The sequence below is a fragment of the Amycolatopsis sp. NPDC004747 genome, assembly GCF_053601335.1.
Genome location: NZ_JBSGBQ010000021.1, coordinates 56404 through 163424 on the forward strand (window position 1 = coordinate 56404; position 107021 = coordinate 163424).

Sequence of the window (107021 nt, forward strand, 5' to 3'; positions counted from 1 at the left end):
CGGGTCGGCGGCGATCTGGTCGGCGAGCTGGCGGCGATGGACGGCAGGCCCCGGATCGCCACCGTCACCACCGCCGGCCGGGTGCGGACCCGCCTCATCGCGCAGGGGGAGTTCCGCCGGTTCCTCCTCGGTTCCCCGGACGCCGCGCTGGCCGTGAGCGGCAGCGTCGGCGCGAAACTCCGGTGGGCCACCCGGCGGCGGATCGACTTCGGCAGCCGTGCGGTGCGGGTCCGGCTCGCCAGGGTGCTGCTCGAGCTGGCGGCCTCGTACGGCGTCCCCGCCGGGCCCCACCTCCGGATCGGCGTCGCGCTCACCCAGCCGGAGCTCGCCGCGCTGGTGGGCGCCGCCGAGCCGACCGTGCACCGCGCTCTGGCCGGGTTGCGGCGCGAGAGCGTCGTGGAGACCGGCTACCGCCGGGTGTGCGTCTGCGACCGGGCCCGGCTCGAGGCCGTCGCCGACGGCTGAGCGGTCTCACGGGATCGCCGCCGCGACGATCAGGGCCAGCGCGGTCGCGAAGAGCAGGCACGTGCCGGCCAACGCCGACCGCACGTGGCGGTGCTTGCGCATCGCCAGGGAGGCCAGCAGCCGGGTGAGTTCCTGGGCTTGCTCGCGCCGGACCGCCCGGCCGGAGACGGCCGTTCCCGCGGCGACACTGGGAAAAGCGAACTGGTTTTCGCTGGAGGGGGCCGCCGTTCGCGGCCGGATCGCCAGCAGGATGTGCAGCGAGGCGTAGGCGTAGGCCACGGCGAAGCAGATCAGCACCCCGAAGAGCACCGTTCGCGGCACCGAGCCGGACCGGGCGGTCCCCAGGAAACCGGCTTGGGTGGCCACCAGTGCGGTGATCATCGTCTGGACGGCCACCACGGTACGGGCCTTCTCGTCGGCGTGCTGGACCGCGCCCTGGAAGAAGGCGATCGTGGCCAGCTCGTCCTCGCTCTGTCCGCGGCCTCTGCCCAAGCCGGCCGGTGTTCTCCCGCGCGTCGCACCCATGCGTCTCCCTTTCCCCGGTCGGTCTCGATCGTCGCGGTCCGGAGCCGCGCGCATCCCGTCGTGCGATGGATTCGCGTCCGCCAGTCCCTTCTTTCGACGTACTGGCCGGGTTCATGGCCCGGCTCGTCGAACGAGAGGGAGACGAGCAGCGCCTCCGCTACCTGATCGGGCGGCTGGCGAAGGACTGGGCCGATCCGCTCGAGCCCGCGGTGGCGGCCAGGCTGACCGCGTCCATCACGGCCCGGACCGAAATGAGGGTGGTCGGATGACCGAGGAAAAGGGCTCGGGAGAAGCCGAGCCGAAGGAAGAAGAGGCCGAGCAGCAGAGCAAGAGGGGATCAGGGACATCCGGCCGGTGCTCGCCCCGCCGCTGCTCGCCGGCCTGCGGGAGGCGAGCCGGGCGTTGATGGCCGCGGACGTGCAGACCGCGGAGAAAGCGGTCAACGCGCAGTTCCCCGAGGATTGGCTCCTGGCGGACCACGGTGGCGGCGTTCAAGGAACTCATCAAGGACGGTGATCTCGACCAGTTCGCCCTGCTGCCGGCCCAGAACCCGAAGGACGTGGAGCCGGTGGTCCGCGCACTGGTCGACGAGCGTGACACGCACAGAAGGAGGTCTTCGACTTCATCACCCGCCTCATCGAGTCCGACGCACTGGACCGCTGGCAGATCGACGACCAGGTCCGGATCGTGATGCAGTGGATGCAGGCCTCGATCAACCGCGTGCTGACGGGAACGGACGCGGCCCGCCAGCTCAGCTTCGAAGTCGTCGTCCCGGTGGCGCTCAGGACGTTGATCGCCCCGGCCCGCGACGGCAACGGCGTAACCCGCTTGGCCTGGTTGGGCGACCGAGGGGTGGTGCCGGCGCTGCGCTCACTGGCCCACACGGCGGTGAGCGTGCACCCGCTGGTGGTCGGCTTGGCGGCGGCGGTGTGGAAGCTGGCGGCGTGGTGCTGTGGGGTCGGCTGGGCGGGGGTCGCCTAGAGTGTGCGATGCCCCCGTAGCCCAACCGGCAGAGGCAGTCGACTTAAAATCGATTCAGTGCGGGTTCGAGTCCCGTCGGGGGCACTGCGCAAAACATCTCCCTGATCGGCCTCGGCTGACCGGCACGCTGGTCATCGAGGGTGCGTACGACCTCTCGTCGATGCGCGGGAGGCGGTGATGGGGTCCTCGGCCAGCGTGAGCAGGTTCGTCACCACGATGGTGAGCATCGTCATCGGGCTGACCTTCTTGTTCGGCTTCGGCAACGTCTTGGCTCTGGCCCTGCGAATCGGCGTTCCTGTGTATGTCGCCCCGCTGGTCGCGGTTTTCCCATCGGGCTCCGGCTGGCCAGGGATCCTTGCCATCGGCATGGGCGGTGCGGCGTCGGGCTCGTCGAGTAGCAGGCTCGGGCTCTTGTTGTCGGTCTTTGCCTCTTCCGCTACGACGACGTCGGAGCAGGGCTTTCGCGGACTTCACTTTGCCTTTGGGATCGACTTCGGAGCCGGGCCGCCGCGCCGAGACGATGGGAGCGCAGGGCCTCTTCACCTGGCGGTAGCAAAGTCACGAGTTCAAGTATCGGGCTTCAGGTTCGGGACGTCCTGCGGATTTCGCCAACGTCGGAACCTGTCGCCCGCGCCGCGGTTTGGCGCCCAGGAGTTAGACGGGCGGTCGTCCATCGTCTATCGTCGATGAGCGATGGAAGGGGGTGCGTTTGCTGGATCGAGACACTGCCAAGACCTACGCCGGGTGGTTCCGCGCGCTCGCCGACCCTACGCGAGTGCAAATCCTCAACCTGCTCGCTGAGGCCGCCACGCCGATGGCAGTGGGGGAGATCGTCGAGCAGGTCAGCGTGGGTCAGTCGACCGTCTCGGCGCACCTCAAGGTCCTCGCCGACACCGGTTTCGTGCTGATTGAGCCGCGGGGGACCGCTCGGCTCTACCGCGTGAACGAAGAGTGCGTGTCCTGCTTCCCGAGTGCTGCGGACGTCGTCATGGGGCGCGGGGTTCGATCGTTCGCCGAGACCATCGACGAGGAGGTCACCCGATGAACTCCGACCGCGACGCCGTCCATGACCGCTACGCCACCGCCGCCCGGCGCGCCCTGGCGGGGGAGGGAACCGGCCTGCTGGCCGGCGAAGGGGACGCCGAGCGGCTCGGCGCCGTGCACTATGCCGATGCTGAACTTCCGGTCGAGGTGACCGCGACCAGCCTCGGCTGCGGCAACCCGCTCGCCGTCGCCGAGCTCAAGCCCGGCGAGACCGTGCTCGACCTCGGCTCCGGCGGTGGGCTGGACGTCCTGCTCTCCGCCCGTCGCGTCGGGCCAGGTGGGCGGGCTATCGGCTTGGACATGACCGATGAGATGCTGACCCTCGCCCGGCGTCATGCCGAGCAGGCTGGTGTGACCAACGCCGAGTTCGTCAAGGGCGCCATCGAGCAGATCCCGCTGCCGGACGCCTCGGTCGACGTCGTCATCTCCAACTGCGTCATCGCCCTGTCGGACGACAAGCCCGCCGTGTTCGGCGAGATAGCCCGCGTCCTGCGGCCCGGCGGCCGCCTCGGCGTCACCGACATCCTCGCCGACGACAGCCTCACCGACGCCGAACGCGCGGCCCGTGCCGGTGCGGTCGAATGCCTCGGCGGCGCGCTCACTGCCGAGAGCTACCGGACGCTCCTGCATGACGCCGGGCTCAGCGGCGTCGACGTCCAGCTCACCCACGAGACCGGCGACAAGCTCCACTCCGCCATCATCAAAGCGATCAAGCCGGTCGAAGTCGTTGCGATGACGGCCGAGCACGCGGACCAGGTGCTGGCGATCTACCAGGCCGGACTCGACACCGGCCAGGCGAGCTTCGAGACCACTGCTCCCGCCTGGGAGGTGTGGGACGCCGCTCATCTTCCGGAACACCGACTGGTCGCGCTCGACCCCGTGGGGCGGGTCATGGGGTGGGTCGCGGTCTCCGCGGTGTCCTCGCGGTGCGTGTACGCCGGGGTCGTCGAGCACAGCGTCTACGTCGACCCGGAGGCGCAGGGCCGCGGGGTCGGGCAGGCGCTGCTGGCCGCGTTGATCGCTTCCACCGAGGACGCGGGTATCTGGACGATCCAGAGCGGCGTCTTCCCCGAGAACACCGCCAGCCGGGAACTGCACCGCCGAGCCGGGTTCCGGGAGATCGGCGTCCGCGAACGCGTCGGGCAGCACCACGGCGTGTGGCGGGATGTCGTCATGATCGAACGCCGCAGCACGCGGGTCGGCAACTGAGCGGAGCCGGTGCGCCCCTCGATTGCGCACCGGCTCCAGGCCCTCAGTTGCAGCAGCCTTCGGGGGTGGCGGTTTCGGCGTCGGGCGTGCAGCACGTCGCCGGCGTGACCAGCGCAGCGCTGTCGGTGCCGAACGTCGTCGAGTCGGCCTTCACCGTGTAGACCTCCCATGGCTCCTTGCCCGGCCCGTGCACCCACACCTTGTCCTGCACCGCGTAGCAGCACGTGGTGTCGTCCTCGGTGAGCGTCTCGAGGCCTTCGCCGGTCAGCCGCTGCGTTGCCGCGTTGACCTGGTCGGTCGACTCGACCTCGACGCCGAGGTGGTCCATCACCGTCTCCTGGCCCGGTTCGCCCTCCAGCAGCACCAGCTTCAGCGCCGGCTCCTCGATCGCGAAGTTCGCGTAGCCCGGCCGGAGCTTCGCCGGCTCGGTCCCGAAGAGCTTCGAGTAGAAGTCGATCGACCCGGCCAGGTCTCCGACCCGCAGGGCCAGCTGTACCCGTGACATCTCCGCTGCCTCCTTGAATAGATGACTGTCTAAGTAGACGAACTTAGATTGCTGTCTATATGTGAATCTGTCAATATAGAGGCATGTCGAAGCAACTGCCGCTCGTCGCTATGGACGCCTGCTGCGCGCCCCTGGCCCGGGAGCCGCTGACGCAGGACCAGGCGGTCGAGCTGTCGCACCTGTTCAAGGCGATGGCCGACCCCGTCCGGCTGCGGCTGCTCTCGCTGATCGCGTCCCACGCCGGTGGCGAGGCGTGCGTCTGCGACCTGACCGACGCCTTCGACCTGACCGGCCCGACCATCTCCCACCACCTGAAGGTGCTGCGCGAGTCCGGGCTGATCACCGGGGACCGCCGCGGCACCTGGATCTACTACCGCGTGCACCCCGAGGTGCTGGCGCGGTTGTCGGCGGTGCTGACGACCACGAGCGAGACGGTCACCGCGTGACCACGGTCGCCGAGGCGCCGCCCCGCCTGTCCACGCTGGACAAGTTCCTGCCGGTCTGGATCGCGGCCGCGATGGTCGCCGGGCTGCTCGCCGGGCGCTGGGTCCCCGGCCTCAACACCGCGCTGTCCGCGGTGCAGGTCGACGGCATCTCGCTGCCGATCGCGCTGGGGCTGCTGGTGATGATGTACCCGGTGCTGGCGAAGGTCCGCTACGACCGGCTCGGCACGGTCACCCGCGACCGGCGGCTGCTGTGGCCCTCGCTGGTGCTGAACTGGCTCGTCGGCCCGGCGCTGATGTTCGCCCTCGCCTGGCTGCTGCTGCCCGATCTGCCGGAGTACCGGACCGGGCTGATCATCGTCGGTCTCGCCCGCTGCATCGCGATGGTGATCATCTGGAACGACCTCGCCTGCGGCGACCGCGAGGCCGCTGCGGTGCTCGTCGCGCTGAACTCGGTGTTCCAGGTGATCGCCTTCGGTCTGCTCGGCTGGTTCTACCTCTCGGTGCTGCCGGGCCGGCTCGGTCTCCCGCAGGCCGACCTCGCCGTGTCCGGGTGGCAGATCGCCAGGAGTGTGCTGATCTTCCTCGGCATCCCGCTGGTCGCCGGCTACCTGAGCCGCCGTTTCGGCGAACGTGCCAAGGGCCGTGACTGGTACGAGAACAAGTTCCTGCCGAAGGCCGGGCCCGTTGCGCTGTACGGGCTGCTGTTCACCATCGTCGTCCTCTTCGCCTTGCAGGGCAACCAGATCACCAGCCGTCCGCTGGACGTCGCGCGCATCGCGGTGCCGCTGCTGGTCTACTTCGGACTGATGTGGGCCGGCTCCTACGCGCTCGGCAAAGCGGTGGGGCTGAATTACGAGCGGACGACGACGCTGGCGTTCACCGCCGCGGGCAACAACTTCGAACTTGCTATCGCCGTGGCCATCGCGACCTTCGGGGCCGCGAGCGGCCAGGTGCTCGCCGGAGTGGTCGGACCGCTGATCGAAGTTCCCGTACTGGTCGCCCTCGTGTACGTCTCCCTCGCGCTGCGGCGCCGCTTCGCAAGGAGCCCTCGATGACCCGCACCTGGATGTGGATCACCCGGCATCGCCAAGCGGCCGGCGCGCTCGCGGGCGTGGTCTGGGTGCTGGTGCTGTGGCCGTTCACCGGCCTGGCCGTCGCCGCGGTGTGCGGCCTCGTCTTCGCCACGATCATCGCGACGATGCTGCCCGTCCCGCACGTCGAAGGGGAGAACACCCGTGACCGGCAAGCCTGAAGTCCTCTTCGTCTGCGTGCACAACGCCGGCCGCTCCCAGATGGCCGCCGCCCTGCTCGCTCACCACGCCGACGGCGCGGTCGACGTCCGCTCGGCCGGCTCCGCGCCCGCCGACAGCATCAACCCCGCCGTGCGCGAGGCGATGGCCGAGATCGGGCTCGACCTCTCTCGCGAGGTGCCGAAGAAGCTGACCACCGACGCGGTCGAGGCCGCCGACGTCGTGATCACCATGGGCTGCGGCGACGCCTGCCCGGTCTTCCCCGGCAAGCGGTACCTGGACTGGCAACTGGAAGACCCGGCGGGCAAGGGCGTCGAGGACGTCCGGCCGATCCGGGACGAGATCGATCGCAGAGTGCGGGAACTGCTCACCGAGCTCTTGGCTGTGGAGGCCTGAGCGTGTTGGGTTGACCTCGGGAGGTCTGGGGATGAACTGGCGGGAATCCAGCGCGAAGGTCGCCGCGGCCCTGCAGGCCGACGCGGCCGAGCGTGATCGGGCCGGGGCCCTCCCGGCCACCGAGGTCGAGCTGCTGCGGCAGTCGGGACTGCTCGACGTCCTGACCACCGACGGCTGGGCGGCGGCGAACGCCGTGGCCCGCACCGTCTCCGCGGCGGACGCGTCCATCGGGCACCTGATCGGCTATCACTACCTGCAGCAGTGGCGGACCGGGCTGTTCGGCCCGCAGGCACGGCCGGAACCGGGCTGGTTCTGGGCCGGGGTCAGCAACCCGCTCGACGCGGACTTGACGATGACTCCGGCCGGCGACGCGTTCGTGGTCGACGGCTTCAAGACCTTCGCCACCGGCGCCGCCGTCGCCGACCGGCTGGTCGTCAGCGCCACCCGGACCGACACCGACGAAAAGGTCACCTTCGTCATCGACGCGCGTGCCCCCGGCATCAGCCACCCCGGCGGCTGGGACAACATCGGGCAGCGCCTCACCGCCAGCGGCGGCGTCCGGTTCGAGGGCGTGCGCGTCGGACGCCACGAGGTGCTCGGCGTCCAGCCGGACGACCCCGACGATCCGCGATCGCCACGGCTTTCGCTGGCCGCGCTCGGATTCCAGCTGATGCTCGCGCAGGTGTACGTCGGCCTCGCACTCGGATCGCTCGACACCGCCGCGGTCTACACCCGCGACCACGCCCGCGCCTGGACGCTTTCCGATGTCGCCACGGCGGCCGACGACCCCTACATCCTGGCCGGCTACGGCGAGCTGCTCGCCACGGCCCGCGCCGCCGGCTGCGCGGTCGATGCCGCCGTCGCGGTCCTCGGCGCCGCCGATGAGCGCGGCATCGACCTGACCGCCGACGAGCGGGCCGAGGCCGCCATCGCCGTCTCCACGGCGAAGATCGCGGCCAGCCGCGCCGCGATGGAAACCACCTCGAAGGTCTTCGAGTTCACCGGGGCGCGCTCGACCGGCGGGAAGTACTGCTTCGACCGGTTCTGGCGCAACGCCCGCACGCTGACCCTGCACGACCCGATCAGCTACAAGGCGCGCGAGGTGGGCGCCTACTTCCTCGCGGGCACGCCGCCCGTCCCGTCCGGATACAGCTAGAGGGGCGTGCCGGTGACCGACTTGCTGCCCGTCCTCGCCGACAGCGTCCGCCTCGACGAGGACGGCGTGCACATCCTCGACCGCCGCCGGTTCCCGTTCCGGCGCGAATGGGTGCTCTGCAAGACCGTCGACGAGGTCGCCGACGCGATCTGCGGCATGGTCACCCAGTCCTCCGGTCCGTACTTCGCCGCGCTCGGCGGGATGGTCCTCGCTGCCCGCGCCGCGGCCGGTCTGCCGCCCGCCGAAGCCCGTGCCCACCTGGAATCGGCCGGTGCGCGGCTCATCGCCACCCGCACGACGAACAACCACCTGCGCAAGGCCGTGACCTGCGTGCTCGACACCGTCGCCGGACGAGACGATGTGGTCGACGCGGCTGAGGAGGGCGCCCGCCGCGGCGACGAGGTGTACCGCGCCCGCAGCCGCACCCTCGGCAGCCACGCGGCCGAGCTGTTGCCGGGCGACGGCGTCGTGCTCACCCACTGCTGGGCCGACCTCTACCTCGTGGAGCTGGTCCTCGCGGCCCGCCGCGCCGGCAAGGAGCCGGCGTTCGTCTGCACCGAGACCCGGCCCTACCTGCAGGGCGCCCGGCTCACGGCGGCGACGCTCGCCGAGATGGACGTCGACACCACGGTGATCACCGACGGCATGGGCGCCGCCGAGCTGGCGTCGGGCCGGATCGACGCGCTGGTCACCGCGGCCGACCGCGTCACCATGGACGGCCACGTCGTCAACAAGATCGGCACGCTGGGCCTGGCGGTCGCCGCCGCGGCCTTCGATGTCCCGTTCCACGCCCTCGTGCAAGCCCCGGACCAGGCCACCGAGACCGGAACCGACGTGCCGATCGAGTACCGCGACGGCGCCGAGGTGCTCACCGTGCTCGGGCAGCCCACCACCAGCGGCCCGATCCACGGCCGCTATCCCGCCTTCGACGTCACACCGCCGCGGTTCGTCACCACGGTGGTGACCGACCGCGGGCCGTTCGCCCCGGATCGGCTGGGGGAGTACTACGCGGAAGGGGAACCCAACCAGTGACCACGACGCTGTCCGCCCGATGGGTGGTGCTCGACATCGAGGGCACGCTCACCGCCACCAGCCAGGTGCACGTCGTGCTCTACGACTACGCCCGCCCGCGGCTCGGCCCGTGGATCGACGAGCACCCGGGCGACCCGGTCGTGACAGCGGCGGTGGCCGACGCCAAGCGCCTGGCCGGCCTGCCCGGCACCGCGACCACCGCCGAGGTCGTGGCTGCTCTGCACGGGTGGATGGCCGAGGACCGCAAGGCCGCTCCGCTCAAGACGCTGCAGGGGCTGATCTGGGAACGCGGGTACGCCGACGGCGACCTGATCACCGAGTACTTCCCCGACGTCGTTCCCACCCTGCGGGCCTGGCACGACTCCGGCCTGCGGCTCGCGGTGTTCTCCTCCGGCTCGGTCGCCGGCCAGATCGCCTCCTTCTCCCGCACCACCGCCGGGGATCTCACCGGCCTGTTCGACAGCCACTTCGACACCGTCAACGCCGGCCCGAAGCGCGAGCCGATGTCCTACCGGGCGATCGCCACCGCGCTCGGCGCGGAGGCCGCCGACATCGCGTTCTTCTCCGACGTCCCGGCCGAGCTCGACGCCGCGGCCGCCGATGGCTGGCAGACCGTCGGCGTCGCCCGTACCGGCGAGCCGTACGCGCAGGCCGACTTCGGCGCTCACCTCGAGGTCGCCTCGTTCGACGAGGTCAAGGTGCTCCCGAGATGACCGCGCTCGACCTCGCCGGGCGCGTCCTGGCCGCCGAAGCCGCCCGCTACAGCACGATGGGCTGGATGCGCGGCACGTCGGGCAACCTCTCCGTCGTCGCCGGACGCGACCCGCTGCGGCTGGTCGTCACGGTCAGCGGCCGGGACAAGGGCGAACTGTCCGAACAGGACGTCGTGCTCGTCGACGAGGAAGGGGTCGCGGTCCCGGACCAGCCGTACCCCGAGCGGGTTCCCTCGGCCGAGGCCGGGCTGCACGGGCGCATCGCCGCGGCATCCGGGGCCGGCGCCGTGGTGCACGTCCACGCACTCGCCCCGGTGCTGGCGGCCGAACGCTCACCCACCGGGGTGGTGCTGCGCGACCTGGAGATGTTGAAGGGGTTCGGGCGGGCCGCGCACGACGACGTCGTGACGATCCCCGTCATCCCGAACAGCCAGGACATGAAGGTCCTCGGCGACGCCTTCGCCGCCGGCTTCCGGCCCGACACCCCGGCGCTGATCGTCGCCCGGCACGGCATCTACGTCTGGGGAGACGATCTGCACCAGGCACGCCACCGCCTCGAATGCCTGGAATGGTTGCTGCGCTTCACGATCGACGCCCACGAAAGGGGAACACGATGACCCTGTTGACCGTCTGGCCTGACGACCAGCCCGAGCGGGTGCGGCTGCGGACCACCGACGCCGGGACGATCGCCCGCGAACTCGGCGCACTCGGGGTCCGCTTCGAACGCTGGGACGTCGTCGAGGACCTTCCTCTCGAGGTCACCGCCGACGAGGTCGTGGAGGCCTACCGGCCGCAGATCGACAAGGTCATCGCGCAGGAGGGCTACCGACTCGTCGATGCCGTGCGAATGACCCCGTCCGCCGATCCGTCGTGGGCCGATGAGGCCGCTCGAGCACGGCAGAAGTTCCTCGCCGAGCACACCCACGACGACGACGAAGACCGGTTCTTCGCCCGCGGCAGCGGCGTCTTCTACCTCCACATCGGACCGAACGTCTACGGCGTCCTGTGCGAAGCGGGCGACCTGCTGAGCGTGCCGGCGAAGACGACGCACTGGTTCGACATGGGGACCCGGCCGGACTACGTGTCGGTCCGGTTCTTCCACGACGACGGTGGCTGGGTCGGCACGTTCACCGGCTCCCCGATCGCCGAATCGTTCCCGGACTTCGACACCCTGGCGGCCGGGCTCCGTTGACCGACCGCAAGCCCGGTGCGGTGCTGGCCGTCCTGTGCCTCACCGAGATCACCAGCTGGGGCGTGCTGTTCTACGCCTTCCCCGTGCTGGTCCCGGCCATCGCCCGCGACACCGGGTGGTCGCCGGCTGCGCTCACCGCCGCGCTGTCGGTCGCGCTGCTCGTCTCCGCCGTGACGGGCATCGCGGTGGGACGAGTGCTCGATCGGCGAGGTCCGCGGCTGTTGATGACCGCCGGGTCCGTGGTCGGCGTGGCGGCGGTGGTGCTGATCGCGACCGCACGCACGTTGCCGTGGTTCTTCATCGGCTGGATCTGCGCGGGGCCGGCGATGGCCGCGACGTTCTACCCGCCGGCGTTCGCTGCGCTCACCCGCTGGTACGGCCCTCGCCGTGTCCGGGCGTTGACGACGTTGACGTTGGTCGCGGGGTTCGCCAGCACGGTGTTCGCCCCGCTGACCGCGCTGCTGGCCGAGCACCTGAGCTGGCGGAGCACCTACGTCGTCCTCGCGGTCGTGCTCGCCGTCGTCACCGTGCCGGGCCACTGGTTCGGGCTCCGCCAACCGTGGCCGCCGGTCGTCGCCGACGCCGCGCAGCCGGCGATTCCGGGAAGTGAAGCGCGGAGCCCGGCGTTCGTCGCGCTGGTCGCCGCGTTCAGCCTGACCGCGCTCGGCACCTACGCCGTCGTCGTCAACCTGGTGGCCCTGCTCGCCGAGCGAGGGCTGTCGACGAGTACGGCCGCGATCGCCCTCGGACTGGGTGGCGCCGGCCAGGTCGCCGGGCGGCTGGGGTTCGCGACGCTGGTCAACCGCACCGGCGTCCGGACCCGCACCGCCGTCGTCATCGTCGTGCTCGCGGCCACGACCACCTTGCTGGGCGTGCTGACGTCGACGGTGGCGCTGGTCTGCGCCTCGGTCCTGGCCGGGATGGCCCGCGGCGTGTTCACGCTCCTGCAGGCGACCGCGGTTGCCGACCGGTGGGGCACTGCCGGGTACGGGCGGCTCAGCGGGCTGCTGTCCGCGCCGCTGGTGACGATGTCGGCGGTCGCGCCCTACACCGGTGCGGCGCTGGCCGCGCTCACCGGCAGCTACTCGACCGCGTTCCTCGTGCTCGGCGCGCTCACCGTCGCCGCCGTCCCGGTGTCGCTCGCGGCCCGGCCCGCCGTCGCCGAAGCGCCTGCCAGCTCGGACAGCAAGTCCTGAACCCGCCGTTCGATCTCGTCCCGGACGGGACGGATCTCCTCGGCCGGACGCCCAGCGGGATCGTCCAGCTGCCAGTCCAAGTAGCGCGTCCCGGGAACGACCGGACACGCGTCCCCACAGCCCATCGTGATGACGAAGTCGGACCGTTCGACGCTTTCGGTGCTCAGCTTCTTCGGCTGCTCGCCCGAGATGTCGATGCCGCGTTCGGCCATGACCTGGACGACGGCCGGGTTGACGGTGCCGGCCGGCGCGGAGCCCGCTGAACGCACGACGACCCGGTCTCCGCCGTGGTGACGCAGGAAGGCCGCGGCCATCTGCGACCGGCCGGCGTTGTGGACGCAGACGAACAGAACCTCGGGTACGGACACGAGAAACCCTTCCAGGTCAACGGGAGCCGGTGGGGATGTGCCGGGCGGGCGGCTGGGGGGAGGGGCAGCCCGCCCGGCACAAGCTTCACAAGAGCAGTTGCGCCAGGAAGCCGAGCAAGATGCTGCCGAGCATGCCGAACGCCAGGTACAGCGCGAAGACCTTGTTGTTGACCACGCTGCGGACCGCGACCATCGCCGGGATGGTCGTGACGGATCCGGCGAGCAGGAACGTCACCGCCGCGCCCTGGGCCATGCCCTTGGCCAGCAAGCCGCCGACGATGGGGATCGCGCCGACGCCGTTGAGGTAGAGCGGGATGCTGATGACCGCGGCGAGCGGGATGGCCAACCAGCCCTTGTCGCCGCCGAGGATGGCGGTGATGATGCCGTTCGGGACGTAGACGCGGATGACGCCTTCGAAGACACAGGCGAAGACCAGCCACTTGCCCAAGGACACGGTGTCGCGCAGGAAGTTCCGGCCGGTGATGCGCCAGTTCCGCTTCGACTGCAGGCTCGCCTTCGCCTGCGGCCACCAGGGAGCTCCGTCATCGTCGTCCTCGTCCGGGGCGCAGCTTCCGTCGGCAGCGCAGGTCGGCGAACCACCGGTCGACGTCGGGGCGTCGGCGAGGACCGCGGTGCCTCCGCCGCCGGCCGCGACGGCGACCTGGTTCTGCGCGACGTGCCGCTCGCGTTCGTCTACAGCCGGCTTCTTCTCCGGACGCAGGACGTCCTTGAACCCGCCGCGCTTCTCGACCAGCAGGATGATGACCCCGGCCCCGATCGCCAGCACCAGGGCGCCGAGGAGGCGGGCGGTCGCCAGCGGAAGGCCGATCTCCTTCGCGGTCAACGCGAAGATCGGCGGATCCATGGCGGGAGAGGCGATCCAGAACGACATCACCGCCGACAACGGCACGCCGCCCCGCAGCAGCTTGCGGATCAACGGGATGACCGTGAAGGAGCAGAACGGGCTGAACGCGCCGAGGCACGTGGTGAACAGGACGCCCAGCAGACCGTGCTTGCGGAAGGAGCGGCGCGCGACGACGTCGAGGTAGAGCAGGTCGACCATCGCAGCGATCGCCAGTGCGATGAAGAAGAAGATGCTCAGGTCGACCAAATTCTCCCAGGCCAAGCGCAGGACCTCGAGGACCTTGTCCATGCCACCATCCTTGACATCGGGGACCGGATTTCGCGATGCGGAGGACGTGCAGCTGCCCCCAGCTTTCATCGATGCTAGTCGATGAAAGGACCCTGGTCCATACCCGCCGATCGTCGGGAAGGTCCTCCGTGGAGTCCGGCGCGGGCGTGATCACAACGTCCGAAAGGATGAATTGCAGCCCCGAAAACCGTGATCTACCTGCGTTTATCGATCCATTGACATGTATCGCTGAAGCATGCAATCGTGATCCCTCGTACGAGGAGAGGCCCGTCGCTGGGCCGGTTCCGCTGGGGGAACCAAATCCTTTTTGTCCGATTCAGTTGTGGGGGAAGCATGCCCGCTGCGCGTGTACTCGTCGCGTCCGCCTTCGAAGCCGAGCTTCAGCCGCTGACCTCCGCGTGCGCCGGCGCCGCGATGCGAGCCCAGGACGCCGACGTCGTCGGCTGGGACGCCCACAAGAACCCCGACGCGGTACCGGACGGCGAGTTCGACCTGGTCCTGCTCTCGGTGCAGCAGTTCGAGGGTGTCGAGCGTGGCCTCAACCTTGCCGCCCGGCTGCGGGAATCCTTCGGTGGCGCCAAGCTGGTCGCGTTCGGGCAGTACGCCCAGATGAACCATCGCCGGTTCCTCGAAACGGTCGACGCGATCGTGATGGAAGAGCCGGAGCTCGTCGCGACCGAACTCGCCGAGGTCGCCCGCGGCGAACGCGAAGTCGCCACCGTGCCGGCATCGATGACCGCGCAGGGAATGCGGCCGAAACCGCCGCACCGGCGCATCGCCGTCCCGGCCCCTGCTCGTGATTTGTTCCCGTCATTGGTGCATTATCCGGCGCACCATTCACAGTACGGGTTGATGGGCAACGTGGAAGTCACCCGCGGCTGCCACCACAAGTGCACGTACTGCTCGGTGTACGGCGCTTATGACGGCGGGGTCGCCGCTTACCACGCCGACACCGTCCTGGCCGACTGCCTGCAGCTGGCCGAGGAAGGCGTGCGGCACTTCTGCTTCATCGACGCCGAGTTCTTCAACTCCCGCACCATCGGCGCCGGCGTCGTCCGCCGCCTGGTCGACGAGATCGGGCCGATCACGTTCGAGTTCACCACCCGCGTCGACCACATCCTCAGCTACCAGAAGGAACTCACCGAGCTCGTGTCGCTCGGGCTGGTGAAGGTCACCTCGGCGCTGGAGTTCCCGTCGAACCGGATCCTGCGGATCTTCGACAAGCACATCGACGTCGACCACATGCGTGCCGCGATCGCCGAAGCCGAACGGATCGGGTTCGTGCTCTACCCTACGTTCATCCCCTTCACCCCGTGGGTGGAGTACGACGAGCTGCTCACCTTCGAAGACTTCCTCGTCGACACCGGGCTGGCGAAGGTCACCGACCCGACCGCCCTGCAGACCCGGCTGCTGCTGTTCAAGGGCTCGCCGCTGCTGTCCTCGCCGTGGATGGAGGACATCGCCACCGTCGACCGCGGACTGTGGGTCGAATGGACCCACCCCGACCGCCGCGTGGAAGAGCTGTGGACCGAGCGCCGCGCCGATGCCGAGGACGTCGGCAAGGTCCGCTGCTGCGTGAAGTGCTGAGCCAGGCCGGAACCGGATCGGGAGGGACAGGAAGCAATGGGTGGAGCACCGCGTGTCGTGGTGAGCACTGGTCAGGGACTACCGGACCTGGACTGGGAAGGTGAGCTGGCCGACCTCACCGACGTCTTCCCCTACCTCGGCCCGACCTGGCTCGGGGCGAGCGAAAAGGCGCTGACCGACCTGCAGCCGTGGCACACGATCGCGACCCGCGCCCGGGGCGAGCTGGCCCTGCTGCCCGGGTACGTGCTGACGACGCCGCCGGTCGTCGACCACGAGCCGCGCACCTACCTCGGGTGGCAGGCGCCGACCGGTGAGGAAGTCTGTTGCGGCGCCGAGACCGACGCCTGCATCAGCGACGAGGTCGACGCGCTGGGCACCGAGCCGTTCTTCCCCGCGCTGCTGCTCGGCTCCCCGCTGGGCTACCGCACCGAAGTGGCCTACAACTTCTGGACGCCCAGCCTGATGGCGCAGCTGGTCTCCGAGCTGGTCCCGGCGGCGTTCGAGCAGGGGATCAACTGCGTCGTCGCGCCGTGGATCTCCGGCCGCAGCGGCAACGACGCCCTCGTCACCGCGCTGCAGCAGGTCGGCGGGCACAGCACCTTCTGGGGCTACGAGGACTACCTGCGTCTCGACGCCGACTCCTGGGACGGGCACCTGGCCGCGCTGCCGCTGAAGAAGCGGCAGCGGATCAAGAGCGACGTCCGCCGCGCCGAGGCGGCCGGGGTGCACGTCGAGCGCGTCGACGGCGAAGCCATCCGCCCCCACGTCACCCGGATCGCCGAGCTGACCTGCCTCAACCGCGAGAAGAACGGCGCCGGCGAGGAACCCTCGCACATCGTCGACGTCCTGACCGCCCTGCTCGACGCCCACGCGGACGTGCGCGCCTACCTCGGCACGAAGGACGGCGCCCTGGTCGCCACCTGCGTCGTGATCCGCAAGCACCACCGGCTGTTCCCGAAGTGGGCGGGCTTCGACTACGCGGCCATCGGCGAGCGCAGCGGCATCTACTTCGCCCTCGTCCTCGACGCCCCGGTCCGCGACGCCTACGCCGAAGGCCTGCGCACCGTCGAATTCGGTGCGGGCGCGCACCAGGCGAAGGTCCTGCGCGGCTGCACCCCGCGGCCGGTGACCACCGCGATGGTCGTCTCCGATCCGGAGCTGCGCCCGCAGGTCGCGAAGTGGATGGACGCCTTCGGCGCCAGTCGCCGTGTCGCGTTCGGCGATGCTCCTGCCGCCACCCGCACTCCGCTGCCGGTCGTTTCCGGCGGCTCCGGCGCCTGCTGCTCCGACGGCTGAAACCACTGGAGGAACGCTCGTGATCACCTTCGTGCCGCTGACCGGGTTCCTCGGAGCCGGCAAGACCACCACGATGATCGCCACCGCGCAGGCGTTGCAGGAGCAGGGCCGCCGCGTCGCGGTGATCACCAACGACCAAGGCGTCGAGCTCGTCGACACCGCCTTGGTGCGCAGCAAGCTCGACTCCGTCGCCGAAGTCACCGGCGGCTGCTTCTGCTGCCGCTTCGAAGACCTCGTCGACACCATCCGGGCCCTGGTCGACGGCGACGCCACGGTCGACACGGTGATCGCCGAGGCGGTCGGCTCGTGCACCGACCTGCAGGCCACCGTGGTCCGGCCGCTGCGGGCCTACTACGGCGACAGCATGGTCGTCAGTCCACTCACGACAGTCATCGACCCGTTGCGGTACCTGGCTTTCGACCGCGCGGCCCAGCGCGGCGAACCGGAGTCGGACCTGTCGTACCTGTTCCGGCAGCAGCTGACCGAGGCCGACGTCATCGCGGTGAACAAGCTCGACACGATCGCGCCGGAGCGCGCCACCGAGCTGATGACGCGGCTGACCGCCGACTACCCGAACGCGGCGGTCGTCGGCTACAGCGCCAAGTCCGGCGACCGTATCGACGAGCTGGTCAAGGCGTGGGACGGCCCGTCCGGCAACCAGGCGGTCGACCTGCAGGTCGACTACGACCGCTATGCCGCCGCCGAAGCCCAGCTGGCCTGGATGAACCAGGACGTGCAGCTGACTTCGGAGGCGCCGCTCGACCTCACCGCGTGGGGCCGGCAGGTGCTCGCCGCCCTCGGCAGCTGGGCGAACTGCGCGGGCGCGGTCGTCGGGCACGCCAAGCTCACCGTCGAGGCCGGCGACGGCGACTTCGCCAAGCTCAGCCTCACCGCCGCCGACGCCGGGCCGACGGTCGACCGGGCCGCTGCGAAGCCGGCGACCTCGGCCCGGGTGATCGTCAACGCCCGGGTCGCCTGCGAGCCCGCCGAACTCGACGCCGCCGTCCGCGACGCCGTGGCCACGGCGAACGCCGCCACCGGCGCCCGATCCGAAGCCACCGCGCCGGTGTCGTTCAAGCCCGGCTACCCCACTCCGGTCCACCGGCTCGCCGCCACCGGCGCCTGACCCCCGAAAGACGACCATGACCGACACCACCACCGCCGAGATCCAGGACTACTACCGCGGCAAGGCCGCCGAGGCCGCGGAAGCGACGAGCTGCTGCGCGCCGGACCCGACCCGGTTCGGGCCGGGCGCCTACGGCGACATCGGCCCCGACGAAGCCTCCGACGCCGCGTTGCTGGCCAGCCTCGGCTGCGGCAACCCGACCGCCGTGGCCGAGCTGCGCGACGGCGAGACCGTCCTGGACCTCGGTTCCGGCGCCGGGCTCGACCTGATTCTGTCCGCCCGCCGCGTCGGCCCGGACGGGCAGGTCTTCGGCCTGGACTTCCTCGAGGAGATGCTCGCCGTCGCCCGGCAGAACATCGAGGACGCCGAGGTCGACAACGTCATCCTGCTCAAGGGCACCATCGAGCAGATCCCGCTCCCCGCGGCCACCGTCGACGTCATCATCTCCAACTGCGTGATCAACCTGTCTCTGGACAAGCCCGCGGTGTTCGCCGAAATGGCGCGCGTGCTCGCGCCCGGCGGCCGGCTCGGGATCACCGACGTCGTCGCCGAGGACCACCTCACGCCCGCCGACCGGGCCGAGCGCGGCGGCGTCAGCCAGTGCATCGCCGGTGCCCTGTCCAAGTCCGAGTACCTCTCGCTGCTGGCCGAGGTCGGGCTGACCGAAGCCGAGGTCGTGTTCACCCAGGACGCCGCCGACGGCATGCACTCCGCGATCATCCGCGCCCGCAAGCCGAGCGCCGACGAGTGCGGGCCCGAGAGCAGCTGCTGTTGAACACCGAGGTTTTCGACCACTGAGGGGAGTACCTGCATGTCCTTCACCGCGATAGTCGTGTTCGTCCTCGTCGCCGCGCTGGCGGCGGTCAACGGCAGCAACGACGTCCCCAAGGGCGTCGCCACCCTGGCCGGCGCCGGGGTCACCAAGTACAAGACGGCGATCCTCTGGGGCACGATCACCACGCTGATCGGCTGCGTCTTCTCGCTCGGCCTCGCGTCGAAGATGACCGCCCTGTTCTCCAAGGGCATCATCACCGGCACCACCACCGACGCGTTCGCCGTCGCCGTGCTCGCCGGTGCCGCGTTCTGGGTCGGCCTGGCCACCGTGCTGCGGCTGCCGGTCTCCACCACCCACGCCCTCATCGGCGGCATGGTCGGCGCCGGCCTGCTGATGAGCACCGGCGGCGTCTCCTGGAGCGCCGTCGGCAGCAAGCTCGTCACGCCGCTGCTGGTCAGCATCGTCGTCGCCTACGCCATCACGCTCATCCTCACCGTCGCCACCGGTGCCGCGAACAAGCGCCGTGCTGCGAGCACCCCGTCGGCCATCCCGACCTCGGACGGCGGCGACGTCGCCGTGAAGACGGCTCCCGCGGTGACGCCGGAGAAGACTTCGTCCCGGTTCATCACCGGGGCGCACTGGTTCACCAGCGGCGCCACCGGCTTCGCCCGCGGCCTCAACGACACCCCGAAGATCGTCGCCATCGGCGCGTTCGCGCTGGTCCCGGCCGGGATGAAGCCGTGGCACATCATGGTCCTGGTGACCGCCGCGATGGCCGCCGGATCGCTGCTGGGCGGGATGCGGGTCGCGGAGAAGCTCGGCGAAGGCGTGGTCAAGATGAACCACCGCGAAGGCTTCCTCGCCAACCTCACCACCGCCGCCCTCGTCGGAGTCGGTGCAGGGGCCGGGTTGCCGATGTCGACCACGCACGTGTCCACCGGGGCGATCGCCGGGTCGGCGGGCCCGAACCTCAGCCGGATCTCCGGCGGGACGGTCCGCAACTTCCTGATCGCCTGGCTGGTCACCCCGCCCGTCGCGGGCGTCGTCGCGGCGCTGGTGTTCATCTTGGCTCGCTAACCTGGCGGAGTGAGCGAGCACAAGCTGGAGCGGGAGACCGCCGAGTCCTACGCTCGCTGGTTCCACGCGCTGTCGGACGCGAACCGGGTCATGATCGTGCACTTCCTGGCCCAGCACCGTGACCCGGTTCCCGTCGGCGCGATCGTGGACCACCTCGGCATCGCCCAGCCCACGGTCTCCCACCACCTGAAGATCCTGTCCCAGGTCCGGTTCGTCACCCGCCGCCGAGCCGGGACCAGCATCCTCTACGCGATCAACCACAGCTGCGAAGTCGGCCTGCCCACCGCCGCGAACGCCGTCCTCGGCCTGCTGGCCACGCGCGACGGCAACGATGAGGCGGTCCCGCTGGAAAGGACGTCGTGACCGAGCACCCGGCGCTGTTGCTGGTCGGCAGCGGGGACCGCCGCTACCGCGAGTACATCCTCGCCGCGCTGCGGCCGCACTTCCGGCTGTGGCTGCTCGACTCGGTCGAGCCGACCTGGCAGACCGCCCACGTCGACGGCGTCACCGTCGTCGACACCCGCTCCCCGGACGCTCTGGCGTCGGCGGTGCGCAACCTGGAGTTCCGGCCCGACGGCGTGCTCACCTACGACGAATCCCTGGTCACCGCGGTCGCCGCCGTCGCACAGGAGGCCGGGCTCCCGGGCAGCCCGCCCGAAGCCGTCCAGGCGTGCCGGGACAAGGCCGCGACCCGGGCCGTGCTCGCCGAGGCGGGGGTCCCTCAGCCGGCGTCCCGGCCGGTCGCGTCGGCCGGGGACGCCGTCGCCGCGGCCGGGGACATCGGCTACCCGGTGGTGGTCAAGGCGCGGGGCCTGGCGGGCAGCCTGGGCGTGCTGCGCGCCGACACCGCCGAGCAGGTCGCCGAGGCGTTCACCGCGGCCGCCGGAGCGTCCTGGCCGGGTGTGCCCCGCTACGAGGCGGACGTGCTGGTCGAGGAGCTGCTCACCGGGCCGGAGATCAGCGTCGACGCCGTCGTCGACCACGGCGTCTGCCATCCCCTGGTGATCGCCCGCAAGCAGACCGGCTTCGAGCCGTTCTTCGAGGAAACCGGCCACGTCGTCGACGCGGACGACCCGCTGTTCGATGACGCGGCGCTGCTTGACCAGCTGGACCAGGTCCACAAGGGCATCGGCTTCACCCACGGCGCCACCCACACGGAGTTCAAGCTGACCCCGCGCGGCCCGCGCCTGGTCGAGATCAACGCCCGCCTCGGCGGCGACTTCATCCCGCGGCTCGGCATCCTCGCCGGCGGCGCCGACCCGGTCGTCGCCGCTGGTCAGGTCGCCGTCGGCCGCCCGCCGACCCCTCGTCGCGCGCTGCGCCGGACCGCCGCGATCCGCTTCCTGTACCCGGCCCACGACTGCGAGGTCACCGCCACCACCGTGCACCCCGAGCGCTTCGGGCCCACTGTCCACGAGGCCCTCGGCACTGCCGGCCCCGGCACCAAGCTCGCCCTCCCGCCACGCGCCTACCTCGCTCGCTACGGACACGTCATCGCGGTCGGCGGCGACCACACCCAGGTGGTCGCCGACCTGGCCGGCGCCGAGGAGCTCGTCGAGCTGCACAGCACCTGAACCATCGACCGCCGTCGATCCCTCACCCGGGTGAGGCACAATCGGGACATGACGACCACCGCGCCCGACGCCGCGCTGCTGCCCGTCGAGGACGCCGCGACCTACGCCGAATGGTTCGCGTGCCTCGCCGACACCACGCGCGTGCGGATCCTGCACGCCGTCGCGGCCGCGGGCAAGGCCGTCACGATCGGCGAGATCACCGAGCAGATGGCGATCAGCCAGTCCAACTGCTCCCACCACGTCCGCAAGCTCGCCGACGTCGGCTTCGTGCGCCTGCGGAAGGTCGGCACCGCCACCCTCGTGTCGGTCAACGCCTCCTGCGCGGTGAGCCTCCCGCACGCCGCCGACGTCGTCATGGGCCTGCTCGCCCCCAAGCCCACCGAGCATGACGTCGTTGCCTCGGAAGTCACCATCCGGCCCCTTCGCGCCAAGGACTGGCCGGCCGTGCGCCGCATCTACGGCGAAGGCATCGCCACCGGCGACGCGACCTTCGAAACCGAGGTCCCGCCCCGCGCCGAGCTCGAGGCCAAGTGGCTGCGCGGCCACCGCTGGATCGCCGAGGTAGACGGCCGGATCGCCGGCTGGGCCGCCGCGGCGGCAGTGTCCACTCGCGACTGCTACGCCGGGGTCGCCGAGACGTCGGTGTACGTGGGGGAGGAGTTCCGCGGCCGCGGCGTCGGCAAGGCCCTCATGCACCACCTGGTGACGGCCGCCGATGAGGGCGAGCTGTGGACGCTGCAGACGTCGATCTTCCCGGAGAACCGCAACAGCGTCGCCCTGCACCACGGCGCCGGGTTCCGCACCGTCGGCATCCGCGAGCGCATCGGCGAACTCGACGGCCGGTGGCGCGACACCGTCCTGCTCGAACGGCGCCGCGCCTCGCAGCTCTGACCGCTCAGGCCTTGCTGATCCGGCAGGCGAAGCACTTGTACGCCTGCTGGCCGGACAGGTTGTCGTAGAACGCGTCGTCGACCAGCCCGTTGGCGGCCTCGTAGCGCGGATCGCCGAACTGGTCGCCGACCTGCTGGGCCGGGCCGAAGGTGTTGGGCACGAAGATCGTGTCCGGCCGGATCGCCGGCCAGAACAACGCCGTCCCGGTCACCTTCCCCCGCGGGCTCTCCACCACGACGGTGTCGCGGTCACCGATCCCGAATCGCCGGGCGGTGTCGGGGTGCACCTGGACCAGGCGGATCCCGTTGAGCTGCTCGCCGGTCGGCGTCCAATGCGTCACGCTCGCGAAGTGCACGACGCTCGGCCGCCCGGTCATGCCCATCAGCGGGAAGTCCCGGTGCACCGCGTCCGAGCCCGGGACGCCGAGGCGGACCTTGTGCGTCACCGCCTGCGGGTTGACCGGGTTGGTGACGAACCCGGGTTCGTAGGCGATCGTCGGGTTCGCGCCGGTGACCTCGGGGTGGGTGTAGAAGACCGGCAGGGCCCGGTGACCGGCCGCGGCGAGCTTGCGGTCCAGCTCCGGGGTGAAGATCTCGACGTTCCCGCTGGGGGTGAGGAATCGCTTGCCCGGCGCGCCGAGCGCGGCCGCCGCCTCGTACCAGGACGGGTGGTCGAGGTAGAGCGTGCTCACGCCGGGGTGCGACGGGGTCGGGCACGGCCAGCGCAGCGGCTCGGCGCGGGCGTCCATCCGCTGCTGCGTCATCCCGCCCATGGCCGGGGTGTGCTTGACGAACTCCGCCCAGAGCTGGGAGTAGTCCTTCCAGCTCTCCGGGAACGCGTCGGTCCAGTAGCCGGCGGGCTTCTTGCGGTCACGGCGGCCGAAGGCGTGGGCGAGGTCGATCCAGATCTCCCAGTCCGGTTTGGACTGCCCGACCCGTGGCACGGCGGCGTGCTGCCAGCGGATCGCGCGGTCGTCGCGTCGCATGTAGACGCCGTCGAGCTCCAGGCCGCTGGTCACGGGCAGGATGACGTCGGCGTAGTAGGCGGCTTCCTCCATGAACAGGCCGGTGTAGACGTAGAAGTCCAGCTTCTTGAACGCCTCGCGGACCTTGTTGGTGTTGGCGCTCGAGATGAGCGGGTTGCCTTCGGTGATGACGGCCTTGAGCGGGTACGGGCGGCCGGTGAGGATCGACTCGGCGAAGTAGTCCGGCCCGACCGGCAGCGCTTGCTCCAGCGGCGGCGTGCTGACGGTCAGTTCGGGCAGGCGCAGGTCGCCGGGCCAGGTGTTGTGCATGAAGTTGCAGCCGCCGCCCGGGACGCCGATGTTGCCGGTGACCGCGGCCAGGAAGGTCAGGACGCGGTAGGTGTCGAAGGCGCCGAGCTGGTGGGAGATGCCGGCGTTGCAGAAGATCGCGGCGGGCTTGGCCGTGGCGTAGTCCTCGGCGAGCTGCCGGATCGTCGCGGCCGGCACCCCGGTGACGCCGGCGGCCCAGTCCGGGGTGTAGTCCTTGACGTGATCGCGTAGTTCGGCGAACCCGAGCACCCAGCGCTGCACGAACGCCTTGTCGTGCAAATTCCGGGCGACGATGTGCTGGAGCATGCCGAGCACGAGCGCGAGGTCGGTGTGCGGCTTCGGCGCCACCCAGGTGTCGGCGGCGGCCCCGGTCGGCGTCCGGCGCGGGTCGACGACGACGAGCTTCGCGCGGGTCTTCTTCCTGGACCTGAGCAGGTAGTCGAAAGTGACGGGGTGGGTCTCGGCCTGGTTCGTCCCGAGGAACAGGAAGTACTTCGCGGCACCGAGGTCCTCCCGGCCGGTCGCGCGGTCCACGCCGTAGCCGTTGGTGAAGTTCCCGAGCCCGAACGTCGCGGCGAGCGCGTTGCCGCCGGCGTCGTTGCAGACCGGCCCGACATCGGTGTTGTTCGGGCTACCCAGCAGCGCGAACAGGCGCGCGACCAGCGAGCCGGTCCCGCGGGGGAGCCGTCCGGTGGTGCGGTTGGCGATCGACTTCACCTGCCCGCTGTCGCGCAGCTGCAGCAGCCGGTCGGCGATCAGATCGAGGGCGGCATCCCAGGAGATCGGTTCGAATTTCGCGTCCTTCGAGCCCTTGGCGCCGGAGACGCGGCGCAGGGGCGTGGTCAGCCGCAGCGGGCTGTAGGCCAGCTCCGGCATCATCGACGCCTTCACGCAGAAGTTGCCGGCCTGGACCGGGTCGTCCGGGTCGCCGGACACGCTGATGACCCGCCCGGCCCGGATGCCGACCTTGAGGCGGCAGTTCGAGTTGCAGAACTGGCAGGCCGTCGACACGACGGTGTCCGGGTGGAGGGCGGCCGAGTCGGTGGTGAAGCTGAGCTCCCCACCGGCCGGGCCGCCATTCCGGGCGTCCGGCCCCGCGGCGACCGCAGGATCCGCGGCGGCGACGGCCGGGTTGACGAACAGGGAGGCGCCGCTGATCACGGCACCTTGGACGAAACCTCTGCGTGACAGACCGGTGAAATCGTCCATAAGGACCTACCCCCAGAAGACGAAACGGACACAGCGCGCGACTCCATCGACACGCGTCGATCCACACTAGATAGTGTTGGAACCCTTGCATAGCAACGAATGTCGCAATCGATCGGTGCTGGTCGATGTTCGCGGGAGATCTCCGCGAACGCGGCTACAGCGCGCCCATCGCTGTGCGGATGCGGCACTTCGAGTGGATCCCGGTAGCTCCGGCAACTTGATCTGCGACCAACCGTCACCACTTCTGTGACGGAGAGGAGTAATGGTGGACACGGCGACCGCAGCGCAAGCATCGGCCTCAAGGGTACCCTGGTGGCGCTTGTTGTTATCTCTTACCGAGCTGGGCGAGCGAAAAGCCAAGAACTCATGCGCGACGCCGACCGGCGGGTCGCGCAGGACCGGCAGATGGCCAGGTCAAGGACCTGGCGACACCTGGCGGCCATGGCCGTGAGGCTGAAGCGCCTCGCTTTTGCCGCCTTCGAAAGGCATCCGGCCGGGTGGTTAATTTTGAACAGGTCAAGGAAAACCATACAGAGTTTCAATTCGGCTGAGGCGTAACGGAGACCGGTTCTCCATCGACTAGTCGCAAGGTCATGACATTTCGACAGATGGGACAAGCCGGTGGTTGCTGGTCATTACATGCTGGTGGTCGGCTGGCTGTTCGGAGCGACTGCCGCGGCGAGCGGCGATACCCCCTGGTGGCTGACCCCCGAGGTGCTTGGTGCTGTTCTCGGTGCGGTCGCCGGGGCCCTCGTGACCTACGTCTTCGGACGCCGGGGAATCAGTCAGCAGAACAAGCTGCTTGGCTCGAAGTTGCAGGAGATGGAGCGGGAATCGGATCGGCTCACGGCTGAACTCGACCAGGCAACGCAAAACGTTCGCACCCTTGAAGGGTTCTCCCGTAAATATCATGAAGTGGTGGACAGGCTCAAAGCCAGCTCGGTCGTGAATGAATACGTCCAGCCGGTTCTGCTTCTGGGGCCGCGCAATGTCGGCAAGACGTCGCTGATGATGCAATGGCACGCGCCATGGGATCATTCACGCTTCGGAGCAACTACGACGCACCGTGAGAGCACGGTACCGGTGTACGACTTCGAGAAACCGGACGCGGTTCCGCACTTCGCCGACCCGGATATCCTCACTCGGGAACACGCGCACCTGAAGCTGCGGGTCCACGACTTCCCCGGCGAACTGAGCGCGCAGCAGAGAGTCGTCGAGGTGGCGCTTCAAGAAACCGATCAAGTGAAGCGCAACACCGGGAAGAACCTCGGAGTCGTGGTCATCTGCATGTTTGACAGCATCGTGGCGATCGACGGTGTCGACAACAAAACTTCAGAATATTACAATGGTGATCTGTTTGCCAACCTGCGAACACTGGTCGGGCATCATGAAATTGATATCCAACGGCTTGTCATAGTTTTCAACAAATTCGACCTGCTGGCGAAGCGTCGCCCTGGTGTGTCGGTTTCGGATCTGCTCGATCTCTGTGTCACTGCGTGCAGTGATGTGCTGAAGCCGTTGCGGGGTGTGTGCAATCAGGAAAAAGTCTGCGAAACGGTTACGGTCTGTGACCGCGACAATGCGCTGGCCAACCAGGGAACGTCCATCGTGTTGGGTGAAGCGGCTCGCGGCCTCGTCGCTGCGGTTGCCGGGAAGGCTGCGGAGAACGATCTCGTCGGCCCAATGGCTGCCACTACGAAAACCTCCAAGATCTTCGTCCCGTGGCAGTAGGTGGCGAGGTGCGACACCTGTTCCGGGTCAATGTTCGTGAAGACGGGTACTCGCTGTATTCGTACTCGCCTGCGGAGGGACTGTGTCAGCTTCCCCTTGATGTGACGTCCGACGCCGATTCGGAAGCCTACTTCTTCACTGCGCAACGAAACATCGATGACCTCCTCATGCGACGGCCGGAACGTTTGTACCTGGCGGCGTCGGCCTCGGCGAACGGTGGTCGATGGGCTGTGTATGGCTGTTCTTTTCAGTTGCCTGACGAGTACGGTCGTGACGGTCTGACCTTCTTGCACGGCCTCGAAGGCGAAAATCTGGAGGCGGCCGATCTCGTTTCTGCGGCGATCAAGCTCACGTCGCCCGACGTGTTGGCTCGAACCGGTGAACTGATAGGAAAGCTGGCCGTCGGTGACGCCGTGGTCGCCGAACTGGGCGCGCTCTTCGACTCGGTCGGTCTTTCGAAATTGCCGTCCACGTCGATGTCCGGATCGGGTGGCCTCCGCGTGGGATCGGTGGTTCACGATTGTGGCGGGGTGCCACTTGCCTGGCTGGCGATGGCGGTGGCGCAGAGTGGCGAGTACTCATCGTGGGAAATTCGCGATACCGTCCTTGACGACGGCCGGATCGCGACCGTCTCGGTGCCGTCATCGGGGCCCGTTGTTCTTCTTTCGGAGTTGCAGCTGAACGCTGTCCGGGCGTTGGCCGCGCCGGCTGACCGGAAGAGCGAAAATGTCGAGCAGGCCAGTGTGCCGGTCACTGTGCCCTCGGCGTTGCTGACCATCCCGCAACAGGCCGATCTTGTCCAGCTCGTCGCCGTGACAGCCGGTCGGGTGACTTTCCGTGGGCAACACGGCGATTTCTCGATCTGGCCGTACGACTTGCTGCACTTCGGCGTCAACGAACTCGCGATCAAGGTGGTTGTCCGGTCGCGCTGGGGTCGGTTGTTGCGTGCCGCTCCGCGGATCCTGGTGTTGTTGCGAACTGCTCCGAGTTCCCACGATGAGATCAGTTTTCTCGAATGGCTGCGAACAAATGTCGAAACACCTGGCATGTCCTCCGCCCGCATCGAATCGAGTCGGCGAGCGGGAGCCAGTACCCCCGCCACGCGCGAGGGGGTGTTCGCCGAGGACAGCCGGCGAAGTCCGGGGTGTTCGGCCTTGCTGCTCGTGGCAACGATCACGGCGATGCTGATCCTGCTGACCTTTGTCATGCTTTGAGTGCGGTGTGCCTGAGGGCCGGACCGCACAGGCCCTTCAGGAACCCGCCACCGCATCCGAAGGTGCCTGCCACAGCATCGAAACGATCGGCGCCACCATCGCCGCTCCCAGAGCGTTCGCATACGCCTCCGCCGCCGGCTCCGTCCAGCAGCCGCTCTCAGCCAGCTCCTGCGACGCCGCCTCGTGGCCCAACCTCCTTGTGTCGAAACGGATCGTTCCCACCTCCCTGCCCGACGCGTCCACCAACGGCGCCGATCTCAGCGTGTGCATCGCCGAACCCAGCGCCTCCGGCACCCCGGCCGTCAACGCCGGCAAAGCCGCGCCCTCCACCGTCACCGCGAAAGACAAGTCATCAGCCGTTGTCTTCAGGTGGATCAGCTGGTCGAAGTAGTGGTGGAACCGGGTGTTCGCGCGGCCGCGCCGGTTCCACATCACCGTTTCCGCCGTGGACGCCGTTACCTCCAGGCGGAGGTCCGCGCCCGGTGGCAGGGGGTTTCCCGGTGCCAGCGCGATGTCGAACACCGTCACCGCCGCCACTTCGCCGCCCAGCAGCAACGATGCTCGCCAGCCCAGTGCCACCAGGGAGGACAGCCACTGGCCCGTTGCCGACAACAGCCCGTCGAACACGGCGGCCACGATCGACGCCGTCTCCTCGCTCGCCCCGGCGAGCTCGCCGTACAGCCGGTCGATGCGGTCGTGGAGCCCGCCCGGTGGGGGCGGGGCTCCGAACGACGGTGTCGTTGCCAGCGCGCGCGTCAGCGCGTCGTGGAAGATGCCCGGGCCGAAGCGGGCCAGGCGGTCGATGGTCCACGGGGGCCAGCCCGCGCGGTCCGAGCGCAGCAGCCCCTCCATGACGGCCACCACCGTCGCCGCCGCCGGGCCGGCCTCGTCCAGGATCGGGTACTCCGGGGCCACCAGGTAGAACCGCTCGCCGTCGCCCGCCCAGAACTCCTGGCGGGCGCCGGATGCCGTGGCCAGCCGGAGGTCGTACAGGCTGGTGTCCTCGCACGGCACGCAGTCCACTCCCGTCACCCGGGCGGGCTCCGGGGCCCGCCCCCGAGAGCGGGACAGCACCAGGCAGCCGGGCGCCAGCGCGCCCACGCCGTTCTGCCCGAGCGTCGGGACGTCCGACGTCAGCGCCACCGGGTCCACGGCCAGCACCGCGGGCGACGGGGTGTCCGGGTTCTCCGGTGCGGCGTTGAGGAACGGGTGGGTTCCGGTGAACACCGGGCCGCCGCCGGCCAGCCGGTACAGCCGCCGTCCGGCGCGCAGCGGCCGCGCGAGGTAGGCCACCGTGGCCATGCCGTCCCGGGTCAGGACGACGTCACCCCGCTTCACCGCCCGCAACGCGACCGGCTTGCCGTCCTCGCGCAGGACCTGGGTGTCGCCGGTGAAGCACGACCCGCCCGGCGGACGGCGGTAGGCCGCCCCCGGCTGGCCGTTCGCGGTGAACTCGTAGGAGTTGCCGTTGGGGAGCGAAGCCAGGCCGCCGCCGTACGTCGCCGTGTACGTCGTCTCCGACACCGGGCGCGCGCAGGCGTCCCGGACGTCGGCGACGTCGACGTCCCGCTTGTCCCGCAGCTCCTCGGCGTAGCTGCGCCAGTTCCCCTGGCCCACCACGGACGGCACCGGCAGCCCCGCCTCGCCCAGCTCGCGGATCAGCGTGTCGACTTCGGCGTCCGAGGCGCCCAGCACCAGGTACTTGGCGTACTGGTTGAACAGCTCCCACTCCGGGCTGGTCCACATCCCGGCCTGGAACCACAGCTGGCGGTTGAGCACGTTGGCCAGCAGCGACTCGCGGAACCGCGCCTTGGCGACGTCGCGGTTCACCTGGCGCAACAAGGCCACCAGCGGCTCGTAGGTGGCGCCGAGGACCGCGGCGTACGCGCGGGCCGACCGGGCGCGCAGCTGCGCGTTGAACGCCGCCACGTCACCGCGGATCTTGTCCGCCAGCATCTGCCCGCGGATGTTGCTGCCCAGCTCCGCGATGGCCTGGCACAGGACCACCACGGAGAACTCGCGCCACCACGAGTCCGCGAGCCCGGTCGCGTCCGCGGCCGCCAGCAGCGGGTCGGCCCGCCAGCCGGGGTAGAACACCCCCCGGAAGGCGGGGCCGGTGCCGAAGAGCTGCGAACAGTGGCCCGGCAGCGCGCTCTGCGCCTTGTTGACGTAGAGCGCGTGCAGGCGACGGCCGGCGCTGTAGTCGGGCATGAGATTGACCATCGCTTCGATGACCGGATCGGGCGTGCCCGCCAGCGTGACGGCGGGCCGCGACAGGGCGATGAACACCGGAGCTCCCTCACGCGTTGGCGTAGCCCTTGGCCACCATCGGGCCCTTGACGAAGTCGGTGATCGGGTCCGGCGGCGGCGGGGGCGGGTCGATCCAGTTCCAGATGAACTGGATCAGCGCGATGACGACGCCGACGGCCGCGATGGCGAGACCGGCCGGGCCGGCCCAGGCGAAGCTCATCAGCTCCAGGCCGAGCAGGGCAACGGTCGCCAGTGCGACGAAGGTGTTCAGCGCCTCGAACACGATGTTGCGCACGTCGCCCGACTTGATGGCGTCGTACAGCGTGAAGGCGGCGAGCACCAGGCCGCAGACGGCCATCGCCGGCCCGATCCGCCGGGCCATGAACTCCGCGGCGTTCTCGCCGAAGACGGCCACGAACGCCCGCCCGACCGGGCCCCTCGGGATCACCTTGCCGCCCTCGGCGAACCAGGTGGCGAGGTCGCCGGCGAACGCGCGGAACGCGCCGCCCCGGCCGCCGCCCGCGAAGTTCCGCAGGAAGCGGCCGACCCCGAGGGACATCATCTTCTGGACGCCCTGCACCAGCAGCGCCAGGGCGAGCATGCCCAGGTTCACCTCTTCGGTGATCGCCTTCGGCGTCTGCGGGTTCTTGCTGTCCTGGACGATGGAGTAGATGAGGAAGCCGGCCGAAGCACCGTAGAACAGCATGCCCAGCAGGCCCTTGACCTTCCCGCTCTTCGACAGCTGGTTCCAGGCCTCGTACTGCTTGCCCTGCAGCTGCTGCCCGATCAGGTGCTGGACCTCGGGGTCCGTGGCGAGCTGCTGCAACGACTTCCGCTGGTAGGCCGAGAGCGCCGCGGCGATGCCGTTCACCAGGTGCAGGATCGAGTCGGTGGTGGTGATCAGGGTTTTCAGCAGCTCCTGGTTCTCCTTGGCCGTCTGCTGCTGGAGCTTGTCCATGACGGTCGGGTCGACCTTGCCGGCGATGGCGTTCTCGATCAGCGCCTGGAGGAACGGCTTGAGGTCGTCCGACCACTGGGACTTCGAGTAGTTGACCCCGAGCAGCGCCGCGTAGGCGATGGTCACCATGCGCTGGCCGTAGTCCTTCTTCGGCGCGAGCACCTGCAGCTTGACGTACCACTCGTACATCCGGGTCTTCACGTTGTCGAACTGCTTGCTGGCGACCTGGATCTGCCAGGTGAGCAGGTTGGCGTCGTCGGTCAGCCAGGCGAAGTAGTCCGCCGCCCACTTCTCGGCGTCGTGGTCGAGGTACGGCCGCATCGCCTTGACGCCGTCGCGGTAGCCCTCCAGGTACAGGGCACTGCTCGCCTCCTGGTAGCGCACCCCCTCGGTCTCGCTCTTGCCCATGTCCGTCCAGACGTTCTTCATGGTCTCCGGGCGGATCTTGCGGATCAGGTCCTGGTACTGCGGCCAGGTGCCGAGGTTGTCGTAGAGCATCTGGCCGGTGCCGAGCACGGCGTTCTCGGTGAAGAACTGCTTCGAGCCGTCGAACACCTTCTTCACCCCCTCCGGGAGGGTGTACCGGTGCCCGTAGATGCCGTTGACCCACCGGTCTTCCAGGCCGTTGACGAGGCACTTGTTGAAGTAGCCGCCGCAGGTGGTCTGGGCGAAGTCGACGGTGACCTGGTTGCCCTTGCCGTCGGTGACGATCTCGATCGAGGAGATGTTGTCCAGGTCCTGCACCGACAGCGTGGCGGTCGCGGGGTCCGCGGCGGCCGCCGTGCCGTTGCCGAGGACGACGGCCCGGGCGGCGGCCACCGGCTCGGGGACGGGCGAGCTGCCGCGCCAGTCGTACTCGTTGGCGTCGTCGTCGGTGTACGTCCCGGCGAAGGTCCGGCTGCCGGAGGCGAGCACGATCACGAAGGCGTTCTGGCGGAACGGGGCGACGAGCTGCGGGACCATCTCGAGCGTGGTTTCCCCCTTCCGCCGGTCGACCTTGGTCACGCGGGTGCGGTCGCTGATGTCTTCGGTGCCGAGCAGGTAGGTGATCTTCAGGTCGTTGCCGACCCACTCGGACTTGATGGTGAGGTCCTCCGCCGGCCGGAACGGGGCGTGCGGATCCGCCTTCGGGTGCCGTTCGGTGTGGTAGACCTGCTCGAGCACCCGGCCGCGCACGGCCTGCGGCGCGCCGCCGCCGGTGGACATCGTGCCGACGAACGCGGACCCGCACTCGGTCAGGTTGAACCGGGCCCGGAACGTGGGGTCGCCGCCCTTGCCCCGGACGAGCAGCGCGTGGTTGGCGCCGTGGTAGGTGACGGCGTGCACGTGGTCTTCGTCGTGCGTCACCATGTCGTCCTGGACGACGAGCCGGCCGTGCGGCTGCCACCCGGTGCCGTCGTGGACTTCGATGTCGTAGACGCGGCCGTGTGCGGCACGGCAGTCGGTGAGGTCGAACGGAACGGGCCGGGTCAGTGGCATGGCTGATCACCTTTGCGGTCGTCGGCGGAATCGTGCTCCACCGCCAATCTAGAAAAGAACAGTGCCGGAAAACTGACGGCGTTCTGGCTGTCCGGCGGGCCGCTGACAGTTTTGCGGCACCCGATTGTGCCTGCGGCCGTGTGAGTGATGATCGGCCACCCGTTCAGGGTGAGTTCGTTGCCCGCCATTGCCACCGGCGGGCTCGTGGGTAGTGTCGATCGTGCCGGAAAACGTCCACCAATGCAGGCGGAAAACGTACATGGGGGAATCCGAGTTCCATTTCTTCGTCCTGGGCCCCGTGCGCGTCCGGTGGTCCGAAAGCGACGTGAAGCTGGGTTCTCCCCAGCAACGGGCCATTCTGGCGCTGCTGATGGTGAAACTCGGGCATCCCGTTTCCCCGGCCAAGATCGCCGAGGTGGTCTGGGGCGCGGACCCGCCGCCCAGCGCGGCGAACGTGATCCACCGGCACATCGGCGCGATCCGGCGGCTGCTCGAACCCCGGCTGCCCGAGCGGGCCGCGGGGCGCTGGCTGTCCCGCAGCGCCAACGGCTACCAGCTGGACGCGCGGCCCGAGGCCGTCGACCTCCACCGGTTCCGGGAACTGGTGCGCCAGGCCCGATCCGACGGCGCGGCGCACGCCGGAGAGCGCTACCGGGCGGCGCTGGGGCTGTGGACCGGGCAGGTCGCGACCGGGTGCCCCCGGCACGTCGCCGAACACCCGCTGTTCGCCGCGGTGGAGATGGAGTACCTGCAGGCGCTGCGGGAAGCCTTCGACGTGCTGGCGGAGGCGGAGCTGCCCGAGGAGGTGGTGAGTGCTCTGCGCGAGGCGAGCAACCGCTACCCGCTGGACGAATCGCTGCTGGCCCGGCTCGTGCTGGCGCTGGGCCTCACCGGGCGCCAGGCCGAGGCGTTCACCGCCTACGAGACGGCGCGGCGGTGCCTCGCCGACGAGTTCGGCGTGGGCCCGGGCCCGCAGCTGCGGGCGGCGCACGACCGGGTGCTGCGCCAGGCGGCCCGCAGCTGGGGCCTCGTCGCCGAGCCGGCGGTCGTGCCGGTCCCGGTGGTGCGGCCGGCGCAGCTCCCGATGGACGTGCCGTACTTCGCGGGACGGCGCGGGGAGCTGGCGGCCCTCGTGCCGTCCCACGAACGGCCCGGCGCCCCGGTGCCACGGGTCCGGACGATCACCGGCGTCGCCGGCGTCGGCAAGACGACGCTCGCCACGCACGCCGCGCACCGGCTCGCGCCGCGGTTCCCCGACGGTCAGCTGTACGCGAACCTGGGCGGCTCCGACCCGGCCGCCGGCGCCGCGGCCACGGCCGTTGTGCTGCACGGGTTCCTGGAGGCGCTCGGCGTGCCGGAGCCGCGCGTGCCCGGCACGGTGGACGGCGCCTCCGCGTTGTTCCGCAGCCTGCTCGCGAACCAGCGGGTGCTCGTGGTGCTGGACGACGTCCGCGACGCCGCGCAGGTCCGGTCGCTGCTGCCGGGGTCGTCCGGGTGCTTGACCGTCGTCACCAGCCGGCACCCGCTGCCCGAGCTGGCGGTGGTGGAGGGGACCTGCCCGCTGCCGCTGCGCGCGCTCTCCCCGGCCGAGTCCCGCGAGCTGCTGGCCCGGCGGGTCGGCGAGCCACGGCTCGCGGCCGAAGGCGCCGCCCTCGACGAGGTCGTCGAGTTCTGCCAAGGGTTTCCGCGCACCCTCGCGCTCGTCGCCGGGCACGCCGCGCTGCGCCCGCACCTGCCGATGTCCGCGATCGTCGAGCAGCTGCGCGCCGCCCACGACGCGGTCGACGGCGTGGTCACCTCGGGCTGGAGCCGCGCCACCCGGTGCGGGCCCGCCGTCCGGCCGGGGGCGCGCCGGGTGGCCCGGCCGTGACTTCGCCCGGTTCAGAACCAGCGGCGCACGGCCTCTTCGAACGAGCCGGCGTCCGGGACGCGGTCGCCCGCCCACGCGACGATCCCGTCCGGCCGGACCAGCACCGCGCCGAACCCCAGGTCGTCGCGCGCCGGGCCGGCGACGTACCGGACGCGGTCGCGCAGCGGCACCGAGCCCAGCCGGCCGCCGAAGTCCAGCGCGACGCCACGGCCCTCCTGCAGCAGGTCGCTCAAGCGGGTTCCGTCCGCCAGCGCGAAGTCCGGGGCGTTGTGACCGGCCAGGCCGTGCTCGCCGAAGTAGCGCAGCGAGGTCCCCGAGGTGCGCTCGAAGACGTACGTCGTCCCGTCGCGGGTGGCCAGGAGGTCCTGGACCACCGACCGGACGGCCCGGGAATGCGGGTCCGGGCGCATCGTCGCCACCTGGGCCCGTGACCAGTCGAGCACCCGGGCGCCGACCGGGTGGCGCTCGGCCTGGTAGGTGTCCAGGAGGCCGGCAGGCGCGCGGTCGGCCGCCGTCGCCGCGAGCTTCCAGCCCAGGTTCATCGCGTCGCCGATGCCCAGGTTGAGGCCCTGGCCGCCCAGCGGCGAGTGGATGTGCGCCGCGTCTCCGGCGAGCAGGACGCGGCCGTGGCGGTACGTGGTCGTCTGCCTCGCGCGATCGGTGAACGTCGAGGCGAAGTGCACCTCGTCGAGCGTCACGCCGGTGCCGGACACCCGGCGCAGCACCGACTCGAGGTGTTCGCGCGTCAGGGGCCGGGAACGGTCGTACGCTCCGCCGTCGAAGTCCAGCACGCCCAGGTGGCCCGGCTCCGACATCGTCACGTACATGCCCCGCGGCGTCACGGTGAAGCCCCGCTGCAGGACGTCGGGATCGGCGAGCGTGGCCAGCGCGAGGTACCCGGTCAGCTGCGGCTCGGTGCCCGCGAACTCGAAGCCCGCCAGCCGCCGGACCGTGCTGCGGCCGCCGTCGCAGCCGACGAGCCAACGGGCCCGGTACTCCCGCGCGCCGGCCTGGGCGACCACGCCCGAGCCGTCCTGGTCGACGGCCGTGACCGCGACGCCCCGGCGGATTTCGACGCCGAGCTTGACGGCTCGCTCGGCCAGGACCGTCTCCACCGCCTCGAGGCTGGTCATGATGCCGTCCAGCGCCGGGCTCGGCAGCCGGTACGGCAGGCGCGCGAGGTCGACGTCGGCCGGGTCGAGGGGCGTGCCGGCGAAGTGGCCGACCGACCGCGGGGGCGCCGGCTCGTCCGGGACGGGCCGCTCGGCCGCGCCGGACGCGGCCAGCAGCGGCGTCAGCATTCCCCTGCGGTGGAACGCCTCGACCGACCCACCCGACAGGCCGCGCATGCCGAGCGGGAAGCTCCGCCACGGCGAACGCGGCTCCGCCTCCCGTTCGAGCACCAGCACCGACCGGCCCGCGAGGCCGAGTTCGCAGGCCAGGAACAGCCCGACCGGGCCCGCTCCCACGATCACCACGTCATGCACGACAAACCGCCTTCTCGAGGTCTTCTCCGTGCCCCGAGGCTGGCCGCCGTCACGCACACCGCGCGCACACCGCGGTCACAGCGCCTACGACACGAGCCGGGCCGGGTCGGCGGCGGTCACGGCGGCCGGCGCGGCCGGCGCCCAGCCTTCCGCGTACGCCACCGCGAACCCGTCCTCGCCGAGTGCGGCGCGACCGCGGCCGGTGAGCGCGCGGACCTGCGGATCGGTGTGGTCGTGCGCGCCGCGCAGCCGGGCGGCGGTGCCCAGCAGCACGGCCGATTCGCGCGGCCGCCCGAGTGCTTCGGCGAGCGCGGCCGTGTGCACCGTCACCAGCGAAAGGATCGGCAGGTCCCGGGCCGCCAGTGCGGCCGCGTACGCCTCGAGGGCGGCCTTCTCCGCGCCCGGCCGGTCGCCCAGGGCCAGGCAGAGCGCGGACCGCGCACCGGCGATCAGCGCCCGCGCGTGGTGGGAAGGGAAGCCGGTGTCGGCGAGCAGACGGCGTTCGGCGTCGTCGAGCAGTGCGCCGGCCCCGGCCAGGTCGCCCAGGCGCACCAGCAGGTCGGCCTCCCAGCCGTCGATCAGGACCGGCGGTTCCGACGTGCGCCGCAGCCGGTCACGGGTGGCGCCGATCATCGCCAGCGCCCGGTCGGTTTCGCCGCGCCGGATCTGCAGGTCGATCCAGCGCAGGTCGTTGTAGAGCCGGTCGCCGAGGCTGGGTGCGCCGAATTCGTCCGCCAGCGTCCGGGCTTCGCGCAGGTCGGCCAGCGCGCCGTCGAGGTCGTCGTAGCGCCGCAGCTGAGCGCGCATCGGCAGCGCCGCCGCCTGGCCCCACCGGTCGCCGGCCCGCCGGAAGGCGGCCAGCGCCGCCTCCACGTGGACGCGCACGTCGCCGAGCTCGCCCGCGTTCTCGGCGATCTCGGCCTGGAACACGTGCGCCAGCCCGGACAACCACTCGTCGTCGCCCTCGGTCAGCTGCCGGAAGAGCGCGGGTGCGGTTTCGTCGCCCAGCAGGAACAGCAGCATCGGGGCGAACACGCGGTGGTGGCCCGGCAGGCCCGGGTGCGCCGGCAGCCGTCCGGCCAGCTCGCGCATCTCCGCCCGGTCGGCCGCGGCCTCCCCGGCGGAGATCCCGGACAGGATGTCCGCCCGGGTGAGCAGGTGGGCGGCCCGGGCGCAGTCCCGCTCGGGCGTCGGCTCGCCGCCGGGCACCGCCAGGGCCTCGCCCAGCCAGTACCCGGCGTCGGCGTCGCGGCCGAACATCTGCCAGTACCAGGTCAGCGCCAGGGCCAGGGCGATCGCGGCGGCGGCCCTGCCGGTGGCGCACAGGTGGCGCAGGGCGGCGAGGGTGTTGTCGTACTCGGCGCCGATGACGGCCATGGCCGCCAGCTGGCCGGGCCCGCGCAGCTCGGCGTCGTGGCGGGCGGTCAGCTCCGTGAAGTACGCGGCGGCCAGGTCGCGGGCCGGGCCGAGGTCGCCGGAGCCGCCGAGCCGGTCGGTGCCGTATTCGCGGAGGGTTTCGAGCATCCGGTACCGGCCGCCCGGCGCCAGCTGCAGCAGCGACCGGTCGACGAGGGCGGCGAGCAGCTCGGGCAGCTCGCCGGCGGACACGCCGGTGCCGGCGCAGACGGCGGCGGCCGAGGCGGCCGTGACCCCGCCGGGCAGGACGGAAATCCGGTCCGCGACCGTGCGTTCGCGCTCGTCGAGCAGCTCCCAGCTCCAGGCGATGACCGCACGCAGGGTGCGGTGCCGCGGCGGCGCGGTGCGGCTGCCGGTGGTGAGGAGCCGGAACCGGTCGGCGAGCCCGCCGGCCAGGTCGGGCAGCGACAGCGTCCGCAACCGGGCGGCGGCCAGCTCGAGGGCCAGCGGCAGGCCGTCCAGGCCGCGCACCACGCGCACGACGTCGGACAGCGTGGTCTCGTCGACCTTGAAACCGGGTCGCACGGCGGCGGCCCGCTCGGTGAACAGGCGCACCGACGCCACTTCGGAGACGTCGTCGAGGTCGGGGCCGGGCAGAGCCAGCGGGCCCAGCGGCACGAGCGCCTCGCCGTCCACCGCCAGCGGTTCGCGGCTGGTGGCGAGCACCCGCAGCCCCGGGCAGCGGGGCAGCAGCGTCGCGACCAGGTGGGCCACGGCGTCGATCAGGTGCTCGCAGTTGTCGATCAGCAGCAGGCTGTCCCGGCCGCCGAGCTCGCTGACGAGCACGTCCAGCTCGGCGTTCCCGGCGCGCCTGCGGGCGTCGAACAGTGCGCTGCCGCGCAGCCCGATCCCGGCGAGCACGGCCGGCCCGACCTTCGACGGCTCGGTGACGGACGCGAGCTCGACGAACCGGACGTCGTGGCCGTGGCGGCGGGCCGCCTCCAGCGCGAGCCGCGTCTTGCCGGCGCCACCGGGACCGAGCACGGTGACCAGGCGCCCGGACGCGAGCAGGGCCGCGATGCGCGCGAGGTCGTCGTCCCGGCCGATGAAGCTGGTCAACGGCGCGGGCAGGGGCGCGGGCCGGGCCCGCTCCGGTGCGGGCACTTCGGGCCGCAGCAGGCGGAGGTGACGCTCCCGCAGCGCGGTGCCGGGGTCGGCGCCGAGGACGTCGGCCAGTGCCTGGCGGACCTGTTCGTAGACGGTCAGCGCCTCAGCCTGACGTCCTTGCGCGGCGAGCGCGTCCATCAGCAGTGCCGCCGCCCGCTCGTGCGCCGGGTGCTCGGCCAGCAGCCCGGCCAGCCGGGCGGCGGCCGGTTCGGCGCGCCCCAACGACAGTTCGGCGTCGGCGAGGTCCGCGACGGCTTCGACCGACAGCCGGGTCAGCCGGGTCGCCACGGCGGGGGCGACGGCGGTGACGAGCGACGGCTCGCCCCACAACGCCACGGCCTCGGCGAGCGCGGCGCTCGCGGCGTCCGCGTCGCCGGCCCGCAGCCGCTCCCGGCCCTGCGCGGCGAGCTCTTCGAAGCGCACCGCGTCCACGGTGTCCACCGCCAGCCGGTAGCCGCCCGCGACCTGCACGAGCTCGCCCTCGGGCGCGGCGAGGGCGCGGCGCAACCGGGAAACGAGGGTCTGCAAGGCCGAGGCGGTGCCGGACGGCGGCTCTTCGCCCCACACCGCGTCGACCAGCACGCCCGGCTCGACCGCGTGCCCGCCGGCGAGCGCCAGCCGGACGAGCAGGGCCTGCAACCGCGCGCCCGGCACGGGCCGGACCGCAGCACCCCTGGCCACCTGGAACGTGCCCAGCAGCGTGATGCGAAGCCCGTCCATGCCCCGATCTTCGCGCGCCCGGCCTCGCGGCCTCAACCAGGGCGGCGGTGTCAGCGCCGTGTGCGCCCGGTGTGCGCGGTCCCGCGCAGCCTTCGGAGGTCCGAACGACCAAGGGAGGCAACCGATGACGAACATCGAGTGGGTGCGCAGCTGGGGCGCGTCACCCCAGTCCGAGCACGACGGGCTGGGCTCGCTCGACGACCACCCGCCCCTCGCCGACGTGACGCTCCGCCAGGTCGTCCGCCTGAGCGGTGGCGGACGCCGGGTGCGCGTCCGCTTCACCAACGAATTCGGGACCGCCCCGGTGACCATCGGCGCGGCCCGGGTGGGCCTCGCGGTGCCCGGCGGCGGGGTTCGGGAGGAACGCGTGCTGACCTTCTCCGGTGCCCCGGCCGGCACCATGCCGGTGGGCGCGCCGATGCTGAGCGATCCGGTGGACCTGCCCCTCCCCGCCCTTGCCGAGCTGTCCATCAGCCTCTACCTGCCGGAGCGGGTGGAGACCTGCACCTGCCACGATCCCGTCCTGGACACCGGCTGGACGATCCCGGGTGACGCCGTCGCCGCGCCCGCGCTGCCGCCGGATGCCACGGAACTCCCGGTGCGGGCGCTGATCTCCGCGGTCGACGTGCTCCCCGACGCGCCGGCCACGGCCGTCGTCGTGGTCGGCGACTCGCGCACCGACGGCGCCGGGTCCACTCCGGACACCCACCACAGCTGGCCGGAGCTGCTGGCCGCGCGGGGCGCCGGTTTCGTCGTCAACCAGGGCATCAGCGGCAACCGGATGCTCAACGACGGCGCCGGCACCGGGGTACTGGCCCGCTTCGACCGGGACGTGCTGGCGACGCCGGGGCTCGGCTGCGTCGTGCTCTCCGCGGGCGGCAACGACCTCGCGATCTCCTTCGCCCCGCGCGACGACGGCTCGCTGGCCGACTTCCTGAAGATGTTCCCGGGCGCACCCGTGACGACCGGCGACGTCATCGCGGGGTTCCGGCAGCTGGCCGCGCGGGCGCGGGAGCACGGCGTGCCGGTCCACGCCACCACGATCGCACCCTTCGAAGGCTCGGAGGCCTACTCGCCGGAGGCCGAGCTCGCCCGCCGGGAGGTCAACGAGTGGATCCGCACCGGCGGCGCGTTCGACGCGGTGCTGGACTTCGACGCCGTCTGGCGCGACCCGGAGCACCCGAGCCGGATCCGCGCGGAGTTCCACTCCGGCGACTTCCTGCACGGCAGCGACGCGGGCTACCGGGCGCTGGCCGACTCCATCGATTTGTCGCTTTTCGGCTGAGCGCCGCCGGCCCCGGCGGGTCTCAGGCGCAGACCCGGGCGCCGTTGGTGTGGAAGTTCAACGTGTCGAAGTCCGACGACAACCACACCTGCACGCACGCGGTGCTCTGCGAGTTCGCGAGCCGGAGGTAGGGCGACCACGCGCTGGTGCCGCCGCTGCCGGTCCGCACGTTGAAGTCCGTCGAGCCGGCCCGGCGGCCTTCCGACTCGACGGTCTGCTCCACCGTCACCGGGCTGGCGTACATCCCGCCGTACATGATCACCCGCGACCAGTTGCCGTGGCAGGACCAGGACCACCGGAGCTGCAGCTGACCGATCTGCAGACCCGCGAGGTGACCCCGGGACCCGTAGACCCCGGCGGTGGCGACCGTGATCGGGCTCGCGCAACCGGAGGGGTCGCCGTCGCCGCCGAAGCTCGACGCCTGCGCCGGCGCCGTACCCAGCAGGATGACCGCGCCCGCGGCGACGATCGCGGTGGCAGCTCGCATGATGCTCATTCCGGGGTGTCCTCTCTGTTCGGTCTGGAGCAAGCCTGTGCCGCGGCCGCCGCGCCGTCATGACGGCCGAACAGCCGTCGTCGTCGCTCGTTCGGCGTCCCGTGACAGCCGAACGGCCGTCATGACAACGGCGGTGGCGCGGTTAGCCTCGTCTTCGAGGCGGAGGTGCCGGTGGGTGGAGGGCGTGCGACGGAGGAGGGCGATGCCGGTCGCGCGATGAACCGGGTGCTGTTCCGGTGTGCGGCGATCGCGCGCGGTTCGCTCGGGGTCACCGGTGCCTTCGCCGCCGTGCTCGATGCGGGCCGGTCGCCTTTTCCGGCCGTGACCCTCGTCGCCGCGGCGGTGAACCTGCTCTGGTCGGCGTTCTTCGTCTGGTGTGCGGTGCGCCGCCGCATCACGGCCGGGTTGATGACGGTCGACCTGGCCGAGGTCGTGGCGCTCTGCCTGCTGCAGGAACAGCTGTTGTCCCCCGAGGCCCTCCCGACGGGTGCCTCGTGGATCGCGGTGCTCATCGGGGTGCGCGCCATCTACGGCCACATCGGGGTGCGGCCGGTCGTCGGCGTCGCCGGCGGGATCGTGGTCGTCGGGGCGTACGTCGCCGGCCAAGTGCTCGCGGGCGTGCCGGGGGCCGGGATCGCGCAGGCCGGGGTGTACTCGCTGCAGAACCTGTGCGGCCTGGTGCTGATGGCCCTCCTGCGGCGGGTGGGCCGGGCCGCCGACGCCGAACTGGCCGAGTTCCACCGCAGCCGCGCCCGCGCCCGTGCCGACCGGCTCCGCCGGGCCGAAGAGCGCGAAACCGACCGGCGGCTGCACCACACCGTGCTCGCCACCTTGACGATGGTCGGGTCCGGCGCCATCACCGCCTCCTCGGCCCGGCTGCGCGCGCAGGCTCGCGCCGACCTGGACGTGGTTTCGGACCTGCGCACGGGTGACGGCACGGGTGACGGACGAGTCCGGCTCGACCGCCTGCTCCGGGACGTCCCGGCCCGTGCGGGGTGGCCGGCCGGGGTGCGGACGGAGCTCGCCGGATGCGAGGCGCCGTCGGTGGTCGCCGACGCGTTCGCCTGGGCCGCGGGCGCCGCTCTGGTGAACGCGCGCCGGTACGCCGGCGTCGACCACGCGTCACTGGTCCTGACGGCGGAGGCGGGCGAGATCGTCGCGATCGTTTCCGACGCCGGTCGCGGCTTCGACCCGTCGGCGGTGCCCGCGCACCGGTACGGCCTGCGCGAAGCGGTCGTGGGCCGGCTGGCCGCGGTCGGGGGCGAGGCCGTCGTCCGGTCGGCCCCGGGCCGCGGGACCGTGGTCACGCTCAGGTGGCGGCCCGATGGCTGACGACTCGAGCGCGTCCCTCGCCGCGCGGTACCAGCGCGGGACGATCATCGTGACCGTGGCCATGGCGGGGCTGTGGCACGGCGGTTTCGACACCGCCGCGGTGTTGCTGATGTGGCCGCACTTCCGCTGGGCGTGGGTTTCGCCCGTGATGTGGGTGTTGTACACGGCGATGCTCGCGGCCGGCGCGGTCCAGCTGCTTCGCGACGGCGTCGTGCGCAGGCCGTGGCTCGTGGTCGCGCTGACGTTGACGATCAGCGTGGCAGTCGCGGTCGACGCGGACGGCGAGGTGGTCAGCTTCGAAAACTGGGCGCTCGGCGCGGTCGGCTGGCTCGGCGTCCTGGCCGGCTGGGGACGCTCGGCCGCGCCGCTGGCCGTGGTGCTGGCCGGCAACGGTGCCGCGTCCGCGGCGGCCATGTTCCTGCTGACCGAGCCGAGCCTCCAGGACGTCGCGTTCCTGCTGACGAGCCTGGGCGGCGCGACCGCCCTGCAGGTGGCGCTGGCCTACGGCGTGCGCACGCAGCGCCGGATCGTCGACGGCGCGGTCGAAGCGGCCACGGCGCGGGCCGAAGTGGAAACGCAGCGCTTGGCCGCCGGGCAGGCGCACGCGGCCCGCGTCCGGCGGCACGAATTCCTCCAGCGCACGGCAGCCGTGGTGCTGGCCGAGCTGGCCGACGGGACCGGCGACCCGGCCGATCCGGCCGTGCAGCGCCGGTGCGCGATCGAAGCCGCCCGGCTCCGCCGCTTGTTCCTGGAAGCCGACGAGGTGCCCGACCCGCTGCTGCACGAGGTGCGCGCGTGCCTCGACGTGGCCGAAACCCGGGGTGTCCCGGTGCGGATGAGCGTCTCCGGTGCGGTGCCGCCGGTGCCGGTGGGGGCCCGGCGCGAGCTGATCGAGCCGGTGGTGGAGGTGCTGAGCTCGGCGCGCAGCCACGCCAGGGTCACGATTTCCGGCGGCGGGGGCGAGGTGCAGGTGAGTGTCGTCGCCGACGCCGCCACCCCGCCGGTGCCGCGGCCGGCGGGCGAGGTCCGGGTCGAGTGCCAACGGGAGGGGGAGTCGCTGTGGGTGCAAACCAGCTGGACCGGCAGATCACCGTCGCCATCATCGAAGACCACGAGGTCGTGATCGACGGGGTCCGCTCGTGGGTCGACCGCGACCCGGGCCGCCGGGTGCGGGTGGTGGCGGGCGGAGCGGACGTCGACGAGGTCCTCGCCGGTCCCGGCGGTCACGCCGACGTCCTGCTGGTCGACCTCAACCTGCGCGGCACGCTCATCGTCGACCGGATCGCCGAGCTGACCGACGCGGGGCACCGCGTGGTGGTGTTCTCCGCGCATTCCGAGCCCGAAAACGTCCTCGCCGTTCTCGACGCGGGCGCGGAATTCCTCGAGAAGGACGAAAGCCGCGAGCACTGCGTGGAGACGATCGTGGCCGTCGCCGCGGACCGTCCTTACGTCACCCCGTCCAGCGCGGGCGCGATGATCGCCGACGACCGGCCGCTCCGCCCGGCCCTTTCCGGACAGGAACTCGCCGCGCTCAGGCACTGGTTCCAGGGGATGTCGAAGGCGTCGGTGGGGCGGCGGATGGGGATCAGCGAGGCCACCGTGAAGCAGTACATCGACCGCGCCAGGACCAAGTACGCCGCCGTCGGCCGGCGCGCGACGACGAAGGACGCGCTGCTCGCCCGGGCCATTCAGGACGGTCTCATCCGGCCCGGCGAGATCGGGGAATACCGTTCGCTGGCCAGCCGATCCGACGGCTGAAGGCCCGTCGTTGACCCCCGCACGACCGTCATGACCGCGGGGAAAGCCGGTTGTAGCGTCGAATTCGTTCCCGGTTGGCTCGGTAGGAGGAGGCGGAATGGAAACGCACAGCCAGTGAAGCACCGACGCTCACCGGCGGGCGGGGAGCCGGACCGTGACGAGGAGCCCGCCCGCCGCGCGGGGTGCCAGCTCGAGCATCCCGTCATGGGCCCGGACGATGCTGTGCACGATCGCCAGCCCGAGGCCGACGCCGTCGTGCTCGTCGGTGCGCGTGCGGGCGGTCCCGCGCTGGAAGGGCTCGGTCAGGGTCGGGACCAGCTCGGGCGGCAGCGGCCGGCCGGTGTTCTCGACCAGCAGCACGCTCGCGTAGCGCCGCCGTTCGGTGTGGACGGTGACCGTGCCGTCCGTGCGGTTGTGCACGATCGCGTTCTGGACGAGGTTCGTCACCATGCGCAGCAGCAGCGCCGCGGAACCGGTCGCGTGGACCGGCTCCCCGGTGACGTCGAGGGTGATCTTGCGCTGTTCGGCCAGCGGCAACAGCGTTTCGGCGGCCTCTTCGGCGACGAGGGACAGGTCGACGGGCTCGCGGGTGAAGTGCCGCCGGTCGCTGCGGCTGAGCAGCAGGAGGGCTTCGGTGAGGTCGATCGCCCGCGTGTTCACCACGCGGAGCCGGGCGACGAGCTCGTCGCGGGGGTAGGCCGGGTCCTGGCCGGCGACGTCGAGGATGGCCTGCGAGATGGCCAGCGGGGTGCGCAGTTCGTGCGAGGCGTTGGCGGCGAACCGCTGCTGCTCGCCGACCTGGGATTCGAGCCGTTCGAGCATCGTGTCGAAGACGTCGGCGAGCTCGCGGAACTCGTCGGAGGGGCCGCTCAGGCGGATGCGGTGGGACAGCGACCCGTGCGCGGCCAGCCGGGCGGCGTCCGCGATCCGGGTGAGCGGGGCGAGCATCCGGCCGGCCAGCAGCCAGCCGCCCACGAGCCCGAACACCAGCAGGAAGCCGAGCGCGGTGGCCGCAGAGGGGACGAACATGCGCGTGAGGAGGTACCGGTTCGGGGCGATGCCGAGCAGGCCCTTGTCGTTGTCGGGCACGTACCGCAGCAGGGACGTCTGCACGACGGCGAGCAGAACGGCGCCGGCGAGCATGAGGAACGCGGCGTAGCTGATGGTCAGCTTGAGCCGCGCGCTGAGCCCGGGGCGCCTGTTCACGCCGAAAATGGTAGGCGGCCCGGGTTATCGCGGGCATATGCTCGGTTTCGTGATCAAGCCAAGGGCACCGCGTTGACCACCGTCCCGGACCTCGGTCCCGTTCCCCGGCGCATCGTCGTCGACGCCGAACTGGTGCGCCGGTTGATCGCGGAGCAGTTCCCGCAGTGGGCCGCGCTCCCGGTCCGGCCGGTGTCCCACGGCGGGTGGGACAACTTCACCTTCCACGTCGGCGACGCGATGGTGGCGCGGCTGCCCAGCGCCGCCGAATACGCCTTGGCGGTCGAAAAGGAGCAGCGGTGGCTCCCGGTGCTCGCGCCCCGGCTGCCGCGGCCCGTTCCGGTCCCGCTGGCGGAAGGCCGGGCGAGCGCGGGCTACCCGTTCCCGTGGTCGATCCACCCCTGGCTCGACGGCGAACCCGCGCGCCGGGACCGGATCGCCGACCCCGTCCGCTTCGCCGTCGACGTGGCCGGGTTCCTGGCCGCGCTGCAGGACGTCGAGGCAGGCGACGGGCCCCAGCCGGGCAAGCACAACTGGTTCCGGGGCGCGACCCTGCGCACCTACGAGCCGTCGGCCGAGCGCGCGCTCATGGCGCTGGACGGCCGGATCGACACCGGATTGGCCCGCGAAATCTGGGCGAGCGCACTGGCCGCGCGCTGGGACGGCCGGGACGTCTGGTTCCACGGTGACGTCGCGCCCGGGAACCTCCTGCTGGGCGGCGGCGAACTGACCGCCGTCATCGACTTCGGGACGTGCGGGGTCGGGGATCCGTCCTGTGACACGGCCATCGCCTGGACGCTGCTGACCGCCGAGGGCAGGCGGGCGTTCCGCGAGCGCCTGCCCGTCGACGACGGGACCTGGGCGCGCGGGCGCGGCTGGGCGCTCTGGAAGACGCTCGTGTCCGCGGCCCGGACCGGCGCGGAAGCCGAGGAAGCGCACCGCGTTCTCGGCGAGATCTTCGCCGAATACCGGACCGGGAAATAATCCTTTGTGCCGTCGCCGTCCCGTCACTAACGTCGGACCGGCGCTGATCGATCCGTGAGGGGGCACCATGCGCCAGATCCGCAACACCGCCGAATTCCCAGCAACCGTTGCGGCATCCGGAGTGCTCTTTGTCCGAACCCCCTCTCACCATCGGGATCCTCGCCCACGTCGACGCCGGTAAGACCAGCCTGACCGAGCGGCTGCTGTTCGACAGCGGCGCGGTCGGTGCGCTCGGCCGCGTCGACGACGGCAACACCCAGACCGACACGCTCGACGTCGAACGCCGTCGCGGCATCACGGTCAGCACCGGCGTGGCCTCCTTCCGGGCCGGCGACCGGACGGTGAACGTCATCGACACGCCGGGGCACGCCGATTTCGTCGCCGAGGTCGAACGCGCGCTCGGCGTGCTCGACGGCGTCGTCCTCGTGGTCTCCGGGCCCGCCGGCGTCCAGGCGAGCACCCGGATCCTCTGGCGCATCCTGCGCAAGCTGCGCGTGCCGACGCTGGTGTTCGTCAACAAGCTCGACCAGCCCGGCGTCGACCCGGCCGGCGTGCTCGAGGCCCTGCGGAAGAAGCTCTCCCGCGCGGTGGTGCCCTCCGCCGAGGCCGTCCGCAGCGAGGTGGCGGCCGGCGAGGCGTACCCGGTGTTCTTCGGCTCGGCCGTGACCGGCGCCGGCGTGCCCGAACTGGTCGCCGGGATCGTGGGCTTCCTGCCCACGCCCGCGCCGGGCGCCGGGCTCCGCGCGACCGTCTTCAAGATCGAACGCGGCCGGGGCGGTGACCGGATCGCTTACGCCCGCGTGCACGGCGGCACGCTGCGGGTGCGCGACCGGGTGGAGCTCTTCCGGCGGACACCGGACGGCACGGTCGAGCGGAGCCGGCGGCGGATCACGGCGATGACGCTCGCGGGCGCCGGCGTCACCCGGGCGGGCGCGGGGGACCTGGTCCGGTTGTCGGGGCTCGGTGACGTCCGGGTCGACGACCGGCTCGGTTGCCCGGACGGCCTGGCGGCCGCCGGGTTGTTCCCGCCGCCCGGGCTGGTTTCGGTCGTCACCGCGCGGCCGGGCGAGGAAACCCGGCTGCACCGGGCGTTGCGCAAGCTGTGCGACCAGGATCCGCTGCTCGGCCTGCGCGTCGACCGCGGTGCGCTGTCGGTTCGGACCTACGGTGAAGTCCAGCTCGAGGTGCTGCTCGAGCGGCTGCGCGAGGACTTCGGGCTCGTCGTCCGGTTCGAGCCGCCGCGGCCGGTGCACGTCGAAAAGCCCGCCGGCGTCGGCGAAGCGGTCCAGTTCCTCGACCGGCTCGGCCCCACGGACCCGGTCGCGACGGTCGGGCTGCGGGTGGCTCCCGGCCCGGCAGGCAGCGGCGTCCGGTACGAGCTGGCCGTCGAACGCGGCTCGCTGCCGCGGGCCTTCCACACCGCCATCGAGCAGACCGTGTACCGCGCGGCGGGGTGCGGCCCGCACGGCTGGGAGGTCACCGACTGCGTCGTCACCTTGACCCACTCGGGGTTCCAGCCGCCGCTCAGCACGGCCGGCGGCTTCCGGGAAGTCACCGAACGGCTGCTCTCGCTGGCGTTCGCGCGGGCGCGGACCCGCGTGTACGAGCCGGTGGACCGGTTCGAGCTCGAAGTGCCGGAGCACGCGGCGGGTGCGGCGCTCGTCGCGCTGGCCAAGCTCGAGGCGGCGTGCGAGCCGCCGGTGGTCGAAGACGGCGTGGCCCGGCTGAGCGGCTCGCTGCCGTCGGCCGCGACCGCGGGCTTCCGCCGCCGGCTGCCTGCCCTCGGGCAGGGCGAAGCCGTCTTCACGGCCGAGCCCGGCGGGTACCGCCCGTGGCGGGCGTAGGGGACTCCGGCCGGGGGAGGCGGCTGCGTGCGATGGGCGAACGCGCCGGACGCTGTTCGCCTGAATCCGCCGTTGGTGATTGACAACCCCGGGGCCGGGAAGCGACGGTGTGACGGGCTTCTGGGAACGCTCCCAGAAGCGTCCGCCGTCAGCGTGCACAAGGGAGTGCCGATGTGGGGAAGAGCCGGAAAACGTCCCGCCGCGCTTGCGGTTGCGGGCCTCGCGGTCGCCGCCGGGGTCTTCGCGTCGACGACGGCGGTGTCGTTCGCGCGTGAGACGAGCGCGGCGTTCGCGTGCAAGGTCACCTACTCGGCCAACGATTGGGGAAGCGGTTTCGGCCTCACCGTCGGGATCGCCAACCTCGGCTCCGCGCCGGTCGACGGCTGGACGCTGACCTACTCCTACACCGGGAACCAGACCCTCCAGAACGGCTGGATGGGCAACTGGACGCAGTCCGGCAAGCGGGTCACCGTGACCAACGCGAGCTGGAACGGCACCATCCCGGCGGGTGGTTCCGTCGGCACCGGCGCGAACTTCTCCTACAGCGGCACGAACAGCACACCCACCGACTTCGCGGTCAACGGCGCCACGTGCACCGGCGTGCCACCGACCACCGAGACGACCCCCATCACCAAGCCGACGACGACCACGCCGACGACGACCACCACGCCGCCCCCGCCGGGACCGGCGCCCGCGTTGCACGTCTCGGGCAACAAGCTGCTCACCGCGGACGGGAAGACCTACCGGCTGCTCGGCGTCAACCGCTCCAGCGGCGAGTTCGCCTGCGTGCAGGGCAAGGGCATGTGGGACAGCGGCCCGGTCGACCAGGCGTCGGTCGACGCGATGAAGGCGTGGAACGTCCACGCGGTGCGGATCCCGCTGAACGAGGACTGCTGGCTCGGCCTGTCCGGCTCGCCCAGCGGCGCCCCCTACCAGCAGGCCGTCAAGGACTACGCGAAACTGCTGGTGGCCAACGGGATCAACCCGATACTCGACCTGCACTGGACGCACGGGCAGTACACCGGGAATTCCTCCGCCTGCACCGACGTCAACGCCACCTGCCAGAAACCGATGCCCGACCGGCAGTACACGCCGACGTTCTGGAGCCAGGTCGCGACCGCGTTCAAGGGCGACGAAGCCGTGCTGTTCGACTTGTTCAACGAGCCGTACCCGGACGCGGCCGCCAACTGGTCCGACGCGGCCGCCGCGTGGCGGTGCCTGCGCGACGGCGGTACCTGCACGGGGATCGGCTACCCGGTCGCGGGCATGCAGGAGCTCCTCGACGCCGTCCGGGCGACCGGTGCCAAGAACGTGGTGCTGACCGCGGGGCTCACGTGGACCAACGACCTCACCCAGTGGCTGGCCTACAAGCCCGCGGACCCGGCGGGCAACCTGGTGGCGTCCTGGCACTCCTACAACTTCAACGCCTGTGTCACGGTGTCCTGCTGGGACAGTCAGATCGGGACGGTCGCGGCCCAGGTCCCGGTGCAGGCCGGGGAAATCGGCCAGAACAGCTGCGCGCACGACTACGTCGACCAGGTGCTGGCCTGGCTGGACGCGCACAACCTCGGGTACACGGCCTGGACGTGGAACCCGTGGGGCTGCAGCGGCGGCAACGTGCTGATCGAGGACTACAGCGGCACGCCCACCAAGACCTACGGCGAGGGCTTCCGGGCCCACCTCCTGACGGTTCACCCGTGAGGGGTACTCGCCACGGTGGGTGACCGAGGGCGCCGCTCGCCACCGGGGCCGTCCCGGCGGTGCGGTCACCGGGGTGCGGCGGTGCTCGCCGCACCCCGGTCGTCCGTGCGAGTCTTCAGGGCGGACCCACCCGCTCGCCCTCACCGGGAGACTCCATGGGCAAGCTCCTGCTCACCGCGCTGCTGGCGGCCTTCGCGCTGGTGCCGTCGCCGTCGCCGCCGCCGTCCGGTGGCGGGCACGCAGCGCGCGGCGGCGACCCGTGGGGCCCGGAACTGCGGGCGCGGATCGCGCGGGCGCAGGCCTACGCCGACAGCCGGCCGGGGGTGACCGGGATCGTGCTCCGCGACCGGTGGACCGGCGCCGTCCACCGCAGCCCGGCGGCCGGCACGCTGATCTGGGCCTGCTCGACGCCGAAGCTGGCAATGGCCGTCGACCTGCTGCTGCGCGCGGACTCGGGTGCGATCGCGCTGACCGCCGAAGATCGCGAGCTGATGCACCGGATGCTCCATTCGAGTGATGACCGCGCCGCCCAAACGTTATGGGACCGCTTCGGCGGCGAGGCCGAATTCGGCAGCCGTTTTCCGGCATACGGAATGACCGACATGCGGTTCAGTGATCGGCACCCGCACCACTGGGGCTGGATCCGCACCACGGCGGACGATCTGGACCGGCTGATCGAATACGTCCTGACCCGCCTGCCTGCCCGGCACCGCGACTACCTCGTCGGCGAGCTGCGCACCGTGGACGTCAACCAGCAGTGGGGTGTCTGGGGTGCCGGGCCCGCCGCCCGGCCGGGGAACAAGAACGGCTGGTCGGACGACAACGACGACGGTTCGTGGATCATGAACTCGGTCGGTTTCGCGGGCCCGGGCGAGCGGTACGCCCTCGCCCTGATGAACGACACGCGGGTGATCTCCGGCGGCGACCAGACCGGCAAGGAGACCACCACGAAGATCGCCGAAATCCTGTTCGGAGGGTATTTCCGCGGCTGAAATCTGCAGCTCTTTCAGGGGATTTCCGAGCTGATTCGTGTTTATGGGGCCACCGTGTGTAGCCCTGTGAGGTCTGTGTATGCTGCCATTCGCTTGACCGGGTGATCACTCACCCGAATCAGTGGCCGCCGTGGTCGGGGATCGCGATCTCACGCGGCCCTCAACGGCGTGGTTCGGGCTCGGATAGGAGATTTATGCAGGTCAGGTCAGCTTTCGTGCGTGGCGGGATCGCGGTGCTCGCCGCGGCCGCCGCGGTCATGGTCAGCGCCCCGTCTGCGCTCGCGGACGACGGCGCCGCGCGCGGCCGTGCCGACAAGGCCGGGAGCACGCTCGGCTACCGGGTCAACCTCGACCACGGTGACCCCTACGCCAAGCTGTTCAACTTCAAGCTGTCGGACGGCAAGACCCTCAAGCTCTACTGCGTGCAGATCAGCGTCGACATCCGCTACGACGTCGACATGCTCGAGCGGCCGTGGAACCAGTACCCGGACGCGAGCTCGCCGTTCACGAAGAACAGCGCCAAGATCAACTGGGTGCTGCACCACGGCTACCCGGGCCTCAAGCTCGACGAGGTGGAAGCCGAGCTCGCCAAGCAGGGCGTCAAGGTCCACGACGGCGTCTCCGAGGCCGAGGCGATCACCGCGACGCAGGCCGCGGTGTGGCACTTCAGCGACGGGGTGAACCTCGACCTGAAGCAGCCGCTGAAGGAGAGCAACCCGCCCGAGGCCAACGCCGACGTCTCCGCGCTGTACAGCTACCTGGTCGGCGACCAGAACACCGGCATCGGCGCGCAGCCGAAGCCGACCCTGGACATCGCCGGGCCGAAGACCGAGGGCAAGGCCGGCACCAAGATCGGCCCGTTCCAGGTCGCCACGACCGGTGAGGTCACGTCGCTGACCTCCGAGCTGCCCGACGGCGTCAAGGTCACCGACGCCGACGGCAAGGAGCTGAAGGCCACCGACGTCAAGGACGGCAGCAAGCTGTTCGTCGACGTCCCGGCCGGCACCAAGCCGGGCAAGGGCACGTTCTCGCTGAAGGCCTCCGGCGAGCTGGCCACCGGCCGCCTGTTCGTCGCGGAGAACTACGCGAAGCAGCCGGCGCAGTCGCTGATCGTCGCCGACTCGGAGAAGACCCAGGTGACCGCGAACGCGGCCGCGAGCTGGTCCGAGACGCCTGCCGCCCCGACCACGGCGCCGAGCACGCCCGCCGGTGCCCCCTCCGGCGGCGGCGAGCTGGCCAACACCGGTGTCGACGCCGCGGTTCCGTTCGGCATCGGCGGCCTGCTGCTCGGCGGCGGCGCGCTGATGCTGCTGCTGAACCGGCGCCGCAGCCGCGCGTGATGCGGTAGCGCAGTACCACCGGACGGGGCTGGTCCACTGTGGACCAGCCCCGTCCTGCTGTCCGGGACCCGACGATCGGATTGCGATCATCGGGGCAAAACCGGCGAACCGCCCCCGGAATGGTCTAGACTTCTTGGCCATGCGCGGTACGACGGTTCCGCTCGGGACGCCCTGCCGGACCCCGCGGCCGGGCGAGCTGCCGATGCACCGGCTGGAGGTCCCCGCTCCGCACGCGCCGCCGTTCGCGGTCGGCTCGTTCGACGCGATCGGGCCGCTGTCCCGCGCGGAGTTCCCGCACCGGCACACCTTCCACGAGCTGGTCCACGTCACCGGCGGCACCGGCGCGCACGTCGTCGACACCGCGCGCTGGCCGCTGCGGCCGCCGCACTTCGGCGTCATCGCGCCCGGGCAGGTGCACCAGTGGGCCGGTGTCCGCGGCCTCACCGGGCACGTCGTGCTGTTCACCGACGACTTCCTCCTCGACCACCCGGCCGATCGCGAGCTCCTGCGGCGGCTGAGCGAACGGCCGTGGCTGCACCTGGACGACCACGCCGACGCACTGGTCACGCGGCTGATCGCCGATCTGGAGGACGAGTACCGCCGCGGCGGTGCGGGCACGGAATCGGTGCTGCGGGCGCTGGTGCACGTGCTGGTCGTGCGGGCGGGACGGCTGCTGGGGACGCCGTCGCCCGCGTCGGCCGGTGCGGTGGCCACGGAGTTCGTCCGGCTGGCCGGGCGCCCCGGCCCGGGGGTGTGGTCGGTCCGCGCCCACGCCGAACGCCTCGGCGTCACCCCCGGCCACCTCACCGAGGCGGTGAAGGCCGCGACCGGCCGCACCGCCGCGCAGCTGCTGCGCGAGGCCAGGATCCGGGAGGCACAACGGTTCCTGCTCCGGACTGAGCTGACCGTCCGGCAGGTCGCGAGCCGCGTCGGGTTCGCCGACCCGGCCTACTTCTGCCGGTTCTTCCGCCGCGAGACCGGGCTGAGCCCCGGCGACTTCCGGCGCGGCGGCGAGAAGCACCACGACTGACCGGTCCAGTCCATCGCCGCTCGCCGGGTGCGCTGCCTACGTTCGAGGGGATCCCCGACCTCCCCCACGAGGAGCCAGGCATGGACGCAGAGAACAAGCTCAGCCGCAAGACGGTGCTCAAGGCCGCGCTCGCCGCGGGTGTCGCGGCGCCGGTCGCGCTGGTCGGCGGCCCGGCGCTGGCCCGCGCGAACGCCGTCGGCGGCACCGCACCGGAGCTGACCCCGGCGTGCCACGACGGCGACGAGCCGACGATCGAGCAGACCGAGGGCCCCTACTTCAAGCCGAACTCGCCCGAACGGACCAACCTCGTCACCCCGGGCACCCCGGGCACCCGGCTGACCGTGACCGGCTACGTCTTCGGGCGGGCCTGCCTGCCGGTCGGCCGCGCGCTGCTGGACTTCTGGCAGGCGGACGTCAACGGCGCCTACGACAACACCGGCTACACCTTCCGCGGGCACCAGTACACCAACGCGCAGGGCGCGTTCACGCTGTCCACGATCGTGCCGGGCCTCTACCCCGGCCGGACCCGGCACATCCACGTGAAGGTGCAGGCACCCGGCAGGCCGGTGCTGACCACCCAGCTCTACTTCCCCGGCGAGCCCCGCAACAACACCGACACGATCTTCGACGCCCGGCTGCTGATGACCGTGCGCGACAACGGCTCGGCCAAGGAAGCCGCCTTCGACTTCGTGCTCGACGTCTCGCAGACGCCGACGTCCACGCGGCCCACGCCGACCTCCTCCACCCCGCCCGGCGGCACTTCCTGGGCGGCCGGCACCGCGTACGCGGCGGGCGCCCGGGTCACCTACGACGGCCGCGGTTACGTCTGCCTGCAGGCCCACACCGCGCAGCCGGGCTGGGAGCCCCCGGCCGTCCCGGCGCTGTGGCGGGCGGAGTGACGCTTCCCGGCAGGCCCCGGCCGCACCCCGGGGTCTGCCGGGTCCCAGCTGCGCACGTTAGGGGTCGACGCCGGCCCGGCGGCCTGCCAGATTGGGGCCATGACGATTTCCCTCGACGCCTCGGTGTGGGTCCGGCGCTACCACCCGGCGCCGTCCGCCGCGGCGCGGCTCGTGTGCTTCCCGCACGCCGGGGGATCGGCGAGCTACTTCCACCCCGTCTCGGCGGCGCTCGCGCCCGCGGTGGAGGTGCTGGCCGTGCAGTACCCCGGCCGGCAGGACAGGCACGCCGAAACCCCGGTGGACGACCTGTTCGTGCTCGCCGACCGGCTGGCGGACGTGCTGGCCCCGGAGGTCACCGGGCCGGTGGCGTTCTTCGGCCACAGCATGGGCGCCAGCCTGGCCTTCGAGGTCGCGCGACGGCTCGAAGCGGGGGGCACGAAGCTGCACTCCCTGTTCGTTTCCGGGCGCCGCGGGCCGTCGGCGTACCGCGACGAGCGGGTCCACGAAAAGGGCGACGACGCACTGCTGGCCGAGGTCAAGCGGCTGGGCGGGACCGACGCGTGGGTGCTGGACGACAAGGACATCCGCAGCCTGGTGCTGCCCGCGCTGCGCAGCGACTACAAGGCCGCGGAGCTCTACCGCTACCGCCCCGGCCCCGACGTCGGCTGCCCGATCGTGGCGCTGGTCGGCGACCAGGACCCCAAGGTCACCGAGGCCGAGGCGCGGCAGTGGGCCGAGCGGACGTCGGCGGGGTTCGAGCTGAAGTCGTACCCGGGCGGCCACTTCTACCTGAACGACCACGCCGCGGCGGTCATCCGGCTGATCGCCGGCCGGCTCCCGGGCTGAGCGGACGGGCGGGGGCTCGCCCCGCCCGCCCGTCGTCTCAGCAGTACAGGTTCGCGCCGGGGTCGACGCCGAGGATCGACGTGATCTGGCGGTACTTGTCGACGCGGCTCTGCACCTGGGCGGGGTTGCCGCCGTTGCATTCGATGGAACCGTTGATGCTGCGGATGGTTTCGCCGAACCCGCGGCCGTTGACCATGGCGTTGTGCGGGGTCATGGTGCCGGGGCCGCTCTGGGTGTTCCAGTACCAGAGCCCGGTCTTCCAGGCCACGGCCGAGTTCTGTTCGACCTGCCACGGGTTCCCGAGCAGGTCGATGCCGAGCGCGTCACCGGCGGCCTTGTAGTTGAAGTTCCAGCTCAGCTGGATCGGGCCGCGGCCGTAGTAGGCGGACTGGCCGGCGGGGCAGCCGTAGGGCTGGTTCCAGTCGCAGTAGTGCGGGTAGTTGGCCGTGTTCTGCTCGACGATGTAGACGAGGCCGCCGGTCTCGTGGTTGACGTTGGCGAGGAACGCGGCGGCTTCCTGCTTCTTGACGGTGTCGCTGCCGGTGGTGGCGAAGCCGGGGTAGGCCGAGAGGGCCGCGGTGAGGCCGCTGTAGGTGTAGAAGGAGTTGCGGCCCGGGAAGATCTGGTTGAACTGCGCTTCGCTCACGACGAACGAGCCGGGGTTGCCGGGATCGGTGCCGCCGCCGCAGCTGTAGGGCTCCCAGTACCAGGTGCTGATGACGGGGTCGTAGCCCGGGTTGGCGTTCTTGGCGCGGTAGTAGCCGCCGTTGGTGTAGCGCACGATCGCGCCGACGTCGTACCACTGCCCGGCCACCCAGTTCGGGTAGCTGCAGGTGCCGCCGCCACCGTCACAGCTGTAGGGCTCCCAGTACCAGGTGCTGATCACCGGGTCGTAGCCCGGGTTGGCGTTCTTGGCGCGGTAGTAGCCGCCGTTGGTGTAGCGCACGACCGCGCCGACGTCGTACCACTGCCCGGCGACCCAGTTCGGCGCGCTGCACGAGGCGGCGGCCGCTTCCGAGGCGTGCCCGGTGACGGCGGGCACGCCGAACACGAGCCCGGCAACGGCGGCAACAGCGGACAGGACCGCGACAAGACGTCTTCTCAAGGCTCGCTCACTCCTTCGGCCACGACGGAACCCGGGCGCGCAGGCGCCCGGCGTCGAGGGGTGGGGGGTGCTCATCCGGCCGAGACGAACGTGACACCGGTCACTAGAGCAGATTGGTCTAGTCCAGTCAAGATTGCCGGGCGTCGCGGGCAAGGGTTGTGTGCGAACTTCCCCCGGTCCGGGATTTTCCGCCGAGCCGGTTCTTCGCCGGCGAGACCGGGCACCGGGTGGAGGCCTTCCGCGGCCAGATGGGTGCTGTCGAGCGGTGCCCGGAGAACGGGTCTGCCGCAGGGCGGGCGACGCGGCTCCGTTGCCGCGTGCCCGCCCGGCACGTCACCGCGCTTGCGGGATCCTCAGCTGCGCGGCCGGGACGACGTGCAGGATGCGCTGCAGCCTCGCCCGGCCCAGCCGGTGGAGCATCTCCCCGAGCTCCTCCGGCGCGATGCTCCCTTCGAGGTCGATCCGCGTCGTCCGGACGACGCGGTCGATCTCCGAGGCGGGGAGCCGCCCCGCGAACTCTCCGGCCAGCCACACCCCGACCTCATCCACGACGTCGTCCGCCGGGTGGCTCCGTACGGTCATCGCTCTCCTCGTTTCGGATCGCCTTCTCTCCCAGGTCGAGGCGGGAAAATCCCGACCCGACGCCAGTCCGACGGGCGAGCGGGGGACCCATGACGCCGAATCGGTGAAGTTCGTCGCACAAAAGCTTTCCGTGTTCGGCCGGGTGAAATGCGTGACCGTCGCTGTCACTCACATGGGCTGTTTGCCCTCCGAAGTTGTCGGCCGTTCGGGTAGAAATCCGCGGAACTCCGCCGGTGGCGCGTCCGGCTCAGGACCCTGGAGGCATCGGGTAGTGCGGGCGTTCCCTCGCGGGGACGCGGAACGGAGACGCGATCCATGGGCCGGTACGACCGGACCGACCTCGGGGCGTACAGCCTGGGGTTGCTCGAGGCCGCCGAAGCGGCCCGGGTCGAGCGGCACCTCGCCGCGTGCCCGGACTGCCGCCAGGAGGTCCGGGAGTTCGAAGCCGTGCGCGGCATGCTCGACCACCTGGTCGAAGTCAAGTCCACATAGGACGTTTCAGCGCGAGGCGGCCGCCTTCACCGTCCGCAGCACCGGTGCCGTCTCCAGCGTCCGGATCGCCGCCAGGGCCCCCAGCCGGTGCGTCAGGTAGTGGTGCAGCGCGGCCGCGTCCGGGCACAGCGCCTGCGCCACCAGGTTCGCCGGCCCGGTCGTCGCGGCGACCAGCGCCAGCTCCGGGTGGGTCGCCAGCGTCCGGGCCACCCGGTCCAGCTGCGCCGGCGCCACCGCCATCCAGAGCAACGCCTGCGTCGTCGCGCCCAGCGGCTCCGGGGCGATCTCCAGGTCGAAGAACACCGTGCCGCCCGCCCGGAGATCCGCCAGCCGGCGCGCCACCGTCGCCGCCGACCAGCCGGTGGCCGCCGCCAGCTCCGCCAAGCCCGCTCGGCCGTCACGCTGCAGCGCCGCCATCAACGCCGCGTCGTTGCCGGTCAGCGGCTTGCCCGGGCCGTCGTGGGCCGGGGTGAGCGCCGCGACCTGCGCCGCGTCGAGGGCGTTGGCGCGGCCCAGCCACGCCGTCGGGCCGCCGAAGTAGCGGTGCAGCAGCTGGTGTGCCGAGACCGCGGTGATGCTCGCCGTGCGCGGGATGTCCCGCAGCAGCAGCCCGTGGTCGCTCGCCGACGGCGTGTTGACGTTCACGCAGATCTCCGTGCCGCCCGACATCAGCTTGATCCACGCCGTGTCTGCGCGGCGCGCCAGCGCCTGGGCGAGGTCCTGCGCCGTGTGCGGCGTCGCGGTCAGGCGGACCATCCACTCCGCCTGCCCCGCCCGCTGGGGATCCGGCAGGCCGACGACGCGAAGCGACGCTTCGGCCCGGAGACGGCGGTAGCGCCGCGCCACCGTCTGCGTCGAGACGCCGAGGACGTCTCCGATCTTCGTGAACGGCGCCCGTCCGTCGATGTGCAGCGCGTGGATCAACGCGCGATCGACGGCGTCCAGGGTGGTCATATTCCTCATTGAACCGAACCTGGTGGAAGAAATCTGCTGAATAGCCGCTGTGGCTGGAACGGCAAACCGTCCGAAAGCCAGGGTGGGCGCCGGACGAAAGGAGACCCCCGTGCCCACCCTGACGCGTTACCGGCGGCGCTGGGCCGCGCTGGCCGTATTGCTCGTCGCCGAGGCCATGAACCTGCTCGACGCCACGATCGTGCAGGTCGCCGGCCCGGCCATCCACGCCGACCTGCCCGGCCCGGCCGCCGACGTCCCGTGGTTCAGCGCGGCCTACACGCTGCCGTTCGCCGCCTTCCTCGTCACCGGCGGCCGGCTCGGCGACATCCTCGGCCGGGCCAGGGTGTTCAAGCTCGGCGTGAGCGGCTTCGTGCTCGCGTCACTGGTCTGCGCGGCCGCACCGGACGCCGGGCTCCTGATCGGGGCTCGCGCCCTGCAGGGCGCGGCGGCCGCGCTGATCATCCCGCAGACCGTCGGCCTGATCCGCGCCCTCTTCGACGGCGACGAGCGGGCGAAGGCCCTGGGCACCATCGGGCCGGTGATGGGCCTGTCCGCGGTCACCGGTCCGCTGCTCGGCGGGCTGCTGACGCAGGCGATCTCCTGGCGGGCGGCGTTCCTGGTGAACGTGCCGCTGGGCCTCGCGGTGCTCTTCGCCGCGCGGCTGCTGCGGGAGGACCGGGCCGCCGCCCGGCCCCGGCTCGATGTCACCGGCACCGCGCTCGTCGCCGCCGGGGCCGGCTTGCTCGTCTACCCGCTGATCGACCCGGCGGGAAGGAACTGGGGCCTGCTCGCCGCCGGAGCGGGGTTGCTGGTCGTCTTCGCCTTCCAGCAGCGTCGCGCGGCCGCGCCGCTGGTCGAGCCGAGCCTGTTCGCGAACCGCGGCTTCCCGGCCGCGCTCGCCGGTTCGCTGCTGTTCTTCGCGGTGATGACCGGCCTGATGCAGGTCGTTCCGATGCAGCTGCAGCTCGGGCTGGGCGCCGACGTCCGCACCGCGGGCCTGACGCTGCTGCCGCTCTCGGCCGGGCTCGCGGTGTCGTCGTACTTCGCCGGCGCCCGGCTGGTGCCGAAGTTCGGCGCGCGCGTGATGTTCGCCGGGCTCGCGCTGCTGGTGGCGGGCATCCTCGCCGCGCTCGCGGTGGGGGTGCGCGCGTACCCGTGGGCGCTGGGGCTGTGCGGGCTCGGGATGGGGACGTTCACGGTGCCGTTCTTCAGCGCGGCCCTGCACCGGGTCCGGCCGCACGAGACGGGCTCGGCCGCCGGGCTGCTCAACGCGGTGCAGCAGCTCGGCGGCACCCTGGGGGTCGCCCTTCTCGGCGGGCTCTACCTGGGCACCGGCACGGCGGCCGCGGCGCTCGGCCTGGGTGCCGCGCTCGCCGTGGCCGCCGCCGTCGCGGTGGTGCCGCTCAGCTCTCGCCAGGGGGACCGGGTGGCCGGAGGCTCCGCCCCGGTAACTCAGTAGTCGTCGCGGCCGGTGAACTGCTGTTCCAGCAGCTCGGCCGCGCCGGCGACCAGCTCGAGCGGGTCGGTGAACTCGTTGATGTCCAGGTTGATCAGCGGCAGCGAATGCCGGAGGACCACGTGCTCGCCCATCACCGCGAGCCCGCCCACCACGATCGCCTCGCCGACCTCGGTCAGCACCTCGAGGAGGTCGACCTCCTCGTGCCGGGCGAACGGGGTGGCGATCTGCACCCAGTCCTCGCGCTGGTCGAGGATCTCGCGGGCGATCACGACGATCTGGGCCCGTTGTTCGGTGTCGGGATCGTCGCCGAACACGAGGCGGATGCGCAGTTCGTCGGGCTCGTCGCGCACCACCCGGTACGACTCCCTGATGTAAGCGACCAGATCGCCCCACTCCGCCACGGCTTCTCCGTTCTCGTGCCTGTCCGGGCGCTCAGCGTAGCGATCAGGCGGCGCCGATCCGGTCCAGATCGGCGAGAACGTCGGCGGGCAGTTCCAGATCGGCGGCGGCGAGGTTCTCGCGCAGGTGCGCGGGCGACGACGTCCCGGGGATCAGCAGCATCGACGGCGACCGCTGCAGCAGCCAGGCGAGCGCGACCTGCATCGGCGTGGCCCCGACCCGTGCGGCGCAGTCGTCGAGCACCCCCGACTGCAGCGGGCTGAACCCGCCGAGCGGGAAGTAGGGAACGAAGGCGATCCCCTCGGCGGCGCACTTGTCGACGAGGGGATCGTTCTCCCGGTGCGCGAGGTTGTACTGGTTCTGCACGCAGACGACGGGCGCGATGGCCTTCGCTTCGTCGAGCTGCTCGGCGCTGACGTGGCTGAGGCCGAGGTGCCGGATCAGCCCCTGCTCCCGCAGCCGCGCGAGCACCCCGAACGGTTCGGCGAGCGACATCGGAACGGGGTAGTCACCGGCGGCGTTGCTGAGCCGCAGGTTGACGACGTCCAGCGCGTCGACGCCGAGGTTCCGCAGGTTGTCGTGCACGGCTTCGGTGAGGTCCGCGGCCGACAGGGCGGGCGGCCACCCCTTGTCGGCACTCCGCCGGGCCCCGACTTTCGTCACGATGACGAGCGACTCGGGGTAGGGGTGCAGGGCCTCCTTGAGCAGGGCGTTCACGGTGTGGGGGCCGTAGTAGTCACTGGTGTCGAGGTGGGTCACCCCGCGCTCGACGGCTTCCCGCACCACGGCAACGGCGGCGTCGTGGTCCTTCGGCGGCCCCCAGACACCGGGACCGGCCAGCTGCATGGCGCCGTAACCCATCCGGGTCACGGGAAGTTCGCCGCCGAGGGTGAAGGTACCGCCGAGATCCGCCATGCCGCTCCTTGGTCCGGGTGTGCTCGCCGCCCGAGTTTAGGCGTGATCCGCTCGGCTTTCCGGCTGTGCGCGTGCCGCGGTTTCGTCGGTGGTCTGCGGTAGCGTGGAAATCGGGGGCTTCTCACGTCGCCCGCGCTGCGATTTCCCTTGTGGCGCAACGGAAAAGTTCGCCGAAGCCCGTTGTCGATGTTCACTCGATCCAGCGATGACGTTCGAACTCTTGTTCGGTACCGTCGTTGATATGGCGACGACAATCCGTTCCACGCAACCGAAATCGATCCCGGCGCGGTCGGCCCCGCACCGAGAGGATTCAGCAGAGCCCCTTGCCCCGCAGCACCCGCGTGACCGACTCCTGCACCCGCGCCTTCGGCAGCTCACCCGTCTGCACGGCCTTCGTCAGCCGGTCCAGCACCTCGTCCACCCGCCCCCCGGAGGACCAGAGGGCCTGGTCCGCGCCGGCCTGCAAGGCCTTCAGCACCGCCTCCGGCAGCGGGTACTGCGCCGTGATCGCCTTCATCGCCCCGAGGTCGTCGGTCACGACCGGCCCGGTGAACGCGAACTCGCCGCGCAGCAGCCGGTACGCGGCCGGCGAAACGGATGCCGGGACCCCGTCGGTCAGGTCCGGCACGTCGAGGTGGCCCACCATCACCCCGACCGGGCCGTAGTCGGCCAGGCCGCGGTAGGGCACCAGGTCGAGCGCGCGCAGCTTGTCGAGCGGCGGCGTGACCACCGTGCCCTTGTGGGAGTCGCCCGAGCCGTGGCCGTGCCCGGGGAAGTGCTTCAGCACCGGCTGCACACCCGCGTCGCGCAGGCCCTGCGCAAACGCTTTCGCGTACGTCTTCACGCGGGCCGGGTCCGGGCTGAACGAGCGGTCGCCGATCACGTCGCCGTCCGAGGCGTCCGTGACGTCGGTGTCCGGGGCGAAGTCCACCGTCACCCCGCGGGCGCGCAGCTGGCGGCCCCGCTCGGCGGCCAGCGCGCGGACCTCGTCCGGGGACTTCGTCGCGGCCATCGTCCGGGCCGAGGGCAGGTCGCCGTCGAGGTCGTCGATGCGCTGGACGCGACCGCCCTCCTCGTCCACCGACACCGCCACCGGCACCTTGGCCACGGCCTGGACGGCGGCCAGCGAGCGATCTTTCAACAACGCTGTTGCGTTACCCCCGACGAAGATCCCGCCGACCTGGTGGTCGCGCACCAGGGACACCGTGGCCGCCGGGTTGTCACCGGAGACACCGACCACGACCAGCTGCGCGACCTGGGCGCGGTCGTCGAGCCCGTCGACCAGCCCCGAGCAGTCGCCCGGCCGCGCGAGGCGCGAGGTGGGCGCGGAAGGAGAGAGAGGAGACGCCACCGGCGGAGGAGCAGGCCGAGCGGAGGTCATGGGCACCGCGAGCCCGGACACGGTCTCCGGTTGCAGGCCCACGACCAGCAGACACCCGGCCACGATGGAAAACGCCACCCCGAGGGCGGCTAGATGTCGGCGGTTCATCGGTCCCTTCACTCGGTCGCGTGCCCCCCGACCGTAGTCGACGGTCCAACTTCACGGCGTGAAGAATGGCCTCGCCGACGTTAGAGAATTCATGAAGGCGGCCTCAGCACACTGGCCGGAGTCAGGATTCGTCGTGGGCGGAGGAGGGTTCGATGGACCAGGTGCGAGTGGCGGCGTGGGCGTCCGACCCGATCGCGTTGACCGGGCTGATCAACCACCTGAAGGCCCGCCCGGAGCTGCTGGTCCTGCCGCGTGCCCGCCGGGGCGAGGCGGCCGTGCTGGTGTTCGCCGTCGGGGAGGTCGACCGGGAGGCCGTCGCCGCGCTGCGGGCCGCGTCCGCCGAGTCGCCGGCCGCGATCGTGCTGGTCGCCGGGCACGTCGACCCCGCGCACGTCGGGCTGCTGGCCGAATGCCACGTCTCCGCCGTGCTGCCGCGGACCGCGCTCGACCGGCTCACCGAGAGCGTGCTCGCCGCGGCGCGGGGCCGCACCGCTCCGCTGCGCGAGCAGGTCGAGGCCCTGGCCGAGGAGGGCGGCGGCGCGGCACTCACGCCGCGCGAGGTGGATGTGCTTCGCCTGATGGCCGAAGGCTGGGACACTGCCGAGATCGCGGGCAAGCTCTGCTACTCGGAGCGGACCGTGAAGAACGTCATCTACGCCATGACCAACCGGCTCAACCTGCGCAACCGGCCGCACGCGGTCGCGTACGCCGTGCGGGCCGGTGTGATCTGAGGAAGCCTGTTGCGCACGATCGCCCGCCGGACCGCCATCGTGGTCGCCGCGCTGATCCCGCTCGCCGCCTGCACTCCGGGTGACGCCGGGGGGAAGACGAAGCTCACCATCGCGACCTTCGGTGAGTTCGGCTACGCGCCCCTGATCGCGGAGTACGAAAAGCTGCACCCGGACATCACGGTGCAGAACCGCGTCACCGACTTCGACACCCACCACAAGGGGCTCGCGACGCAGCTGGCCACCGGGCACGGTGCCGCCGACGTCGTCGCGATCGAAGAGCAGTACATGCCGCAGTACCGGAAGGCGAAGGACAAGTTCGCCGACCTCGCCGGCTACGGCGCCCGCGAGCTGGAAAAGCAGTGGGTGCCGTGGAAGTGGGCGCAGGGCACCGACGGCGCCTTCGTGCTGGGCCTCGGCACCGACATGGGCAGCCTCGCCCTCTGCTACCGGCGTGACCTGTTCCAGGCCGCGGACCTGCCGACCGGCCGCGAAGAGGTCGCGAAGCTGATGCCGGACTGGGAGGCCTACGCCGCCACCGCCGAGCGGTTCACCGCCAAGACGCCGAACGTGAAGTTCGCCGACTCCGCCGGGACCGTCTACACGGCGATGCTCAACCAGTCGCCGGAGAACTACTTCTCCCAGCGTGACGACTCCTTCATCGCCGACCGCAACCCGAGCGTGCGCACGGCTTTCTTCCTCTCCGGCGGCCTCGCCGCGAAGGGGCAGACGGCGGCGGCGACCACGTTCACCCAGGCGTGGAACGTGGCGATCAAGCAGGGTTCGTTCGCCACCGTGGCCTGTCCCGCGTGGATGCTCAGCCAGATCAAGGAAGCCGGCGGGGACGCCAACCGCGGCAAGTGGGACGTCACCACCGTGCCCGGCCGGAGCGGCAACCAGGGCGGGTCGTTCCTGACCGTGCCGAAGCAGGGCAGCCACCAGAAGGAAGCGTACGAGCTCGCCCGCTGGCTGACCGCCCCGGAACAGCAGAAGAAACTCTTCCTCTCCGACGGCATCCTGCCCAGCGAGCCCGCCGTCTACGAGGATCCGCAGGTCGTCGCGCACACCGACCCGTACTTCGGCGACGCGCCGATCGGGCGGATCTTCGCCGCCTCGGCCGAGCAGCTGCGCCCGAACTACCGCGGCCTGCGTGACGCCGACGTCCGGCCGGAGTTCGGCCGCGCGCTCGGGCGGATCGAGGAAAAGACCGACACCGTCGACCAGGCCTGGACCGAAGCCGTCCAGCAGGCCCAAGCCGCCCTGAAGTAGCCGCTCGTGCCGCACCGGCTCGCCCGATGGGACCGCAAGGCCACGCCGCTGCTGTTCGTCGCGCCCTTCTTCGGCCTGTTCGTCGTCTTCGGCGCCTTCCCGCTGCTGTACACGGCGTGGGTTTCGCTGCACGACTGGAACCTGCTCGAAGGCGACCAGGGCGCGTTCGGCCTCGCCAACTACGGCGACCTGCTCACCGATGCCCACTTCTACAACGCGCTCGCCAACACGGTCTCCATCTTCCTGCTCGCCGCCGTCCCGGAATTCCTGCTGGCCCTGGGCATCGCGGCCCTGCTCGACCGGCCGCTGCGCGCGGCGACCTGGTGGCGCACCGGCGTGCTGCTGCCGAACGTCGTGTCCGTCGTCGCCGTCGGGCTGGTCTTCGGGCAGCTGTTCAGCCGCGACTACGGCGTCGTCAACGAGGTCCTCGGCTGGTTCGGCATCCCGCCGGTCAACTGGCGGGCGACCACCTGGACGTCGCACGTCGCCGTGGCGAGCATGGTGCTCTGGCGCTGGACCGGCTACAACGCGCTGATCTACCTGGCCGCGATGCAGGCCGTCCCGGGCGACCTGTACGAGGCCGCCGAGCTCGACGGCGCCTCGCGGTGGCGGACGTTCTGGTCGATCACCGTGCCGGGCATCCGGCCCGCGCTGGCCTTCACCGCCATCGCCGGCACGGTCAACGGCCTGCAGCTGTTCGCCGAGCCGCAGCTGTTCGACGCCGGCGGCTCGGCGGGCACCGGCGGCAACGACCGCCAGTTCCAGACGCTGGTCATGTACCTCTACGAAAAGGGGTTCACGCACCTCGACGCCGGCTACGCGGCCGCGCTGACCTGGGTGATGTTCGTGATCTGCGCGCTGTTCGCGCTGGTCAACTACCGGCTGGTGCGCCGGTTCGTGAGGGCGGCGTGACGGCGCGGCGGCGGCCGGGCGGCTGGGTGTACGCCGTGCTGACCGGCGTGCTCGGTGCCTCCGTCTTCCCGCTGTACTGGTCGTTCGTCGTGGCCACCCGCGACAACGCGGCGATCGGGGAGACGTCGCCGCTGCTGCTGCCGGGCGGGAACTTGGCCGCGAACGTGCGGCGCGTGTTCGGCACCGTGGACTTCTGGCCGGCCATCGGGAACTCGCTGATCGTCGCGGGCACCGTCATGGTGTCCAACGTCGTGCTGGCGAGCCTGGCCGGGTTCGCCTTCGCGCGGCTGCGGTTCCGCGGCCGCAACACGCTGTTCCTGCTGGTCGTCGGCTCGGCGATGGTGCCGGCGCAGCTCGGGGTCATCCCGCTGTACCTGGTCGTCGGCGACCTCGGCTGGTACGGGCGGCTGGAGGCGGTGATCGTGCCCGCGCTGGTCAGCGCCTTCAGCGTGTTCTGGATGCGCCAGGCGTGCGAGAACGCGATCAGCCCGGACCTCGTCGACGCCGCGACCGTCGACGGCTGCTCGATCCTGCGCACCTACTGGCACGTGGCCGTGCCCGCGCTGCGCGCGCCGGCCGCGGTGCTGGCGATGCTGACGTTCATGGCCACCTGGAACGACTACTTCTGGCCGCTGGTGGTCCTCGACCCCAACGAGACGCCGACCGTGCAGGTCGCCCTTTCGCAGCTGGCCAGCGGCTACTACACCGACTACGCGCTGATGCTCACCGGCGCGACCGTCGCCGTCGTGCCGGTGATCGCGTTGTTCCTGCTGCTGGGCCGCCACATCGTGCGGGGCATCCTGAAAGGGGCACCGGTATGACCTTCCCGACGGGCTTCCTGTGGGGCGCGGCGACCGCGTCCTACCAGGTGGAGGGCGCGGTGGCCGAGGGCGGCCGCGGACGGTCCATCTGGGACGAGTTCGCGGCGACCGAAGGCAAGGTGCTCGGCGGTGCGACCGGTGACGTCGCCTGCGACCACTACCACCGCTACCCCGAGGACATCGGCCTGCTGGCCGACCTGGGGCTGAACGCCTACCGCTTCTCCGTCGCCTGGCCGCGGGTGATGCCGGACGGCCGGACGACGTCGGCGGCCGGCCTCGCCTTCTACGACCGCCTGGTCGACGAGCTGCTGAGCCGGGACGTCGTGCCGGTGCTGACGCTCTACCACTGGGACCTGCCGCAGGCCCTCGAAGACGCCGGGGGCTGGCCACTGCGGGACACCGCCGCGCGGTTCGCCAACTACGCGGCGGTGGTGCACGCCGCGCTCGGCGACCGCGTGCGCCAGTGGACGACGATCAACGAGCCGTTCTGCGCCGCGTTCCTCGGCTACGGCAGCGGCGTGCACGCACCTGGCGTCCAGGACCACGACACGGCGCTGGTGGCGGCCCACCACCTGCTGCTGGCGCACGGCCTGGCCACCCGCGCGCTGGCCGGGCCGGAGCACGAGTTCTCGCTGGCGCTGAACTTCGCACCGGCCATCCCGGACGGGTCGTCACCGGCCCACGCGGAGGCGGCCCGGAAGTTCGACGGCATCCACAACCGGTTCTTCCTGGACCCGGTGCTGGGCCGCGGCTACCCGGCGGACGTGGTGGCGGCCGCGGGCCGGTTCGCCGAGTGCGTCCGCGACGGCGACACCGACGTCATCGCGGCTCCGCTCGACTGGCTGGGCGTGAACTACTACGCCCCGGCCCGCGTCACGCCGCTCGAGGACCCGCAGGCGCCGAGCAACTGCCCGCTGCCGACGTTGCGGGGCATGGACGTCCTGCCGGCCCGGCCGCCGTTGACCGCTTTCGGCTGGGAGCAGTCCCCGTCGACGCTCACCTCGCTGCTGACGTGGATTGCTTCGCGGACCGATCTCCCGCTGGTGGTGGCCGAGAACGGAGCGTCCTTTGTGGACCAGGTGGTCGACGGCCGGGTGTACGACGCGGCGCGGGTGAACTACTTCATGGAGCACCTGCGGGCGGTCCACGACGCGATCCGCGCCGGCGTCGACGTGCGCGGCTACTTCGCCTGGTCGCTGCTGGACAACTTCGAGTGGGCGATGGGCTACACGCAGCGGTTCGGCCTGGTGCACGTCGACTTCGAGACGCAGCGGCGGACGGTCAAGGAATCGGGCCGCTTCCTCGGCCGGGTCGCGAAGGCCAACGCGCTAGGTGCGCCGTCGAACGGCGTCGGCGACGCCCGAGCGTGACGGCGTCTCCAGCTTGCCCAGCAGCCGGGCCACGTGCGCCTGGACCGTCCGCCGCGGCAGCGACAGCTCGGCCGCGATGTCCGGGTTGGAGCGGCCCTCCGCGACCAGACCGGCGATGCGGACCTCGATCGGCGTCAGCGATTCCCAGCCGTGGCCCGGCCGGATCGGGGAGAACAGCGCACCCCGGCGCACGCCGAGCCGGCGCAGCCGGGTTTCCGCGCGCCGCAGGTCCCAGCGGGCCGCCAGCGCCGTGTACAGCTCGGCCGCCTCCTCGAACGCCGCGTGCGCCGCGTCCAGCCGTCCCGCGCGCGCCAGCAGCACGGCCGCGTCCTCCAGCGCCGAGGCCAGCTCCGGGCGGCGGCCGACCGCGCGGAAGTGCTCGGCCGTGGTCAGCACCGGCGCCGGGTCCTCGTCGATCAGGCCGCGGCACCACGACGCCGCCGCGTGCGCCCGCGCCGGGCGTCGCTCCTTCGCCGCTTCCTCCTCGCACACCGCCAAGGCCCGGCGGGCGCGGGGGACGTCGTCCTGCTCCATCGCCAGCCGCACGAACGCCGGCAGCCACTGGTGCCGCAGCATCATCTGCGCGTACGTCGGGTTCAGGATCGGTTCCAGCACGGCCAGCGCGCGGGCCCGGTCGCCGCGCTGCTCGGCGGCCAGTGCGTCGGCCACCAGCAGGAAGTCGAAGCTCTCGCGCTCGGCGCCGGTCGCCGGCGCGTACTCCTCCGCCGCGTCGAGGTGGGCCGCGGCCTGGGCCCGGTCGTCGCGGCGGCCCGCGATCAGCGCCGCGACACCGTGCAGCAGCAGCGCGGCCGGGCCAGGCTCGCGCAGGCCGTAGAAGGTGATCGCCGGGCCGTCCTCGATGACCGTGTCCAGCTCGACCAGTGCCTCGTCCCAGCGGCCTTCCCAGTACCGGTGCACGGCGGCCGACACCTGCAGCCCGACCGGCAGCGCGTGCCGCGCCGCGACTTCGCCCGCCGCGCGCAGGGCCTCACCCGCCTCGGCCAGGCGGTCGAGGTTCTGCAGCGTGAACACGCGGTTGTCGAGCAGGTCGAGGTGCAGGTCGGCCAGTTCGTGCTCGTGGCCGACGGCCTCGATCGCCGCGTCGATGTGGGCGAGCGCGCTTTCGTGCTCGCGGCGCACGGAATCGACCAGCCACAACGACTGCAGCGCGTGTGCGGTCAGGTAGCGGTCGCCGCCGGCGAGGGCCTTCGTCTCGTGCGCCGCCTGCTCCGCGGCGTCCAAATCGGACAGACTGCCGCGGCGGAAGTTCGCCAGCAGCTGACGGTGCTTGACCCGCCAGAGCTCCGGCACAGCCGGGTCGTCGACCCACCCGGCGAGCGTCGCGACGGCGCCTTCGGTGTCCCCGCGGCGGTGCCGCAGTGCCGCGAGCACGTGCCGCATCTCCTCGACGGCGTCCGGCTCGGTGGCGGCTTCGAGTGCCTGCCGCGCCAGCGCTTCCGGGCTGCGCTCCAGCCGGAACAGCACCTTGACCAGCGCGACCAGCAGCGTTTCCCGGCGCGGGTCGGTGGCGGCGCACGCGGCCAGCGCGCGTTCGAGCAGCTCGACGGCGATCAGCGGCGCCCGGGTCGACACCGCGGCGTGGTGCGCGGCGAGCCAGTCCAGCACCCATTCGTCCACTGTGGCCGGTGCGGCCACCAGCTGTTCGGCGACGCGCTTCACCGGCGCGCCGATGCCGGCGAGCGCCTCGGCAGCCTGCCGGTGCAGCGCCGCCCGCGTCCCAGCCAGCAGCCGGTCGTACAGCGCCTGGCGCAGCAGGGGATGGCGGAACGCCAGCTGCGTCCCGGTGTCGATCAGGACGTTGGCCGTGACGGCTTCTTCGAGCGGCGCCAGCAGGTCCGACGGCCGGGTGCCGAGCACCGCGGCCACGTCCCCGACGGCGAACTCCATGCCGAGCAGCGCGCCCCAGCGCAGTACTTCCTGCGTCCGCGCGGTGAGGAAGTCCAGCCGCCGGTCGACCGCGGCGACCAGAGACGGCGGGGCCTCGAACTCCGCCGGGTCGTCGATGTCGGCCTGGCCGTCGCTCACCGCCACCGCGCCGGCCCGCCGCAGGACGTCGACCATTTCCTTGACGTACAACGGGTTTCCCGCACCACGGGCGGCCAGCTCGCGCAGGCCCGGCCCGGGCGGCACGCCGAGCTGGTCCTCGATCAGCCTGCCGACGTCTTCGCCGGTCAGCGGTGCGAGGTCGAGGACGACCCCGTCGCGCGCCTGGACGCCGCGGCGCAGCTGGGCGAGCTCGGCGCGGTCCGGCGCCGGCCGGGTCGCGGCCACCAGCAGCAGCGGCAGCTGCCGGGTGGCCGCGCAGAGCCGGTGCCAGACCAGCACGGATGCTTCGTCGGCCCACTGCAGGTCGTCGAGCACCAGCACCTGCGGCGACTGCGCGCACAGCTCGTCGACCAGTGCCAGCAGCCGGTCGACGGCGCCGAGCACCGGGTCGGCCGGGCCCCAGCTGCGCCGCGCCGGGCCCTCGCCGGAAAGTTCGTTGGCCACCCGTGCGCGCCGCGGGTCCGGCGAATGCACGTCGATCGCCAGGCACTCCAGCACGACCTGCAGCGGGAACCGGGTGCTCAGCTCGTCGGCGGCCGCCCAGAGCCGCTGGAAGCCGGGCCCGTCCGGCAGCGAGCTGGTGAGCAGCTCGGACTTGCCGATCCCGGCCTCACCCTCGATCCAGACGGCCCGCCCGCGCCCGGCCCGGACGTCGGCGACGAGCCCGGCGAGCTTCGTCATTTCGGTTTCCCGGCCGAACAGCCGGTGCCCGGTGACGACGACCGGCGCCGCGGGTGCGTCGAGCGCCGGGTCCTGGGCGAGGATCTGCCGCTGGAGCCGTTGCAGCGCCGGCCCGGGTTCGACGCCCAGCTCCGCGACGAGGGTGGCGCGGGCGTCGCGGAAGACGTCGAGGGCGTCGGCGGGCCGTCCGCTGCGGTAGAGGGCGAGCATGAGCGACTCCCGCAGCGACTCCCGCAGGGGGTGTTCGCCGGCCAGCACGGCCAGTTCCGGCGCGAGGTCGAGGTGCCCGCCGAGGGCGAGCACGGCTTCGGCCCGCCGTTCGAGGGTGTTCAGCCGGAGTTCGGCGAGGTATTCGCGGTGCCGCTCGGCGAACCCGCCGGGGACGCCGGAAAGGGCTTCGCCCTGCCAGAGCGCGAGAGCGGCGTCGAGGTCGGTGACCGCCGCTCGGGGATCGCCCTGCTCGAGGTGCCGCTGCGCGCGTTCGCGGTGCCGTTCGAAGAGGGCCGCGTCGAGCGCGTCTTCGCCCAGGATCAGCGAGTACCCGGCGGGGTCGGACACGAGGACACTGGCGGCCGACCACCGCGACCGGTCCGGTTCGAGGGCGCGGCGGAGCCCGGAAACGTAGGTGTGGACGCTGCCTTCGACGCTCGCGGGCGCGGAATCCCCCCACACCCCGGCGATCAGCTCGGTCCGCGGAACCGGCCGGCCGGCGTTGACCGCGAGCACCGCGAAGATGGCGCGCTGACGGGCGGGACCGAGGCCGATTTCGGCCGCCCCGCGCCAGGCCCGCAGCGGGCCGAGCACGCCCACCCGCAAGCCGGGATCCGCATCCCCTGGCATGTCGTTGCCGTCCCCTCTGGGACTTGCGCCCCAGACCCCTTCCCCCAGGGACATCTCGGTACCGACTACTCCGGTGACCTTACCGACGCGGCAGCCCCTGCCAAGGTTGCGCGACTCAAGCGCCCCGATGTGGCCTTCGGTGCGCTGGACGCAACCAAGGCCACATTGGGGCGCTTGGGGCGAGGGTCAGCTTGGGGCGGTGGCTCGGGACCGGGCCGCGGGGGCGCGCCGGATGCCGAACGGGCCCATCCGGGCCTCCGCGCGCCGCACGTCCCACACCGCGCCCATCTCCGTGTACGCCGTCAGCGCGGCGCGGAACGCCGTGCGCGCCTCCGTCAGCTCGCCCGACTCCGCCAGCAGGATCGCTGCGTCCTCGGTAGCCTTCGCGTGCTTCAGCAGCCGACCGGCCGCGCGGTAGTGCCCGGCCGCCGTCAGGACCGGTCCGGGGTCGCCGGCCGCCAGGCCACGGCAGTGCGCGGCCGCCGCCGCGTGCGCCGGGGGGATCTCGCCGTCGGGCTCGAGCAGGCGCAGTGCCTCTTCCACGCGCTGCCGGTCGCCCAGCGACAAGGCGAGCCGCACCAGGTCGGGGAGCCACTGGTGGCGGGCCGCCGGGGGGTAGTTGTCCTCCAGCAGCGGCAGCAACGCCGCCAGCGCCGCTTCCGGCCTGCCCTCCTGCTCGGCCAGCAGCGCTCGGGCCGCGAGCAGGAAGTCGCCGCCGTCGGGCTCCAGCCCCGGCGGCCACTGCCGCCGGTCGGCCGCGTCGAGGTGGGTCCTGGCCTGGCCCGGTTCGCCGCGGTGCCCGGCGATCAGCGCGCCGACGCCGTGCACCAGCAACGCCGAACCCGGGCTGCGCAGGACGTAGGACGCCGTCTCGGCGCCGTCGCGGATCACCGCGTCCAGCTCGGCCAGTGCCTCCGGCCAGCGGCCCAGCCAGTAGTAGTGCACTGCGCCTGCCAGGTGCATCTCGCCGGGCACCGCACGGGTGGCGGCGATCCGGCGGGCGGCGTCGAGCGGCTCCGCGGCGTCCTCGAGGCTGTCGAGGTTCGGCACGGCCAGTGCCGCGTCGTCCAGCGGGTGCAGCCCGGCCGGTGCCAGCGCCGTCGCTTCGCCCAGCTTCTCCAGCGTCGCCAGCAGCGCCTCGTGCCGCCCGCGCCACATCTCCGGGACGTCGGTGTCGTCGAGCGTCCGCTTGAGCTCGGCGGTCGCCTCGGAGAAGTCGCCGCGGCGGTAGTAGACGTAGGCCAGGATCCAGCGCATTTCGGCCGCGCGCCTGCTGTCGGACGTCCGCGCGACGACCGAGCGCGCCTCGGCTTCGGGCTCCCGGCCGAGCCAGAACAGCAGCCGGGCCAGTGTCGCGGTCAGCGTCTCCCGCGCGTCCGGCGGCAGCGCGCCCTGGGTGACGGCGTGGCGCAGCAGTTCGACCGCGACCCGCGGGGTCTCGGTGGCGACCGTCCCGATGTGCTCCAGCAGCCACCCGGTGACCCACGGGTCCACCTGCGCGGGCGCGGCGGCGAGCTGCTGGGCGACGCGTTCGGCGGGCGCGCCCGAGGCGGCGAAGGCCTCGGCCAGCTGCCGGTGCAGCGCGACCCGCATCGCGGCGGGCGTCTTTTCGTAGAGCACGCGGCGCACCAGCGGGTGCCGGAACGCCAGCCGGTCGCCCGATTCGACCAGCACCCCGGAGGTGATCGCCTCGTCGACCGCGCCGATCAGCGCCGTCGGCGGCCGCTCGGTGGCGACGGCGATGTCCGCCGGCGAGAACTCGCGGCCCAGCAACGCGGCCCAGCGGAGGGTGTCGCGGGTCCCGCTGGAGAGGAAGCTCAGGTACTGCGTGATCCGCGAGCCCAGCGGCGACGGGATCGTCTGGCACGAATTGCCGTCCAGGTGCGCGTGGACGCCGTCGAGGACGATCATCGACTGCGCGAGCAGCGTCTCGACGATTTCCCTGGTGTAGCGCGGGTTTCCAGCCGCGTAGGACACGAGCAGCTGCAGCCCGGGCCCGGGCGGCGCGCCGGCCAGCTCGGTGGCCAGCTCGTGGGTGGCTTCCTCGGCCAGCGGCGGCAGGACCAATGCGGTGATGTCATCGTTGTCAAGCAGGTCGTCGAGCGCGGCAGGCCGCGGTACCGGACGGCAGGCGCCGACGAGCAGCAACGGCAGCTGCCGCGTCTCCCGGCTCAGGTAGCGCCAGACGCGCAGCGTGGCGTCGTCGGCCCACTGCAGGTCGTCGAGCACGAGCACCAGCGGCGCCTCCGCGCACAGCTCGCGGACCAGCGCGAGCACTTCGTCGACCGGGTCCTCGTCCGGGTGCTCGGCGAGCCGCGCGGCCAGTGCGGCCCGGCGCGGGTCGGTGGTGCGCGGGTGCACGCCCAGCGCGTCGAGCAACGGCCGCAGGGAGAACCGCTGGTCCAGCGCGTCCGCGGCGGCGAACGCGGGATGGTGGTCCAGCGCCATCGTGAGGACTTCGGCGAGCAGCGCGGTGCGGCCGCTGCCCGGCTCGCCTTCCAGCCACACCGACCGGCCCACGCCGTCGCCGAGGCCGTCGACGGCTTCGCGCAGCCTGCCGAGTTCGGCCTCCCGGCCGACGAAGATCTCCGCCCGCTCCGGCAGCGCCGCGGCCGGCACCCGTGCCGGGCGCGCGGCCGGCGCGGGCTGCGGTGCCGGCGCCGGGGCGGGCTTCTCCAGGAGGTCGTCGTGCAGCCGCCGCAGGGCCGGGCCGGGTTCGGTGCCCGAGGACTCGACGAGCCGGTCGCGGAAGTCGGCGTACACCGCGATCGCCTCGGTCCGGCGTCCCGCGCCGGCCAGCGCGCGCATGAGCAGCCCGCGCAACGTCTCGCGGAACGGGTGTTCGCGGGTCAGCGCGGTCAGTTCGGCGACGAGTTCGGTGTGCCCGCCCGATTCCAGCACGACCTCGGCGCGCCGCTCGACGGTCGCCAGCCGCACCTCGGTGAGCCGGGCCCGCTGGGCGGCGGCGAACGGCCCGGGCAGGCCGGACAGCGGAACGCCGTGCCAGAGCGCCAAAGCCTCGTCGAAGGCCTCGCGGGCGCCGCGGAGATCGCCGGCGGCGTGCCGGCGCTGTGCCTGCTCGCGCAGGGCTTCGAAGCGGTGGACGTCGATCGCTTCGGCGGCCAGGCGCAGGGAATAGCCGGAGCCGATCGACGCGAGCAGCTGCGGGCCTTCACCCTTGGCCCGGTCGGGTTCCAGCGCGCGCCGCAGCCCGGAAACGTAGGTGTAGATGGAGCCCTGCGCGCTCTGCGGCGGCGCCTCGCCCCAGACGGCGTCGATCAGCTCTTCGCGCGAGACCGTGCGGTTCGGGTGCATCGCCAGCGCGGCGAGCACCGTGCGGCGGTGCGCGGAGCCGAGGTCCAGCTCGGTTTCGCCTTGCCAGGCCTTCATCGGGCCCAGCAGCTGGAGTCTCGGTGCGGAGCCGTCCGCGGCCGACATCGGTCTCCTTTCGTGCGTGAACGAATCGTCACGCGCCGGATGCCTGCCGTGAGCATACGCGGACGTCGTGAACCGGCAGGCAAGGATGGCGGACATTCGGGCAAGGGCACACACGCGGGGTTCCGCGCCGCGGGAGCGTGCGCCACCCTCGGGGGGCCGGAGAGGAGCCCCGCATGGCGACAGCGTCGACCGGAGACGTGCCGACCGAAGACATGCAGCGGGCCGCCGCCTGCTTCGCGTCCGCCCTCGAAGGCGCCCGGTCCCGCCTGCGGGACGTCAACAGCGAAATGGCGATGGTGCAGGCGTCGTGGCGCGGCGAAGCGTCGGTGCGGTTCGGCCAGGCGATGAGCGACTGGGAGCAGGAGTTCGACGTGATCCTGTCGCGGCTGGCGCAGCTGCTGGAGGCGACCGGCGGCCCGATGCCGCGGCCGCGCCTGCCGTGACGCGGCTCGACTTCAGCTTCGCCGACCTGGTGCTGGACCGGATGGGCGCCATCACCGGGGAGCTCGGCGAGCTGCTGGCCGACCTGGAGGCCCGGGTCGAGCCCGAGCTGGCCTGCTGGCCGCCGGAGGCGCGGGAGGAGTACTGGCGCGCCAAGCGCGACTGGGCCCGCGCCGCCGGCCGGATGCCGGGGTGCCTGGAGCGGGCGCGGGCGGCCTTCGGGGAGCTGTCTTCACGGGCGTGAAGGCGGAATAGGGAAGGCGTGAAGATCCGCCGTCCACACTGCCACCATGAAGCCCGTCGAAGTGAGCGTCCTCGCCTCGGACCCGATCACGCACGCCGGCGCGGTGAGCCTGCTGGACAACCATCCCGACGTCCGGCTGACCGACCTCGTGCCGGACGTGCTGCTGGTGATGGAGGACCACGTCACCGAGGCCGTGCTCGGCGAGATCCGGGCGGCCAAGGCGTCCCACGTCGTGCTGGTCGTCGAGCACTTCCGCGAAAGCGACCTGATGGCGGCGCTGGAGTGCGGCGTGGTGGCGATCCTGCCGCGCCGCGAGACGGGCGGCGCCGAGCTGGTCACGGCGGTGCTCGCCGCGGGTGACGGCACGGCCAACCTGCCGCCGCGGCTGCAGGGCGCGCTGCTCGCCCAGGTGCAGCGGATGCGCAAGGACGTCCTGGAGCCGAACGGGCTCACGCTGTCCGGGCTCGCCGCGCGCGAGTGCGACGTGCTGCGGCTGGTCGCCGAGGGCTTCGGGACCGAGGAGATCGCGGCGAAGCTGTGCTACTCCGAGCGGACCGTGAAGAACGTCCTCTACGGGCTGATGACGCGCTGCGGCCTGAACAACCGCGCCCACGCCGTCGCCTACGCTCTGCGAGCGGGCGCTATCTGAGACGTTTTCTCTGCCGCTGTCACCTTTTCGTGGGCTAGGGTCCGATCATGGTGCTCACGGCAGTGGAGATCGCGGCGTCCGTCCGGGCCGGGAAGCTCGATCCGGTGCAGGTCACCGAGGAGGCGCTGGAGCGGATCGCCGCGGCGGACGGCGTCATCGGCGCCTTCCGGCGGGTGCGGGCCGAGGAGGCGGTGAAGGAAGCCGCGGAGGTCGCCGCGCGCCCGGGTCTCGCGACGCTGCCGCTGGCCGGGGTGCCCGTCGCGGTCAAGGACGTCACGGAGGTGGCCGGCGAGTACGCGTCGCACGGTTCGCAGGCGGGCCCCGCCGCGCGGGCGGAGGCGGACGGCGTGATCGCGGGACGGCTGCGCGCGGCGGGCGCGGTGCTCGTCGGGCTGACCCGGGTGCCGGAGCTGTGCATCTGGCCGATGAGCGACACCCCGGACGGCATCGCCCGCAACCCCTGGGACCCGACGTACGCGGCGGGCGGCTCGTCGGGCGGCAGCGCGGCGGCGGTGGCGGCGGGGCTGGTCCCGCTGGCCCACGGCTCGGACGGCATGGGCTCGGTCCGCCTCCCGGCGGCGATGTGCGGCCTGGTCGGGTTGAAGCCGGGCGCGGACCTGCTGGCGGAGGGCGGCTGGTTCGGCATGTCGGTGCACGGCCCGCTGGCGACGACGGTCGCCGACACGGCGCTGCTGCTGTCGGTGCTGGCTTCCCGTCCGGAGCTGGCCACGGTGCCCACGCCGGCCCCGGTCCGCATCGGCATGACGACGACGGTGCCGCTGCTGCACACGCCGGTCCCGAAGGAGCTGGTGGCGGCGGTCTCGACGGCGGCGGGCCACCTGGCGGCGGCGGGCCACGCGATCGAGCCCGCCGCACCGCGCTACCCGGCGACCATGGTCCTGGGCATGACGGCCCGCTGGCTGGCGGGCCCGGCGGCCCAGGCCCGCGAGTTCGACGTCGCCCGGCTGCAGCGCCGGACGCGAGCCCACGTCCGCGCGGGGCGCCTGGTCGAGCGGGCGGGGCTGCTCCGCTCGCGGACCCGGGACCGGTGGGTCTCCCGGGCGGAGGAGTTCTTCGCGTCGCACGAGGTGCTGCTGACGCCGACGCTGTCGCACTGGCCGGTGAAGGCCGGACGCTGGCACGAGCGCGGCTGGCTCGCGAACGTCCTGCCGTCGACGCGCCTGGCCGGCTTCACGGGCCAGTGGAACTTCGCGGGCTACCCGGCGATCACGGTCCCGGCGGGCCGCTCGGCGGTGTCGGGGCTGCCGACGTCGGTGCAGCTGGTGGCCCGCCCAGGTGGGGAGGGGTTGCTGCTGGGCTTGGCGGCCCAGCTGGAGTCGGCGAACCCGTGGCCCCGGACCGCGCGCAACTGAGAGCTGTGCACAGCTGAGAGCTGTGCGCAACTGAGAGTTGTGCGCAACTGAGAGCTGTGCACAACTGAAAGCGCGCGGCTCCCGGGCGCCGGAAACTGTCGGTGCCTGCCGGTAGCGTAAAAACCGGGGGGCCCCTCCACGCGCGCGGGTTGCGGGCTTCGCAGCGCGCGCTCGGCTGGGGGCCGCTCACGCGATAAAGGCCGCGCCGGGGACCCAGGAGTCCCGCAACGCGGCCTTCTCGGATGGTCCTGCCGGACGCTCAGTTGCCCGGCTTGCTCCCCGACGGCGACAGCGGCTTCGCGCCGTTGCCGTTCGAGCCGTTGCCGTTCGCCGGCTTGGTCGCCGGGCCGTTCGAGTTCGCCGGCGTGTTCCCCGGCTTCGCCGCCTGCGGCGCCGGCTTCGCTGCCTGAGGCGCCGGCTTCGGCGCCGCCGCGGGCTTCGGAGCGGGCTTCGCCGACTTCGGGATCGACGGCTGGACCACCGGCACGACCGGCGCCGCCGGCGTGGTCGCCGACTCCGCGTCGCCCCCGACCAGCTTCGACGCCTGCGGGATCACCGCCTCCTCCGGCAGCGTCGCCAGCTGCGTCTCGCTGCGGTTGAGGATGTCCTCCGCCATGGCCAGGCTCTTGCGCGCCTGCTCGCGGATCTCCGCCAGCCGCTCGACCTTCCGGTTCGCCGCCGTCGTCCGCTGGGCCGCCTGGGTGGTCGCCTCGTCGAGCCGGCGCTTGGCCTCCGCCGTCGCCTCGTCGAGCCGCCGCTTCGCCTCCGCCGTCGCCTCCGCGAGCCGGCGCTCCGCCTGGTTCTTGCTCGCCGTGCGCTGGTCGGCGACGTGCTTCTCCAGCGCCGCCTTCTGGGCCGCCAGGGACGCCTCGAACTCGCGCTCGAGCTTCCGGCGCTTCCGCTCCGCCTCGTTGTCCAGCAGCTCGCGCCGCTGGGCCGCCTCGACGGTCAGCCGCTGCACCTCGGCGCGTGTCTCCGCCAGCGCGGCTTCGTGCTCGGAGTGCAGCAGGTCGGCCTGCTTGTCCAGCTCCGCGACCAGCTTCGAGTACCGCTCACGCAGCTTCGTCGACGCCTCCGTCGAGGACGCCCACGTCTTCTCCGCGGCCACCTCGGCCCGCTTGATGATCTCGTCGGCGCGGGCCTGCGCGAGCGTCACCGTGCGCTGCATCCGCTCGTCGAGGTCCTCCAGCCGCTCCGGCGGCTTCTTGAGTTCCTCGATGCGCGCTTCCAGCGCCGCGACCTGCTGCCGGACGGACTCGGCCTCGCGGGTCGCGGCGGCGGCCTGTGCCGCCGCGGCGTCGCGTTCGCTGAGCACCCGGCGCAGCTGGGCTTCGACGTGGTCGAGGTACTGCCGGACCTCGTTGCGGTCGAAGCCGTGCCAAGCCTGGGTGTACTCACGACGGAGGGGGAGGAGGCCGTTGAGGGCGGTTGCGGCGGGGTCGCGCTCAGGAACCATGGGCCCGACCGTACCCGGGCACCCGCCGCCTCCGCCTTCCGGCTTAACGAATCACCGACACGTGTCGCCGTGTCGCCGGAATGGCCGCACCCCGGAAACCGTCAGTCACCAGTGGAAGCCGCGCGAGAGCCGGGCCAGCGCCATCGCCGCGCGCGAGAGGTGTTTCTCGCCACGTCCGATCTTGAGCTGCCCCGAACCGCCCGCCGCGGCCGAATCCGGGAAGATCCGGAAACCCTGGTACGCGATGGCGTCGGTGAGGCCCGGCGTCAGCGTGTACGCCAGCCCGATCGCCTGGCCCGCCGGGGTGCCGATGTGCTTGGGCCGCTCGACGAGGGCCTTCATCACCATGTCCGCGGCCTGCTCCGGCGACTTCGTCGGGAACGCGTCGTAGATCTTCGTCGGCCGGATCATCGGGGTGCGCACCAGCGGCATGTGGATGGTGGTGAAGGTGATCCCGTCGCCGTGCGTCTCGGTCGCCGCGATCCGCGAGAAGTAGTCCAGCGCCGCCTTCGACGCCGCGTACGCCGAGAAGCGCGGCGCGATGCCCTGGACGCCGATCGACGACACGTTCACGATGTGCCCGAACTTCCGCTCCGACATGTGCGGCAGCACCGCGAGGATCAGCCGCACCGCGCCGAAGTAGTTGATCGCCATCGCGCGCTCGTAGTCGTGCATCCGGTCGTAGGACAGCTTGATCGAGCGGCGGATCGACCGGCCGGCGTTGTTCACCAGCATGTCGATCCGGCCGTGCTCGGCCAGCATCGCGTCGACGGCCTTGTGCACCGAGTCCTCGTCGGTCAGGTCGGCCGGGTACACCGACGCCGTGCCGCCGGCGGCGACGATCTCGTCGCGGACCTCTTCCAGCTCGTGCTGGCGGCGCGCGACGAGCAGCGGCACCCCGCCCGCGGCGGCGACCTTCAGCGCGGTCGCGCGGCCGATGCCCGAGGACGCGCCGGTGATGATCACGCGGCGGCCGTCCAGCTCGCCGCGCGGGCCGTGCTTGCGCGCGCGGAACGGGTCGAGGTGCTCGCGCCAGTAGCGCCACAGCGTCGGCGCGTACTCCTCCAGCCGCGGGACCTCCACGGTGCCGGCCAGCGCCTTGCGCGTCTCGGCCGAGGAGAACACCGACGGGAACGCCATCGTGTCCAGCAGCACCGGCGGGATGCCGAACCGCTCCATCACGGCGTCGCGCGCGATGGTGACGCCGGGGATGTGCTCGGTCAGCTTGACCAGCCCGACGATCCGCTTCGAGAGGCCCTCGCCCAGCTGCACGGTGATCGTCGGCGCGCCCGCGGCCCGCGCGAAGGCGTTGTACACCGAGACGACCGGCTGCGGCTCCGGGTTGACCAGGTGGAAGGCGTGGCCGTCGAGGCCAGGCTTGACCACCAGCTCCAGCAGCGCCTTGGCGACGTAGTCGACCGGCACGATGTTGGTGTCGCCGAGGTCGGGGCCGACGACCGGCAGCACGTCGGGCAGGCCGGCGAGCCGGTTGATCGCCGGGAAGAGGTAGTACGGGCCGTCGATCTTGTCCATTTCGCCGGTCTCGGAGTGCCCGACGACGACGGCCGGCCGGTACACCCGCCACGGTACCTCGGTCTGCTCGCGGACGATCTTCTCGGCTTCGAACTTGGTCCGGTGGTACGGCGTCACCAGCCGCTGCCCGGCGTCGAACATCTCCTCGGTGAACACGCCTTCGTGGTCGCCCGCGACGGCCACCGAGGAGACGTGGTGCAGGCAGCCCGCGCGCAGGTCGGCGGCGAGGTCGACGACGGCCCGCGTACCGTCCACATTGGCCTTGATGCTGGCTTCGTCGTCGGCGGTGAGGTCATAGAGCGCGGCGAGGTGCACGATGTGGTCGACGCCGCCGCGCAGCTGCTCCCGGTCCGCTTCGGACACGCCGAGCAGCGGCTCGCCGAGGTCGCCGGTGACGAGCGTGACGCGGTCGGAGTGCGGCCACTGGTCGACCAACGCGGCCAGCTTGGCCCGCGAGGACGCGCGCACCACGAGGGCGACGCGGTCGTCGTCGGGGCGGGAGAGCAGCAACCGGGTGAAGTGACGCCCGATCAGTCCGGTCGCGCCGGTCACCAAGAACGTCGCCATCGTCTTCACACCTCTCGCTCCCACAGCCCTGACCCTGGGCATTCTGCTGCATGGCGACGCCCGCGACCACCGTTTCGAAACGTGATGTTACCCACGAGTAACTTAGCTGGGGTCCGCGATCACGACGCGGTTCTCCTCGTAGCCGTCCGAGCCGCCGACCCAGCGGCCGCCGCACGTCACCAGCACCACGCGGTGCGGGCCGGACGGGCCGAACAGGTTGTCGGCGCGGGCGGGCAGATCGCTCTTGTGTACCGTGACCAGCTGCGAGATCCGGAACCGCCAGGTCTTGCCCGCACTGTCCACAATGGTCACTTCGGTGCCGATCCTGGCGGTCCACAGCTCGGCGAACGGCCCGGTCGCGCCCCGCCAGTTCACGTGGCCGGCGAACACGCTCGCCCCGCCGGCCGCGTCGAGTGACGCGCCCCACCACGTCGCCTGCCCGAGGTCGGTGGGCACCGGCAGCTCACCGCCCGGGCCCAGGTCCTTGCGCACCAGCGTCGCCGTCCCGCCGCCGGGCAGCCGGACGGTGCCCGGCCGCTGCGGAGGTGGCGACGGCGGGGACGACGCCGGCGGCGAGGAAGGCGACGACGGCGTCTGCGCGGCCGGTGCGGCCGGGGTCGCGGACGCGGTGGCCGCCGGGGATGGGGACGGCACCGCGGCCGCGGCCCCGCCCGCACCCGCGGCGGGCAGCGCCGTGCCGCTCACCACGGCCGTCGGCGCCGCGGTGAGCACGGCGGGGCCGTACTGCACCGCGAGCACCGTCGCCGCGCCGAGGGCGAAGCCGGCGAGCAGCCGGCCGCGGCCGCGCCTTGGCGTTTCCCACCGGCCGTCGGGCTGCTCGTCCTCGGCGGCCGCCCAGCCGACGCCCCGGTGCCATTCGTCGACGAACCAGTCCTCGCCCCGCCAGTCGCCGTCGTGCTCCGCCACACTTACCGCCGGGACGCCCGCCGCGCGGCCAAGCCGGCCAGCCCGGCCGTCAGCAGCACGAGCAGGCCGAGCCCGGCCAGCCCCGGCACGGAGTAGCTCGTCTCGACGACCCCGCGCGCCTGCGCGACCGGCTGGTCGCCGGCCGGGATCGCGCGCGGCACCTCGTTCGGCTTGTTCGTCACGGTCAGGGCGAGCGTCTCGCCCGGCTGCACGGTGCCGCACGCCGACGGCGGGTTCTGCGGGTCGTAGGCGTTCGTGTAGCCGGGGGGCGGGCTCGCCTCGACCACGCAGATCTCCTGCGGGGCGCGGAGGTTCTCGACCGTCACGCCGCCGGTCTTGCCGTCCGTGGTGACGACGACGGGCTTGCCGTCGGCCCCGGTGAGCGGCTTGCCGTCCTGGCCGAGCGCCGCGGACGTCTTGTCCTTGCCGGTGATCCGCAGGACCGCGCCGCCGACGCCGGCGCCGGTGTTCGCGTCGGTCTTGGTCACCTGGACCTTGCCGGGCTTCGCGACATTGACGACGCCCTGAGCGGTCAGCTCCTTCTCGCCGCCAGTGGAGACCACGCGCTGCACCTTGGTGTCGACCGGCACGCGCACGTACGGCCGGTCGGCCGGAGCGGACAACGCGGCCACCAGCTTCGGCTGGTCGCCGGTCGGGGTCAGCTTCACCGTCACGGTGCCGTCGGCGCCCGTCTTGAGCGTGACGTCCTTCGCGGCGGCCTGCGGGCTCGAGTTCCCGGCCGCGGCGTCCGCCTTCCCGCCGTCCCCACTGTCGAGGGTGGCGGCGGTCGCCGTCAGCTTCACCGGGACGTCCGGGACGCCCTTGTCCTTGGCGTTCTTCACGGTGACCGTCCACTCGGCGGCCTCGCCGGGGTGCTGGTCGCCCTTCGGCGTGGTCACCGAAGCCGTCCACGGCCCGCGGTTGGCCTCGGCGTCCGTCTTCAGCTGGTCGACGGCTGCCTTGGCGTCCGAGGGCAGGAGGTCGAGGTGGTACTGCGCGTCGTAGCCGATCTTGTCGTAGCCGAGCGACGGGTCCAGGTCGGCCGCCGTGCGCGGGGCGGCGGTCCACGAGTGCAGCAGGTGGGCGAGCGCCGCGGCTTCGGCCGGCTTCTTCGTGTCGCCGTAGCGCAGCAGCAGGTAGGAGATGTTCGCCGCCTGGTCGGCGGGCAGCTTCGTGCCCCACTTCGTGAGCAGCTCGTCGCCCGGCTGGTACTGCTCGTCGGTGCCGGGGGCCTTGAGCTGGAAGCTCACGCAGAAGACCTGCGCCCCGCCGACGATGTACGAGCCGAGCCAGTTGCGGCTCGGCCGCGGGGTCATGTTCTGGCCGGGCTTGACCTCGTAGCCGATGCCTTCCTGGCTGGCCGCCGAGGCCGGTGCGGCGCCGACTGTCACCGAAAGCGTGCCGAGCAGGGCCGCGGCGACGAGACCGGTGAGCACGCGTGCACCCGCGCGCGGGCGTGTTGACCACCCCATGGTGTCAATGCTCCTTCGTTCGACGCGCGGCAGCGCCCGGCGTCTCTGCAGGTCACACGACTGATCAAGTCCCCGACACGCGTTCGGTGAAGATCCGAGCACGCGAAGTGAGCGTTGCGCCAAGAGACGAAACTGTGTACCGCTCTTCGGGTGGCTGTCGGCGAACGGTCGTGATGTCCGTCGCTTACCGTGTCGTCCGAGGCAGGCGGGCTGCCGACGAGTAAAGTCGTCTTTACTCGACGGGAACCGCGCGCCCGCGGCGGTCGTTGAACCCGATGCAGCGATGATCCAAGAAGCAGCAGATCCAGGAGGATCAGGTGCGTTCCAGTAGCAACCCGGCGTTCCGCAACCTGCCCGGCGGCGGAACCCAGACTTACGGGCAGTACGGGCCCCCGGTGGGCTTCAACCAACCCCAGGGCGGCGTGCCCGGGTACGACCCGGGCCGGGCCACCGCCGGCGAGGGCGACCGCCCGATGACCGTCGACGACGTCGTCGTCAAGACGGGCATGTCCCTCGGCGTCGCGCTGCTCGTCGGGGTGGTCACGGCGATCTGGGCGCGGGTCCAGATCGAAGAGACCGGCCGGATCCCCGGCGCGCTCCTCGGCGCGATGCTCGCCGGCCTGGTCGTCGGGCTCGTCATCTCGCTGGTGATCATCTTCCGCCAGAAGCCCAGCGCCGCGCTGACGCTGACGTACTCGGCGGCCGAAGGCTTGTTCCTCGGTGCGCTGAGCGGCGTGTTCGAGGCGATCTACCCCGGCATCGCGCTGCAGGCGATCGTCGGCACCGCGGGCGTGTTCATCGGCATGCTGGTGGTCTACAAGACGGGCGCGGTCAAGGTCACGCCCAAGCTGACCAAGTGGATCGTCGGTGCCACCGTCGGCGTCGCCATCCTGATGCTGTTCAACCTGATCAGCACGCTGGCCTTCGGCTTCAACCCGCTGCGCGGCGGCGGCACGATCGCCATCCTCTTCAGCCTCGTCTGCATCGGCATCGCGGCGTTCAGCTTCCTGCTCGACTTCGACCAGGCGGACCGGATGATCCGCGAGGGCATGCCGTCGAAGTGGGCCTGGTACACCGCGTTCGGCCTGATGACCACGCTGGTTTGGCTGTACCTCGAGATCCTCCGGTTGCTCTCGTACTTCCGCGAGTAACCTGGCTCACAGTTCCGCAGTGAAGGCGCTCCGTAATCGGCGGGGCGCCTTTTCTGTGGGTAATTCGTGCATTTGCCGACCCCGCTGCCGGTGGCGCTCACCCTGCGTGTTTGATGTGCCGGGTCGGTTCTCATTTCACATGTGTGAGGTTCCAGTGAGCGTTCCCCCTCCGGCCCCCGGGGGCCAGCAGCCGGTGGGTCAGCCCGATCCTTACGGACCGCCTCCGGGCGGCCAGCCGCAGCAGCCGTACGGCCAGCCGGGTCCCTACGGCCCGCCGCCGGGCCAGCCGGGCCCGTACGGCCCGCCGCCCGGCCAGTTCCCGCCCGGCCAGGCCGGTTTCCCGCCCCCGCCGGCCCCGCCGAAGCGCTCGAAGGCCCTCGGCCTGATCCTCGGCGGCATCGGTGCCGTCGTGGTGATCGCGCTGGTCGTCGTCGGGTTCATGGCCTTCAAGAACTCGCCGGCCACCTCGAACGCGGGCGACTGCCTCACCATCACCGAGTTCACCCAGGGCGGTGACGACCCGGCGAAGGCCGACTGCAACGACCCGAAGGCGAACGTCAAGATCGCCAAGAAGCTGGACAGCGCCTCCGCGGACTGTCCCGGCGGGTCCGACGCCGGCTACGACACCTACTCGGTCAGCGGCCGCAGCGCGTACAAGCTGTGCCTGATGATCAACGCGAAGCAGGGCGACTGCCTGGCGAACTTCACGTCCAAGACCAAGGGCTACCTGAAGGTCCCGTGCACCGACCCGACCAAGGACGGCGAGCTCGTCAAGGTCGTGACGGGCCAGGCCGACAAGAACGTCTGCGAGGGCACCGACGCCACGCGCGTCGCGGTGTACCCGGAGCCGGCGACGACGATGTGCGTCAAGACGAACGAATAGCCGCGGACCTGACGAAGGCCTCCTCGCCGCGCGCGAGGAGGCCTTCGTCAGGTCCGGGATCAGGAAAGGCGCTCGATGATCAGCGCCATGCCCTGGCCGCCGCCGACGCACATCGTCTCGAGGCCGAACTGCTTGTCGTGGTGCTGCAGGGAGTTGATCAGCGTCGAGGTGATCCGGGCGCCGGTCATGCCGAACGGGTGGCCGACCGCGATCGCGCCGCCGTTGACGTTCAGCCGGTCCAGGTCGATGCCCAGGTCCCGGTACGACGGGATGACCTGCGCCGCGAACGCTTCGTTGATCTCGACCAGGTCGATGTCGCCGATCGACAGCCCGGCGCGCGAAAGCGCCTGCTTGGACGCCTCCACCGGGCCGTAGCCCATGATCTCCGGCGAAAGCCCGGTGACGCCGGTGGACACGATCCGCGCCAGCGGCGTCAGGCCCAGCTCACGCGCCTTCGTGTCGGACATGATGACCAGCGCCGCGGCCCCGTCGTTGAGCGCGCAGCAGTTGCCGGCGGTGACGCGGCCGTCCGGGCGGAACACCGGCTTGAGGCCGGAGACGCCCTCGACGGTGACGCCGGCGCGCGGGCCGTCGTCCTTCGAGACGACCGTCCCGTCCGGCAGGGTCACCGGGGTGATGTCCTTGGCCCAGAAGCCGTCCGCGATGGCCTTCTCGGCCAGGTTCTGCGAGCGGACGCCGAACTCGTCCATCTCCTCGCGCGTCACGCCCTTCACCCGCGCGAGGTTCTCCGCGGTCTGGCCCATCGCGATGTAGACGTCCGGAACGTCCCCGGAAGTGCGCGGGTCGGTCCAGGTGTCGGTGCCGGATTCGGCGGTCGCCTTGGTGCGCGCCTCGGCGTCGGCGAACAGCGGGTTGTGCGTGTCGGGCCAGGAGTCCGAGCTGCCCTTGCCGAACCGCGAGACGGTCTCGACGCCGGCCGAGATGAAGACGTCGCCCTCGCCGGCCTTGATCGCGTGGAAGGCCATCCGGGTGGTCTGCAGGCTGGAGGAGCAGTAGCGGGTGATGGTGCAGCCGGGCAGGTGGTCGTAGCCCAGCTCAACGGCGACCGCGCGGCCCATGTTGAACCCGGACTCGCCGCCCGGCAGGCCGCAGCCCAGCATCAGGTCGTCGATGTCGGCCGGGTCGAGCTGCGGCACCTTGTCCAGCGCCGCACGGACCATCTGCACGGTCAGGTCGTCGGGCCGCATGCTGACCAGCGAGCCCTTGTTGGCGCGCCCGATGGGTGAGCGTGCGGTGGAGACGATGACGGCTTCGGGCATGGCGGACACATCCTCGTATCGGCGTGCTAAGCGGTTGCTCACATACTGCCGTCTCCGCCGCCTTGGTCAAAGCCGAACGCGACCAAGGCAACACTGGCATCATCCGGTGCCGTGCCTAACGACCTCGAACGGGTGCTGCGGACCAGGACGATCGTGCTGTGGGGAGCCGGGCTGCTGGTGGCCGCCGGGGTCGCCGCGGCGGCGCTGCTGACGCTGCTCGGCGGCGGCCGTCCGGAGGACTCGGCCCGGCTCGACGCGCTGAAGACCGCCGCCAACATCGTCGTCGGCACCGGGGGCGCCGCCGCCCTGCTGCTCGCCGCGCGGCGGCAGCGGTCGGCCGAGCTCGAGCTGGTGCAGAAGGACCACGACGCCACCGAGCGCCGGATCACCGAGATGTACGGCAAGGCCGCCGACCAGCTCGGCAGCGACAAGGCGCCGGTCCGGCTGGCCGGGCTGTACGCGCTGGAACGGCTCGCCGCCGGGCACCCCGAGCACCGGCAGACGATCGTCAACGTCTTCTGCGCCTACCTGCGGATGCCGTTCGACCCCGAGAAGGACGAAGAGGAGCGGCAGGTCCGCAAGGCCGCGCAGCGCATCCTCCTGCTGCACCTGCGTCCCGGCCGCGCGGAGCAGCCGAGCGGGGACTTCTGGCCGGACACCGACCTCGACTTCTCCGGCGCGAAGCTGGTCGGCCTGACCCTCACGCACTGCACGATCCGGTCGATCACCTGCTACGACGCGGAGTTTCTCGAACTGGCCTCCTTCCGCGGCACCGAATTCCGCACCAAGGCGGACTTCAACAAGGCCCGGTTCACGGACCGCGTCGATTTCCGCGGAACCGTTTTCGGTGGCGATCGCGAAAGTTTCAACGGCGCCACCTTCATGGGCCCGGCCGATTTCGGCACGAAGTCCGCGGCCCGGCTCGCGGGCGCGCGGGCGAAGCGGGGATTTCCGCGGGCCTGGCCGCCGGGCTGGGAAGAACGGCCGATCGCCGACGGGGCCGGCTGGGCGGAATTGGCACGAAAGGACGAACCCGGGCAACCGGCGGCCCGATAGGATCGTCCCACCCGAGGAAGAAGTCGCCATTTCGCGCGGGAGGTGAACCGGCGATGAAGGCCCAGCATGACTACTGGACGTCTCCGTCCCACCGGACCGGCTGCCGCAAGGCCATCGAAGCCGGGCCGAACCTCTGGGACGGGATGACGGATCGGCGTGTGACGGCCCCCGGGCCGGTGCCGGTGCGGACGAGCGGCTTGGTGGCCGCCTGAGGTCCCCGCCGGGCGGCCCGGCCTCGCGCGCGCTGCCCGGCATCACCGACGCGCACCCGGAGGTCGCCCGGGGTCATGGCCGCGCTGTCCGGTCCGGCCGAGTGGACGTTGAGTGGACAGCGCCACGGGGCGGCCGTTTAGGCTGGCGGTCGTGGAGTACGCAGAGCACATCGCAGACCTCGTGGGCAACACCCCGCTGGTCAAGCTGAACTCGTTGACCAAGGGGCTCAAGCCGCTCGTGCTGGCCAAGGTCGAGTACCTGAACCCGGGTGGCTCGGTCAAGGACCGGATCGCGCTGCGCATGATCGAGGCCGCCGAAGCTTCCGGTGAGCTGCGCCCGGGCGGCACGATCGTGGAGCCGACGTCGGGCAACACCGGTGTCGGGCTGGCCATGGTCGCCCAGCGCAAGGGCTACCGGTGCGTGTTCGTCTGCCCGGACAAGGTCAGCGAGGACAAGCGCAACGTGCTCAAGGCCTACGGCGCCCGCGTCGTGGTCTGCCCGACCGCGGTCGCGCCCGAGCACCCGGACTCCTACTACAACGTCTCCGACCGCCTGGTCCGCGAGATCGAGGGCGCCTGGAAGCCCAACCAGTACGCCAACCCGCAGAACCCGGAGAGCCACTACCTCTCCACCGGCCCCGAGCTGTGGACGCAGACCGAAGGCAAGATCACGCACTTCGTGGCGGGCGTCGGCACCGGCGGCACGATCTCCGGCACCGGCAAGTACCTCAAGGAGGTCAGCGACGGTGCCGTGCAGGTGGTCGGCGCCGACCCGGAGGGCTCGGTCTACTCCGGCGGCAGCGGGCGCCCGTACCTGGTCGAAGGCGTCGGCGAGGACTTCTGGCCGGACACCTACGACCGGACCATCGCCGACGAGATCATCCCGGTCTCCGACGCCGACTCCTTCCAGATCACCCGCCGCCTCGCGCTGGAGGAGGGCCTGCTGGTCGGCGGCTCCTGCGGGATGGCCGTCGCCGCCGCGCTGAAGCTCGCCGAGCGGCTCACCGAGGACGACGTCGTGGTCGTGCTGCTGCCCGACGGCGGCCGCGGCTACCTGACGAAGGTGTTCAACGACACGTGGATGTCCTCCTACGGCTTCCTGCCGCCGGACTCCTCGGGCGCGACGGTCGCCGACGTGCTGACGAAGAAGAGCGGCCACCTGCCGGCGCTGGTGCACTCGCACCCGAACGAGACGGTCGCCGAGGCCATCGCGATCCTGTCCGAATTCGGCGTCAGCCAGATGCCCGTGGTCAGCGCGGAGCCGCCGGTGATGGCGGCCGAGGTCGTCGGCGCGGTCAACGAGCGCGACCTGCTCGACGCGCTGTTCACCGGCAAGGCGCAGCTGGCCGACCGGCTCGAGCAGCACATGTCCCCGCCGCTGCCGACGATCGGCGGCGGCGAGCAGGTGGGTGCGGCGATGACCGCGCTCGAGGGCGCCGACGGCGCGCTCGTGCTGGTCGACGGCAAGCCGGCCGGGGTCCTCACCCGGCACGACCTCCTGGGCTTCCTGGCCGGTCGCTGACGCGACGCGGAGAGCTTTTATCGGCGGACCCGGCAGGGGCGTTACGAGCGCCCGGCCGGGCCATCCGATAGCGTGGGCCCGAATAGAGCACTTTCGCGTTCTCGTCAAGGGGGTTCAAGACCCACATGAGTGCACCGCAGCCACCGAACCAGCCGTGGGGTGGCGGCCAGCCACCTCAGGGCCCGCCGAGTGGCCCCCAGCCGCAGCAGGACCCGTTCGGCAGCCCGGAGCCGACCCAGGTGGTGCAGCCCGCGCAGCCCCACGGCGGTTCGCCGTTCGGGGAGACGCCGGAGCCGACCCAGGTCGTCCAGCCGGTCCAGCCGGGTGACGGCGGGGCGGGCGCGACCCAGGCGATGCCGCCGGTCGACGCGAACGCGACCCAGATGGTGAACCCGGCCGGCGGCGGCGACGCCCCGGTCGCGGACTCGACGCAGCTGGTGCCCCCGGGCTCCCAGCCGCCGGCGATCCCGTACACCCCGCCGCCGAGCGCGGCCGACAACCCGGCCGCGGCCTTCGGCCAGCAGCCCGGCGGGTACGGCCAGCAGCCGGGCGGGTTCGGCCAGCAGCCGGGTGGCTTCGGCCAGCAGCCGGGCGGGTTCGGGCAGCCGGGCCAGCCGCCGCAGGGCTTCGGCGCCCCGGGGTTCGGCGGCCCGCAGCAGCCCGGCTTCGGCGGGCAGCCCTTCGGCGCGCCGTCCGCGGGCGGCAACGCCCTCTTCGGCTACATCGCCGGTGGCATCGTCGCCCTGCTGGGCCTGATCGCGCTCATCATCTCGTTCAACTACATGGGTGACGCGAGCGACTACTCGACGCTCGTCGGGGGCGCGGACTCGGAGATCTTCAAGAAGGCGCTCGACGCGGCCGGGCTCATCGGCCCGGGCACCCTCTGGTTCTACGTGATCATGATCCTGCTGGGTTCGCTGCTCTCGCTGGCCGGTGGGGTCGGGCTGGCGCTCGCGGGCAAGCTGGGCGGGCTCAAGAAGTTCGTCCCGATCGCGATCGTCGCCGGTGGCGCGCTGCTCACGATCTTCGCCCTGCTGCTCAAGATCGGCATGACGCCCGACGTCGAGGCGCTGGGCGGCTCCGCCTCCAGCCGGGACACCTTCGGCATCGGGCTTCCGCCGCTGTTCCTGGGCATCCTGATCCTCATCGTGGGCGTGGCCGGGCTCATCCCGGCGACGCAGCAGTTCGTCGGCCTCGGTGGCGGCGGTGCCGCGCCGGGCGGGCCGCAGGGGTTCGGCGGCCCGCCGAACGCCGGCTTCGGTGCCCCGCAGCAGCAGCCGGGCGGGTTCGGCCAGCCGGGGCAGCCCGGTCAGCCGGGCGGGTTCGGCCAGCAGCCGGGCCCGTACGGTCAGCCGGGTCAGCCGGGTCAGGGTTACGGCCAGCCCGGTGGTTACGGCCAGCCGGGCGGGCCCAACCCGTCCAGCGGCGGGTTCCCGCAGCCGTCGAGCGGGGGTTTCCCGCAGCCGGGTCAGCCGGGCGGGTACGGCCAGCCGGGGCAGCCCGGTGGCTACGGGCAGCCCGGTCAGCCGGGTCAGCCCGGTGGCTACGGCCAGCCGGGCCAGCCCGGCCAGCCGGGTCAGCCGCCGCAGGGCTGGGGCCAGCCGCCGGGCCAGCAGGGCCCGCCGAGCGGTGGGTTCGGCCAGCCGGGCCAGCCCCCGCAGCAGCAGTGGTGAGCTAGGACGAGCACTCGTGCCCCGGAGCCGATTCGGCTCCGGGGCACGCTGCGTTTCACCGGCCCCGCAATTGTCCGAAGAGGACAATTGCGGGGTTTCGCCACTGCCGGTGATCGCGTGACGGCATTTCTGCCACTACCGCACAGAAATGATCTTGGGTTCCGCCGTCCGGCCGAATTTAGTTCGCATTCCGGACTGTTTTGGCCGATTCCGACTAGGGTGAGCGCCGTCGTCCTGAGCTCGGCTGATGGGGGAGATTGTGACCGGTCCGCACCGTTACCCGGTGGCGCATTCGCATTCGCGTTCATCGGCTCGGCCATCCGGAGTAACGGCGGTTCTCGCCGGCGTGCTCGGTTTTCCGGCCGCGGTCGCCGCGGGATACGTGCCGGTCAAGATCTTCCTCGACATGCCGGCCGAATTCAGCCTCGGCGCGCTGCCGGGCTGGGTGCTGGTGGACCTCGCCGCCTACGTCGTCGCGGGACTCGTGCTACTCCTCGGTTCGCTGGCCACGCTCTTCCGCGCGACGGCGGGCGCGGTCCTGCTCGGCCTGGGCGCGCTGCTGGCCATCGGCGCCCTGCTCACCGAGCCGATGTCGGTCGGCGTACCGCCGGCCCGCTTCGCCGACGCGATGTTCACCCACGGCGGGTTCGCCATGGCCGACCGCGTCGGGCTGGCGGCGCTGGCGGTGTTCGTGCTGGTCCTGGCCTTCCTGCCGCCGACGTTCCGCTACCTGCGCTACCGCGCCTCCGTGGTGCCGGCGCTGTCCGGTCAGGGTGCCTACTCGTCCCGGAGCTGGTGAGTGACGGTCACGGCCTCGCCCCGGGCGGGAACGGCGATCGCGGCGGGGGTGCTCGCCTTGCTCGACGGCGTTTGGTTCCTGCTGGGGACGTTCTGGTGGAGCGTCGTCCAGGGGCTGGGGCAAAGCGACCTGCTGGTCCCCGGCCAGATCGCCGACGCGGTCATCGGGCTGCTCCTCGTCCTCGGCGGGGTGTCCCTGCTCGCGCGCGTGGCGGCGGGCCGGGTGCTGTGCCTGGCCGCGGCGGGCCTGGCGGTGGTCGCCACCATCGTCGACGCGGTGCTCCGCAGCCGGCTCGTCGTCTTCGTGGTGGGTGGCCCCACCGGGCTGGCCGATCCTCTGCTGCGGGGGATCGTCATCTCCACGCCGCTCGTCGTGGTGCTGGTGCTCGCGGCCCTGCCGGCCACCCGGACCTGGACACGCCGCTGAGATCCATCCCACCTGACGGGAATGCCGAGGGCGGCCCGTACGCTGAACCAATGGTGGACGACTACTCCGTACTGGGTTTCGAGACGCGCGCGATCCACGCCGGTCAGAAGCCCGACCCCCGCACCGGCGCGGTGATCGTGCCGATCTACCAGACCTCGACCTACGCGCAGGACGGCGTGGGCGGGACCCGCGAGGGCGACTACGAGTACTCGCGCACCGCGAACCCGACCCGTTCGGCGCTGGAGGAGGCGCTGGCCTCGCTGGAAGGCGGCCGGCACGCGCTGGCCTTCGCGTCCGGCATGGCCGCCTCCGACGTGGTGCTGCGCAGTACCCTCCGCCCCGGTGACCACCTCGTGCTCGGCAACGACGCCTACGGTGGCACGTTCCGCCTGATCGACAAGGTGCTCAGCCTGTGGGGCGTCGAGCACACCGTCGCCGACCTGGCGAACCTCGACGAGGTACGGGCCGCGATCCGGCCCGAGACCAAGCTGATCTGGTGCGAGTCGCCGACCAACCCGATGCTGGGCATCGCGGACATCGCGGCGCTGGCCGGGGTCGCGCACGACGCCGGCGCCCGCCTGGTGGTCGACAACACCTTCGCGACGCCGTACCTGCAGAACCCGCTTTCGCTGGGCGCGGACATCGTCCTGCACTCGACGACGAAGTACCTCGGCGGGCACTCCGACGTCGTCGGCGGCGCGATCGTCACGAACGAGGACGAGCTGCGCGAGCAGTTCTTCTACCTGCGCAACGCCGCGGGCGCGGTGCCGGGCCCGTTCGACGCCTGGCTGACGCTGCGCGGCATCAAGACCCTCGCCCTGCGCATGGAGCGCCACAGCGACAACGCCGAAAAGATCGTCCAGGCGCTGGTCAAGCACCCGAAGGTGGCGAAGGTCTACTACCCGGGCCTGCCGGAGCACCCGGGCCACGAGACGGCCGCGAAGCAGATGCGCCGCTTCGGCGGGATGGTGTCGTTCAGCCACGTGGACGGCGAGCAGGCCGCGCTGGAGGTGGCTTCGCGCACGAAGCTGTTCATCCTGGCCGAGTCGCTCGGCGGTATCGAGTCGCTGATCGAGCACCCGGGCAAGATGACCCACGCGAGCACGGCGGGTTCGACCCTCCAGGTCCCGGCCGACCTGCTCCGCCTCTCGGTCGGCATCGAGGACGGCCGCGACCTGGTGGCCGACCTGCTGGCGGCCCTGGGCTGAGCCTCAGGCACCGACGTCGAGGCCGCCGCCGTAGAGCCGCTCCACCCGGAGCGTGATCACCACGCGGCGGTCCTCGACCATGTTCCGCAGGAACGCGGCCTCGGCCTCGGGGTCCTCGAACGGCGCCTGCATGGCGAGCAGCGCCCGCCCGGTCTCGTCGCCGGGCACCGAACTGACCGGCGACACTTCGGCCACGCCCTCCGCGACGGCGAAGGCCATGTGGTCGGCACTGCTGACGTAGAGCGACGCGTGCGGGTCACGCGCGAGCTGGCGGACCTTCGCGCGTCCCGCCGTGGACCCGATGCGCACCACGCGCTCGCCGGGGTCCCAGGCGTAGGCGACCGTGGACAGGTGCGGGAAGCCGCCGCGGTTGACCGTGGCCAGCGCGCCCAGGTTGTGGGCACTCAGCAGCAGGCTCGACGCTTCTTCGGTGGGCTTGGCGGGGCCGGGACCGCGGCCCGGCTCGTAAACGGTGGTCACCCGATGATCATCGGGCACGTCCGCACCCCGCGGAAGAAGGCACTTTCGTGTTCCCCCGGCACATCGGGGTAACCCGCCAGGTCAGGGGTTGTAGTTGCCGTGCACGACGCCGCCGGTCGAGGACGTGCCGGCGGCCGGCAGTTTCGCGCCGTCGACGCAGCCGCCGACCAGCTCGACGTGGCTGTCGTGGCGGATGTACTGGGCCGGGGCGCCGCACGAGGCGCTGTCCACGGTGAAGTACGCGGCACCCGTCAACGCGGCCGCCGAGGCCAGCCCGATCACGAGCGGGAGCAGGCCGGCGGAGCGGGTGGCGCGAGCCCGTCGGGCCGTGTCCGCGTCGTTCCCCGCTGCCATGGTTGCTCCTTGTTTACCGTGTGTTGACGCGACCCAGGGTACCCGGCTCACGGTCCACTCAACCTGTGGAGTTCCTGAGTGGCATAGTCCGGCCCATGGAACTCGTCACCCTCGAGCGGATCCAGGCCGCCCGGGAACTCCTCAAAGGAGTGACCCGGGTGACGCCGATGGAGCACGCGCGCGACCTGCGCAAGCTCCACGGCGGTCCGGTGTACCTGAAGTGCGAAAACCTGCAGCGGACGGGGTCGTTCAAGATCCGCGGCGCCTACACGCGCATCCACGGCCTGACCGGGGCCGAGCGCGAGCGGGGCGTCGTCGCGGCCAGCGCCGGCAACCACGCGCAGGGCGTCGCGCTGGCGTCGTCGCTGCTCGGCGCCAAGTCCACCGTCTTCATGCCGCTGCGGGCCCCGCTGCCGAAGCTCGCCGCCACCCGCGGCTACGGCGCCGACGTCCACCTCCACGGCGCGCTCCTGGAAGAGACGCTCCGCGCCGCCGTCGAGTTCGGCGAGCGGACCGGGGCGGTGTTCATCCACCCCTTCGACCACCCCGACGTGATCGCCGGCCAGGGCACCGTCGGCCTGGAGATCCTCGAGCAGGTGCCGGGCGTGAAGACCGTCCTGGTCGCCACCGGCGGCGGCGGGCTGGTCGGCGGGGTCGCGTCGGCGGTGAAGGCGCTGCGCCCGGACGTCCGGGTGGTCGGCGTCCAGGCCGAGGAAGCCGCGGCGTACCCGCCGTCGCTGGCCGCGGGGGCGCCGGTGCGGCTGAGCTCGACCTCGACCATGGCCGACGGGATCGCGGTCGGCGAACCCGGCCTGGTCAGCTTCGCCCACGTCGAGTCGCTGGTCGACGACGTCGTGACGGTGTCCGAGCAGTTCCTCTCCCGGGCCGTGCTGCTGTGCCTGGAACGGCGGAAGCTGGTGGTCGAGCCGGCCGGCGCGGCGACGGTCGCCGCCCTGCTGCAGCACCCCGGGGTCTTCGAGCCCCCGGTCGTGGCCATCCTCTCCGGCGGCAACGTCGACCCGGTGCTCCTGCTGCAGATCATCCAGCACGGCATGACGGCGGGCGGCCGCTACCTGCGGCTGCGGCTGCGGGTCCCGGACCGGCCGGGGTCGCTCGTGGGCGTGCTGTCGTGCGTCAGCGAGCTGGGCGCGAACGTGCTGGACGTCGAGCATTCCCGCATTTCCGGCAGCCTCGACCTCGGCGAGGCCGACGTCGTGCTGGCGCTGGAGACCCGCGGGCCCGAGCACTGCAAAGAGGTCGAGTTCGCGCTGGCCAACGCGGGCTACACGGTGGTCTGAGACAGCTTCCTGGGGTTCGGGCAGCGCCCCCGACCGGGGCGAAGCCCCGACGTCACCGGGGTTCCCCGGTGATCGCCGCCAAGGCCAGGTCCTTGGCGGGCTCCGGGACCTCCGTCGGCGCGGTGAAGCGGCGGGCCCGGATGTGGGCGACCAGGTCCGGGTCCGGCGGCACGCCGTGCTCACGCAGGTAGTACGCCACCGCCCCGGGCCAGGCCCAGGCGCCGTCGGTGCGGAAGTTCATCGGGACCGCGTCCGTGCGGTCCGGCGCGAAGGCGTCCGGGCCGTTGCTGCGCGAGGCCAGGATGACCGGCGCCGCGTCGAGGTACGCGAGCACCCGCTCGGCTTCCGCCGGGATCAGCGGCGCGCGCCGGACCAGCGGCTTGCCCGCCGCGTCGAGGCCGTCGTAGATCCGCGGGGTGCGCACCCCGCCCTCGGCGGCCGGCGGGGTCAGCCCGGCGCGCTCGCGCAGCCAGGCCGGGATGTGCTCGTCGGCGCGCGGGAAGAACCGCAGCTCGTCCTGGAACCCGATCGGCGGCGGCTGCTGCCGGAACGGCGGTTCGAGGTCGGGCCGCACGAAGTCGACGTCGGGCGGCTGCCCGGGTTCGAAGACCAGGATCGCGCCGAGCCAGGTGCCGGCGCCCGGCTGGTACATCCCCGACCGGAGCACCCCGAGCAGCCGCACGACCTCCGGCGGTGGCTGCAGCACGCGGGGCCGCCCGTCCGGGCCGGTCACCAGCAGGTCGGCCTCGACGTGCCGGCCCGCGGCGCGGTACTCGACCCGCAGCTGCCCCCAGCCCGGCGGCAGCTGCGCGGCCAGCACCGCGCCGATCTGCCGGACGAGTTCCTGCTGCTGCTCCGGCCGCAGCGGCCCCGGTGACTGCGTCATGGTCAGGCCCCTTCGGCGCCTTGGCGCAGCCAGTCCGGCGTGCGCCGCTCGGAACGGGGATAGCGCCGCAGTTCCTCGGCGTACGCCTCGGCGGGCGGCGGCTGCTGGAAGTCCGGTTCTTCGGTCGTGTTGAACTGCGCCTTGACCGTGTCGGGGAACTTGAGCTCGTACTTCACGCTCACCCACGTGCCCCGGCCGTCGGACTGCGAGGCGGCGCGATGGCGGCGCAGCAGGTCGAGCACCTGCTCCGGCGGCGTCCACGGGTACGTCGACCCGGTGATCGTGTGCACGATCGCGCCGGACTCCTCGTGGTCGCCGACCGCGCGGTACTTCAGCTGCAGGTAGTCCCAGCCCGCCGGCAGCGCGAACACCAGCTGGTCGTTGAGGTCGCGAAGCAGGTCGTTCGGCTCTTCGGAGGCCTTCCGCCCGCCGCTCTTGCCCTTGCTCTCCAGGTACCAGGCGGGCAGCCACTCCTCGTCGCGGTGGAAGACCTCGAAGTCCTCGTCGTAGACGTCGGTCTCGACCGGCGGATCCCACTGCGGGTCGAGGTCGTAGTTGTAGGTGACCTGGTAGGCCCCCGACGGCTCGACCGTCATCCGCAGCGAAAGCCAGGTCCCGCGGCCGGGCGAGTACTTCTTCTTCCGCAGCTCGTGCAGCAGCGGGCTGACGTCGGGCGGCGGTTCCATGCGCGCGGCGCTCCCGTCCGGCATGACGACCGCCAGCGAGATCTCCTCGACCGACGTGGTCAGCCGGACGGTCATGTCGATCCGCAGCCAGCCTTCCGGCGCGGCGTCCATCAGCCAGCCGGCGATCCAGCGGACCACCTGCCCCGGTTCCGCGTCCCGCAGGTCAGGTCCGGGTGGGGGGTACCACGGGGGCTGGGTTCGGGGCATTGCGGAAGCTCCTGTAGTTGTAGGTGCGGGTGCCGTCGGGGTGGATTCTCTCGGACATCACGTGCAGGCGGTCGGGGGTCTCCCCGACCGACGGCGCGTCCGCGTAGACCCGCACGGGCCCGTGGTCGCCACCTCGGTTTTCGAACGTCTGGCGGTCGATCTCCATCCGCCGCCAGTTGTCCGGGTCGCTCTTCACGCTGTGGTTCTGGTAGTAGTCCTGCGGCACCATGCCGAGGCGGCCCTGGAGCCCGCCCGAGCGGTGGTCGGCGGTGTGGCCGCCGCGGTTGACGTCGCTGCCGGGGTGGTCGGCCAGGCCGGTGTGCCCGAGTTCGCGCTGCACGCGCTCGTCCACCCGCTTCTGGGCCGGACTGGAGTAGTCGGGCTCCCACGAAACGGCCGCGTTGCCGTGCGCGTCGGAGTGGTAGTGCATGTCGCCGATCTCGTACTTGACCCCGCGCACCGGCATGCCCTCGGGACGGCCCCCGTGCTGGTCGTGCCGGGTGTGGGAGTCACCCGTCTCGGGGTTGATCATGCCGCGTTCGTTGTCGTGCCAGGTCTTGATGTGCGTGAACTGCGGCGGGTTCTCCCCGTTGGTGTAGAAGGTGCCGTGCCACTGGTCGGTGCCGTCGGGTGCCCTCGAGTAGACCTCGTACCGGCTGTTCGGCCGGAGGTCTTCCGGCGGCGTCGCCCCGAAGGGACCGTCGCCGTCGTGGCTCGGGTCGTACCCGGTGATCCGGCGTTCGGTGATCGGCCGCTCCGGCGTGTCGACGGGCGGGTCGAAGTGGTCGAGGTCGAGCTCCGGCTGCCCGTGCGCGTCCGTCCGGAACTCGAAGTGCCCTTCGCCGGTGTTGACCCGGTACTGGACGTCGCCGAGCAGGTGCGAGGCGTCGGGGTTGCCGACCTGCAACTTCGGGTCCAGCTCGGGGCCGACGCGGGTGTTCGGCACGTCCGCGTCGACGTGCGTGATCCGCGGCGGGACCTCGTCGTTGGTGTAGACGCGGGTGAAGCGGCCGTCGGAGTCCCTGATCTCGTACCGCGTGTTCGGTTCGAGGTGCCGTGGGTTCGCCGGGTCGTAGAACCGCTCGCCCGGAGCCAGCGTCACCGGTTCGGGGCGGCCGTGGGGGTGCGGGCCCTCGTACTCCGGTTCCTGCCAGCCGCCCTCGATGTCGTGCATGTCGGGGTGGTCCTTGCCCCGGCTGTGCGCGCTGTCGGCGTCGACGTCGTGCGGGTCGCCGTGGTGGGTGTCCGGCGCGAAGCCGTCTTCGCCGGCGCGGTGCACCGAGCCGTCCGGGCGGTGGGTGTTCCACTCGCCGTCCGGTGGGATGCGCGGCCGCATCCGGCCGTCGGGGCCGATCTCGTAGTCGGACGAGAAGACACGGCCGTGCGAGTCGGTCCACGCCGGTTTCGTCGGGGCCATGACTTCGGTGTCGAGTTCGCGCGAGAGCCGGTGCGCGAAGTCGTTGGAGCTCGCGTCGCAGCCGATCAGCCGGATCGGGCGGCCGTCGTAGTCGCCGTTGCGGCGCAGGATGTCCGCGAACTCTTCGGGGGTGTACAGCCGGTCGCCGATCCGGGCGTGGCCGTCCGGGGTGACGTGCACGTCGACGGTGTAGCGGCCGTCCGGGTCCGGGTGGACGCGGTGCGGCAGGTCACCCATCTCCGGGTCGCCGGCGTGGTAGGAGCTGCCCGACGGCGTGCTCTCGGCGTGCCGCGCGTTGACCTCGTCCGGGGTGAGCGGCTCGCCGGGGTGCGGGGCGCCGTCCGGGTCGTGGGGACCGGGGCCGTCGTGCGGGCCGTTCTGGTGCGGGCCGTTCTGGTGGGGGCTGTTCTGGTGGGGGCCGTTTTCGTGCGGCCGGGTGCCCGGGGCGTGGGTGTCGTGGGTGCCGGGGCCGAAGCCACGGGCGGCGGGGGCGGGCGCGTCCGGGGTGCGCGGACGGCCGCCGGGCAGGTCGCCGCCGGTGCGGGGACGGCCGGGGGCGTCGACGTGCGCGCCCGGGCTGCCCGGGGTGCCGGTCCAGCCGCCACCACCGGTGCGCGGTGAGCCACCGCCGAGGCCACCACCACCACCACCACCACCGGCGCCGGCGGGCGGCAGGCCACCGCCACCCGTCATCGGCGCGCCACCTTGCGGCGGGACGGAGGCACCATCCCCACCCCGAGCAGGCGGAACGACCCCGGGCTCACCGGTCCGCGGAGCGGCCGGAGCGGTCCCACTGGCCGAGGTGGCCCCATCAACCCGGGGCGGCGCGGCACTGCTGGGGGTATCGGCCCCACCGTGCGTACCGGCATCGGCCCGAGCCCCGGGCGACGAACCGGAGTGCGCGGGCGAAGAACCACTGTCCCCACCACGGACCGGCCCGTTCTCACCGGCGCGCGAGGGAGTGTTGTCGCCGGTGTGCGCCGGTGTGCTGTCGCTGCCGCGGGTGGGCGAGGGGTTGCTGTCGCTGGTGTGTGAGGGAGCGTTGTCGCTCGCTCGCGACGGCGTGTTGTCGCCGGTGTGCGACGGCGTGTTGTCACTGCCGCGCGTGGGCGAGGGCCCGTTGTCGCCGGTGTGCGAGGGGGTGCTGTCGCTGCCGCGCGTCGGCGACGGGTTGCTGTCGCCGGTGTGCGATGGCGTGCTGTCGCTGTCGCGGGTCACCGCCGGGTTGCTCTCCCCGCTCCGGTGCGGTGCGTTGTCCCCGGTGCGCGAGGGGCTGCTGTCGCCCGTCCGCGACGATGCACCGTCCCCGGTGTGCGAAGGGGAACCCTCGCCGGCGTGCGCGGGAGAACCGTCCCCGGAAGGGGAACCGTCGCCCGACCGCGCCGCCGATGGCGCACCCTCCCCGTCGCCCGCGTGCGAAGGAGAACCCTCACCGGGGCGCGAGGGCGAGCCGTCCCCGTCCGCCGAACCGGATCCGTCCCGGCTCGAACTCCGGCGGGAGCCCTGGTCCGTGTTCATCGGATCGGAGCTCGGCGAATCCCCGTCGGCGTGGCCGGATTCGCCCGGCGAACCGTCGCCGCCGGGGGAGGAATCCCCTTCGCCACCGTGTGAGCCGTCGCCGCGCGAGGACTCGCCATCGCCGCCGGCCGAGGAATCTCCCTCGCCGCCGTGTGAGCCGTCGCCGCCCGAGGAATCCCCGTCGCCGCCGTGGGAGCCTTCACCCTCGCCGCCGTGGGCTCGGGTGTGGACTCCGCCGCCCTCCTTCGGGATCTTCCGGACGAAGCCGCCTTCCTTGACCTTCAGCCCGTCCAGCCCGCTGACCTTGCCCAGCACCTTCCCGAAGACCTTCGCGATCTTCTCGAAGATGTCCACCAGCTTCGACAGCAGCGGCGACACCCGGCGGATGGAGTCGGTCAGCTTCTTGAGCAGCCCGGCGATCTTCTTGCCCCACTCGGCGATCGCGGCCGACGCCTGCGCCACCACCAGCGGGGTGCCGAAGCCGAGGGAGAAGACCTCCTCCATCACCCACGAGATCAGCTTGCCGACCAGGTCGGCGATCAGCTGCCGCACGGTTTCCCGCACGAACGAGACGATCTGGCCCATGATCATCGTGACCGTGCTGATCGCACCCGCCACCGTCGCCGCGCCCGACAACGCGTCCGAGTGCTCGGCGGCGAAGGCGCGGTAAGCGTCGGCGCCCGCGCCGGTCCAGCCCGTCGTGCCGTTCTTGACCGCGTTGTCGAAGTCCGTCTTGCGCTCGCCGAGCGCCTTCGAGACGTTGCCCCAGGTGTCCGCGTAGGACTGGATCACCGGCGGGTTGCCCGCCACCGAATCCAGCATGTCCTTCAACGGCTGCACGTGTTCCATCAGGAACGACGCCACCGACGACATCAGGTACCCGAACGGGTCGATCGCCGCCCCGGCGATCTCGCCCGCCAGCGACAGCATGCCCAGGCCGCCGGAAACCCAGTCGCCGTCCTTGATGCCGTTGAACGCGTCCATCGACGACTCGGCGATGCCGATGCCGCCGGCCCAGCCGTAGTCGCCGTTGCCCGCGGTGAACGCGCCCGGCCCGTCCGGGTCCTTCTTCGCGTCGACGACGAGCGGGTTCCCCTCGGGCATCACGCACCGCCCGCGGACTTGTCGAGATCGTCGGCCACGCCGGATTCGTACTTGTGGTACGCCGCCGCGGCCTCGCGGACCTTGCCCGACACCGCCGTCGTCGCCTGCACGGCGTCCTTCAGCGCGTCGATCCCGTACTGCTCCACCGGATCCAGCAGCATCCGGAACGGCTGGCAGAGGATGCCGTACGCGTCGGTCGGCATGCTCACCTGGTTCGCCGCGTCGACGGCCTGCTGCAGCCCGTCACCGATGGCGTCGAGCTGCTTCGCGTGCGCCGTGAGGTCGGTGCTGAGTTCCACGTCCGCCATCGGTTCCCCCTCAGGAAAGAATCGGTCCGCCGAAATCGTCTTCGTCGTCGTTGTCGGCCGGGCGCCGTCGCCGCGGCGGTTGCGGCTGCGGCGGCGGCGCGGGCGGCCCGGGCGGGGTCCGCGGCGGCTCGTCGGTGTCCTCGGGCAGGAACCGGCGGACGCGGTCGGGCTCCGGGAACGCCGGCTCGGGCTCGGGCGGCGGCTCCGGGAACGTGCTCTGCGCCTCGCGGACGATCTCCGCCGCGGCCTGGTCGCCGGTGCCGGTGGTCTCGGTCATCGCCTGCTGCAGCAGTTCCGGGATCCGCGCCTGCGCCCGCTGCACCAGCTGCATGACCTGCGCCGACACCTCGGCCATCCGCTTCCCGGCCGCGGTCTCGGCGATGACGAGGTTCTTCAGCAAGCCGCGCGAATCGATCGTGACCTGGACCGTGCCGTCCTTCGACCGCTCGGTGACCGTCTGGCCCTGCATGCGATCGGCCAGCGCCTGGTACCGGGCGGCGTTCTCCTCGAGCCGCTTGGTCCAGTTGTCGATCATCGCGTCGCTGGCGTCGATGCTGTCCGGCATCACGGCCCCTTCTCTTGAGCTTCTCCACACTGACGGATCCGGGCCGCCGTCGGTTCCCGGAAGACGCCAAAAGCCACCATAGGGGACCCGCAGGTCCGCCATGGTGGCCTTCGCCGGTTCGTGCTGTTACAGGTTGCCCCGGCGCTCCTGCTCACGCTCGATCGCCTCGAACAGCGCCTTGAAGTTGCCCTTGCCGAAGCCGAGCGAGCCGTGGCGCTCGATCAGCTCGTAGAAGACGGTCGGCCGGTCGCCGATCGGCTTGGTGAAGATCTGCAGCAGGTAGCCGTCCTCGTCGCGGTCGACCAGGATGCTGTGCTCCTTGAGCGTCTCGATCGGCACGCGGACGTTGCCGATCCGGGCCCGCAGCTCCGGGTCGTCGTAGTAGGAGTCCGGGGTGTCGAGGAACTCGACGCCGGCCGCGCGCATCGCGGTGACCGTGGCGATGATGTCGTTGGTGGCCAGCGCGATGTGCTGGCAGCCCGCGCCGTCGTAGAACTCGAGGTACTCGTCGATCTGCGACTTCTTCTTCGCCACGGCCGGCTCGTTCAGCGGGAACTTGACCCGGTGGTTGCCGTTCGAGACGACCTTGCTCATCAGCGCCGAGTACTCGGTCGCGATGTCGTCGCCGACGAACTCCGCCATGTTCACGAAGCCCATGACGCGGTGGTACCAGTCGACCCAGTAGTCCATCTTGCCGAGCTCGACGTTGCCGACGCAGTGGTCGACGGCCTGGAACAGCCGCTTCGGCGCACCCTCGGGCCGCTTGACCGTGCTCTCGCGCGGCTCGTAGCCGGGCAGGTAGACGCCGTTGTAGCGGGTGCGGTCGACCAGCGAGTGGCGGGTTTCGCCGTAGGTCGCGATCGCGGCGACGCGGACCGTGCCGTGCTCGTCGGAGACGTCGTGCGGCTCCTCGAGGATGGTCGCGCCCTGCGCGCGGGCGTGCTCGATGCACTTGTCGACGTCGGTGGTCTCCAGCGCCAGGTCGATGACGCCGTCGCCGTGCTTGCGGTGGTGGTCGAGCAGCGGCGAGTCCGGCTTCACCCCGCCGGTGATGACGAACCGGGCCGAGCCGGACTTCAGCACGTAGGACTTGCGCTCGTAGTTCCCGGTCTCGGGACCGGAGTACGCGACGAGCTGCATCCCGAACGCGATCTGGTAGTACCAGGCGGTCTGGGTGGCGTTGCCGGCGATGAACACCACCGCGTCCATGGCCTTGACCGGGAACGGGTCGGTCGAGGCGTCGTGGTCGACGAGCCCGACCAGCTGACGCAGCTGGTCGTAGCTGACGTCGTCGAGGGCACCCTGGGGTTCGGCAGTCTGGGTCATACTCGAAGGATCGGCCTTGTCCGGCAAGATGTGCAATGGACTCAGTTTTTGCTGGACAATGTGCATGGTCATTGCCGGACATCGGCGGTCACAGTGGACAACCTGTGCAGGAAAGAGAGCAATGCAGGAGAACCTCGACGCACTGGACGCGCGGCTGCTGTTGCTGCTCACGGACTCGCCGCGCCTGGGGGTGCTGGAGTGCGCCCGCAGGCTGGGCGTCGCCCGCGGCACGGTCCAGGCCCGCCTCGACCGCCTGACCGAGCGCGGCATCCTCGGCGGCTTCCCGCCGGAGCTCGACCTGGCGGCGATGGGCTACGGCTTGACGGCCTTCGCCGTGCTGGAGATCGCCCAGGGCCGTCGTGCGGAGGTCGCCAGGGCACTGGCGGCGATCGACGAGGTGTGCGAGGTCCACGCGACCACCGGCCAGGGCGACCTCTTCGTCCGCATGGTGGCCCGGGGCAACGACGACCTGCAGCGGGTGATCGACAAGGTGGTCGGGGTCCCGGACGTCCTGCGCACGTCGACGTCGATCGCGTTGTCGACGCCGGTGCCGCCGCGGGTCCGCCCCCTGCTGGAGCGGACCGCGCGGGGCTGAGGGCGGCGTCAGCCCTCGTCGATGATCTGGGTCAGGTACCGCTTGGCCGAGCGCTGGACGGCCTCGAAGCCGTCGGTGCGCACGATCGCGTTCCACCAGGCGCCGTAGATCGCCTCGAAGCGGTAGCCGGCCAGCAGCTCCGCCGCGCGGCGGACGACGCTCGGCCGCTCCGGGACCAGGTTCGGGTAGCTGTACATGAAGCCGACGTGCGTGCGGTCCGGGATCACCTGCACGATGTCGCCGGAGAGCAGTGCTCCCTGGCCGTTCTCGCCGTCCGGCCAGTGCAGCACCGTGCCGCCCTCGAAGTGCACGCCGAGGTTGATCAGCCGCAGGTCGTCGGCGACGTCGAGGGTGGTGCCCGACCACAGCTTCACCGCCGGGTCGGGCCTGCCGATCCACTGCTGGTCGGCTTCGTGCAGGTAGACCGGCACGTCGAAGGCCCGCGCCCACTCCACCATCGTCGTGTAGTAGTGCGGGTGGCTGATCGCGATGCCGGTGATCCCGCCCAGGTCGCGGACCTGCTGGACGAGGGCGTCGTCGAGGTACGCGGCGCAGTCCCAGAGGAAGTTGCCCGAGCGGGCCTGCACCAGCAGCGCGCGTTCACCGATCGCGAAACCCGGGTTCGAGCCGACGCCGATGATGCCGGGGCCCTGCTCCTCGATCCGCGGCGTGTAGGCGCCGCTTTCGCGGAGCGCGGACAGGTTCGTCCACTGCTGCCCGGACTGCGGGACGTACTGGCGTTCGTCCTGGCAGATCGGGCAGTCGTCGCGGGCTTCGGCGTACTGCATGCCGCACGCCTGGCAGATCGGTTCGGTGCTCACGGCGGTGTCCTCCCAGAATGTGGATCCGGGAGGACACGCTAGCCGGGTTATTTGTCGTCGGTGTACGGAACCGCCTTGACGAGCGTCACCTTCTGGACCTTGCCGTTGGGCAGCTCGTACTCGCGGGACTCGCCCTCCTTGGCGCCGAGCAGGGCCTTGCCCAGCGGCGACTCCGGGGAGTACACGTCGAGCTCGCCTTCGGCGCCCTCCTCGCGGGTGGCGAGCAGGAACTTCTCGTCCTCGTCGTCACCTTCGTACCGGACGGTGAGCACCTTGCCGGGGCCGGCCGTGCCGTCGTTCGCGGGCGCTTCGCCGACCTTGGCCGAGCGCAGCAGCTCCTGCAGGTGCCGGATACGCGCTTCGGCCTGGCCCTGCTCCTCGCGAGCCGCGTGGTAACCCCCGTTTTCCTTGAGGTCACCCTCCTCGCGGCTGTCGTTGATGCGCGCGGCGATGACCGGCCGATTCTCGATCATTTCGTCGAGCTCGTGCTTGAGCCGGTCGTAGGCATCCTGGGTGAGCCAGGTCACCTTGGTGTCGCTCACGGTCACCATCTCCTCGTCGGGCCTGCCAGGCTTGCGTGTTCAAGCCGGCCCACGCGGGCGCAGTTGCCCGCGTGGCTGAGATAAAGGAAAAACACGGCCCGTCGCGGGCCGTGCTGAGGGGTCAGAGTATCACGGCGCGAGAGGTCGACGCCCGTTATTTCCCCGCGCTCCGGGCGTTGAGCGCGCGGTTCACCCCGTTGGCCGCTATGGGGTTGACAGATAGCGTGGTATGTCGTACGAGCAGCCGAAGACGTCTGCAGTAACCGGTTCCCCGATGCTCTTGATCGTCGTGCTCATCCTGCTGTACTTCGCGCCGGCGGGGATCAGGAGCTCTTTGCGGCCGCTCTCGGCGCCGGTCTTGTCGCGGACGCGGACGACGCACACGCCCGGCCGGTTGTCGTCGTCGCGGGTGACGTTGATGGTGATTTCCATCGCGTTGCCCGGTTTCGCGCTGAACGCGATGCGCTCGGCGTCGATCGGCGCCGAGCCGAGATTGACGTACGCGACCCAGGCGATCAGGCCGCTGACCAGCAGGGCGACGGCCAGGAAGAGCCAGCGCCGCCAGCGCCGGGACGGCGTGGCGCGCCCGGTGCCGTACCGGTCCGCGAGCAGCGCGGGCGCTGCCGTTTCCGCCGGTCCGCCTGCCAACCCGGGCCTCCTGCTCGTTCTTGTCGTACCCGTCTGGACAATGGTGACGCGGGTACGACTCGAGTATCCGCCCGCCGGGTGGGCGGCCCGCAGGTGGGTCGCGGAATAAGGGCAGAAGGGGAGTCGTTCGGAGCATGGTGGACGCCGACGAGCAGAGGAACACCGCCAACCCGCGCCTGCGCATGATGGCCGTGCACGCGCACCCGGACGACGAGTCGAGCAAGGGTGCCGCCACGATGGCGCGCTACGCCGCCGAGGGCCACGAGGTGCTGGTCGTCACGTGCACCGGGGGCGAAGCAGGCAGCATCCTGAACCCGGCCATGGACCGGCCCGAGGTGCTGGCGAACATGACCGAGATCCGCCGCGAGGAGATGGCCCGCGCGGCCAAGATCCTCGGCGTGAGCCAGCGCTGGCTGGGCTTCGTCGACTCCGGCCTGCCGGAGGGCGACCCGCTGCCGCCGGTGCCCGAGGGCTCGTTCGCCGTCGTGCCGCTGGAGGAGTCCACCGAGGCACTGGTGCGGGTGATCCGGGAGTTCCGCCCGCACGTGATCACGACCTACGACGAGAACGGCGGCTACCCGCACCCCGACCACATCCGCACCCACGAGGTGACGATGGCGGCCTGGGACGCGGCGCCGGACCCGGCCCGCTTCCCCGACGCGGGCGAGCCGTGGCAGCCGCTCAAGCTGTACTACATGCACGGCTTCTCGCGCGCCCGGATGGTGCTGTTCGACGAGGCGCTCAAGCAGGCCGGGCTGGAGTCGCCGTACACCGAGTGGCTGGCCAACTGGGACCCGAACCGGGGCGATGTGATGGAGCGGGTGACGACCCGCGTCGAGTGCAGTGAATACTTCGAGGTGCGGGACGAGGCGCTCAAGGCGCACGCCACGCAGATCGACCCGACCAGCCGCTGGTTCGCCGTGCCGCGGGAGATGCAGCGCGAGGTCTGGCCGACCGAGGAGTACGAGCTGGTGAAGTCGCTGGTCGACAGCACGTTGCCGGAGGACGACCTGTTCGCCGGCATCGCCGGCGCCGAGGAGAAGGTGAACACATGAGTCTGACGCTGCCGGCCGGCGTGGCCCTTCCGGTGACCGCGTCGGCCCTGGTCCTGACGCAGCAGCCGGGCAACGGCGACAACGGCGGGCAGGGGGAGGACTTCGGGAAGTCCTCCCCGGTCGGGTTCTTGGTGCTGATCCTGTTTCTCATCGCGGTGGCCTTTTTGGTTCGGTCGATGACCAAGCACCTCAAGCGGGTTCCGGCCAGTTTTGACGAGCCTTCCGAGCCGCCGGCCGATGAGCCGGCGGCCGAGGCTCCGGCCGAGCCGGAGAAGAAGGAGCCCAACGGGGCTTCTCCGGGGAAGTCCGACTGAGTTCTCTCGTTCCGCAACCCCGAAGCCCGATTCGCCCACACCGCCCGCGCGCTCCTCGACCTCGGCCACGACGTGGTCGTGACGTCCCACCGGCGCGGCGAC

At 71.8% G+C, this 107021-nt stretch carries 98 protein-coding genes and 1 tRNA gene (1 of these 99 running past the window's edge); 64 read left to right on the top strand and 35 right to left on the bottom strand.

Annotated features, from left to right (window positions below; genetic code table 11):
- Positions 1–465 carry the 3' portion of a Crp/Fnr family transcriptional regulator gene (locus tag ACWEGE_RS30270; protein ID WP_449663844.1) on the top strand. The gene continues 225 nt to the left of window position 1, outside the view, so only the last 465 of its 690 coding nucleotides appear in the window; the start codon falls outside the window, past its left edge; it ends in the stop codon at positions 463–465.
- Positions 466–471: 6 nt separating this feature from the next.
- Here the strand turns inward: ACWEGE_RS30270 and ACWEGE_RS30275 are convergent, their stop codons facing one another.
- Entirely contained in the window at positions 472–990 is a 519-nt protein-coding gene (locus tag ACWEGE_RS30275; protein ID WP_449663845.1) for a hypothetical protein, read from the bottom strand.
- Between the two features lie 65 nt (positions 991–1055).
- Between ACWEGE_RS30275 and ACWEGE_RS30280 the strand changes: the two genes are divergently transcribed.
- The 6 genes from ACWEGE_RS30280 (at position 1056) to ACWEGE_RS30305 (ending at position 4224) form a co-directional block, all read left to right on the top strand.
- Positions 1056–1259: a hypothetical protein gene (locus ACWEGE_RS30280; RefSeq protein WP_449663846.1), complete on the top strand. Its 204-nt coding sequence runs from the start codon at positions 1056–1058 to the stop codon at positions 1257–1259.
- Between the two features lie 85 nt (positions 1260–1344).
- Positions 1345–1506, top strand: coding sequence for a hypothetical protein (locus tag ACWEGE_RS30285; RefSeq protein ID WP_449663847.1), 162 nt, complete (start codon positions 1345–1347; stop codon positions 1504–1506).
- Positions 1507–1677: 171 nt separating this feature from the next.
- Entirely contained in the window at positions 1678–1971 is a 294-nt protein-coding gene (locus tag ACWEGE_RS30290; RefSeq protein ID WP_449663848.1) for a hypothetical protein, read from the top strand.
- Between the two features lie 10 nt (positions 1972–1981).
- Positions 1982–2055: transfer RNA gene (locus tag ACWEGE_RS30295), tRNA-Leu, on the top strand.
- A 619-nt stretch (positions 2056–2674) separates the two neighbouring features.
- Positions 2675–3016: an ArsR/SmtB family transcription factor gene (locus ACWEGE_RS30300; RefSeq protein ID WP_449663849.1), complete on the top strand. Its 342-nt coding sequence runs from the start codon at positions 2675–2677 to the stop codon at positions 3014–3016.
- Positions 3013–4224 (top strand): GNAT family N-acetyltransferase, encoded by a 1212-nt coding sequence (locus tag ACWEGE_RS30305; RefSeq protein ID WP_449663850.1) that lies wholly within the window; start codon positions 3013–3015, stop codon positions 4222–4224. The genes ACWEGE_RS30300 and ACWEGE_RS30305 overlap by 4 nt, the downstream gene beginning before the upstream one ends.
- 43 nt (positions 4225–4267) lie before the next feature.
- Here ACWEGE_RS30305 and ACWEGE_RS30310 read toward each other — a convergent pair whose 3' ends face one another.
- Positions 4268–4729 carry an ArsI/CadI family heavy metal resistance metalloenzyme gene (locus ACWEGE_RS30310; RefSeq protein ID WP_449663851.1) on the bottom strand — a complete coding sequence of 154 codons (462 nt, stop codon included), beginning with the start codon at positions 4727–4729 and terminating at the stop codon, positions 4268–4270.
- An 83-nt stretch (positions 4730–4812) separates the two neighbouring features.
- Here ACWEGE_RS30310 and ACWEGE_RS30315 point away from each other — a divergent pair, with 83 nt between their 5' ends.
- Genes ACWEGE_RS30315 through ACWEGE_RS30360 form a run of 10 tightly spaced genes read left to right on the top strand, consistent with a single transcriptional unit; the run spans position 4813 to position 12110 of the window.
- The gene (locus ACWEGE_RS30315; protein ID WP_176177278.1) at positions 4813–5175 is read left to right on the top strand and encodes an ArsR/SmtB family transcription factor; all 363 of its coding nucleotides are present in this window, start codon (positions 4813–4815) and stop codon (positions 5173–5175) included.
- Positions 5172–6230 carry an ACR3 family arsenite efflux transporter gene (gene arsB / locus ACWEGE_RS30320; protein ID WP_449663852.1) on the top strand — a complete coding sequence of 353 codons (1059 nt, stop codon included), beginning with the start codon at positions 5172–5174 and terminating at the stop codon, positions 6228–6230. Before ACWEGE_RS30315 ends, arsB begins: the two co-directional genes overlap by 4 nt.
- The gene (locus ACWEGE_RS30325) at positions 6227–6427 is read left to right on the top strand and encodes a hypothetical protein (protein ID WP_449663853.1); all 201 of its coding nucleotides are present in this window, start codon (positions 6227–6229) and stop codon (positions 6425–6427) included. The genes arsB and ACWEGE_RS30325 overlap by 4 nt, the downstream gene beginning before the upstream one ends.
- Positions 6411–6821 carry an arsenate reductase ArsC gene (locus tag ACWEGE_RS30330; RefSeq protein WP_449663854.1) on the top strand — a complete coding sequence of 137 codons (411 nt, stop codon included), beginning with the start codon at positions 6411–6413 and terminating at the stop codon, positions 6819–6821. The genes ACWEGE_RS30325 and ACWEGE_RS30330 overlap by 17 nt, the downstream gene beginning before the upstream one ends.
- Before the next feature lie 31 nt (positions 6822–6852).
- Positions 6853–7977, top strand: coding sequence for an acyl-CoA dehydrogenase family protein (locus tag ACWEGE_RS30335; protein ID WP_449663855.1), 1125 nt, complete (start codon positions 6853–6855; stop codon positions 7975–7977).
- A gap of 12 nt (positions 7978–7989) precedes the next feature.
- Positions 7990–9009 (top strand): methylthioribose-1-phosphate isomerase, encoded by a 1020-nt coding sequence (locus ACWEGE_RS30340; RefSeq protein WP_449663856.1) that lies wholly within the window; start codon positions 7990–7992, stop codon positions 9007–9009.
- Positions 9006–9722, top strand: coding sequence for an acireductone synthase (gene mtnC / locus ACWEGE_RS30345; protein ID WP_449663857.1), 717 nt, complete (start codon positions 9006–9008; stop codon positions 9720–9722). Before ACWEGE_RS30340 ends, mtnC begins: the two co-directional genes overlap by 4 nt.
- Complete coding sequence (gene mtnB, locus ACWEGE_RS30350) at positions 9719–10339, top strand: methylthioribulose 1-phosphate dehydratase (protein ID WP_449663858.1); 621 nt, start codon at positions 9719–9721, stop codon at positions 10337–10339. The genes mtnC and mtnB overlap by 4 nt, the downstream gene beginning before the upstream one ends.
- Positions 10336–10914, top strand: coding sequence for a 1,2-dihydroxy-3-keto-5-methylthiopentene dioxygenase (locus ACWEGE_RS30355; RefSeq protein ID WP_449663859.1), 579 nt, complete (start codon positions 10336–10338; stop codon positions 10912–10914). The genes mtnB and ACWEGE_RS30355 overlap by 4 nt, the downstream gene beginning before the upstream one ends.
- Positions 10911–12110, top strand: coding sequence for an MFS transporter (locus ACWEGE_RS30360; RefSeq protein WP_449663860.1), 1200 nt, complete (start codon positions 10911–10913; stop codon positions 12108–12110). The genes ACWEGE_RS30355 and ACWEGE_RS30360 overlap by 4 nt, the downstream gene beginning before the upstream one ends.
- Here ACWEGE_RS30360 and ACWEGE_RS30365 read toward each other — a convergent pair.
- Both ACWEGE_RS30365 and ACWEGE_RS30370 read right to left on the bottom strand, forming a co-directional pair.
- The gene (locus ACWEGE_RS30365; RefSeq protein ID WP_449663861.1) at positions 11996–12478 is read right to left on the bottom strand and encodes an arsenate reductase ArsC; all 483 of its coding nucleotides are present in this window, start codon (positions 12476–12478) and stop codon (positions 11996–11998) included. The two genes, ACWEGE_RS30360 and ACWEGE_RS30365, sit on opposite strands and share 115 nt — an antisense overlap.
- An 85-nt stretch (positions 12479–12563) precedes the next feature.
- Positions 12564–13631, bottom strand: a complete 1068-nt coding sequence (locus tag ACWEGE_RS30370) for a permease (protein ID WP_449663862.1) — start codon at positions 13629–13631, stop codon at positions 12564–12566.
- A gap of 333 nt (positions 13632–13964) precedes the next feature.
- Here ACWEGE_RS30370 and arsL point away from each other — a divergent pair, with 333 nt between their 5' ends.
- From arsL to ACWEGE_RS30410, 8 genes are read left to right on the top strand one after another with little or no spacing between them, the layout of a single operon-like run.
- On the top strand, positions 13965–15218 hold the full coding sequence (gene arsL / locus ACWEGE_RS30375) for an arsinothricin biosynthesis radical SAM protein ArsL (RefSeq protein ID WP_449663863.1): 1254 nt from the start codon (positions 13965–13967) through the stop codon (positions 15216–15218).
- A 60-nt stretch (positions 15219–15278) separates the two neighbouring features.
- On the top strand, positions 15279–16514 hold the full coding sequence (locus ACWEGE_RS30380) for a GNAT family N-acetyltransferase (RefSeq protein WP_449663864.1): 1236 nt from the start codon (positions 15279–15281) through the stop codon (positions 16512–16514).
- A 19-nt stretch (positions 16515–16533) separates the two neighbouring features.
- On the top strand, positions 16534–17640 hold the full coding sequence (locus tag ACWEGE_RS30385) for a GTP-binding protein (protein WP_449663865.1): 1107 nt from the start codon (positions 16534–16536) through the stop codon (positions 17638–17640).
- Positions 17641–17656: 16 nt separating this feature from the next.
- Entirely contained in the window at positions 17657–18415 is a 759-nt protein-coding gene (locus tag ACWEGE_RS30390) for a methyltransferase domain-containing protein (protein WP_449663866.1), read from the top strand.
- A gap of 36 nt (positions 18416–18451) precedes the next feature.
- Positions 18452–19492, top strand: coding sequence for an anion permease (locus ACWEGE_RS30395; RefSeq protein WP_449663867.1), 1041 nt, complete (start codon positions 18452–18454; stop codon positions 19490–19492).
- A gap of 9 nt (positions 19493–19501) precedes the next feature.
- Positions 19502–19855, top strand: a complete 354-nt coding sequence (locus ACWEGE_RS30400; RefSeq protein WP_449663868.1) for an ArsR/SmtB family transcription factor — start codon at positions 19502–19504, stop codon at positions 19853–19855.
- A complete protein-coding gene (locus ACWEGE_RS30405; protein ID WP_449663869.1) occupies positions 19852–21066 on the top strand; it encodes an ATP-grasp domain-containing protein in 1215 nt (404 codons plus the stop codon). Before ACWEGE_RS30400 ends, ACWEGE_RS30405 begins: the two co-directional genes overlap by 4 nt.
- Positions 21067–21114: 48 nt before the next feature.
- A complete protein-coding gene (locus ACWEGE_RS30410; RefSeq protein WP_449663870.1) occupies positions 21115–21957 on the top strand; it encodes a helix-turn-helix domain-containing GNAT family N-acetyltransferase in 843 nt (280 codons plus the stop codon).
- Between the two features lie 4 nt (positions 21958–21961).
- Here the strand turns inward: ACWEGE_RS30410 and ACWEGE_RS30415 are convergent, their stop codons facing one another.
- Positions 21962–24412, bottom strand: coding sequence for a molybdopterin-containing oxidoreductase family protein (locus ACWEGE_RS30415; RefSeq protein ID WP_449663871.1), 2451 nt, complete (start codon positions 24410–24412; stop codon positions 21962–21964).
- Between the two features lie 687 nt (positions 24413–25099).
- Here ACWEGE_RS30415 and ACWEGE_RS30420 point away from each other — a divergent pair.
- Together ACWEGE_RS30420 and ACWEGE_RS30425 are read left to right on the top strand one after the other, a co-directional pair.
- A complete protein-coding gene (locus tag ACWEGE_RS30420; RefSeq protein WP_449663872.1) occupies positions 25100–26191 on the top strand; it encodes a hypothetical protein in 1092 nt (363 codons plus the stop codon).
- An 8-nt stretch (positions 26192–26199) separates the two neighbouring features.
- Positions 26200–27405 carry a hypothetical protein gene (locus tag ACWEGE_RS30425; RefSeq protein ID WP_449663873.1) on the top strand — a complete coding sequence of 402 codons (1206 nt, stop codon included), beginning with the start codon at positions 26200–26202 and terminating at the stop codon, positions 27403–27405.
- A gap of 36 nt (positions 27406–27441) precedes the next feature.
- On the opposite strand, the gene ACWEGE_RS30430 is transcribed toward ACWEGE_RS30425, so the two are convergent.
- On the bottom strand, positions 27442–29694 hold the full coding sequence (locus ACWEGE_RS30430; RefSeq protein ID WP_449663874.1) for a hypothetical protein: 2253 nt from the start codon (positions 29692–29694) through the stop codon (positions 27442–27444).
- 10 nt (positions 29695–29704) lie between these two features.
- The gene (locus ACWEGE_RS30435) at positions 29705–32092 is read right to left on the bottom strand and encodes a hypothetical protein (protein ID WP_449663875.1); all 2388 of its coding nucleotides are present in this window, start codon (positions 32090–32092) and stop codon (positions 29705–29707) included.
- A gap of 259 nt (positions 32093–32351) precedes the next feature.
- Between ACWEGE_RS30435 and ACWEGE_RS30440 the strand changes: the two genes are divergently transcribed.
- Entirely contained in the window at positions 32352–33962 is a 1611-nt protein-coding gene (locus tag ACWEGE_RS30440; RefSeq protein WP_449663876.1) for a BTAD domain-containing putative transcriptional regulator, read from the top strand.
- A gap of 11 nt (positions 33963–33973) precedes the next feature.
- Here the strand turns inward: ACWEGE_RS30440 and ACWEGE_RS30445 are convergent, their stop codons facing one another.
- Entirely contained in the window at positions 33974–35449 is a 1476-nt protein-coding gene (locus ACWEGE_RS30445) for an FAD-dependent monooxygenase (protein ID WP_449663877.1), read from the bottom strand.
- An 84-nt stretch (positions 35450–35533) separates the two neighbouring features.
- Entirely contained in the window at positions 35534–38692 is a 3159-nt protein-coding gene (locus ACWEGE_RS30450) for a BTAD domain-containing putative transcriptional regulator (RefSeq protein WP_449663878.1), read from the bottom strand.
- Positions 38693–38816: 124 nt separating this feature from the next.
- On the opposite strand from ACWEGE_RS30450, the gene ACWEGE_RS30455 reads away from it, so the two are divergent.
- The gene (locus ACWEGE_RS30455) at positions 38817–39977 is read left to right on the top strand and encodes an SGNH/GDSL hydrolase family protein (RefSeq protein ID WP_449663879.1); all 1161 of its coding nucleotides are present in this window, start codon (positions 38817–38819) and stop codon (positions 39975–39977) included.
- A 22-nt stretch (positions 39978–39999) separates the two neighbouring features.
- On the opposite strand, the gene ACWEGE_RS30460 is transcribed toward ACWEGE_RS30455, so the two are convergent.
- Entirely contained in the window at positions 40000–40464 is a 465-nt protein-coding gene (locus ACWEGE_RS30460) for a hypothetical protein (RefSeq protein ID WP_449663880.1), read from the bottom strand.
- Between the two features lie 225 nt (positions 40465–40689).
- On the opposite strand from ACWEGE_RS30460, the gene ACWEGE_RS30465 reads away from it, so the two are divergent.
- Genes ACWEGE_RS30465 through ACWEGE_RS30475 form a run of 3 tightly spaced genes read left to right on the top strand, consistent with a single transcriptional unit; the run spans position 40690 to position 43563 of the window.
- On the top strand, positions 40690–41805 hold the full coding sequence (locus tag ACWEGE_RS30465) for a sensor histidine kinase (RefSeq protein ID WP_449663881.1): 1116 nt from the start codon (positions 40690–40692) through the stop codon (positions 41803–41805).
- Positions 41798–42928 carry a hypothetical protein gene (locus ACWEGE_RS30470; protein WP_449663882.1) on the top strand — a complete coding sequence of 377 codons (1131 nt, stop codon included), beginning with the start codon at positions 41798–41800 and terminating at the stop codon, positions 42926–42928. Before ACWEGE_RS30465 ends, ACWEGE_RS30470 begins: the two co-directional genes overlap by 8 nt.
- Positions 42865–43563, top strand: a complete 699-nt coding sequence (locus ACWEGE_RS30475; RefSeq protein ID WP_449663883.1) for a response regulator — start codon at positions 42865–42867, stop codon at positions 43561–43563. The genes ACWEGE_RS30470 and ACWEGE_RS30475 overlap by 64 nt, the downstream gene beginning before the upstream one ends.
- 129 nt (positions 43564–43692) lie before the next feature.
- On the opposite strand, the gene ACWEGE_RS30480 is transcribed toward ACWEGE_RS30475, so the two are convergent.
- Positions 43693–44769: a sensor histidine kinase gene (locus tag ACWEGE_RS30480; protein ID WP_449663884.1), complete on the bottom strand. Its 1077-nt coding sequence runs from the start codon at positions 44767–44769 to the stop codon at positions 43693–43695.
- A 72-nt stretch (positions 44770–44841) separates the two neighbouring features.
- On the opposite strand from ACWEGE_RS30480, the gene ACWEGE_RS30485 reads away from it, so the two are divergent.
- The 8 genes from ACWEGE_RS30485 (at position 44842) to ACWEGE_RS30520 (ending at position 54402) form a co-directional block, all read left to right on the top strand.
- A complete protein-coding gene (locus tag ACWEGE_RS30485; protein WP_449663885.1) occupies positions 44842–45750 on the top strand; it encodes an aminoglycoside phosphotransferase family protein in 909 nt (302 codons plus the stop codon).
- Positions 45751–45878: 128 nt separating this feature from the next.
- On the top strand, positions 45879–47594 hold the full coding sequence (locus ACWEGE_RS30490) for a GTP-binding protein (protein WP_449663886.1): 1716 nt from the start codon (positions 45879–45881) through the stop codon (positions 47592–47594).
- A 171-nt stretch (positions 47595–47765) separates the two neighbouring features.
- Positions 47766–49295, top strand: a complete 1530-nt coding sequence (locus ACWEGE_RS30495; protein WP_449663887.1) for a cellulase family glycosylhydrolase — start codon at positions 47766–47768, stop codon at positions 49293–49295.
- Between the two features lie 155 nt (positions 49296–49450).
- Positions 49451–50287, top strand: a complete 837-nt coding sequence (locus tag ACWEGE_RS30500) for a serine hydrolase (RefSeq protein ID WP_449663888.1) — start codon at positions 49451–49453, stop codon at positions 50285–50287.
- Positions 50288–50481: 194 nt separating this feature from the next.
- Entirely contained in the window at positions 50482–51627 is a 1146-nt protein-coding gene (locus ACWEGE_RS30505) for a Cys-Gln thioester bond-forming surface protein (RefSeq protein ID WP_449663889.1), read from the top strand.
- A 202-nt stretch (positions 51628–51829) separates the two neighbouring features.
- Positions 51830–52657 carry an AraC family transcriptional regulator gene (locus ACWEGE_RS30510; protein WP_449663939.1) on the top strand — a complete coding sequence of 276 codons (828 nt, stop codon included), beginning with the start codon at positions 51830–51832 and terminating at the stop codon, positions 52655–52657.
- An 80-nt stretch (positions 52658–52737) separates the two neighbouring features.
- The gene (locus ACWEGE_RS30515; RefSeq protein WP_449663890.1) at positions 52738–53556 is read left to right on the top strand and encodes a dioxygenase family protein; all 819 of its coding nucleotides are present in this window, start codon (positions 52738–52740) and stop codon (positions 53554–53556) included.
- A gap of 99 nt (positions 53557–53655) precedes the next feature.
- Positions 53656–54402 (top strand): thioesterase II family protein, encoded by a 747-nt coding sequence (locus ACWEGE_RS30520; protein ID WP_449663891.1) that lies wholly within the window; start codon positions 53656–53658, stop codon positions 54400–54402.
- Positions 54403–54439: 37 nt separating this feature from the next.
- Here the strand turns inward: ACWEGE_RS30520 and ACWEGE_RS30525 are convergent, their stop codons facing one another.
- Entirely contained in the window at positions 54440–55453 is a 1014-nt protein-coding gene (locus tag ACWEGE_RS30525; protein WP_449663940.1) for a glycoside hydrolase family 19 protein, read from the bottom strand.
- A gap of 387 nt (positions 55454–55840) precedes the next feature.
- On the bottom strand, positions 55841–56089 hold the full coding sequence (locus ACWEGE_RS30530) for a hypothetical protein (protein ID WP_449663892.1): 249 nt from the start codon (positions 56087–56089) through the stop codon (positions 55841–55843).
- 315 nt (positions 56090–56404) lie between these two features.
- Here ACWEGE_RS30530 and ACWEGE_RS30535 point away from each other — a divergent pair, with 315 nt between their 5' ends.
- Positions 56405–56581: a zf-HC2 domain-containing protein gene (locus ACWEGE_RS30535; RefSeq protein WP_449663893.1), complete on the top strand. Its 177-nt coding sequence runs from the start codon at positions 56405–56407 to the stop codon at positions 56579–56581.
- A 6-nt stretch (positions 56582–56587) separates the two neighbouring features.
- On the opposite strand, the gene ACWEGE_RS30540 is transcribed toward ACWEGE_RS30535, so the two are convergent.
- Positions 56588–57535, bottom strand: a complete 948-nt coding sequence (locus ACWEGE_RS30540) for an Lrp/AsnC family transcriptional regulator (protein ID WP_449663894.1) — start codon at positions 57533–57535, stop codon at positions 56588–56590.
- A gap of 109 nt (positions 57536–57644) precedes the next feature.
- On the opposite strand from ACWEGE_RS30540, the gene ACWEGE_RS30545 reads away from it, so the two are divergent.
- Complete coding sequence (locus ACWEGE_RS30545; RefSeq protein ID WP_449663895.1) at positions 57645–58994, top strand: MFS transporter; 1350 nt, start codon at positions 57645–57647, stop codon at positions 58992–58994.
- Here the strand turns inward: ACWEGE_RS30545 and ACWEGE_RS30550 are convergent.
- The 3 genes from ACWEGE_RS30550 to ACWEGE_RS30560 all read right to left on the bottom strand — a co-directional run bounded on the left by ACWEGE_RS30550 (position 58988) and on the right by ACWEGE_RS30560 (position 61797).
- Positions 58988–59395, bottom strand: coding sequence for a hypothetical protein (locus ACWEGE_RS30550; RefSeq protein ID WP_449663896.1), 408 nt, complete (start codon positions 59393–59395; stop codon positions 58988–58990). The two genes, ACWEGE_RS30545 and ACWEGE_RS30550, sit on opposite strands and share 7 nt — an antisense overlap.
- Positions 59396–59438: 43 nt before the next feature.
- Positions 59439–60308 carry an oxidoreductase gene (locus tag ACWEGE_RS30555; RefSeq protein WP_449663897.1) on the bottom strand — a complete coding sequence of 290 codons (870 nt, stop codon included), beginning with the start codon at positions 60306–60308 and terminating at the stop codon, positions 59439–59441.
- A 310-nt stretch (positions 60309–60618) separates the two neighbouring features.
- Complete coding sequence (locus ACWEGE_RS30560; protein ID WP_449663898.1) at positions 60619–61797, bottom strand: glycoside hydrolase family 3 N-terminal domain-containing protein; 1179 nt, start codon at positions 61795–61797, stop codon at positions 60619–60621.
- 152 nt (positions 61798–61949) lie between these two features.
- Here ACWEGE_RS30560 and ACWEGE_RS30565 point away from each other — a divergent pair, with 152 nt between their 5' ends.
- From ACWEGE_RS30565 to ACWEGE_RS30585, 5 genes are read left to right on the top strand one after another with little or no spacing between them, the layout of a single operon-like run.
- Complete coding sequence (locus ACWEGE_RS30565) at positions 61950–62528, top strand: response regulator transcription factor (RefSeq protein ID WP_449663899.1); 579 nt, start codon at positions 61950–61952, stop codon at positions 62526–62528.
- Positions 62529–62537: 9 nt separating this feature from the next.
- Entirely contained in the window at positions 62538–63794 is a 1257-nt protein-coding gene (locus ACWEGE_RS30570; protein WP_449663900.1) for an ABC transporter substrate-binding protein, read from the top strand.
- 6 nt (positions 63795–63800) lie between these two features.
- Positions 63801–64706: a carbohydrate ABC transporter permease gene (locus ACWEGE_RS30575; protein ID WP_449663901.1), complete on the top strand. Its 906-nt coding sequence runs from the start codon at positions 63801–63803 to the stop codon at positions 64704–64706.
- Complete coding sequence (locus ACWEGE_RS30580; protein ID WP_449663902.1) at positions 64703–65527, top strand: carbohydrate ABC transporter permease; 825 nt, start codon at positions 64703–64705, stop codon at positions 65525–65527. Before ACWEGE_RS30575 ends, ACWEGE_RS30580 begins: the two co-directional genes overlap by 4 nt.
- Positions 65524–66897: a GH1 family beta-glucosidase gene (locus ACWEGE_RS30585; protein ID WP_449663903.1), complete on the top strand. Its 1374-nt coding sequence runs from the start codon at positions 65524–65526 to the stop codon at positions 66895–66897. Before ACWEGE_RS30580 ends, ACWEGE_RS30585 begins: the two co-directional genes overlap by 4 nt.
- Here the strand turns inward: ACWEGE_RS30585 and ACWEGE_RS30590 are convergent.
- Positions 66856–70485 carry a BTAD domain-containing putative transcriptional regulator gene (locus tag ACWEGE_RS30590; RefSeq protein ID WP_449663904.1) on the bottom strand — a complete coding sequence of 1210 codons (3630 nt, stop codon included), beginning with the start codon at positions 70483–70485 and terminating at the stop codon, positions 66856–66858. The two genes, ACWEGE_RS30585 and ACWEGE_RS30590, sit on opposite strands and share 42 nt — an antisense overlap.
- A 186-nt stretch (positions 70486–70671) precedes the next feature.
- Entirely contained in the window at positions 70672–73923 is a 3252-nt protein-coding gene (locus ACWEGE_RS30595) for a BTAD domain-containing putative transcriptional regulator (RefSeq protein WP_449663905.1), read from the bottom strand.
- 173 nt (positions 73924–74096) lie between these two features.
- On the opposite strand from ACWEGE_RS30595, the gene ACWEGE_RS30600 reads away from it, so the two are divergent.
- From ACWEGE_RS30600 to ACWEGE_RS30615, 4 genes are read left to right on the top strand one after another with little or no spacing between them, the layout of a single operon-like run.
- On the top strand, positions 74097–74366 hold the full coding sequence (locus ACWEGE_RS30600; protein WP_449663906.1) for a WXG100 family type VII secretion target: 270 nt from the start codon (positions 74097–74099) through the stop codon (positions 74364–74366).
- Positions 74363–74608 (top strand): WXG100 family type VII secretion target, encoded by a 246-nt coding sequence (locus tag ACWEGE_RS30605; RefSeq protein WP_449663907.1) that lies wholly within the window; start codon positions 74363–74365, stop codon positions 74606–74608. The genes ACWEGE_RS30600 and ACWEGE_RS30605 overlap by 4 nt, the downstream gene beginning before the upstream one ends.
- A gap of 46 nt (positions 74609–74654) precedes the next feature.
- Positions 74655–75257 carry a helix-turn-helix transcriptional regulator gene (locus tag ACWEGE_RS30610; protein WP_091317867.1) on the top strand — a complete coding sequence of 201 codons (603 nt, stop codon included), beginning with the start codon at positions 74655–74657 and terminating at the stop codon, positions 75255–75257.
- 47 nt (positions 75258–75304) lie between these two features.
- Positions 75305–76630: an amidase family protein gene (locus ACWEGE_RS30615; RefSeq protein ID WP_449663908.1), complete on the top strand. Its 1326-nt coding sequence runs from the start codon at positions 75305–75307 to the stop codon at positions 76628–76630.
- 259 nt (positions 76631–76889) lie between these two features.
- Here ACWEGE_RS30615 and ACWEGE_RS30620 read toward each other — a convergent pair whose 3' ends face one another.
- The 4 genes from ACWEGE_RS30620 to ACWEGE_RS30635 all read right to left on the bottom strand — a co-directional run bounded on the left by ACWEGE_RS30620 (position 76890) and on the right by ACWEGE_RS30635 (position 82585).
- Positions 76890–78086: a cell division protein DivIVA gene (locus ACWEGE_RS30620; protein ID WP_449663909.1), complete on the bottom strand. Its 1197-nt coding sequence runs from the start codon at positions 78084–78086 to the stop codon at positions 76890–76892.
- Between the two features lie 105 nt (positions 78087–78191).
- Complete coding sequence (locus tag ACWEGE_RS30625) at positions 78192–80186, bottom strand: SDR family oxidoreductase (RefSeq protein WP_449663910.1); 1995 nt, start codon at positions 80184–80186, stop codon at positions 78192–78194.
- Between the two features lie 102 nt (positions 80187–80288).
- Entirely contained in the window at positions 80289–81113 is an 825-nt protein-coding gene (locus ACWEGE_RS30630; RefSeq protein ID WP_449663911.1) for a class F sortase, read from the bottom strand.
- 2 nt (positions 81114–81115) lie between these two features.
- Entirely contained in the window at positions 81116–82585 is a 1470-nt protein-coding gene (locus ACWEGE_RS30635; RefSeq protein ID WP_449663912.1) for an MSCRAMM family protein, read from the bottom strand.
- A 317-nt stretch (positions 82586–82902) separates the two neighbouring features.
- Between ACWEGE_RS30635 and ACWEGE_RS30640 the strand changes: the two genes are divergently transcribed.
- Entirely contained in the window at positions 82903–83736 is an 834-nt protein-coding gene (locus tag ACWEGE_RS30640) for a Bax inhibitor-1/YccA family protein (protein ID WP_449663913.1), read from the top strand.
- A gap of 193 nt (positions 83737–83929) precedes the next feature.
- Positions 83930–84619 (top strand): LppU/SCO3897 family protein, encoded by a 690-nt coding sequence (locus tag ACWEGE_RS30645; RefSeq protein WP_449663941.1) that lies wholly within the window; start codon positions 83930–83932, stop codon positions 84617–84619.
- A 59-nt stretch (positions 84620–84678) separates the two neighbouring features.
- On the opposite strand, the gene ACWEGE_RS30650 is transcribed toward ACWEGE_RS30645, so the two are convergent.
- The gene (locus ACWEGE_RS30650; protein ID WP_449663914.1) at positions 84679–85899 is read right to left on the bottom strand and encodes an acetyl-CoA C-acetyltransferase; all 1221 of its coding nucleotides are present in this window, start codon (positions 85897–85899) and stop codon (positions 84679–84681) included.
- Between the two features lie 111 nt (positions 85900–86010).
- On the opposite strand from ACWEGE_RS30650, the gene ACWEGE_RS30655 reads away from it, so the two are divergent.
- From ACWEGE_RS30655 to ACWEGE_RS30685, 7 genes are all read left to right on the top strand, one after another.
- Positions 86011–86955: a pentapeptide repeat-containing protein gene (locus tag ACWEGE_RS30655; protein ID WP_449663915.1), complete on the top strand. Its 945-nt coding sequence runs from the start codon at positions 86011–86013 to the stop codon at positions 86953–86955.
- Positions 86956–87008: 53 nt separating this feature from the next.
- Positions 87009–87167 carry a hypothetical protein gene (locus ACWEGE_RS30660; RefSeq protein ID WP_449663916.1) on the top strand — a complete coding sequence of 53 codons (159 nt, stop codon included), beginning with the start codon at positions 87009–87011 and terminating at the stop codon, positions 87165–87167.
- 151 nt (positions 87168–87318) lie between these two features.
- On the top strand, positions 87319–88689 hold the full coding sequence (locus ACWEGE_RS30665) for a cystathionine beta-synthase (protein WP_449663917.1): 1371 nt from the start codon (positions 87319–87321) through the stop codon (positions 88687–88689).
- Between the two features lie 239 nt (positions 88690–88928).
- A complete protein-coding gene (locus ACWEGE_RS30670) occupies positions 88929–90362 on the top strand; it encodes a hypothetical protein (protein WP_449663942.1) in 1434 nt (477 codons plus the stop codon).
- A gap of 346 nt (positions 90363–90708) precedes the next feature.
- Entirely contained in the window at positions 90709–91161 is a 453-nt protein-coding gene (locus ACWEGE_RS30675; protein WP_449663918.1) for a hypothetical protein, read from the top strand.
- Positions 91162–91587 carry a hypothetical protein gene (locus tag ACWEGE_RS30680; protein ID WP_449663919.1) on the top strand — a complete coding sequence of 142 codons (426 nt, stop codon included), beginning with the start codon at positions 91162–91164 and terminating at the stop codon, positions 91585–91587.
- A gap of 50 nt (positions 91588–91637) precedes the next feature.
- Positions 91638–92795 carry a cystathionine gamma-synthase gene (locus tag ACWEGE_RS30685; protein ID WP_449663920.1) on the top strand — a complete coding sequence of 386 codons (1158 nt, stop codon included), beginning with the start codon at positions 91638–91640 and terminating at the stop codon, positions 92793–92795.
- 3 nt (positions 92796–92798) lie between these two features.
- Here the strand turns inward: ACWEGE_RS30685 and ACWEGE_RS30690 are convergent, their stop codons facing one another.
- Positions 92799–93275, bottom strand: coding sequence for a TIGR03618 family F420-dependent PPOX class oxidoreductase (locus tag ACWEGE_RS30690; protein ID WP_449663921.1), 477 nt, complete (start codon positions 93273–93275; stop codon positions 92799–92801).
- Between the two features lie 81 nt (positions 93276–93356).
- A complete protein-coding gene (locus tag ACWEGE_RS30695) occupies positions 93357–93629 on the bottom strand; it encodes a hypothetical protein (protein WP_449663922.1) in 273 nt (90 codons plus the stop codon).
- A gap of 95 nt (positions 93630–93724) precedes the next feature.
- On the opposite strand from ACWEGE_RS30695, the gene ilvA reads away from it, so the two are divergent.
- On the top strand, positions 93725–94927 hold the full coding sequence (gene ilvA / locus ACWEGE_RS30700) for a threonine ammonia-lyase (protein WP_449663923.1): 1203 nt from the start codon (positions 93725–93727) through the stop codon (positions 94925–94927).
- A 52-nt stretch (positions 94928–94979) separates the two neighbouring features.
- On the opposite strand, the gene ACWEGE_RS30705 is transcribed toward ilvA, so the two are convergent.
- The 6 genes from ACWEGE_RS30705 to hppD form a co-directional block, all read right to left on the bottom strand.
- Positions 94980–95813: a ferredoxin gene (locus ACWEGE_RS30705; RefSeq protein WP_449663924.1), complete on the bottom strand. Its 834-nt coding sequence runs from the start codon at positions 95811–95813 to the stop codon at positions 94980–94982.
- A 2-nt stretch (positions 95814–95815) separates the two neighbouring features.
- On the bottom strand, positions 95816–96706 hold the full coding sequence (locus ACWEGE_RS30710) for a hypothetical protein (protein ID WP_449663925.1): 891 nt from the start codon (positions 96704–96706) through the stop codon (positions 95816–95818).
- Complete coding sequence (locus ACWEGE_RS30715; protein ID WP_449663926.1) at positions 96663–100745, bottom strand: hypothetical protein; 4083 nt, start codon at positions 100743–100745, stop codon at positions 96663–96665. The genes ACWEGE_RS30710 and ACWEGE_RS30715 overlap by 44 nt, the downstream gene beginning before the upstream one ends.
- Positions 100745–101053: a type VII secretion target gene (locus ACWEGE_RS30720; RefSeq protein WP_449663927.1), complete on the bottom strand. Its 309-nt coding sequence runs from the start codon at positions 101051–101053 to the stop codon at positions 100745–100747. The genes ACWEGE_RS30715 and ACWEGE_RS30720 overlap by 1 nt, the downstream gene beginning before the upstream one ends.
- Positions 101054–101063: 10 nt before the next feature.
- Entirely contained in the window at positions 101064–101618 is a 555-nt protein-coding gene (locus tag ACWEGE_RS30725) for a YbaB/EbfC family nucleoid-associated protein (RefSeq protein WP_449663928.1), read from the bottom strand.
- A 126-nt stretch (positions 101619–101744) separates the two neighbouring features.
- Positions 101745–102944: a 4-hydroxyphenylpyruvate dioxygenase gene (gene hppD, locus ACWEGE_RS30730; RefSeq protein ID WP_449663929.1), complete on the bottom strand. Its 1200-nt coding sequence runs from the start codon at positions 102942–102944 to the stop codon at positions 101745–101747.
- 121 nt (positions 102945–103065) lie between these two features.
- Between hppD and ACWEGE_RS30735 the strand changes: the two genes are divergently transcribed.
- A complete protein-coding gene (locus ACWEGE_RS30735) occupies positions 103066–103539 on the top strand; it encodes an Lrp/AsnC family transcriptional regulator (protein ID WP_449663930.1) in 474 nt (157 codons plus the stop codon).
- A gap of 8 nt (positions 103540–103547) precedes the next feature.
- Here the strand turns inward: ACWEGE_RS30735 and ACWEGE_RS30740 are convergent, their stop codons facing one another.
- From ACWEGE_RS30740 to ACWEGE_RS30750, 3 genes are all read right to left on the bottom strand, one after another.
- Entirely contained in the window at positions 103548–104360 is an 813-nt protein-coding gene (locus ACWEGE_RS30740; protein ID WP_449663931.1) for an MBL fold metallo-hydrolase, read from the bottom strand.
- A 47-nt stretch (positions 104361–104407) separates the two neighbouring features.
- Positions 104408–104911: a transcription elongation factor GreA gene (gene greA, locus ACWEGE_RS30745; protein ID WP_176174929.1), complete on the bottom strand. Its 504-nt coding sequence runs from the start codon at positions 104909–104911 to the stop codon at positions 104408–104410.
- Between the two features lie 195 nt (positions 104912–105106).
- Positions 105107–105550: a DUF4307 domain-containing protein gene (locus ACWEGE_RS30750; protein ID WP_449663932.1), complete on the bottom strand. Its 444-nt coding sequence runs from the start codon at positions 105548–105550 to the stop codon at positions 105107–105109.
- A gap of 134 nt (positions 105551–105684) precedes the next feature.
- Here ACWEGE_RS30750 and mca point away from each other — a divergent pair, with 134 nt between their 5' ends.
- Positions 105685–106605, top strand: coding sequence for a mycothiol conjugate amidase Mca (gene mca / locus ACWEGE_RS30755; RefSeq protein WP_449663933.1), 921 nt, complete (start codon positions 105685–105687; stop codon positions 106603–106605).
- On the top strand, positions 106602–106919 hold the full coding sequence (locus tag ACWEGE_RS30760) for a hypothetical protein (RefSeq protein WP_449663934.1): 318 nt from the start codon (positions 106602–106604) through the stop codon (positions 106917–106919). The genes mca and ACWEGE_RS30760 overlap by 4 nt, the downstream gene beginning before the upstream one ends.
- Positions 106920–107021: the final 102 nt, after the last annotated feature.

Bases quoted from the DNA above. Each gene is read 5' to 3' on its own strand.
- ACWEGE_RS30275 (WP_449663845.1), bottom strand. From the start codon at position 990: ATGGGTGCGACGCGCGGGAGAACACCGGCCGGCTTGGGCAGAGGCCGC.
- ACWEGE_RS30280 (WP_449663846.1), top strand. From the start codon at position 1,056: ATGGATTCGCGTCCGCCAGTCCCTTCTTTCGACGTACTGGCCGGGTTC.
- ACWEGE_RS30305 (WP_449663850.1), top strand. From the start codon at position 3,013: ATGAACTCCGACCGCGACGCCGTCCATGACCGCTACGCCACCGCCGCC.
- ACWEGE_RS30310 (WP_449663851.1), bottom strand. From the start codon at position 4,729: ATGTCACGGGTACAGCTGGCCCTGCGGGTCGGAGACCTGGCCGGGTCG.
- ACWEGE_RS30315 (WP_176177278.1), top strand. From the start codon at position 4,813: ATGTCGAAGCAACTGCCGCTCGTCGCTATGGACGCCTGCTGCGCGCCC.
- ACWEGE_RS30325 (WP_449663853.1), top strand. From the start codon at position 6,227: ATGACCCGCACCTGGATGTGGATCACCCGGCATCGCCAAGCGGCCGGC.
- ACWEGE_RS30335 (WP_449663855.1), top strand. From the start codon at position 6,853: ATGAACTGGCGGGAATCCAGCGCGAAGGTCGCCGCGGCCCTGCAGGCC.
- mtnB (WP_449663858.1), top strand. From the start codon at position 9,719: ATGACCGCGCTCGACCTCGCCGGGCGCGTCCTGGCCGCCGAAGCCGCC.
- ACWEGE_RS30355 (WP_449663859.1), top strand. From the start codon at position 10,336: ATGACCCTGTTGACCGTCTGGCCTGACGACCAGCCCGAGCGGGTGCGG.
- ACWEGE_RS30370 (WP_449663862.1), bottom strand. From the start codon at position 13,631: ATGGACAAGGTCCTCGAGGTCCTGCGCTTGGCCTGGGAGAATTTGGTC.
- arsL (WP_449663863.1), top strand. From the start codon at position 13,965: ATGCCCGCTGCGCGTGTACTCGTCGCGTCCGCCTTCGAAGCCGAGCTT.
- ACWEGE_RS30390 (WP_449663866.1), top strand. From the start codon at position 17,657: ATGACCGACACCACCACCGCCGAGATCCAGGACTACTACCGCGGCAAG.
- ACWEGE_RS30395 (WP_449663867.1), top strand. From the start codon at position 18,452: ATGTCCTTCACCGCGATAGTCGTGTTCGTCCTCGTCGCCGCGCTGGCG.
- ACWEGE_RS30410 (WP_449663870.1), top strand. From the start codon at position 21,115: ATGACGACCACCGCGCCCGACGCCGCGCTGCTGCCCGTCGAGGACGCC.
- ACWEGE_RS30420 (WP_449663872.1), top strand. From the start codon at position 25,100: ATGCTGGTGGTCGGCTGGCTGTTCGGAGCGACTGCCGCGGCGAGCGGC.
- ACWEGE_RS30435 (WP_449663875.1), bottom strand. From the start codon at position 32,092: ATGCCACTGACCCGGCCCGTTCCGTTCGACCTCACCGACTGCCGTGCC.
- ACWEGE_RS30440 (WP_449663876.1), top strand. From the start codon at position 32,352: ATGGGGGAATCCGAGTTCCATTTCTTCGTCCTGGGCCCCGTGCGCGTC.
- ACWEGE_RS30450 (WP_449663878.1), bottom strand. From the start codon at position 38,692: ATGGACGGGCTTCGCATCACGCTGCTGGGCACGTTCCAGGTGGCCAGG.
- ACWEGE_RS30455 (WP_449663879.1), top strand. From the start codon at position 38,817: ATGACGAACATCGAGTGGGTGCGCAGCTGGGGCGCGTCACCCCAGTCC.
- ACWEGE_RS30460 (WP_449663880.1), bottom strand. From the start codon at position 40,464: ATGCGAGCTGCCACCGCGATCGTCGCCGCGGGCGCGGTCATCCTGCTG.
- ACWEGE_RS30465 (WP_449663881.1), top strand. From the start codon at position 40,690: ATGAACCGGGTGCTGTTCCGGTGTGCGGCGATCGCGCGCGGTTCGCTC.
- ACWEGE_RS30470 (WP_449663882.1), top strand. From the start codon at position 41,798: ATGGCTGACGACTCGAGCGCGTCCCTCGCCGCGCGGTACCAGCGCGGG.
- ACWEGE_RS30495 (WP_449663887.1), top strand. From the start codon at position 47,766: ATGTGGGGAAGAGCCGGAAAACGTCCCGCCGCGCTTGCGGTTGCGGGC.
- ACWEGE_RS30500 (WP_449663888.1), top strand. From the start codon at position 49,451: ATGGGCAAGCTCCTGCTCACCGCGCTGCTGGCGGCCTTCGCGCTGGTG.
- ACWEGE_RS30505 (WP_449663889.1), top strand. From the start codon at position 50,482: ATGCAGGTCAGGTCAGCTTTCGTGCGTGGCGGGATCGCGGTGCTCGCC.
- ACWEGE_RS30510 (WP_449663939.1), top strand. From the start codon at position 51,830: ATGCACCGGCTGGAGGTCCCCGCTCCGCACGCGCCGCCGTTCGCGGTC.
- ACWEGE_RS30515 (WP_449663890.1), top strand. From the start codon at position 52,738: ATGGACGCAGAGAACAAGCTCAGCCGCAAGACGGTGCTCAAGGCCGCG.
- ACWEGE_RS30520 (WP_449663891.1), top strand. From the start codon at position 53,656: ATGACGATTTCCCTCGACGCCTCGGTGTGGGTCCGGCGCTACCACCCG.
- ACWEGE_RS30530 (WP_449663892.1), bottom strand. From the start codon at position 56,089: ATGACCGTACGGAGCCACCCGGCGGACGACGTCGTGGATGAGGTCGGG.
- ACWEGE_RS30535 (WP_449663893.1), top strand. From the start codon at position 56,405: ATGGGCCGGTACGACCGGACCGACCTCGGGGCGTACAGCCTGGGGTTG.
- ACWEGE_RS30540 (WP_449663894.1), bottom strand. From the start codon at position 57,535: ATGACCACCCTGGACGCCGTCGATCGCGCGTTGATCCACGCGCTGCAC.
- ACWEGE_RS30555 (WP_449663897.1), bottom strand. From the start codon at position 60,308: ATGGCGGATCTCGGCGGTACCTTCACCCTCGGCGGCGAACTTCCCGTG.
- ACWEGE_RS30560 (WP_449663898.1), bottom strand. From the start codon at position 61,797: ATGAACCGCCGACATCTAGCCGCCCTCGGGGTGGCGTTTTCCATCGTG.
- ACWEGE_RS30565 (WP_449663899.1), top strand. From the start codon at position 61,950: ATGGACCAGGTGCGAGTGGCGGCGTGGGCGTCCGACCCGATCGCGTTG.
- ACWEGE_RS30585 (WP_449663903.1), top strand. From the start codon at position 65,524: ATGACCTTCCCGACGGGCTTCCTGTGGGGCGCGGCGACCGCGTCCTAC.
- ACWEGE_RS30590 (WP_449663904.1), bottom strand. From the start codon at position 70,485: ATGCCAGGGGATGCGGATCCCGGCTTGCGGGTGGGCGTGCTCGGCCCG.
- ACWEGE_RS30595 (WP_449663905.1), bottom strand. From the start codon at position 73,923: ATGTCGGCCGCGGACGGCTCCGCACCGAGACTCCAGCTGCTGGGCCCG.
- ACWEGE_RS30600 (WP_449663906.1), top strand. From the start codon at position 74,097: ATGGCGACAGCGTCGACCGGAGACGTGCCGACCGAAGACATGCAGCGG.
- ACWEGE_RS30610 (WP_091317867.1), top strand. From the start codon at position 74,655: ATGAAGCCCGTCGAAGTGAGCGTCCTCGCCTCGGACCCGATCACGCAC.
- ACWEGE_RS30615 (WP_449663908.1), top strand. From the start codon at position 75,305: ATGGTGCTCACGGCAGTGGAGATCGCGGCGTCCGTCCGGGCCGGGAAG.
- ACWEGE_RS30620 (WP_449663909.1), bottom strand. From the start codon at position 78,086: ATGGTTCCTGAGCGCGACCCCGCCGCAACCGCCCTCAACGGCCTCCTC.
- ACWEGE_RS30625 (WP_449663910.1), bottom strand. From the start codon at position 80,186: ATGGCGACGTTCTTGGTGACCGGCGCGACCGGACTGATCGGGCGTCAC.
- ACWEGE_RS30635 (WP_449663912.1), bottom strand. From the start codon at position 82,585: ATGGGGTGGTCAACACGCCCGCGCGCGGGTGCACGCGTGCTCACCGGT.
- ACWEGE_RS30650 (WP_449663914.1), bottom strand. From the start codon at position 85,899: ATGCCCGAAGCCGTCATCGTCTCCACCGCACGCTCACCCATCGGGCGC.
- ACWEGE_RS30660 (WP_449663916.1), top strand. From the start codon at position 87,009: ATGAAGGCCCAGCATGACTACTGGACGTCTCCGTCCCACCGGACCGGC.
- ACWEGE_RS30685 (WP_449663920.1), top strand. From the start codon at position 91,638: ATGGTGGACGACTACTCCGTACTGGGTTTCGAGACGCGCGCGATCCAC.
- ACWEGE_RS30695 (WP_449663922.1), bottom strand. From the start codon at position 93,629: ATGGCAGCGGGGAACGACGCGGACACGGCCCGACGGGCTCGCGCCACC.
- ilvA (WP_449663923.1), top strand. From the start codon at position 93,725: ATGGAACTCGTCACCCTCGAGCGGATCCAGGCCGCCCGGGAACTCCTC.
- ACWEGE_RS30705 (WP_449663924.1), bottom strand. From the start codon at position 95,813: ATGACGCAGTCACCGGGGCCGCTGCGGCCGGAGCAGCAGCAGGAACTC.
- ACWEGE_RS30710 (WP_449663925.1), bottom strand. From the start codon at position 96,706: ATGCCCCGAACCCAGCCCCCGTGGTACCCCCCACCCGGACCTGACCTG.
- ACWEGE_RS30715 (WP_449663926.1), bottom strand. From the start codon at position 100,745: ATGCCCGAGGGGAACCCGCTCGTCGTCGACGCGAAGAAGGACCCGGAC.
- ACWEGE_RS30720 (WP_449663927.1), bottom strand. From the start codon at position 101,053: ATGGCGGACGTGGAACTCAGCACCGACCTCACGGCGCACGCGAAGCAG.
- ACWEGE_RS30725 (WP_449663928.1), bottom strand. From the start codon at position 101,618: ATGCCGGACAGCATCGACGCCAGCGACGCGATGATCGACAACTGGACC.
- hppD (WP_449663929.1), bottom strand. From the start codon at position 102,944: ATGACCCAGACTGCCGAACCCCAGGGTGCCCTCGACGACGTCAGCTAC.
- ACWEGE_RS30735 (WP_449663930.1), top strand. From the start codon at position 103,066: ATGCAGGAGAACCTCGACGCACTGGACGCGCGGCTGCTGTTGCTGCTC.
- greA (WP_176174929.1), bottom strand. From the start codon at position 104,911: ATGGTGACCGTGAGCGACACCAAGGTGACCTGGCTCACCCAGGATGCC.
- mca (WP_449663933.1), top strand. From the start codon at position 105,685: ATGGTGGACGCCGACGAGCAGAGGAACACCGCCAACCCGCGCCTGCGC.
- ACWEGE_RS30760 (WP_449663934.1), top strand. From the start codon at position 106,602: ATGAGTCTGACGCTGCCGGCCGGCGTGGCCCTTCCGGTGACCGCGTCG.